Annotated in this window: 64 protein-coding genes and 9 pseudogenes; 31 read left to right on the top strand and 42 right to left on the bottom strand. The window is 68.4% G+C overall.

The annotated features are described in order from the left end of the window. Positions 1-352 (bottom strand): LacI family DNA-binding transcriptional regulator (locus ACFQ7F_RS10415; RefSeq protein ID WP_383268973.1); only part of this gene is annotated, 352 nt, incomplete at its 3' end. Positions 353-568: 216 nt separating this feature from the next. On the opposite strand from ACFQ7F_RS10415, the gene ACFQ7F_RS10410 reads away from it, so the two are divergent. Both ACFQ7F_RS10410 and ACFQ7F_RS10405 read left to right on the top strand, forming a co-directional pair. After that, positions 569-1,933: an NCS2 family permease gene (locus ACFQ7F_RS10410; protein WP_383268971.1), complete on the top strand. Its 1,365-nt coding sequence runs from the start codon at positions 569-571 to the stop codon at positions 1,931-1,933. Positions 1,934-2,031: 98 nt separating this feature from the next. Next, positions 2,032-3,750, top strand: coding sequence for an adenine deaminase C-terminal domain-containing protein (locus ACFQ7F_RS10405; protein WP_383268969.1), 1,719 nt, complete (start codon positions 2,032-2,034; stop codon positions 3,748-3,750). 8 nt (positions 3,751-3,758) lie between these two features. Here ACFQ7F_RS10405 and ACFQ7F_RS10400 read toward each other — a convergent pair whose 3' ends face one another. Beyond that, positions 3,759-5,381 carry a long-chain-fatty-acid--CoA ligase gene (locus tag ACFQ7F_RS10400; RefSeq protein WP_383268967.1) on the bottom strand — a complete coding sequence of 541 codons (1,623 nt, stop codon included), beginning with the start codon at positions 5,379-5,381 and terminating at the stop codon, positions 3,759-3,761. A gap of 214 nt (positions 5,382-5,595) precedes the next feature. Between ACFQ7F_RS10400 and ACFQ7F_RS10395 the strand changes: the two genes are divergently transcribed. Then, a complete protein-coding gene (locus tag ACFQ7F_RS10395; protein WP_383268966.1) occupies positions 5,596-6,762 on the top strand; it encodes a TetR/AcrR family transcriptional regulator in 1,167 nt (388 codons plus the stop codon). A gap of 99 nt (positions 6,763-6,861) precedes the next feature. Here ACFQ7F_RS10395 and ACFQ7F_RS10390 read toward each other — a convergent pair whose 3' ends face one another. Next, complete coding sequence (locus tag ACFQ7F_RS10390) at positions 6,862-8,070, bottom strand: oxygenase MpaB family protein (protein ID WP_383268964.1); 1,209 nt, start codon at positions 8,068-8,070, stop codon at positions 6,862-6,864. A gap of 260 nt (positions 8,071-8,330) precedes the next feature. On the opposite strand from ACFQ7F_RS10390, the gene ACFQ7F_RS10385 reads away from it, so the two are divergent. The 5 genes from ACFQ7F_RS10385 (at position 8,331) to ACFQ7F_RS10365 (ending at position 12,787) form a co-directional block, all read left to right on the top strand. Further along, on the top strand, positions 8,331-9,194 hold the full coding sequence (locus ACFQ7F_RS10385) for an aldehyde dehydrogenase family protein (RefSeq protein ID WP_383268963.1): 864 nt from the start codon (positions 8,331-8,333) through the stop codon (positions 9,192-9,194). Then, positions 9,191-9,415 (top strand): hypothetical protein, encoded by a 225-nt coding sequence (locus ACFQ7F_RS10380; RefSeq protein ID WP_383268961.1) that lies wholly within the window; start codon positions 9,191-9,193, stop codon positions 9,413-9,415. The genes ACFQ7F_RS10385 and ACFQ7F_RS10380 overlap by 4 nt, the downstream gene beginning before the upstream one ends. A 51-nt stretch (positions 9,416-9,466) precedes the next feature. After that, positions 9,467-10,630 (top strand): acyl-CoA dehydrogenase family protein, encoded by a 1,164-nt coding sequence (locus tag ACFQ7F_RS10375; RefSeq protein WP_383268960.1) that lies wholly within the window; start codon positions 9,467-9,469, stop codon positions 10,628-10,630. A 235-nt stretch (positions 10,631-10,865) separates the two neighbouring features. After that, positions 10,866-11,312: a nitroreductase family deazaflavin-dependent oxidoreductase gene (locus ACFQ7F_RS10370; RefSeq protein WP_383268980.1), complete on the top strand. Its 447-nt coding sequence runs from the start codon at positions 10,866-10,868 to the stop codon at positions 11,310-11,312. A 173-nt stretch (positions 11,313-11,485) separates the two neighbouring features. Next, complete coding sequence (locus ACFQ7F_RS10365) at positions 11,486-12,787, top strand: lipase family protein (RefSeq protein WP_383268958.1); 1,302 nt, start codon at positions 11,486-11,488, stop codon at positions 12,785-12,787. Positions 12,788-13,031: 244 nt separating this feature from the next. Here the strand turns inward: ACFQ7F_RS10365 and ACFQ7F_RS10360 are convergent, their stop codons facing one another. Next, positions 13,032-13,772 (bottom strand): SDR family oxidoreductase, encoded by a 741-nt coding sequence (locus ACFQ7F_RS10360; protein ID WP_383268956.1) that lies wholly within the window; start codon positions 13,770-13,772, stop codon positions 13,032-13,034. Positions 13,773-13,937: 165 nt separating this feature from the next. On the opposite strand from ACFQ7F_RS10360, the gene ACFQ7F_RS10355 reads away from it, so the two are divergent. Further along, positions 13,938-14,516, top strand: a complete 579-nt coding sequence (locus tag ACFQ7F_RS10355) for a TetR/AcrR family transcriptional regulator (protein ID WP_383268955.1) — start codon at positions 13,938-13,940, stop codon at positions 14,514-14,516. Between the two features lie 23 nt (positions 14,517-14,539). Here the strand turns inward: ACFQ7F_RS10355 and yicI are convergent, their stop codons facing one another. Next, a complete protein-coding gene (gene yicI, locus ACFQ7F_RS10350) occupies positions 14,540-16,780 on the bottom strand; it encodes an alpha-xylosidase (RefSeq protein WP_383268953.1) in 2,241 nt (746 codons plus the stop codon). A gap of 408 nt (positions 16,781-17,188) precedes the next feature. Between yicI and ACFQ7F_RS10345 the strand changes: the two are divergent. The 6 genes and pseudogenes from ACFQ7F_RS10345 to ACFQ7F_RS10320 form a co-directional block, all read left to right on the top strand. Then, positions 17,189-17,368: pseudogene (locus ACFQ7F_RS10345) on the top strand (xylose isomerase); the annotation flags it as partial. Between the two features lie 20 nt (positions 17,369-17,388). Then, positions 17,389-17,529, top strand: a complete 141-nt coding sequence (locus ACFQ7F_RS10340; RefSeq protein ID WP_383268952.1) for a hypothetical protein — start codon at positions 17,389-17,391, stop codon at positions 17,527-17,529. Positions 17,530-17,593: 64 nt separating this feature from the next. Further along, positions 17,594-18,859: an ABC transporter substrate-binding protein gene (locus ACFQ7F_RS10335; RefSeq protein WP_383268951.1), complete on the top strand. Its 1,266-nt coding sequence runs from the start codon at positions 17,594-17,596 to the stop codon at positions 18,857-18,859. Positions 18,860-18,869: 10 nt separating this feature from the next. Continuing rightward, a complete protein-coding gene (locus tag ACFQ7F_RS10330; RefSeq protein ID WP_383268950.1) occupies positions 18,870-19,829 on the top strand; it encodes a carbohydrate ABC transporter permease in 960 nt (319 codons plus the stop codon). 5 nt (positions 19,830-19,834) lie between these two features. Further along, positions 19,835-20,692 carry a carbohydrate ABC transporter permease gene (locus ACFQ7F_RS10325; RefSeq protein ID WP_383268948.1) on the top strand — a complete coding sequence of 286 codons (858 nt, stop codon included), beginning with the start codon at positions 19,835-19,837 and terminating at the stop codon, positions 20,690-20,692. An 8-nt stretch (positions 20,693-20,700) separates the two neighbouring features. Beyond that, entirely contained in the window at positions 20,701-22,080 is a 1,380-nt protein-coding gene (locus ACFQ7F_RS10320; RefSeq protein WP_383268947.1) for a GH1 family beta-glucosidase, read from the top strand. 58 nt (positions 22,081-22,138) lie between these two features. On the opposite strand, the gene ACFQ7F_RS10315 is transcribed toward ACFQ7F_RS10320, so the two are convergent. The 4 genes and pseudogenes from ACFQ7F_RS10315 to ACFQ7F_RS10300 form a co-directional block, all read right to left on the bottom strand. Then, a complete protein-coding gene (locus ACFQ7F_RS10315; protein ID WP_383268946.1) occupies positions 22,139-23,383 on the bottom strand; it encodes an ROK family protein in 1,245 nt (414 codons plus the stop codon). Positions 23,384-23,426: 43 nt separating this feature from the next. Then, a pseudogene (locus ACFQ7F_RS10310) lies at positions 23,427-24,545 on the bottom strand (polysaccharide lyase family 1 protein); the annotation flags it as partial. A 147-nt stretch (positions 24,546-24,692) separates the two neighbouring features. Further along, a complete protein-coding gene (locus ACFQ7F_RS10305; protein ID WP_383268944.1) occupies positions 24,693-25,097 on the bottom strand; it encodes a hypothetical protein in 405 nt (134 codons plus the stop codon). Positions 25,098-25,283: 186 nt separating this feature from the next. After that, positions 25,284-25,535, bottom strand: a complete 252-nt coding sequence (locus tag ACFQ7F_RS10300) for a hypothetical protein (RefSeq protein WP_383268942.1) — start codon at positions 25,533-25,535, stop codon at positions 25,284-25,286. 936 nt (positions 25,536-26,471) lie between these two features. Here ACFQ7F_RS10300 and ACFQ7F_RS10295 point away from each other — a divergent pair. After that, entirely contained in the window at positions 26,472-26,681 is a 210-nt protein-coding gene (locus ACFQ7F_RS10295; protein WP_383268940.1) for a DUF6243 family protein, read from the top strand. Between the two features lie 165 nt (positions 26,682-26,846). Here ACFQ7F_RS10295 and ACFQ7F_RS10290 read toward each other — a convergent pair whose 3' ends face one another. From ACFQ7F_RS10290 to ACFQ7F_RS10260, 7 genes and pseudogenes are all read right to left on the bottom strand, one after another. Continuing rightward, positions 26,847-28,853 (bottom strand): GxGYxYP domain-containing protein, encoded by a 2,007-nt coding sequence (locus ACFQ7F_RS10290; protein ID WP_383268939.1) that lies wholly within the window; start codon positions 28,851-28,853, stop codon positions 26,847-26,849. A gap of 228 nt (positions 28,854-29,081) precedes the next feature. Beyond that, positions 29,082-29,341 (bottom strand): annotated as a pseudogene (locus ACFQ7F_RS10285) (transposase); the annotation flags it as partial. A 148-nt stretch (positions 29,342-29,489) separates the two neighbouring features. After that, positions 29,490-30,707 carry a GNAT family N-acetyltransferase gene (locus ACFQ7F_RS10280; protein WP_383268938.1) on the bottom strand — a complete coding sequence of 406 codons (1,218 nt, stop codon included), beginning with the start codon at positions 30,705-30,707 and terminating at the stop codon, positions 29,490-29,492. 486 nt (positions 30,708-31,193) lie between these two features. Further along, entirely contained in the window at positions 31,194-31,661 is a 468-nt protein-coding gene (locus ACFQ7F_RS10275; RefSeq protein WP_383268936.1) for a recombinase family protein, read from the bottom strand. Between the two features lie 520 nt (positions 31,662-32,181). Beyond that, positions 32,182-32,814 carry an FMN-dependent NADH-azoreductase gene (locus tag ACFQ7F_RS10270; RefSeq protein WP_383268935.1) on the bottom strand — a complete coding sequence of 211 codons (633 nt, stop codon included), beginning with the start codon at positions 32,812-32,814 and terminating at the stop codon, positions 32,182-32,184. Between the two features lie 166 nt (positions 32,815-32,980). Beyond that, entirely contained in the window at positions 32,981-33,802 is an 822-nt protein-coding gene (locus ACFQ7F_RS10265) for an ABC transporter permease (protein ID WP_383268933.1), read from the bottom strand. Continuing rightward, positions 33,799-34,740 carry an ATP-binding cassette domain-containing protein gene (locus ACFQ7F_RS10260; RefSeq protein ID WP_383268931.1) on the bottom strand — a complete coding sequence of 314 codons (942 nt, stop codon included), beginning with the start codon at positions 34,738-34,740 and terminating at the stop codon, positions 33,799-33,801. Before ACFQ7F_RS10260 ends, ACFQ7F_RS10265 begins: the two co-directional genes overlap by 4 nt. Positions 34,741-34,826: 86 nt before the next feature. On the opposite strand from ACFQ7F_RS10260, the gene ACFQ7F_RS10255 reads away from it, so the two are divergent. Continuing rightward, positions 34,827-35,615 (top strand): TetR/AcrR family transcriptional regulator, encoded by a 789-nt coding sequence (locus ACFQ7F_RS10255; RefSeq protein ID WP_383268929.1) that lies wholly within the window; start codon positions 34,827-34,829, stop codon positions 35,613-35,615. A gap of 98 nt (positions 35,616-35,713) precedes the next feature. Here ACFQ7F_RS10255 and ACFQ7F_RS10250 read toward each other — a convergent pair whose 3' ends face one another. The 5 genes from ACFQ7F_RS10250 to ACFQ7F_RS10230 all read right to left on the bottom strand — a co-directional run bounded on the left by ACFQ7F_RS10250 (position 35,714) and on the right by ACFQ7F_RS10230 (position 41,389). Then, positions 35,714-36,844 carry a hypothetical protein gene (locus ACFQ7F_RS10250; protein WP_383268927.1) on the bottom strand — a complete coding sequence of 377 codons (1,131 nt, stop codon included), beginning with the start codon at positions 36,842-36,844 and terminating at the stop codon, positions 35,714-35,716. Continuing rightward, complete coding sequence (locus ACFQ7F_RS10245; RefSeq protein WP_383268925.1) at positions 36,745-37,179, bottom strand: DUF4158 domain-containing protein; 435 nt, start codon at positions 37,177-37,179, stop codon at positions 36,745-36,747. The genes ACFQ7F_RS10250 and ACFQ7F_RS10245 overlap by 100 nt, the downstream gene beginning before the upstream one ends. A gap of 194 nt (positions 37,180-37,373) precedes the next feature. Next, the gene (locus ACFQ7F_RS10240; protein ID WP_383268923.1) at positions 37,374-38,408 is read right to left on the bottom strand and encodes a sulfotransferase; all 1,035 of its coding nucleotides are present in this window, start codon (positions 38,406-38,408) and stop codon (positions 37,374-37,376) included. Between the two features lie 82 nt (positions 38,409-38,490). Continuing rightward, positions 38,491-39,321 (bottom strand): ammonia-dependent NAD(+) synthetase, encoded by an 831-nt coding sequence (gene nadE / locus ACFQ7F_RS10235; protein WP_383268921.1) that lies wholly within the window; start codon positions 39,319-39,321, stop codon positions 38,491-38,493. A gap of 667 nt (positions 39,322-39,988) precedes the next feature. Continuing rightward, positions 39,989-41,389 (bottom strand): DUF6056 family protein, encoded by a 1,401-nt coding sequence (locus ACFQ7F_RS10230; protein WP_383268920.1) that lies wholly within the window; start codon positions 41,387-41,389, stop codon positions 39,989-39,991. Positions 41,390-41,755: 366 nt separating this feature from the next. Here ACFQ7F_RS10230 and ACFQ7F_RS10225 point away from each other — a divergent pair, with 366 nt between their 5' ends. Then, positions 41,756-43,240, top strand: coding sequence for a glycosyltransferase (locus ACFQ7F_RS10225; protein WP_383268918.1), 1,485 nt, complete (start codon positions 41,756-41,758; stop codon positions 43,238-43,240). Between the two features lie 359 nt (positions 43,241-43,599). On the opposite strand, the gene ACFQ7F_RS10220 is transcribed toward ACFQ7F_RS10225, so the two are convergent. After that, the gene (locus tag ACFQ7F_RS10220) at positions 43,600-44,172 is read right to left on the bottom strand and encodes a TetR/AcrR family transcriptional regulator (RefSeq protein WP_383268917.1); all 573 of its coding nucleotides are present in this window, start codon (positions 44,170-44,172) and stop codon (positions 43,600-43,602) included. Between the two features lie 64 nt (positions 44,173-44,236). Between ACFQ7F_RS10220 and ACFQ7F_RS10215 the strand changes: the two genes are divergently transcribed. Then, positions 44,237-45,208, top strand: a complete 972-nt coding sequence (locus tag ACFQ7F_RS10215) for an SDR family NAD(P)-dependent oxidoreductase (RefSeq protein WP_383268916.1) — start codon at positions 44,237-44,239, stop codon at positions 45,206-45,208. Between the two features lie 590 nt (positions 45,209-45,798). Here ACFQ7F_RS10215 and ACFQ7F_RS10210 read toward each other — a convergent pair. The 3 genes and pseudogenes from ACFQ7F_RS10210 to ACFQ7F_RS10200 all read right to left on the bottom strand — a co-directional run. After that, positions 45,799-47,370, bottom strand: a complete 1,572-nt coding sequence (locus tag ACFQ7F_RS10210) for a PTS ascorbate transporter subunit IIC (RefSeq protein WP_383268914.1) — start codon at positions 47,368-47,370, stop codon at positions 45,799-45,801. A gap of 59 nt (positions 47,371-47,429) precedes the next feature. Beyond that, on the bottom strand, positions 47,430-48,248 hold the full coding sequence (locus ACFQ7F_RS10205; RefSeq protein WP_383268913.1) for a PTS sugar transporter subunit IIA: 819 nt from the start codon (positions 48,246-48,248) through the stop codon (positions 47,430-47,432). 200 nt (positions 48,249-48,448) lie between these two features. Then, positions 48,449-49,336, bottom strand: a pseudogene (locus ACFQ7F_RS10200) (alkaline phosphatase D family protein); the annotation flags it as partial. A 391-nt stretch (positions 49,337-49,727) separates the two neighbouring features. On the opposite strand from ACFQ7F_RS10200, the gene ACFQ7F_RS10195 reads away from it, so the two are divergent. From ACFQ7F_RS10195 to ACFQ7F_RS10175, 5 genes and pseudogenes are all read left to right on the top strand, one after another. Continuing rightward, positions 49,728-51,464 (top strand): chitinase, encoded by a 1,737-nt coding sequence (locus ACFQ7F_RS10195; protein WP_383268911.1) that lies wholly within the window; start codon positions 49,728-49,730, stop codon positions 51,462-51,464. A gap of 377 nt (positions 51,465-51,841) precedes the next feature. Then, positions 51,842-53,401: an alkaline phosphatase family protein gene (locus ACFQ7F_RS10190; RefSeq protein ID WP_383268908.1), complete on the top strand. Its 1,560-nt coding sequence runs from the start codon at positions 51,842-51,844 to the stop codon at positions 53,399-53,401. 48 nt (positions 53,402-53,449) lie between these two features. Further along, positions 53,450-53,539: pseudogene (locus ACFQ7F_RS10185) on the top strand (VOC family protein); the annotation flags it as partial. A 260-nt stretch (positions 53,540-53,799) separates the two neighbouring features. Beyond that, positions 53,800-54,063 (top strand): hypothetical protein, encoded by a 264-nt coding sequence (locus tag ACFQ7F_RS10180; RefSeq protein WP_383268906.1) that lies wholly within the window; start codon positions 53,800-53,802, stop codon positions 54,061-54,063. Positions 54,064-54,296: 233 nt separating this feature from the next. Continuing rightward, a complete protein-coding gene (locus tag ACFQ7F_RS10175; protein ID WP_383268903.1) occupies positions 54,297-55,598 on the top strand; it encodes a lipase in 1,302 nt (433 codons plus the stop codon). Positions 55,599-55,843: 245 nt separating this feature from the next. On the opposite strand, the pseudogene ACFQ7F_RS10170 reads toward ACFQ7F_RS10175, so the two are convergent. Then, positions 55,844-56,461: pseudogene (locus ACFQ7F_RS10170) on the bottom strand (transposase family protein); the annotation flags it as partial. Between the two features lie 42 nt (positions 56,462-56,503). Continuing rightward, positions 56,504-57,430, bottom strand: coding sequence for a pentapeptide repeat-containing protein (locus ACFQ7F_RS10165; protein ID WP_383268900.1), 927 nt, complete (start codon positions 57,428-57,430; stop codon positions 56,504-56,506). 239 nt (positions 57,431-57,669) lie between these two features. Here ACFQ7F_RS10165 and ACFQ7F_RS10160 point away from each other — a divergent pair, with 239 nt between their 5' ends. Together ACFQ7F_RS10160 and ACFQ7F_RS10155 are read left to right on the top strand one after the other, a co-directional pair. Continuing rightward, positions 57,670-57,846 (top strand): DUF6192 family protein, encoded by a 177-nt coding sequence (locus ACFQ7F_RS10160; protein WP_383268979.1) that lies wholly within the window; start codon positions 57,670-57,672, stop codon positions 57,844-57,846. A gap of 93 nt (positions 57,847-57,939) precedes the next feature. Further along, positions 57,940-58,596, top strand: a complete 657-nt coding sequence (locus ACFQ7F_RS10155; RefSeq protein ID WP_383268898.1) for a DUF4232 domain-containing protein — start codon at positions 57,940-57,942, stop codon at positions 58,594-58,596. Between the two features lie 184 nt (positions 58,597-58,780). Here ACFQ7F_RS10155 and ACFQ7F_RS10150 read toward each other — a convergent pair whose 3' ends face one another. The 6 genes from ACFQ7F_RS10150 to ACFQ7F_RS10125 all read right to left on the bottom strand — a co-directional run bounded on the left by ACFQ7F_RS10150 (position 58,781) and on the right by ACFQ7F_RS10125 (position 67,216). Further along, entirely contained in the window at positions 58,781-59,842 is a 1,062-nt protein-coding gene (locus ACFQ7F_RS10150) for a fatty acid desaturase family protein (RefSeq protein WP_383268978.1), read from the bottom strand. Between the two features lie 93 nt (positions 59,843-59,935). After that, positions 59,936-61,024, bottom strand: coding sequence for a ferredoxin reductase (locus ACFQ7F_RS10145; RefSeq protein ID WP_383268895.1), 1,089 nt, complete (start codon positions 61,022-61,024; stop codon positions 59,936-59,938). A gap of 493 nt (positions 61,025-61,517) precedes the next feature. Next, positions 61,518-63,431 carry a ThuA domain-containing protein gene (locus tag ACFQ7F_RS10140; protein WP_383268892.1) on the bottom strand — a complete coding sequence of 638 codons (1,914 nt, stop codon included), beginning with the start codon at positions 63,429-63,431 and terminating at the stop codon, positions 61,518-61,520. Further along, entirely contained in the window at positions 63,428-65,884 is a 2,457-nt protein-coding gene (locus ACFQ7F_RS10135) for a carbohydrate-binding protein (RefSeq protein WP_383268890.1), read from the bottom strand. Before ACFQ7F_RS10135 ends, ACFQ7F_RS10140 begins: the two co-directional genes overlap by 4 nt. 322 nt (positions 65,885-66,206) lie before the next feature. Next, complete coding sequence (locus ACFQ7F_RS10130; protein ID WP_383268887.1) at positions 66,207-66,461, bottom strand: hypothetical protein; 255 nt, start codon at positions 66,459-66,461, stop codon at positions 66,207-66,209. 194 nt (positions 66,462-66,655) lie between these two features. Then, positions 66,656-67,216: a cysteine hydrolase family protein gene (locus ACFQ7F_RS10125; RefSeq protein ID WP_383268884.1), complete on the bottom strand. Its 561-nt coding sequence runs from the start codon at positions 67,214-67,216 to the stop codon at positions 66,656-66,658. A 200-nt stretch (positions 67,217-67,416) separates the two neighbouring features. On the opposite strand from ACFQ7F_RS10125, the gene ACFQ7F_RS10120 reads away from it, so the two are divergent. Further along, the gene (locus tag ACFQ7F_RS10120; RefSeq protein ID WP_383268881.1) at positions 67,417-69,021 is read left to right on the top strand and encodes an MFS transporter; all 1,605 of its coding nucleotides are present in this window, start codon (positions 67,417-67,419) and stop codon (positions 69,019-69,021) included. 120 nt (positions 69,022-69,141) lie between these two features. Here ACFQ7F_RS10120 and ACFQ7F_RS10115 read toward each other — a convergent pair whose 3' ends face one another. Next, a complete protein-coding gene (locus ACFQ7F_RS10115; RefSeq protein WP_383268879.1) occupies positions 69,142-69,930 on the bottom strand; it encodes a DUF4239 domain-containing protein in 789 nt (262 codons plus the stop codon). A 515-nt stretch (positions 69,931-70,445) separates the two neighbouring features. On the opposite strand from ACFQ7F_RS10115, the gene ACFQ7F_RS10110 reads away from it, so the two are divergent. After that, positions 70,446-70,952, top strand: a complete 507-nt coding sequence (locus ACFQ7F_RS10110) for a DinB family protein (protein WP_383268876.1) — start codon at positions 70,446-70,448, stop codon at positions 70,950-70,952. 24 nt (positions 70,953-70,976) lie between these two features. On the opposite strand, the pseudogene ACFQ7F_RS10105 reads toward ACFQ7F_RS10110, so the two are convergent. Next, positions 70,977-71,221 (bottom strand): annotated as a pseudogene (locus ACFQ7F_RS10105) (IS5/IS1182 family transposase); the annotation flags it as partial. Positions 71,222-71,568: 347 nt separating this feature from the next. On the opposite strand from ACFQ7F_RS10105, the gene ACFQ7F_RS10100 reads away from it, so the two are divergent. Beyond that, positions 71,569-72,144, top strand: coding sequence for a hypothetical protein (locus ACFQ7F_RS10100; RefSeq protein WP_383268874.1), 576 nt, complete (start codon positions 71,569-71,571; stop codon positions 72,142-72,144). Positions 72,145-72,167: 23 nt separating this feature from the next. After that, positions 72,168-72,437 (top strand): annotated as a pseudogene (locus tag ACFQ7F_RS10095) (MerR family transcriptional regulator); the annotation flags it as partial. 128 nt (positions 72,438-72,565) lie between these two features. Here the strand turns inward: ACFQ7F_RS10095 and ACFQ7F_RS10090 are convergent. The 7 genes and pseudogenes from ACFQ7F_RS10090 to pcaD all read right to left on the bottom strand — a co-directional run bounded on the left by ACFQ7F_RS10090 (position 72,566) and on the right by pcaD (position 80,899). After that, positions 72,566-73,378, bottom strand: a complete 813-nt coding sequence (locus ACFQ7F_RS10090) for an SAM-dependent methyltransferase (RefSeq protein WP_383268872.1) — start codon at positions 73,376-73,378, stop codon at positions 72,566-72,568. A 241-nt stretch (positions 73,379-73,619) separates the two neighbouring features. Next, a complete protein-coding gene (locus ACFQ7F_RS10085; RefSeq protein ID WP_383268869.1) occupies positions 73,620-74,825 on the bottom strand; it encodes a cytochrome P450 in 1,206 nt (401 codons plus the stop codon). A gap of 460 nt (positions 74,826-75,285) precedes the next feature. Further along, positions 75,286-75,468: pseudogene (locus ACFQ7F_RS10080) on the bottom strand (IS630 family transposase); the annotation flags it as partial. Positions 75,469-75,952: 484 nt separating this feature from the next. Continuing rightward, positions 75,953-77,488 (bottom strand): alpha/beta fold hydrolase, encoded by a 1,536-nt coding sequence (locus ACFQ7F_RS10075; RefSeq protein ID WP_383268866.1) that lies wholly within the window; start codon positions 77,486-77,488, stop codon positions 75,953-75,955. 618 nt (positions 77,489-78,106) lie between these two features. Next, positions 78,107-78,904: an SAM-dependent methyltransferase gene (locus ACFQ7F_RS10070; RefSeq protein WP_383268863.1), complete on the bottom strand. Its 798-nt coding sequence runs from the start codon at positions 78,902-78,904 to the stop codon at positions 78,107-78,109. Positions 78,905-79,251: 347 nt separating this feature from the next. Beyond that, a complete protein-coding gene (locus ACFQ7F_RS10065) occupies positions 79,252-79,896 on the bottom strand; it encodes an alpha/beta fold hydrolase (protein WP_383268976.1) in 645 nt (214 codons plus the stop codon). Positions 79,897-80,092: 196 nt separating this feature from the next. Further along, positions 80,093-80,899 carry a 3-oxoadipate enol-lactonase gene (gene pcaD / locus ACFQ7F_RS10060; protein WP_383268860.1) on the bottom strand — a complete coding sequence of 269 codons (807 nt, stop codon included), beginning with the start codon at positions 80,897-80,899 and terminating at the stop codon, positions 80,093-80,095. A gap of 100 nt (positions 80,900-80,999) precedes the next feature. Here pcaD and ACFQ7F_RS10055 point away from each other — a divergent pair. Beyond that, positions 81,000-81,874: LysR family transcriptional regulator (locus ACFQ7F_RS10055; RefSeq protein ID WP_383268858.1), on the top strand; the 875-nt coding region annotated here is incomplete at its 3' end.

Below are 81,874 nucleotides of genomic sequence, written 5' to 3'. Positions count from 1 at the left end.
GGCCGTCGGCCTGCTCGGAGAGCCGGTCGGCGAGGGCGGCCTCACGCTGCGCGTCATACTCCGAGACCGCGATCAGCAGATGGCTCTCGGTCTCCTCCGCCGCCTGCTGCGCGCCCATCACCAGCGGCGCGAAGAACGGGTTCGAGAGCGTCGGCACGATCAGGCCGATCAGGCCCGTACGGCCCGTGGTCAGCGCTCGGGCGGCGGCGTTGGGATGGAAACCGAGCCGGTCGGCCGCCTCCCGGACGCGAAGCCGCGTGCTCTCGGCGACCAGTTCGGGGCGCTGCAGTGCCCGCGAGGCGGTGGCCTTGGACACCCCCGCCGCACGCGCCACGTCCAAGAGCGTCGCCAATGCCGTCCCCTGCCTCATGTGCCCGGCAAGGATCGAAGATCCGTCCGAGGCCCGTGTTCACTTTCGCCTGATGCCGTGCCATGATACCCGCAACCGGTCTCTGCAACCGGTTTCAGAGACCGGTTGCAGAGAGCGGGCCAAGCCGGGTTCCCCGCGCGCCCGCACTCTGACCGCGCCGACAGCCGCGTGCCCGCCCCTCACCCCGCCGAGGTCCCCATGCCCACCACCGCTCCGCCGTCCGGCGAGCAGACCGACGCCACCACCGCGCCGCCCGCCTCGCTCGTCGAGCGGCACTTCGGCGTCCGCGATCGCGGCAGCAGCCACCGCACGGAACTCGTGGCAGGCGCCTCGATGTTCATGGCCGCCGCCTACGCCGTCGTCGTGGTCCCCGGCCAGCTGGCCTCCGCCGGTGTGCCGCACGGCGCCGCGACGACCGCCGTCATCATCGCCATCGCCCTCGCGACGCTGGCCATGGGGCTGATCGCCAACCTGCCGTTCGTCGTCGCCCCGGGCCTCGGCGGCGTGGCCCTGATCGCGTTCACCATCGTCGGACAGGACCACGTCCCCTGGGACACGGCGCTCGGCATGGTGTTCTGGTCCGGCGTCGCCTTCCTGCTCCTGACCCTCTTCGGCATCCGCGACCTCGTCACGCGGCTCATGCCGATCAACCTCAAGTACGCCATCAGCGGCGGCCTGGGCCTCTACATCGCCCTCATCGGGTTCCGCGACGCCGACCTCGTCATCGGCAACGCCGACAAGGCCGCGCTCGCGGTCGGCGACCTGTCCGAGCCCACCGCGCTGCTCGCCCTGGCCGGCCTGCTGCTGCTCACCGCCCTCGCCGCACGCAAGGTACCGGGCGCCTTCCTCATCACCATCGCAGCCGTCACCCTCGTCGGCGTGCCCCTTGGCGTGACCGATGTCCCCGACAGCCTCTTCGCGGCGCCCGACTCACCCGGCCCCCTCCTCTTCCACATCGACATCCTCGGCGCCCTCAAGCCCGAATACTTCCCCTACATCTTCGCGTTCTTCGTGTCCGAGTTCTTCTCCATGACCGGAACCCTCCTTGCCGTCTCCGGACGCGCCGGCCTCCTGGACAAGGACGGCAACATCCCCGGCTCCCGCCGCCCCTTCCTTGTCGACTCGGTCTCCGTGATGGGCGGTTCGGCCGTGGGCGCGCCTTCGATGACCGCCTACCTGGAGTCGTCGGCCGCCGCCGACGCGGGCGGCAAGACCGGTCTGGCATCGGTATGGGCCGCGTGCGGCTTCGCGTTGCTGCTGCTCGTCACCCCGTTCGCCACCCTGATCCCCTCGGCCGCCACCGCGCCCGTGCTGATGTTCATCGGCCTGAACATGCTCGGCGCGCTCAAGAACGTCGACTTCAAGGACCCCACGAACGCCGTCCCGGCCGCGCTGACCGTCGCGACCACGCTGTTCTTCGGCAACTTCGGCACCGGCATCGCGACCGGCCTCGCGGCCCACGTCCTGGTGAAGACCGTCAGCGGCCGGATCCGCGAGGTGCCCTGGCCGCTGTGGATCGTCGTGATCCCGCTGGGCTACTACTTCTACACACTCGTCCCCTGACGTTTCCTGACAACCCCTTCGGCCCGAGGCGACAACATCTACCGGGGCTGGCCGCTCCCGCCCGTGCGTGACGACACCCTTCCAAGGAGCACGACCACATGAGTGAGCAGCACGACCTCCGGATCAGCGGCGGGCGCGTGATGTCCACCTTCACCGGTGAGGAGTTCGCCGCGGACGTACTGGTACGGGGCGACCGGATCACCGCGGTGCTCCCGCCCGGCACCCCGGCCACGGCCGCAGAGGAGATCGACGCGACCGGCATGCTGATCGTCCCCGGCTTCGTGGACGCCCACATGCACATCGAGAGCGCGTTCCTGACGCCTCAGGAGTTCGCCGCCGTGACGCTGGCCCGCGGTACGACGACGGTCCTCGCCGACCCGCACGAGATCGTCAACGTCGCCGGCCGGGACGCCATGCGCTGGATGATCGACGCGGGCCGCCAGAGTGCCCAGACCCAGCTGTGGGGCGTTCCCTCGTGCGTGCCCGCGCTTGAGGGCCTGGAGCACGCCGGAGCGGCCCTCTCCGCCGACGACATCGCCGAGATGCTGGAGTGGCCGGGCGTCATCGCACTCGGCGAGGTCATGGACTACCGCGCGGTCGTCGCCGGCGACCGCCGCATGCACGAGATCACCGCCGTGGCCCGCGCGCACGACGCGATCCTGGACGGCCACTGCCCGAACCTGACCGGCGCGGAACTGAGCGCGTACCTGGCCACCGGTGTGGACTCCGACCACACCAAGAACCGCACCGAGGTGGTCCTGGAGAAGGCACGCCTGGGCATGACGATGATGCTCCAGGAGAAGTGCCTCACCCCGGAGGTGGCGACAGCCCTGCTGTCCTTGCCCCAACTCCCGCCGCTGTGCCTGGTCACGGACGACCTCGCGGCCGACCACATCGTCGAGCGAGGCCACCTGGACCACATCGCGCGGGTCGCCGTGGCCGCCGGGTTCCCGCCCCACGCCGTCCTCAAGGCCCTGACCTGGACCCCGGCCCAGCGCCTGCGGCTCCACGACCGTGGCGTCGTCTCACCCGGCAAGCGTGCCGACCTGGTCCTGCTGCGGGGCGAACTCGCCTCGTTCGAGCCCGCACTGGTGCTGGCGGGTGGCCACATCGTGGGCCGCGACGGCGCACCCGTACAGGCGACACCCGCTTCGGAGGCCCTCGACGTACCGCCCCTGGACAGCCGCGTGGACGTAGAACCCCAGGACGAGGACGGCTTCCGCTGGCGCGTGGACCTGCCGGACGGCACGCACCGCTTCCGGGCGATGAGCGTCAACGCACGCGACACCTACACCGAAGCAACCGAGGTCGAACTCCTGGTCTCCGGCGGCGAGGTGCACTGGGAGGGACGGACCACACTGGTCCGCGTACGAAACCGCTACGGACGCCCCGGCACGGTCTTCGCCCCGCTGGTGGGCCGGGATCTGAGTGACGGCGCCGTGGCGTCGACGTACGCCCACGACAGCCACAACCTCCTGACGATCGGCACCTCACGTGCGGCGATGGCCGTGGCCGCCGCGACAGTCGTCGCCGACGGGGGAGGGGTGGCCGTAGTCCGGGGCGCCGAGGGCGGAACCGTGGCGGCGCGCATGCCGCTGCCCGTGGGCGGCGTGCTGTCCGCCCGCCCCGCGCACGAGGTCGCCGACCAGGCGGCCGCCGTGCGAACGGCGCTGGAAACCTGGGGCTGGAACCACCTCAACCCCTTCATGAGTGTGTCGACCCTGACCCTCGCCGTGTCACCCGCGCTCAAAATCACCGACTGCTCGCTGGTGGACGTGGCACGCCGCGAACCGGTGACAGCGACGGTTACCGACTGACCAGCGGCTCAGGGGCGTCCTGGTGTGCGCACGTCGTCTTCTCGCAACTTCCCCTTGATGACCTTGCCTCCGGCGTTGCGGGGAAGTTCGGGAACCAGCCTGAGATCCTTGGGCATCTTGAAGGAGGCGAGCTTCCCGCCGAGGAAATCAGTCAGCTGAGGGAGCGACAGCTCGCCCTGGGGTGCCACCGTGACGAAGGCGACCGGTACTTGGCCCCAGCGCTCGTCGGGCCTGCCGATCACCGCGACTTCACGGACCGAGGGGTGTTCGGCGATGACGTTCTCCAGTTCGGCGCAGTAGATGTTCTCGCCGCCGCTGATGATCATGTCTTTCGCGCGATCGACGACCCAGACGAACCCCTCCGGGTCCTGCTTGACCAGATCTCCGGAGTGGAACCACCCGCCGTGGAAGGCAGCCGCGGTCTCATGGGGTTTGTTCCAGTACCCCTGCGTCACGGTCGGGCCGCGATAGACGATCTCGCCGACTTCGCCGACCGGGACGTCGTTCATGGCGGCGTCGACGATGCGGTACTGGAGGGTCGGGATCGGCCTGCCGACCGATCCGAGCTTGCGCAGGGCGTCCGCGCCGCGAAGGACGCAGGTGATCGGTGAGGTCTCGGTCTGGCCGAAGACCGCGACGTTGAGGGCCTTGGGAAAGCTCTCGCCCATGGCGCGAAGGGTCGCGTCGCCGGCGGGCGCGGCTCCCCAGCTGATGACGCGCAGCTTGAGGTCGCGCTTGCGGATGTCGGGCTGGGCGCAGATCAGCTCCCACTGCTGCGGCACGTTGAAGACGATCGTGGCGCCCTCGCGTTCGTAGGCGTCGAGTACGGCCCGGGGATCGAAGGCCCCGAGGGGGTGGATCACCACGGTGCTGCCCACCAGGAAGTTCGCGACGATCGAACCGAGGCCTGCGATGTGAAAGAACGGAGCGGTGAGGAAGCCGACGTCGGAGTCGTCGAAGATGTCCATCGCCCGGATGCAGGTGATCGCCTGTATCTGCATGTTGCGGTGGGAGAGCATCACTCCCTTCGGCCGGCCGGTGGTACCCGAGGTGTACATGATCAGCGCGGTCGACTCCTCGCTGATGTCAGGCAGTTCCATCGGCTCGTGCGCCGACAGGAACTCCTCGTAGGCGGTGCGGGCCTCCGTGGTGCGGGCCTCCGCGGTGCGGGCCTCGGCTCCGGCCGTAGTCGCTGCGACGTCGTCCGGGTCGCCGATCACGATGACGGTGCCGATCGAGGCGGCATTCGGTACGGCTCGCAGCAGCGGCAGGAGCCGTGCGTCGACGACGATCGCCGCGGGAGTGCAGTCGGTGAGGATGTAGTCGAGTTCCAGCGGTGCGAGCCGGAAGCTGAGGGGCACGGCCATGGCCCCCAGACTGTTCGCCGCGAACAGGCTTTCCACGAACCACGGATGGTTCAGCGTGAGCATGGCCACGCGGTCACCCGCGGCTACTCCGCGGTCGGCGAGGGCGGCGGCCAGTTGGAGCGACCGCCGCGACAGCTGTGCCCAGGTCGTGGTCTCCCCGAGATGGCGCAGGGCGGGCTTGTCGGGTCGCATCATCGCGTGGGTGGCCGCATGCGCCATCCAGTGGTGGCGGAAGGACCATGCGGGAGCCGTATCGATGGACATGCCACTCCTCGGGTTCCGGACGGGCGGGGGAAGGGGGCGGCCGCCATTATGCCCGCGATGTGGCCGCTCAAGAAGCTTTTTGTTAATCGGAAATCACATCGTGGTGCCGGGATGTCCGCGGCAGGCGCCGGTGGCGCCGCAGCGGGTTCTGGCGTGGATCGTCTTGTGATTCACTGGCGCGCATGGCCTTGTCTCCCCGCCTTTGTGCCCGCCGGTGAACGCCGATCCGATCGCGGCCGTGCGGCCGCGCAACCGCAGGCAGCTCATCGTCGGGGCAGCCGGCCGGGTGTTCAGCGAGCGTGGCTATCACGCGGCGTCCATGGAGGAGATCGCCGCCGCGGTGAATATCAGTGCGGCGGCCCTGTACCGGCATTTCCCCAACAAGTACGCGCTGTTCGCCGAGTGCGCGAACGTCATGGTCGACCGGCTCGTCGCCGTGCTCGGCGAGGTGGCGCCCGACGCCGGTCCTGCGGAGGTGCTTGGGGCCGTGACCCGGGTCGCGGTGAACCACCGTGCGTCGGGCGGCCTCTACCGATGGGAGGCCCGATACCTCGATCACGAGGATCGCAGGATCCTGCGGGAGAAGTTCGCACGCGTCGTCGGACGGGTCGGCGAGGCCGTGCGGCGCGACCACCCCTCGCCACAGGCGGAGCTGTGTGCCGCGGCGTCCCTCGGCGTGATCGGGTCCATCACGACCCATCACGTCTCCATCGCCCGGCGCCGGGCCGAGGAAGTGCTGTTGGCGTCCGCCCTGCGCGTGGCCGCGACCGATCCGGCGACGGCGGGCGGCCGGGCGCGCTCCGTCGAACTGCCCGCCCAGCCGGTGCCGCGTACCCGGCGTGCGGAGATCCTCGCCGCCGCCGTCCCACTGTTCGCGCGGGACGGGTTCGCCAAGGTGACGAACGGGCGGATCGCGGAGGCGGTCGGCCTGGTCCCGTCCGCGCTCTACCGCCACTACCCCAACAAGGTGGACATCCTGGTGGCGGCGTGCCTGCAGGCGGCCGGTCTGCTGGACCAGGCGGTCGACCGCAACCTCGACGGAGTGAGCGACCCGCACGACGCCGTGGTGGCACTGGCGGCGACGTATGTGGCCTACAGCTTCGAGCACACCGCGCTCACCAGCGTCGCCGAGGCCGAAGTCGTCGGACTGCCGGCCGATCTGCAGCAGCCCCTGATCCGCGCACAGCGCGACCACATCGCCGTATGGGAGCAGCAACTGCGCCTGGCTCGCCCCGAGCTGGACCCGCGGCAGGCGCGCGTTCTGGTGCATACAGGGTTCGGCGTCGTGGTCGAGGCCGGTCGCCGACTGCGCTGGCAGGATACCCCCGAGCACCGGAGCGCCGTCACCGCTCTGGTCGTGGCCGCCCTGGGGCTGGGGTAACCGCGCCCTGCGCCGCATCGGGTGGCGTGGGCCAGGGAGGAAGCGCCCCGCGATCCGCCCCGGGCGGCCGCGGGGCATTGCGTGCAGGGGTCCGTCGGCTCAAGCGCCGGGCCGGTTCGCGGTGGGGAGGGTGATCGGGGTCTGTGTCGGCGAGGTGCCGTTGTTGAGGAACAGCATGGCGATGCCGCGCACGACCTGGTCGAACAGGTAGAGGCCGTCCGGAACGATGGGCGACAGCCCCTCGCGGAACCTGACATATGTCGGCCAGGCGGCCTTGATCAGGGCCCGCGACACCCTGTCGTGGGGCAGGTCGAGCCAGTCGGCGTATGTGTCGCTGATCAGATAGCGGACCATCTCGCTGACGAATCCGGTGGTCAAGCCCAGGGTGGGGTCCTCGACGTACCCAAGCAGCGTCTTGGCCAGGCTGATGCCCTCGGGCGTGGGGGCGACCTTGGGCCACAGCATCTGATTGGCCTGCGCCTGCGCGTCCGCCCAGGTGGCGGGGATGAACTGGCGCTGCACGCCGAGCAGGTGGAGGGCGACCTGCCAGGCGTGCAGGTCGGCTGCCTGCTCCTGGGCGGACAGCTTGATGCCCCACTTCTTCAAGTTGTTCTGCGCGACGGTGGCCACGGAGTGGAAGGTGACCAGGATGTCGCCGTTGCTGATCGGCTTCGGTTGGTCCGCGCTCTCCATGAAGCGCTTCGAGGTCAGCAGCAGGCTGCGGACCGTCGAGTGCACCATGCGCGTCTTGTTGGCCGAGACCAGGAAGTGCCCCGCCGGCTGCCAGGCGGTCGGGCTGTGCAGGTCGTAGCCGAAAGTGAAGGTCTTGGCCGCGCGTTCCTTCATGTCGGCGCCGCCGGCGGACCAGTAGACCGCCCTGGCTTCCCGCGGGATCACGGTGCTCAGAATCCCGCTGCCGAGGCTCTCGGACACGAACAGGTAGCTGTTCAGGCGCTTGTAGAGCTTCTCGGACGCGGCCAGCAGCGCGGGATCGGCCCATGAGGGCAACCGGTTGACCTGCTTCAGGTAGTCGGTCAGGTAGCCCGGCATACCGGACGGCAAGGGGTCGCTGTTGTCGACCCACGCATCCCAGGCCTTGTTGACGCCCGGGATCGAGCCGTCGGCGAGGAGCCGGGCCGCCACGTCGTCCGCGTCCGGGTCCCAGACCGAGAACGGGTCGGTGACCGAGTCGGTCCCCTCGATCGAGCCCTTGGACGACCAGGACCACGCACCGGGCGCGCTCGCCACGCTCGCGAGCCCCAGCACGGCGCCGATCGACAGAGCGCGCCTTCTGGTGAGATTTTCCATTTACTTTCCTACCTTCCGTGCGTGCGCTACGTCGCCTTGAAAATGAGCCTGAGATGCAGGATCTGGCCCGGTCGCGTGGTTGTTCCTGAATGTGATTTCTGATTAACATAACGACGCGTTAGATCAACGGCAAGACCTCTGCACGGTCCAGAAACCGCTGCCGTCGCCCCTGCACCGCGCGGCAACTCTGTGACTGGGCGAAGCGCCGCCACATCCGCCCCGCATCCGACCCGCATCCGTCCGGCACCCCGAGGAGCCCCATGAACACGGAGCAGGACCAGACCGAAGCGCCGCCGCCTCCGTCGTCCTCGGTGGCCGACTCGCGACCCGCCTGGGTGTCCGGCGAACTGCTCGAGCAGTGGTGCGGGTGGGTACACCGTGACCAGAGCCGCCAAGAGGCGGACGCGCTCGGGCCGGTGACGGCGCTCGCGCCGTGGGACCTGACGCCCATCGCGCCCGTTCCCGCCTGCACCCCGAAGGACGTCGAGTCCGCGGCCTCCGCGGCCAGGGCCGCCCAGCGGGACTGGGCACGGACGCCGCTCGCGCGCCGGGCCGGGCTCGTCCTCGCCTTTCACGACCTGCTCCTCCAGCGGCAGGACCAGGTGCTCGACCTGATCCAGTGGGAGACGGGCAAGGCCCGCTATCACGCCTGGCAGGAGGTGGCGCAGGTCGCGGCGATCGCCCGGCACTACGCGCGCCGCAGCGCCCGCTACCTGACCACTCGTCGCGTACGCGGAATGGTCCCCGGCCTGACCAAGGTCGCGGAGCTCAGGGTGCCCAAGGGTGTGGTCGGCATCTCCGCCGGCCACCCCGTCGAGCAGGTGCTGGCCCACAGCCGCTGGCACGGCAAACGGTTCATCGCCCTGGACGACGCCAAACCGCTGATCTGCCTGGCGCAGGACGGCAGCCTCTACTCCGACACCACCGCGGGCCGAGGCGAGGCCAGCCTTTGGAACGTCGAGTTCCGAGGCGAGGTGACCGCCACGATGGTGTACGACGGCATGCCGGTGTTCGACCACTTCAAGCGGGTGGACGACAACACCCTCCTGGGAGTGATGAACGGCAAGGCCAGTGCTGTGTCCGCGAGCGGGCACCTCTTCTACTTCGGCCTGGAGCGCGAGTGAAGATCTCCGCGCCGCTGCTGCGCGGGCCGCAGGTGCGCGGCTGCGTCGAGGGCGATGCCGAACCCTCGGTCCTCACCCCGGAACTGGTCCAGCGCTTCTGCCGCGGTCTCCTGCCCCTCGACCGCCTGGTGACCACCTACGCCCTGGCCGACTTCGACCGGGCGGTGGCCGACCAGCGGGCCGGTCTGACACTGAAGCCGGTCCTCCTGCCGGGGACCTGACCGCACGCACCGTCCTTCCCTATTCGATCATGATCTGGAACAGGAGTCCTGATGGCCGATGTGATCTCCGCCGAGCGGTCGCTGTACGAGGACGAGCACGAGCTCCTGCGGGAGACGGCCCGAGCCTTCGCCGACAAGCACGCCGAGCCGCACGCCGAGCAGTGGCGGGCCGAGGGCAGAGTCGACCGTGAACTCTTCCGTGAAGCCGCCCGAGCGGGAATCCTCGGCTTCAACATCCCCGAGGAGTACGGCGGCGCCGGGGTCAGCGACTACCGCTTCAACGCGGTGATCGGCGAAGAGTTCTCCCGTCACCCCGCCTCGGACGGGCTCGCCTCGCTGACACTGTCCAACGACATCGTCGTTCCCTACTTCACCGACCTGACCGACGACCAGCAGAAGGCCCGCTGGCTGCCGGGTATCGCCGCCGGAGAGCTCGTCGTCGCGGTCGCGATGACGGAACCCGGAACCGGCAGCGACCTGGCCGGCATCGCCACCACCGCCGTCCGCGACGGCGACGACTACGTGGTCAACGGGAGCAAGGTCTTCATCTCCAACGGCCAGAACGCCGACCTGGTCGTCACCGCCGTACGCACCGGACCGGACCGCCACGGCGGGATCAGCCTGCTGGTCGTCGAGGCGGACCGGCCCGGCTTCTCGCGGGGGCGCAACCTGGAGAAGGTCGGCCTGCATGCCCAGGACACCAGCGAGCTGTTCTTCCAGGACGTCCGGGTGCCGACGGCCAATCTGCTCGGCCAGGAGGGCGCGGGCTTCAAGGCCCTGATGCGCAACCTGCCCCAGGAGCGGATCTCGATAGCCGCCAACGCCGTGGCGTCCATCGAGGGCGTGCTGGAACGCACCCTGGAGTACGTCAGGCAACGCAAGGCGTTCGGCCGGCCGATCGGCTCCTTCCAGAACACCCGCTTCGAACTGGCCGACATGGTGACCACCGCCCGGGTGGGGCGCGCCTACCTGGACGATCTGCTCGCCCGGCACTCCCGCGGCAGGCTGAGCGCGGTGGATGCCGCATCGGCGAAGTTCTGGGCCACCGAGCGATACGTCGACATCGTCGGACGCTGCCTCCAACTGCACGGCGCCTACGGCTACATGCTCGAATACCGCATCGCCCACGACTACCTGGACTCGCGCATCACCACCATCTACGGCGGCACCACCGAGATCATGAAGGAGATCGTCGGCCGGGATCTGGGCCTGTAGAGCGAGTTTTTCGAGGGTGGCAGCACCGCCCCGGCCTGGGAGACCACCGAACGGCCGCCGCCTTCGACGCGGACACGCGGGTAGCACCCGATATGCTTCTTCGCCTGGGAAGTGCCTCCGGCCGGAGAGGGAGCAAGGGCTCGACAATCCTCATTCTTGCTGGTCAGGGGCATACTTCGTTTACCTGGCCACCCGCCGGACACTGCACTTCATGACGCGACGATGGGTGAATGCGATGCCTCTTGAGGGCGAGTACGGGCCGAGTCCGGCGCAGTGGGTGCGCGATCAGGTCGAGCTGTACGAGAGTTCGGGAGGCACGCAGGGATTGACGCTCTGGGACACGGGCCTGCCCGTCGTCATTCTCACGACGCGCGGCGCGAAGAGCGGCAAGATCCGCAAGATCCCGTTGATGCGCGTGGAGCACGAGGGGCGGTACGCGGCCGTGGCCTCGAAGGGCGGCTTCCCACGTCACCCGGTCTGGTACTTCAACATCAAGTCCGACCCGCACGTGGAGCTCCAGGACGGCCCCGCACGCCGGGACATGACGGCCCGTGAGATCACCGGGGATGAGAAAGCCGAGTGGTGGGAGCGCGCGGTCGCCGCGTATCCGCCGTACGCCGAGTATCAGGAGAAGACCGACCGTGTGATCCCCGTCTTCGTGCTCGAGCCCGCGCGCGGGTAGGACCCGACGCTTCTTCGTGGGATTGCGCAGCGGGCCGCCGCGGCGGCCGAAGGGGGCGGGCCGCTGCACGCCTATGGCTGTATTACTGACGGGTCAGTACGGTGCTTCCCAACTGCCCTACCCCACAGGAGAGTTGGGAGATCTGCATGACGCCAGCCTCACGCAGAAGATCAATGGCCGCGGGTACCGTGCTCGCGGTGGCGGTGCTCGGGCTCCCCGGGTCCGCCGCGGCGCAGAGCGAGAACGCCCCGGACGCCACCCGCTCGGCCCACTCCGCGGTGCAGGCCGCCGGGAATGCCCCCGCTGCCGCGAAGCACGGCAAGGGCAAGGGCAAGGGCAAGCACCACGGTCAAGCCGCCAAGCACCCAGGCAAGCATCACCGAAAGCACCCAGGAAAGAAGAAGGCCCCCGGCGAGATCCTCGGCTCGAAGCCGTCCTCGTTCCAGTACACGCCGGGCGTTCCGACCCCCACCAAGGCCTGGAAGATCACCTACCGGTCGACCTCCGCAGACGGACGGCCCAACGCGGTCTCCGGCACCGTGATCGTCCCCGACGACGGCAAAGCCACCCCGCGCCCGCTGATCACGTACGCCGTCGGCACGGTCGGTCTCGGCGACAAGTGTGCGCCGTCCGCCGGTTTCCCGGGCGGCACGACGGCTGAGGCCCCGCTCGTCAACGCCGCGCTGGTACGGGGCTACGCCGTCGTCGTCACCGACTACGAGGGCCTCGGCACCCCCGGTGACCACACCTACATGGTCGCCAAGGCGCAGGGCAGTGCCGTGCTCGACGCGGCGCGTGCCGCACAGCGGCACCCCGAGGCGGCGAAGTACGGCGTCGCTGCGGATGCGCCCGTCGGCATCATGGGCTACTCGCAGGGCGGCGGCGCGAGCGCGAAGGCCGCCGAAATGGCGGCGACCTACGCTCCCGAGTTGAAGGTCGCGGGAACGGCGAGCGGCGGCGTTCCCGCCGATCTCACCAAGGTCGCCGACTCGCTGGAGGGCGGGGACAGCGCCGGATACCTGCTGATGTCCGCCGTCGGCCAGAACGCCGCCCACCCGGCCCTGGCCCTCGGCAAGTACCTCAACGCCGAAGGCCGCAAGCTCGCCCAAGTAGTGCGGAGCGAGTGCGTCGGTACGGTCCTGGAGGCCGGGCGCGGCAAGGCGATCGAGGACGTCACGACGTCCAACCCGCTGGAGCGGCCGGACTGGCAGAGGGCCATCGGCAAGCAGTTGATCGGCACCCAGCGCCCGTCGGCGCCCACGTTCGTGTACCACGGGGATGCGGACGAGACGATCCCCTACGCGGTCGGACAGAAGTTGCGGGCCGACTGGTGCGCGAAGGGCAACGCCGTGCAGTGGACGTCCTTCGCCGGGCAATCCCACGTGGGGACGGCCATCCAGGGCAACGGCCCGGCACTTGAGTGGCTCGGCCGGCGCTTCGCCGGCGAACCCGCATCCGGCAACTGCGGCACCTGAGCCGAACGACTCCTGATCGCCTCTCCGCCACCGTCACCGTCCATCGGCGGCGGAGAGGCGCCGATGCGTGGCCCGGGATGGCCGCCGTGGTGGCCGACGGCTGCCACGAACACCAGGTCGCTCAGGAGCTCCGACCAGGTGGCGTGGCGCGGCAACTCGTCTGCACAGAAACGGTGTTGCGTGGCCGTCGCCGTAAGGGGGCGGGATGGTGTCATGGCCGTGAGGGCATCCGGGTGCGTGCCGCTCAGCGGCCTGTCGCCAGGTTCGCCCCGCCGGTGCAGTCCAGCACCACCCCGGTGATGAAGCCGTTCGTGGCAAGGGAGTTGATCGCCTGCGCCACCTCTTCGGGGGTGCCGACGCGGCCCACCGGGGTCGTCGTCGCGAGCCCCGCGAACAGCTCCTCGCGCTGCGCGGCCGGGACCCGGTTCCACCAGGGGGTGTCGATGACACCGGGAGAGACGGCGTTGATCCGGCGCGGGGCCAGTTCGACGGCGAGCGGCGGGATCATCGACTCCAGGGCTCCGTTGATCGCGGCCAGGCCCGAGGTGCCGGGGAAGGCGGCGCGGGCCGAGGCGGCCGTGATGAAGGTGACCGAGGCCTGCTCGGTCAGGTGCCCTAAAGCGGCCTGCAGAATGCGCAGTTGGGGCCAGAACTTGGCATCGAAGCCCTGCGCGAGCTGGGCCAGGTCCAGATCGGCGAACGGGCCGCTGCCCGCCGCGCCGCTGACCGCGATGACCAGATGGTCGATGGGGGCGGTGGCGGCGAAGAAGGCGTCGATGTCTGCCTGGTCGGTGGCGTCCATGCGGTATGTGGAGGTCTTGCCGCCGATCCGGGCGGCAGCCTCGTCGAGCTTCGTCCGGTCACGACCGGTGATCGTGACCTCGGCGCCGCCTTGGGCGAAGAGTGCAGCGGTGGCCTCGCCGATGCCGGAGCTGCCGCCCATGATGACGGCGTGGGCGCTGCTGGAAGGTGTTGCAGAAGCCATGGTGACCTTGTCCTCGTGTTTCCGGAGGGCTTTCTGGCTCTCCATCTTTGTCGAGACCGGCGGTCTCGGTAAGATGAGTGTTGTCGAGACCGGTAGTCTCGTCAAGGGGTTCGGGGGAATCCCCAGGGAACACGTCCTGGAACGCACGGAGAGAAGGTGACGGCGATGAGCGCCGAACGGGCCCACACGGGACGCCGCCGCAACGAGGAAGCGCGCCGGGCCGTCCTCGAGGCGGCGTTGAGGTTGATCGCGGACGCGGATGGCGCACCCGTCGGCGTGGACGCCATCGCGCGGGAGGCAGGGGTCGGCAAACAGACCCTCTACCGGTGGTGGCCTTCGAAGGGCGCGGTGCTGCTGGATGCTCTGACCGACCGCGCGCAGCGAGCCGTACCCGTGCCGGACTCCGGCTCGCTGCGCGAGGACCTACGGGCCGTGGTCACCTCGACGTTCGAGGAGGCGCAGGCGGCACCGGTCGGCCCCGCCCTGCGCACCGTGGCGCAGGAGGCCGCCCGAGACCCCCGTCTCGCCGACCTGATGCGGGAGTTCACGCAGGCCCGCCGGACGGCGCTGCGCGAGGTGCTCACCCGCGGGCAGGAGCGCGGCGAATTGACGGCGGACAGCGACCTCGACCTGATGGTGGATCAGGTGTACGGAGTCTTCTGGTACCGCTTCCTCCTCGGACACGCCCCGCTGGGCGAGCGAGAGGCCATCAGCCTTGCCGACTCCCTTGTACGGCAGGGCTGATGACGAGGGGGATCCCGACTACTTCACAGGTCGGCCGACATCACCGTGCGTGGAGCGCTGCGTCCTTCCGGCGGGGTCACGGTCACCGTCGCGTCGTCCGTAGCCTCGCGCGTCACCTGGTAAACGGCGGCAGGGCGGCCGGAGTGGTCGGGGACCGTGACCGTCACCTGGTGTGCGTCGGGGGTGACGAGCAGGGTGAGGTCGTCGAGCCAGTCCCCGTCGGGTCGTTGTGTGTCGGAGCCGAGTGGGAGGACCGCTCCCGGGCGGACGTACAGGGGCAGGCTGTCGAAGCCGTGCTGTTCGCGGCGCCAGACCGGCCCCTGGACGTGTTCGCCGGTCAGGAGGTGGGTCCAGGTGCCCGGGGGCAGGTAGTACTCGACGTCGCCGTCGGTCGAGAAGACCGGGGCGACGAGCAGGTCGGGGCCGAGCATGTACTGCCGGTCCAGGCCGCGGGCGGTGGGGTCCTCGGGGAACTCGAGGAGCATGGGCCGCATCAGCGGCACGCCGGTGTGGTGGGCTTCGGCCGCGGCGCCGTACAGGTAGGGCATGAGCCGGTGCTTGAGCCGTGTGAACTGCCGTGTCACGTCGACGGCTTCGTCACCGAACTCCCACGGCACCCGGTAGGAGCTGGAGCCGTGCAGGCGGCTGTGCGAGGAGAGCAGGCCGAAGGCGAGCCAGCGCTTGAAGACCGCCGGGTCCGGGGTGCCCTCGAAGCCGCCGATGTCGTGCGACCAGAAGCCGAAGCCCGACAACGACAGTGACAGACCACCGCGCAGCGACTCCGCCATCGCACCGAACGACGAGAAGCAGTCGCCGCCCCAGTGCACCGGATACTGCTGGCCGCCCGCCGTCGCCGAACGCGCGAACAGGACGGCCTCGCCCGTGCCGCGTTCCTTCTCCAGGAGCTCGAAGACGGTGCGGTTGTACAGGTGCGTGTAGTAGTTGTGCATACGCTCCGGGTCGGAGCCGTCGTGCCAGACCACGTCGGTGGGGATGCGCTCGCCGAAGTCGGTCTTGAAGCAGTCGACGCCCTGGTCGAGCAGGACCTTCAGCTTCGCCTGGAACCAGGCGCAGGCCTCGGGGTTCGTGAAGTCGACGAGCGCCATGCCCGCCTGCCACAGGTCCCACTGCCAGATGTCGCCGTTCGTCCGCTTCACCAGATACCCCGCGGCGGCGGCCTCGTCGAACAGGGCGGACTTCTGCGCGATGTACGGGTTGATCCACACGGAGATCTTCAGTCCCCGTCCCTTCAGCCGGGCCAGCATGCCCTCGGGGTCGGGGAAGACATCCGGATCCCACTCGAAGTCCGACCACTGGTACTCACGCATCCAGAAGCAGTCGAAGTGGAAGACGCTCAGCGGGATGTCGCGCTCGGCCATGCCGTCGACGAAGGACGTCACCGTCTCCTCGTCGTACTGCGTCGTGAAAGAGGTGGTGAGCCACAGTCCGAACGACCACGCAGGCGGCAGCGCGGGGCGGCCGGTGAGCGCGGTGTAGCGGCGCAGGACGTCTTTCGGTGTCGGGCCCGCGACGACGAAGTACTCCAGCGTCTGGTCCTGGACGCTGAACTGCATCTGGCCGACCGACTCCGAGCCGATCTCGTAGCTCACCTTGCCGGGGTGGTTGACGAACACGCCGTAAGCGCCGGTGGGGGAGAGGTGCAGGCTGAACGGGACGTTCTTGTAGGCCTGTTCGCTGTTCGTGCCGCCGTCGGCCTGCCACATGTCCACGACCTGGCCGTTCTTGACGAACGGGGTGAAGCGTTCGCCCAGACCGTAGACCTGTTCGCCGACGCCGAGCGCCAGCCGCCCGGCCATGTGATGTGCGCCGTCACCGGTGGTGAAGAAGGCCGTGCCCTTGCGGCCTGCCGATGTGATCTCCCGGCCGTCCGCGTCACGGAACGACAGCGCCCAGGGGGCGGCCTGGTCAAGGCGTGCGGTGAGGGGGCCGCTGGTCAGCTCGATCATGTCGCCGTCGCGGCGCACTTGGCCGACCCCGGTGTCGGCGCCCGGCAGGCCGAAGTCCGGGCCGAGGCGGCGTTTGCCCGCAAGGTGTGTGGTGCGGACGCCGATGACGCCCTCGGCGGGGGAGAAGCAGTCGACGGTCAGCAGGGGGGAGTTGAGGGTGTCGCCGCGGCGCTCGACGCGCTTGATCGCGGCGTGGGCGGTGAAGCGGTCGGCGTCGGCTCGGACACTGCGGACCTCGGTCGCGTACGAGGCCTCGACCCCGTCGCGCATGAGCCAGAAGCCGTCGGTGAACTTCATGATCTTCCTCAGGGTGGTGCGGGGTGGCAGTTCGGGTCGCAGGAGCCGTCGGGGGCAGGGAACGGCCGGTGCCAGGTCCCTGGTCGAGAGGGACGGGGCGGGCTGGATGGTGTCGTGGAGCGGGCCGCGGCCAACTCCCCCTGCCGATGACGATGCTGGTCGGTGGCGTGGGCCCCTCAACGGACTTGGGATCTTGAAGGCGCAGTAGCTACCCGTGCCATTTGATCGCACAGAAAACAAAACGGCAAGGGTCCTTCTTCAGCGTCAACGCGGAAGCGCTTCGATTCTTGATAGCGCCAGGTAGTGACGATTTTGCAGGGCGTGAAGTTGGCTCCTGGGTCTAGCGTCGAAGCGCTTGGTGCCGTATTAGTCATGTCAGAAAACAAACCCGCAGCAAAGGGCCGCACCATGTCCGACCGCTTCACCCGCACTCCCGAAGACACGTTCACGTTCGGTCTGTGGACCGTCGGTTGGCGGGGCAATGACCCCTCCGGCGACGCCACCCGCCCCGCGCCGGTCCCCGTCGACTCCGTACGCCGGCTCGCCGAACTCGGTGCGTACGGCGTGACGTTCCACGACGACGACCTGGCGCGTACGAGGACCACGACGTGAACGCCGCCGTCCAGCGCTCCATGGCTTTCGAGCGCCTCGACCAGCTCGCCATGGAGCACCTGCTCGGCGTGCGCCGAGCCCTGCACCCCCCGATCGAGCCCGTACGGCCGAGGCCGGAGCCGTACCGGGATCTGTGAACACCCCGGCGGGACACGGGCGTCCCGCCGGTCCTGCCACCCCTCCCAGGCAAGGGCAACCACCGTGACAGCAGCACACATACCGCAGCGCGCGCGTGTCAGGCGCCGCCGTGCCGGTCGGCGGGCGACGGTCCCGCTCACCGTTGTCTCCGCGCTCGTGGCCACCGCGGCACTCACCGGATGCGGCCAGCAACGCGACGACGACGTCTACACCGTCCTCAACTCGTCGACCGACGACTCGTATCACGGCTGGGACGCCGCCACCCTGTCCCGCTGCAGCAAGCGGCTCGGCATCACCATCGAGCAGCAGAGCGTGCCGGCCGCACAGGTCATGACGAAGTCACTGCGCATGGCCTCGTCGAAGTCACTGCCGGACGTCATCCAGTTCGACGCCTCCGAAATGCCGACGTTCGCCGAGGCCGGCGGCCTGATCGACCTGCGCACGCTGGGCCTGTCCACCCAGGACATACCGCGGGGCATCGTCGACTTCGGCTCCTACAAGGGCACCTACTACGGGGCCGCGCGCACGGTGAACACCCTCGCCCTGTTCTACAACAAGGACACCTTGAAGAAGGCGGGCCTCGAAGTGCCCACCACCTGGGACGAGATGCGACGATCCGCCAAGAAGCTCACCCAGAGCAGGCAGTACGGCATCGCCCTGAGCGCGGGCGGCGCGGAGGACGGCGTCTTCCAGTTCACGCCGTTCATGTGGTCCAACGGCGGTGACGAGTCGCGCCTCGCGAGCAAGCCGGTCGCCCAGGCGCTCGACTACTGGAAGGGCCTCATCAAGGACGGCTCGCTCTCCAAGTCGACCGTCAACTGGACCCAGGCCGACGTCAACGACCAGTTCATGGCGGGCAACGCCGCAATGATGATCAACGGTCCGTGGCAGGTCGAGACTCTCAACACCAAGAAGAACCTGGACTGGGGCATCGCCCGGATCCCCGTGCCGAAGGCGGGGGAGGACTCCGTCGGCCCGCTCGGCGGCGCCGTCCTCACCGTGCCCAAGACCGGTGACACCGCGCGCGAAAGGACCGCCGCGAAGATCATCGACTGCATGGCGGGCGAGAAGGAACAGATCACCTACGCGCGCAACAGCTGGATGGTCCCGGCCAACGAGAAGGCCGCCGCCGTCTGGCGCAAGGAAGTGCCCGAACTCGACGCCCTCGCCGACCAGGTGGCCACCGCGCGCTCGCGCACGGCCAAGGTCGGCGCGCGCTGGTCGTCCGTGTCGCTCGCCCTGCAGAGCGCCTTCCAGTCCGCCCTCACCGGGCAGTCCAGCGAGGCCGCGCTCCAGCGCGCCCAGCAGCGCGCCACGAGCGGGAAGTGACGTGACGAACATGTCGACCACCACAGCCTCCGCGACCGTGCCCGCCGCCGATGCCCCGACGACCACCGCCAAGAAGCCCGACCCGGCACGCGCGCGGCGCCGCCGCAGGCTCTCCCAGTGGGGCTTCATCGCGCCCGCGGTCATCTTCATGCTGCTCTTCTTCGGCTACCCGCTCGTGCGCAACGTCCTGATGAGCTTCCAGGACTACTCGCCCTCCACCTTCTTCGACGGCAAGGCCCCGTTCAACGGCACCGACAACTGGAGCAAGGTCTTCCAGGACGACCTGTTCGGCAAGGCGCTGTGGCACACCGTCGTCTTCACCGTCGGTTCCCTGATCGGCCAGTTCGGCATCGGCCTCGCGCTCGCCGTCTTCTTCACCAAGAGATTCCCGCTGAACGGCGTGCTGCGCTCCCTGATCCTGCTGCCCTGGCTCGTCCCGATGGTCGTCTCCGGCATCGTGTGGCGCCGCATCCTGGACCAGGACACCGGCGTCCTCAACTCCTTCCTCGACACCTTCGGCCTGGGCGGCGCCACCCCCTGGCTGACCAGCCCCGGCATGGCCCTGTTCTCCGTCATCCTGGTGAACATCTGGATCGGCATCCCCTTCAACCTGGTGATCCTGTATGGAGGCCTTCAGGAGGTGCCCAAGGAGCTGTACGAGGCCGCTTCCCTGGACGGCGCCTCCGCCTGGCGGACGTTCCGCTCGATCACGCTGCCCCTGCTGAAGCCGGTCATCACCGTCGTCCTGGTCCTCGGCTTCATGTCGACGGTCAAGATCCTCGACCTGATCCTCGCCCTGACCGACGGCGGCCCCGCCGACTCCACCCAGACCCTGGGCACCCTTACCTACCAGAACTCCTTCGTGCAGCTGGACTTCGGCGCGGGCGCCGTCGTCGGCAACGTCCTGATCCTGATCTCCGCCGTCTTCGCGGTGTTCTACCTGCGCGCCAACCGCGCCGAGGGGAAGTGACCGGCATGGCGACCACCACCGTCACCGAGACACCCGCCGCCCAGGGACCCGCCACCAGGGCCAAGCGCCGCTGGGGTGCCACAGCCGTCGGCGTACTCATCCTGTGCGTGATGCTCTTCCCGCTCTACTGGATGCTCAACACGGCCCTGCAGCCCACATCCGGCCTCCTGGAGGTCTCGCCCGTCCCGCACGGGGTGGACCTGTCCGGGTTCACCTCCGCCATCCGCGAGCAGGGCGGCCACCTGCTGACCTCGCTCGCCGTAGCCTTCGGCGCCGTCACCATCTGCCTCGCCATCGCCGCCCCTGCCGCCTACGGGCTCGCCCAGTTCCGGCTCCGCGGCACTCGCACCATCGTCTTCGGCACGCTCATCACCCAGATGGTGCCGGGCATCGTCATCGCCAACGCGCTCTACAGCGCGTACGTCGATCTAGGCCTGGTCAACTCCTACTTCGGCCTCATGCTCGCCGACGCCTCGCTCGGCATCCCCTTCGCCATCGTCCTGATGCGCTCCTTCATGGTGGCCATCCCTCAGGAGGTCATCGAGGCCGCCGAGGTCGACGGCGCGGGCAGGCTGCGTACCTTCGTGCAGGTCGTGCTCCCGATGAGCCGCAACTCCCTGATCACCGCGGGCCTGTTCTCCTTCCTGTACGCGTGGAGCGACTTCATGTTCGCGCTCACGCTCAACACCACCGACGACGTCAAGCCGGTCACCCTCGGCATCTACCAGTACATCGGCGCGCACGTCGGCGACTGGGGCTCCGTCATGGCCGCATCCGTCCTGTCCGCGATCCCGGCAGCGGTGCTGCTCGTCCTCGCCCAGAAGTACATCGCCGCCGGTATCACCGGCGGATCCGTCAAGTAAGGCCATTCATGAGCGACTTGCCCCTCTTCCCCTCCGGCTTCGTCTTCGGCGCGGCCACCGCCTCGTACCAGATCGAGGGAGCCGTGCACGAGGACGGCCGCGGCCCCTCCATCTGGGACACCTACTGCCATACCCCGGGCCGCGTCGACGGCGGCGACACCGGCGACGTGGCCTGCGACCACTACCACCGCTACCCCGAAGACGTGGCCCTGCTGCGCGACCTGGGGGTCGACTCGTACCGCTTCTCCATCGCCTGGCCCCGCATCCAGCCCACCGGGTCAGGGCCCGCCAACGCCAAGGGCCTGGACTTCTACTCGCGGCTCGTCGACGAACTCCTCGCAGCGGGCATCGAGCCGGCCGCCACCCTCTACCACTGGGACCTGCCGCAGGCCCTGGAAGACCGAGGCGGCTGGCGCGTGCGCGAGACCGCCGAACGATTCGGCGAGTACACGCAGATCGTCGCCGAGCACCTCGCCGACCGCGTACCCCGCTGGATCACCCTCAACGAGCCATGGTGCAGCGCGTTTCTCGGCTACTCCGTCGGCCGCCATGCCCCCGGCGCCCAGGAGGGCACCGGCGCCCTGGCCGCCGCGCACCACCTGCTCGTCGGCCACGGCCTGGCGATGAAAGCGCTGCGTGCGGCCGGCGTCCGAGAGGCGGGTATCACCCTCAACCTCGACCGCAACGTGCCCGCGAGCGACGCGCCCGCCGACCACGAGGCCGCCCTACGCGCCGATACCCAGCACAACCTGGTGTGGACGGAGCCGATCCTCGCGGGCCGCTATCCGGCGACCGAGCAGGACACCTGGGGCGAGCTGATCACCCGTCAGGACTTCCGCCGTGACGGGGACCTCGATCTGATCGCCCAGCCGCTGGACTTCCTCGGCGTCAACTACTACCGGCCGATCGTGGTCGCCGACGCCCCCTACCGCGAGCCCGACCCCTCCCGTCGAGTCGCCACGGACAACCGCTACCGGGAGATGACCTACCCGGACGTGCGGCGCACGGCCATGAACTGGCCCGTGGTGCCCGAGTCCTTCACGGACTTGCTGACCGCGCTGAAGGACACCTACGGTCAGGCCCTGCCGCCGATCCACATCACCGAGAACGGCTCGGCCGAGCACGATGCGGTGGATCAGGACGGCGGCGTCCACGACCCGGACCGCGTCGCCTATCTGCACAGTCACCTGACAGCTCTGCGCACCGCCATGGACGCGGGCGTCGACGTACGCGGCTACTACGTCTGGTCGCTGCTCGACAACTTCGAGTGGGCCCTTGGCTATGCCAAGCGGTTCGGGATCGTACGCGTCGACTACGACACCCACCAGCGCATCCCGAAGGACAGCTACCACTGGTACCGGCAGCTGATAGCGGCACACCGGGGCTGACACCCTCCCGCAGCGCGCGGCGGACCGACACCGCCGGGCCCCCGCCCGGGCCGAGATGTCAGTCCGCCACGCGCTCCACGTACGCCGCCGGGTCCGCCAGGACCTCGCGCACCACGCGCGCGGCCGCGCCCCGCGCCGCATCACCGGACGAGGACGAGGCCCGCAGCCGCTTGCTGCCCGGCGTCCACAGGCCCGACACCACACGGGCGGTCAGCTCCTCGTCGGCGGCGGGGGCGAGCCACGGCATGAGGTCGCGGAAGACACCGCCCAGAATCACCGCGTCCGGGTCGATCAGATTCACCGCGCCCGACAGAACCCGGCCAAGGCGGCGCCCGGCCTCCTCGATCGCGCACCGGGCCTGCGGCTCACCCTCGCGCGCCCGGCGCTCCAGCTCCGCGAGCCCGGTCAGGCCCGCGCTCTCGTCGAGCCCCGCCGCCCGCAACAGCGCCGCCTGTCCCGCGTACTGCTCCAGACAGCCCCGCGCACCGCAGCGGCACTCGGGGCCGTCCGGCTCCACCACCACATGCCCGATCTCACCGGCGAACCCATGGGCGCCCCGCAAGAGTTGACCGTTGAGGACCAGGGCGCCGCCGATACCGATCTCGCCGGTCAGGTAGATGAAGCTGGTCACGCGGTCGTCGCCGTCGCCGAACCACAGCTCGGCCATGGCCGCCAGGTTCGCCTCGTTGTCGGCGCTGACCGGCAGCGCGCGGTGCGTGGGATGCAGCGCCGTCAACGCCTGCGCGAACAGCCCCTCCACGGCCACCCGGTTCCAGCCCAGGTTCGGCGCCTGCCGCACCGAACCGCCGGAGACCAGGGCGGGCAGGGCCAGTTCGGCACCGACGGGGCGAAGCTTCTGCTGCGCGGCCGACTCGATGGCCCGGGACGCGAGCCGCGCCGCCCGGGCCAGGACCGTGGCGGGCGGGGCGCCCCGGTTGTCGGTGCGCTCCACCAGGCGAACGCGGTCGGTGCCGGTGAGGTCGATGACGCACACCGTCACGTAGTCGATGTTGATCTCGACCCCGAGCCCGGCGGGCCCGGTCCGCGCCACCTGCAGCGCTGTGCCAGGGCGACCCGCCTGTCCGCTGAACGTCTTGCCCCACTCGGTGAGGAACCCCTCGGTGAGGAGCTGGTCCACGAGCGATGACACCGCGGCCCGGGTCAGTCCCACCCGAGCGGCAACGTTGGCGCGGGTCGTCTCACCCGCGTCATGGACCGTGCGCAGCACCAGGCTCAGGTTGTGCCGCCGTACGGTCGCCTTGTCGGCCTTTGACGGCGCGGCGGACGGATCGTTGCTGTTCATCGTAGGTCCGACCCTATGCGAAGGGCCGCGGCTGCTGCGTTTAGCAGGTGCCGTCCGACACCTTGAGGCCTGTGCCGGCTCCCGCCGTTCTGCCCACGATGGCGGGCACGCAGGCGGCGCTGTCGAGGGAGTGGGAGTAGGGGATGCTCACCGTGGTGTTGGACGTGGGGTTGGGGCCTGCCGGGTGGTACTCGTCGTCGGTGGGGGACCAGGTCACCGTGTCGAAGGTGTTGCCGCTGACCTGCCAGTAGCCGGCCGCGTCGGTGTAGAAGGTGCCCAGGACGTCCTTGGAGTTCTTGAAGTAGTTGTTGTCCACCTTGGCCTTGGCTCCGGCGCGGGAGTTGATGCCGGACTCGTTCAGGCCGGTGTAGTAGTTGTTGTAGATGTGGGCCGTGCCGCCGCGGAGCAGGGGCGTGCGGGAGTCGATGTTCTCGTACTTGTTGTGGTCGTAGGTGATGTAGCTGTTGGATACGTCGCTCTCGCTGGACCCGACGAGGCCGCCGCGCCCGGAGTTGCGCAGGATGCTGTACGACAGCGTCACGTACTGCGTGTTGTTCTTCATGTCGAAGAGGCCGTCGTAGCCCTGCGACTCCCCGCCCGACGCCTCGAGCGTCGTGTGGTCGACCCAGACGTTGCGGACGTCGCTCTCCATGCCGATGGCGTCGCCGCCGTTGGAGGTGGGGGAGCCGGACTTCTTGACGTTCTTGACGGTCACGTTCCGGATGATGATGTTGCTGGAATCGCGTATGTGGATGCCCAGTTGGTCGAAGACGGCGCCGCTGCCGACGCCGATGAGCGTGACGTTGCTGATCTGCTTGAGCTCGATCACGCCGGCGGCGGTGTTGCAGCTGTCGCCCGACACCTTCGCGGTGTTGGCGTGGTTGATCGTCCCCTCCACCTCGATGGTGATCGGGGTGTCGTCGGCGGCGCGGTTGCACAGGGCCGTGTGGATCGCGGTGCCCGTCGTGGCCCGCACCGTGTTCCCGCCCGCGCCGCCGGTGGTACCGCCGTTCTGCGTCGCGTAGCCGGTGGCGCTGCCGGCCGCGGCCGGGGCCGTGGGCTGCGCCGACGCCTCCGGCAGCGTCAGCGCCGCACCACTCGCGGCCGTGACGGCCAGGGCGGCCAGCGTGACGTGCAGTCTTCGTGTACGTGCTCGGCTCATGGTCGGCTCCCTGTTCATCGTTGAATGCCGGGTGTCGTTGTCCCGCGTGCCGTAGTCGTCGCGGGGGCTCCGGAGGTTGCCGCCCTGTCGCCGTGGTCTACGACGTTGCGCCGCCGGGCGGCGAGACCCTCAGTACTGCAGTGCGGGTCAGAGTCGGTGGGACTGCGCCCACTGCACGGGGGCCTCGTACACCAGTCGGCATGTCTCGGACGCGATCGATGGCACCGGCTTGCCCGGGGGCAGGGCCGGCGAGAGCGCTTCGAAGACGGCCCGAACTCGGACGTCGGTGTAGGCATGGATGCGGCTTGTCGCCTGGAGCCAGGCACCGCCGCCGGGAAGCGGGGTCACCTCGGCGAAGGCTCCGCCGGCCCGCAGGGCGGGGACGCCGCCCAGGGCCGTGACGACGCCGGGGGAGCAGACGGTCAGCCACCCGTACCCGCGCAGCGTCGTCTCAAGCTCGGGCAGGGTGTCCCCCAGGAGCAGGCCCAGACCGTCTTCGAGGGCGGGGTCCTGGAACTCCTCCGTCGTACGCACGGCGACCAGGGACACCACACCCGGCGCGTCGTCGTCACGGGTGACCGAGACCTCGAGCCAGGGCTCGCCGGGTTGGCCCTCGGCGTCGAGCAGCGCCAGCTGCAGTTGCGCATCGAGGGGCCGGTTGCCGAGCTGTTGGAGGAAGTCCTGCCAGTTGGCGGGGGAGAAGTAGGTCTCGACCAGCCGCTGCCGACCGCGGACGGTCTAGTAGTAGAGGAAGGAGGCCCAGAGCGTTCCGGGTGCCCCGAGGGGGCCGTCGCCCTCGTCAGCCAGGGCCTGCGCGGTGAGGTCCAGACCGTGGTCGAAGCCGTCGCCGAGCGTTCCGGCCAGGGGGCCCACGGCCTCGGTGAACCAGCCGCGTGCCAACTGCCGGAAAGCGTCTCCCTCGGTGGGGCAGGGCAGGTTGATCTCAGCCCGGAGAGTCGAGTTCAACCGGATGGCCTGCTCCGCCGTCATGCCGTGCCCGTCCGATCGGTCCGGGAACCGGGAAGGCGTACTGCCGCCGGATGATCACGCAGGACCGCTGTGAGACGGTCGCGCCGGGGCCGTTCCGAGCGCCCCGAGGCCGCGTCGGTTGGCGTGTTTGCACGCTGATGTTCCAGCGTGTGGCGGGCATCATCGGGATCGGGCTTGAGGAGCTGGGGAGGGAGACAGGATGGCCGTGCGTGCGCGCCTGGCGAGGGTTGCCGGGGTAATGGTCCTGACTGCGGGGACCCTGGCGGGTGCAACATGGCCCGCCGCGGCGGGAGATGCGGGGACCATGGTCTGCGGCCACTGGTGGACCAATAGATCACCCAACACGGCCAGTGTGTCGGTAGACGGGGTGAACGTTCGGTCAGGACCGCACACCGGCTGCAGGTCGCACGGACAGGTTTCGTCCAGCCACAAGATGTACCTGCACTGCTGGACAGAAGGCACCAAAGTCGGCAGCACCGACGTATGGTGGCACGCGCGAAAATCCGGTTCCGACCTCCAGGGATGGATCAGCGGCTACTACCTGTTTGCCCTGCCCGTCAACAGCGCGTACTGCTGAACAGCCGCGCGCACAGACCCGTCGCAAGAGCGAGGGCGCGGCGGCCAAGCACATCGACTCCCTCCTCGCCGAGCTGGACCTGCCCCGGGCGGGCGGCGACCACCGGCGGGTACCGGCGGCGCCGGGGTTCCTGGAAGGAAACGGCTGGCCCCAGGCGCTGTCGAAGGCCTGGCCGGCACCGGGGGGCGAAAACTTGGTGTGCGGGGCCGACGGAACCGGGTAATCTCTTAGTCATGTTCTTCCAGAAGCTGATTTACGAGTGAGCGCGTGACGGGCCCCTGCTGATGTCCTTCGACGTCGCCGCGCCCGTCCCCCACCGATGAATCCGTAGATCACTTCACGTCATTCCGGGAGAACCAGTGAGCAAGAACATCAACAACCCCGTGGGCATGGGCGGCGGCCAGCGCAAGAAGCTGTCCCGCGCCGAGCGGCAGAACAACGGTCCGCACCGCAACCTCGACCGCCAGGGTGCCGCCGACCAGAAGGCGGAGCTGGTGCGCAAGATGCGCGAGAAGACGGGCGCAGTCAAGGACGCCGGGCAGACGGGCGAGGACACCGCACAGAGCTGACGCACCGCCGCCGCGGGGCGGCACCGCACGGCACAGGGCCCGGACCGCGACGCGCGGTCCGGGCCCTGTGCCGTACTCCACAGCCAACACACGACCCGGCCCCGGGCCGCGCCACACAGGAGCACGGAACCATGACCGGCACTCACCGCCGCTGAAGCGGTACGTTCACGCGCTCAGATTCATCAACGCGAAGAACACGTCACCGCGGACCACCTCGAAGGGTGCATCGAGCAGTTCGGCCAGCTCCGCGATGTCGCTCGGCGTCCAGCTCCAGGCGTTGATCGCGGCGGCGATGAACATGGGCTCCGACTCGTCCCTGCCCTCGATGTGACGCAGCAGTCCGTCGCGAAACTCCTTGCCCTTTCCTTGCGGGTAGAAGTTGCCGATCACCGGAAGCCCGGCCGGCCTGATCTGCAGGTCGCCCGTCTCCCAGGACTGGATGATCCCGCGCAGCGGCGTGTTCTTCCGGTACGAGCCCACGACGCGCTCGTCGAAGGGGAGCCAGCCGTCGTTCGCGGCGTTGCGGGGGTTGTAGGCGTAGGCCAGATCCATGCCGGTGCGGCGCAGGAACCGGCCGGAGAGTTCCGTGTACGCGTCCAGGGCCTTCTCGGGCCAGGACCCGGGGTAGGTGTAACCCGCGCCGGAGGGGCCGCAGATGAGTAGATCGTTGTCGGTGGCGGTCTTCTGGTAGTAGGCGAGGAGGGCGGGGCCGATGTCGGCGAGCAACGGGCTGACCGTCCAGTTGACGGGGACGCTGCCGCGCTCGGGGTCGTCCCAGATGTCCCGCATCCGGCGCTGGCAGTACTGCACGTTGTCACCCTCGCCGACGGTGAGAGTGAGGTACACGCGGTTGCGCAGCCCGGCCTTCGGACGGCGTCGGACCTTGCCGGAGACCTTCGCGGGGACGCCCGCGTGGACGGTGCCGTTCATGTAGAAGTCGGCGGGGACGACCTCGATCCCGTGCTGCGATGCGCGGTCCACGCCGCCCCACTCACCTGCGACGTCGTTGGAGAACCAGCCGGTGTACGGGGTGGTGGGCGCAAGCCGGGCGAATGTCTCGTCCAGCAGTTTTCCGGTCTCACCGGACGGCGGCAGCCACAGCACCATGGCTTTGCTCGCCACCACGTAGTCCCGGAAATAGGGGAAGGGCTCGACGCGGGTGGGAGCGGTGCCGGTGGCGGTGACCAGGTACTGGTTCCACAGGTCGACCTCGATCACCAGGTGCTGTGTTCCGGCGGGCGCGGCGAAGCGGTAGACGAAGTAGCCGCCACCGTCGCTGAACCGGTTGGACCGGTCGCCGAGTGAGGAGTTGAGCCCGTCGAAGAGATGAGGCTTCTCGGCGTCCGTGCCGGGAGTGAAGGAGGCGATCTCCTTGCCGTCCGCCTTCACCACGACGGAGGCGACGGACGCGCCCCACCCGTCGTCTGCGAACGAGTCCTGGAAACGTACGTAGACATCGTTGCTGCCGCTCATTTCCGGGCTCAGGTCGAAGGTGCGCACCCGGCGGTTGGACACATCGCGGATCCGCTCGGTCTCGCGCGCCACCTCCCGCCACGTCACGTCGTCGACGGCCACGGTCCGAGTGGGCGGCAGACCGGCGAGCAAGGCGTGGCTGCACTGCGGGAAGAGGTGGTCGAGTTGCCAGCGGTAGGTGGCGATCACATCGTCGGCGTCGAAGCGGCCGCGCAGATCCATGACGGTCTTCAGGCCGTGTGTGTGCGCCTGCTCGGCGGTGGCGGCGACGGCGTTCTTGAGACCGGCGAGTGTGGTGGCGATGTTGACCGAGTCGGGTACGTCCGGGTCGACAAGGATTGCGCCGCGCACCTCCTTGCGGTAGCGGCGGACGAGGTCGAGTGCGTCATCGTGACGGGTGACGGCTGCGCCGGTGGCGGGGAGCCACCGCAGGTCGACCTCGCTCTTGTCGAAGTTGAAGTAGAGGCGTGGCTCACGCCTGTTGACGACGCCCTGGAGAGTCGTCAACAGCAGTTGGTCGTGGCCGTCCAGGGTGCTGACGTCGGCGACATCGAGGCGGACGGGGCGGCCGAAGGACGGCAGGAGACGGGTCGCGGCGCCGGGCTCGACGGCACCGGCCTGCTGCTGCGACGTCAGGCCCAGCCCCCCGCCCGCTAGGGCCGCGCCGCCTGCTTGCAGGAGGATTCTTCGTGACACCATCGACGATCACTGCTCCTCAAAGCCGACCAGAACGTCTGACATCGTTGTCAATCGGTGAAGTTAAGCGGTGTGGTGGGGAGTTGTCCATGGGGCGAACGGACAATTCTGCGTACGAGGGTGCGCCGGCACGCGGGCGGACCGTACGGGGGAGGAGCGCGCACAAGGAGGGGTTGAATACGCCAAGGCGAACGGCCGATCAGGATGTGGTTTTCGCCGGTGAGGCGGCGGGGCCATGAGGTCGATCATCGCGAGGCGGATCATGGCTTCGGAGCGGTGTGGATGCCGTTCGTAGTCGCGGGTGAGTCTGCGGTGGTGCATGAGCCGGCCGATGCTGCGTTCGATGGTCCAGCGGCGCGGAATGATCGTGAACTCGCCGGTGCCCGGCGGGCGTTGAACGGGATGGACGTCGATGCCGGGCGGGCGCCGTGCTCGATGGCGGTGGTGCGGTAGTCGGCGTCCACCCAGGCCTTGGGGATGCGCGCGCCGTCCTCTTGCCGGCAGGCGAAGTAGTGGTGGCTCGTGGGCCAGGGCGGGAATCGTGCGGCAGGTTTCGACGGGAGCAGCCGCGGACCCGCACGAGCGGAGTGTGGCCGACCAGGGGCCAAGTTCCTGCTCGGCCACACTCCGATCGTGCGGTCAGAACCAGTGCAGGCAGTGCGGGGGCTGCTCGGCGCGGAAGAGGGCATCGGCGAGGGCGGCCGCGCGCGGGTGGTGGGCCCGGATGTGTCCGGCACGCATCAGCGTGCTCGGGGCGGTGCCGCCGAGGTAGACCGAGCCCAGGTCTCTGACGTCCAGAGACAGGTCGGGCTCCCGGTCCGTCGGGACGCAGTCGGCCTTGTTGTCCCTGACGGTCAGCAGATAGCGGCCGCGCTCGCCGAGGAACGGGTCCTCGACGTCGAGGACGAGCTCGCCGTCCATGAACCAGCCGCGCGCGGTCAGAGCACCCGGGACATCCAGGATCCGGACCCAGAGCCAGTCGGTGTCGCCGCTCACCTCGCAGGCACGGAAGTCCGCGAACTGCCAGCGCAGCGGGTGCGCGGGCGGGACGTGCTTGAACACGACCTGAGAGACCAGGTCGTGTCCGAGTATGAACTGGGCCAGGGCCGTGAAAACGACGTCATGGGTGGCGATGGTCTCGTCGACCGTCAAGGTGCCGGACTCGATCGAGTAGCTGGCGTATCCGTCAGGGGTGCCGTCGGCGTCCCGGTGAACGGCGACGTAGCGCGGCGCCGGCGAGATCGGGGGTTGTCCCGCACGCAAGGCCCACCAGCGGTGCGGCCGGGACAGCGCGCCGGACTGTGCGCGGCGATACCGGTCGTAAACCTCTTCCAGGATCTCGCCGCACTCGGCACGCCGCAGCATTTCGACCGAGCCGGTCGTCGGGGCGTCGGCCGCATTGCGCGCCCGGGGAACGGCGAGGGCTGCCTGGTGGCGTGGCACCGTCAGCTGCGTCGTGCAGGTCGCAGGTCCGTAGCCGAACCTTCCGTAGATCCGGGCCTCGGAGGCCAGCAATACGGAGAGGAACTCCCCGCGGGTGCGCAACTCGGCGAGCTGATGCCGCATCATCGCGCTGAGCACGCCCTGACGCCGGTGCGTGGGCAGAACGCCGACCGCGGTCACCCCGGAGGCCGGGACGAGGGTCTCACCGGGCAGGGTGAGCTCGAAGGAGTATGCGGCGGCGGTGCCGACGGGGCGTCCGTCCGCCGTCAGGGCGAGCAGGCAGCGGTCCGTTTCGAGCGCCGACCACCAGAGCCCGCCGCCCTCGACCGGGGTTTCCGGGAAGAGCCCGAACGCGGCATGAACTGTGTCGACGAAGACGTCAACGTCCTCGTCGGTCGTAGAACGAATCTCCATTGCCGCCGCTGCCTCCTCGAAATACCGGCACCACACCTCGTGGTGTCCGGACACCATGCACCGCCGCCCCGTGACCAGGCCAAACGCATGACAACCGCTCACGGCGCGGCCCGTCCCAGCTCGGACCGCCGACCACTGAGCCCCGGGGTTACTTCGCACCGCGGATCAGACACAACGCAGAGTCCGGGGCCGACGGCGAAGGTGCGATGCCACGAACGGCGTGGTGCTCCAACTTCAGTGGCCACCGGCCATGGTTCGCTGTCCCAGGCCCCTGTTGCCCGACTCCCGCTCACCACTGGATGGTGGCCTGAAACGATCAAGGCCATGGTATAGGCCGTCGACGGGCGACTACGTCACTCCCTGATGGGATGGCACGACAAGGCCAGTAGACGTAGCGGCGCCCGATTGCGTGCGCGCAGGCGTCGAGGAGCGAGGGCTAGGCCCCGGTGTCCTAGCTCAGACACGAGGCGCAAAGTAGCGGGGTGTTCACGCGCTCGCTGCCGCAGCGGCCTGCTCGTCGTGTTCGCGCAGCATCCGCATGACGGTGGCGGGTGAGGGGTGCTGGCCCTTCTTCGTGCCGGTGGTGATGACGAGCCGTTTGGCGATGTCGCGCAGGCTCATCTCCTGGTCGCGTAGGTGGAGGGCCATGGACAGCATGGAGTCGTCGGTGCCGCCGGCGCCGCCGATGGTCTTGCCGCGCTCGCGGGCGGACTCGTGGCCTTCGAGGGTGCGTTCGCGGATGTACTCGCGTTCCATGCCGGACATGGCGGCCAGTACGGTGAAGACGATGCCGGAGGGGTCGTGCGAGCCCTTTAGCTCCCCGGTGAGGAACTCCAGGCCGACGTCGCTCGCCTTCAGTTCCTCGGCGAGCATGGCGAGTTCGATGCCGCGGCCGAGGCGCTTGTGTTCGTGGACGACGAGGGTCACGGCGACGCCGGAGGAACAGCTGCGCATCCAGGGACTGCCGCGCGGTCGAGGCGCGGGCGTACCCGAGACGGACGTGTCCGACCGGCTCGGCGCCGGTGCTCCCGGGCCGGGGCAGCTCGGTCCACACCGAGCCCGGCTTGCGCACGGCGGGGGTCGGCACGTTGAGCGCCTTGGCGAGTTGGGGCACGAGGCGGAAGCGGGCGGTGTGGTACTGGATCGCCACCCTGCCCTTGCCGGTCCGGCACGGCGAGCCCGCCGGGGCGGCGCAGGTGGACAGTGGGCAGGCGTGCGATTCCACGCGCTTGAAGTCGTCGCTCACGCCCTCGACCGTTTAATGAGGGTGTTTCAGACGTCCAGTCGTTTGCAACAACTCATGAAACGTGGTCGCCACTGGTGGACCGCCGGGCGGCGGGGTGTTTCATGAGTGACCGTCTGTGGAACGCCGTCGGCTCGGGCGGCAAAGCCGCAACCGCGCCCCGGGCTGACCGCACAGCCGATCAACCGTCGTTCCCGGCGGATGCAAAAGAGTGTGCCGAAGCGGGCAGCGTCACTTGGCTGCGGTTTCACGGCCGGCGTCGCGGGCCGCGGCCAGGGCTTTGGTATGCAGGGCGGCGGCGAGCTCCTGGAGGTGTTCCATGCCGGGGGAGGTGGCGGCGAGGGTGAGCTCGCGTTCGATGACGACGAGGTCGGCCTGCCACACGTCGGCGAGGATGCGCTTGAGGTATGGGGTGGAGTGGTCCCAGCCTTCGCGTGGAGTGCCGGGGGCGTAGCCGCCGCCTCGCACGGTAGCCAGGACGGTCGGCTTGTCCTTGAGCACCGGGCTGCCCAGGGGCGCCCCGGCGATGACCAGGTCGACCCAGGTCTTGAAGTGCTGGGAGACACCGAAGTTGTACAGCGGCACGGCGAGCACCACCACCTCGGCGGCCTCGAGTTCCGCGGTGAGCGACCCAGCGAGGGTGAGCGCGTCGCGCTGGGCGGGAGTGCGGTCGGGTTCGGGCGTCAAGTTGCCGGTGTGGGCGTGTGCCCAGGCGTCGGCGGGCAGCGGGTCGGCGCCCAGATGGCGGCGTATCACCGTCGCGTCGCGGTGGACTGCGGTCCACTCCGATTCCACGAGGTCGGCGAGTTCGGCGCTGTCGGATGTGCCGGGAAGGATGCTGGCGTCGAGTCGGAACAGGCTCATGGCGTCTCCATGGTGTTGGTGTTGGTGTCGGTGGCAGCGCGATTCCGGTGGTCCGACGTCTTTCGACGCGGTGTGAGGTGCGCGGTTTCTCAGCGACCGGGGTTGTCGGTGTCGTTGAGCGCCGTTCAGGCGCGGTGAGCGGCGATCGGGCAGATGCCTGGAGTGGTCAGCGTCCTCTGCGCATGTAGGCGCGGAGCGACAGCGGGACGAAGATCACCAGCAGCGCGGCCGACCAGAGCAGGATGGTGGTCACCGGATGCACGAGTGGCCAGGCCACGTTTCCGGACGGGGCGCCCGGGTTGCCGAACAGCTCCCGCGAGGCGGCGGTGAGCGCGCTCACCGGGTTCCAGTCGGACAGGAAGCGCAGCCAGCCCGGCATGCCGTCGGTCGGGACGAACGCGTTCGAAAGCATCGTGAACGGCAGGCCCAGCGGCACCATCGCATCGGCGACCTGCTCGTTCTTCACCGCCAGGCCCACATAGACGCCCACCCAGCTCAGCGCGTACCGCAGCACGATCATCAGCAGGAACGCCTGGACGGTGGGGATCAGGCCGCGGTGCGGCTGCCAGCCCACCAGCAGGCCCGTGCCCACCATCATGGCGAGCATCAGCAGACCGGTCAGCAGGTCGGCGCCGGTCTGCCCGAACGGCACCGCCAGACGTGCCATCGGCATGGAGCGGAACCGGTCCATCACGCCGCGGGAGGCGTCGGCGGCCGTTCGCGTCATGACCCCCAGCCATGCGGAGAAGGTCACCATCGCGAACAGGCCGGGCATGAGGTACTCGCGGTAGTCGCCGCCGTCCGGCACCTGGATCGCGCTGCCGAAGACGTATCCGAACAGCACGACCATGACGGCCGGGAAGATCAGCGCCGCGACGATTTCGCCGGGCGCGTGCCGCAGCCGTCCCAGCTCGCGGCCGACCAGGGTCAGCCCGTCGGTGAACGTCCACCGCAGGCGGTGACCCAACGGCGGGGCGAGGTCGGTCATCGGACCAGTTCCTTCCGATCGGTGAGGCGCAGGAACACCTCGTCGAGGGTGGGGCGGCGCAGCCGCACGTCAGCCGCGGCGACCCCGGCGCGGTCGAGCTCGCGCATGACGTCGAAGAGCCGGAAGCCGCCGCCCGGCAGGGCGACGCTGAGCCGGTCGGCGGTCACCGTGGGATCGGTTCCGGCCAGGGTTTTCAGCACGGTCGCCGCCGTGTCCAGGGCGGCGGAATCTTCGAGTTCGACGTCGAGGCGGTCGCCGATCGTGGCCTTCAGCTCGTCGGGGGTGCCCGTGGCGATCACCTGTCCGTGGTCGACGACGGCGATGTCGTTGGCCAGCTGGTCGGCCTCGTCCAGGTACTGCGTGGTGAGCAGCACCGTGGTGCCGTCCGCCACCAACTCGCGGATGCTGTCCCAGATCTCGCCGCGGCTGCGCGGGTCAAGACCGGTGGTCGGCTCGTCCAGGAAGAGCACCTCGGGGCGCAGGATGAGGCTGGTGATCAGGTCGAGGCGGCGGCGCATACCGCCGGAGTAGCCGGCGACCTGCCGGTCGGCGGCGTCCATCAGATCGAAGCGTTCGAGCAGCTCGTCGGCCCGTCGGCGCGCGTCGCGCCGGGACAGATGGGACAGGCGCGCGAACATGCGCAGGTTGCCGCGGCCGGTGAGCTTCTCGTCCACGGCGGCGTGCTGGCCCGCGAGGCCGATCCTGGCGCGCACCTTGCCGGCCTCGCGGACGACGTCGTGTCCAGCGACGCAGGCGTGCCCGGCATCGGGATCGGACAAGGTCGCCAGGATGCGCACCGCGGTCGTCTTGCCGGCGCCGTTCGGCCCCAGCACGCCGCAGACCGTTCCTCTCGGGACGCTCAGGTCCAGACCCCGCAGGGCCTGGGTATCGCCGAAGGACTTGTGCAGCCCCTCGGCGACCACGATCGGATCAGACATATCCCCTCCACTGGGTACCTTGTACGCGGTCGTGGCGCTCACGCTAGACGACTGGGTACTATGTACGCAACCAAGGAGGTGGAACGGTGACCGAAGCCGAGTACGTGAACATCTGGATGCGGCCCGAGCGCGCCGCCTACGGGCCGACCCCGGCCTACAGTCGCGCGAAGATCACCGAGGCGGCCGTCCGGATCGCCGACGCCGAGGGGCTGGAGGCCGCCACCATGCGGCGGATCGCCGCCGAGATCGGTGCCGGCGTGATGTCCCTCTACCGGTACGTCCCGAACCGCGAGAACCTGGTCGAGCTCATGGCCGACCAGGTGATGGGCGAGATCGACGTCACGGACATGCCCTCGGGCGACTGGCGCGCCGACCTGACCCGCTACGCCGGTGAGCAGCGGACCATGTGGTTGAGGCACCCGTGGATCGCCACCGTGCAGCGGTCGCTCCCCAGCTTCGGCCCCAACCAACTGCTCTTGGTCGAACGGCTGATGGGGGTGCTCGACGCCTTCATCCCCATCGATGAGAATCTCGGCCTCGTGGCCCTGCTGAACGGCCACGTCGAGGGCACCGTCCGCGAGGAGATCAGCACGGCCAGGGAGATCCACCGCAGCGGGCTCAGCGAGTCGGAGTGGATGGCGCGGAGCTACCCGTACATCGACCGGCTGGTGAAGAGCGGGGAGTACCCGATCTTCACCAAGATCGTGATGGAGGCGCGCCAGCCGCACCTGAGCCGCGAAGACCAGTTCCGGCACGGGCTCCAGCGCGTCCTCGACTGCATCGCCGCGGCCCTCCCATCAACGGCGGAGTCCGAACAGGACGGGCCAGGACAGGCTCGTAGTCGACCATCCGAGAGGGCACCAAGAGCGAGATAGACGCACAAGCCGTGCATGAGATGCCACGGCTGTACCGATGTTCATCGCGGCCGCAGTACGCCACCGCGGTTCTGTATCCGACGTCCTCGTCCACGACTTCACGTCGTTTTTTTGTCGGAAGAGCCTGGATACCGACGGAGTCCGCCGCAGCGCGAGGGCCGGGCACGGCGACAGCCGACCCGAGGTCGAGCCGCTTGTCCATATCCAGGCGGAAGGTGCCGTACGGGTTGACGTTGGACCAGAACAGCGCGGTCAGGGTTACGCCAGCGAGCCGCGCCTTCCACGTAGATCTCGCGGCGGTGGACCGCGTCCCGCAGCGCGACCAGCACGCACAGCTCGTACGGGATGCGCTCGGTCTTGCCTTTGTCGTCGACGACCGCCTCGCGCCAGTCCTTGCGCACCACGCCGTCCATCGGCACGACATCCGTGGCGTCGTAGAAGCGGGTCTTGCCGTCGACGCCGGCGTACTTCTTCAGCAGCTTCATCGCGTCCGTCACCGGCCGGCAGGCGGTGTTGTTGCACTTGAAGCCCAGCGTGTTCAGCAGCGGCGGCAGTATCTGCCGGTAGTACGAGCTGTACGACGACCGGAGCGTGGTGCGGACCTTGGCCTTGAAGACCTTCTCGTTCGCCTTCGCCTCGGCCACCAGCTCGCGGAGCGTCTTTTCCCCGACCACCGGGAACTGTGCCCGGCGTACGACCTCGTCGGGCTTGCCGACCGCCGCCGTTGCCAGCTTGAAGAGAATGCTTTCCTTGCCACGGACCTTCTTCAGTTCGGCGGTGAGCTGCTTCTCCACCCGCCGCTCAGCACGAGCGTTGATCTTGTGGACCAGGGCGACCAACAGGTCGACCAGGGCATCAGTGATCTCCGCCTGCCGCGACGAGCACAGCGCCGCCAGCAGCGTGGTCCGTACGTCCTCGCTCGTGTCGCGAAAGCCCGAGGGGTACATCTTGATCGCCCGCCACGCGGCCACCAGCTTCTCGGAGCAATCCGCGAACAGCCCGTCGGGCAGCCCGAGTTTGCGCACATCGTTCAGTTTGGTGATCTCCGTCAGGAGCGAGTCCAGGCCCACCGCCCCCGGGTCACGCTTGAGCGCGGCCAGCAGGGCGGTGCCGTCCTCGTTGTCCTCGGCTACCAGACCGAGGAGCCGAGCCGTGCCCGCTTCGCCCAGGCGGTCGATGGTCCGGCCGCAGAACGACTTCTCCCACCGACCGCGCGCCGCAACGAGCACCTTCTCAATCCGGTGCGGCCCGGTGGCTCGATCTTCCGGCCCCGGCACTCGACCAGCAGAGCCTCGCGCTGCCAGTACTCCGCCAGTTCGACCGGGCAGACCTCCGCGGCCAGCCACTCGGTCAGCGCCTTCTCGTCCGCGACCGTCGACGGGCGGAACCTCAGCGCCTCGCGGATCTGCTTGCGGTGGTACTCGGAAGTCCTGCCGACCAGGGTGTACTTCGCGAAGTCCGTGGACAGGACCTTCACCAGGTCAGCGACGTACTCCACCGCGGCCGGCGGGACCTCTTCCAGCACATGAGGGAAGCGCCCCTCCAGCTCGAAGAACTTCAGCAACAGACCGAAGCCGAGCCGGGTCGCCCCACTCTTGCCGCCCGCCCGCCCCCTTGTTGGCTTCCATCACTCGATCAGACCAACGACGGCGCCCAGGACAGGGAAACGGGGCCCGTCCGGCTACACATGACCTACTTTGCGGCTGGTGTCTGAGCTAGGACTCCGGGGCCTAGTTCGCGCGGAGCATGCCCTGGTCGTCAGCTTGGCCTGTCCTCCAGGGCCCGGGTGCCCGGTGCGCAGCTGTTCCTCAGGTCATCGAGTTCGGCGGGCGCCAGCTGCTTCCTCGCTGAGCCACGGCGGCTGTCGTCGAGCTGGGCGCACGCGCCGTCCAGCCACTGGCGCGAAGGCTCGACCCCGATGAATGCGGCGAGGCGGGCGAGCTCCTCTTGGGGAGCGTCGAGGAGATCCTCGTAGGCAAGTGTCATGCGCTGAGCGGCGGGCAGTTCGTCGAGGAACCATGCGCCTTGGGCGACGAGTTCGGACCACAGGGCACCGAACCGGCGCAGCGGAAAGCCCCGCTCCTGTACGAGGGCGGGGTCGAAGCGCTCGTTGAGCAGGGGCGCCAGATCCGGCGGCAGGGAGCGCACGTCCTCGTCCGTCAGGTCGCCGAAGCTCTCGACGCCCGTCCGCTCCTTGATCTCACGCAGCAAGGTGATCACGCGGTAACCGGGGTGACGGCTCATGGACAGGGCACAATCGGGCCCGTCGCGGAACAGGTGCACGAACTTCGCGTAGGGGAAGGCGGCTCGCAGCCCTGGGGCCCAGTCCGTCGAGTAACCGGAGCGCTCCACGGCGGCGGTGCGCCCCCACCGCGCGCCGAGCCACTCGAAGAGCGCTTCGTGGTGTTCGGCTGCGGTGCGGTCGGGCCAGTCGATGACCGCCGCGCGGATTTCGTCGAGCAGCCCGTCGGGGTGGTCGGTGAGGTGGGGCAACACCATGAGGGAGAGCGCGGGGATGCCGGTGCTCTGCGCCGTGTACTGCCCCGGGCGGCGCGTGTAGAGGAACTCGGGCATCAGGAGCCCGCTGCGGATCATGTTCGCGAAGTACGGGGTGGGCCGGAAAAGGGCTTCCCAGAACTCGCCGCCGGAGACCTGACCTTCCGGGAAGGCCGCGTGCCCTACGGAGGCCATGTATTCGTTGAGGCTGAGGACGTCGGGGTGGGTGTTCAGGATGCGGGACAGCGTGGTGGAGCCGCTGCGGCCCGTGCCGATGACGAAGGTCAGACTGCGCAAAGTCGCTCTCCGAAAGCCAGGGGCGGGGGTTCCAGGGGCTGGGTCCAAGGGTCTCTGCTTCCCCCTAAGGGGCGATGGGGAGCTAAGGGGCGATGGGGAGCTGGCGCTTGTGGCCGGTGAGGCGGTAGCGGTTGGTGATGGTTTCGAAGGCCTGCTCGTCCACCGGCTTGCCCTCCAGGAAGTCGTCGATGTCGTCGTAGGTGACCCCGAGAGCATCCTCGTCGGTCTTGCCCGGGGCGAGGGTCTCCAGGTCGGCGGTGGGGGACTTCCACACCAGCTCGGCGGGCGCGCCCAGCGTGTCCGCTACGGAGCGCACCCGGCGCTTGGTCAGGCCGGTCAGCGGGACCAGGTCGGCGGCGCCGTCGCCGAACTTGGTGAAGAAGCCGGAGACCGCCTCGGCCGCGTGGTCGGTGCCGACGACCAGGCCGCCATGCGCACCGGCCACCGCATACTGGGCGATCATGCGCTGGCGGGCCTTGATGTTGCCGTGTACGAAATCCTGGTGGTGGGCGTCGCGGAAGCTGATTCCGGCGTCCAGCGAGGCCTGGAGCGCGGCGTCGCTCGCGGGCTTGATGTCCACCGTCAGTACGCGGTCGGCCTGGATGAAGGAGAGCGCGAGCTGAGCGTCATGCTCGTCGGCCTGGATTCCGTAGGGCAGACGCATCGCGTAGAACCGTGCCTCGTGCCCGGCGGCCCGGGCCCGCTCGACGGCGAGCTGGCACAGTCGGCCGGCGAGGGTGGAGTCGACACCGCCGCTGATGCCGAGTACGAGGCAGCGCAGACCAGTGGAGGCCAGCCGCTCGGCGAGGAAGGCTACCCGGCGTTCGATCTCCTGCCCGGCCTCGAAGGTCTCGGCGACCTCCAGGTCCCGAGCGATCTCCTGCTGCAGGGCGATGGACGTCGGCTCACTCACGTCTGCTCCTTGTTCCGGTTCACGATGTGCTTTGCGAAACCCTAGCTTCAAGGCGGCCTGGGGTGCGCTCCACCACCTGGAGTGCCTGCCGCTTCCCCCGCATTACCTTCTTCTCATTACCTTCTTCGTAGTCCCGCAACGGGACTACCTGCCGTCGGAGTTGGCACGACTGCCTTCCCTTGTCGAGTGCATGGCCCGGGGAGGCAATGTGGATGTGGCGATCAGTGCGATGCGATGGCTGCGCGCCTGCTTCGAGGAACCGGAAAGGCGCTTGGACGTCGACGGAGCAAAGCCGCGCCCCCAAGCCGGAAGCGAACGCTGCGATGAGGGAGACGCCGAAGACGCGTCAGAAGCTGTTGCTCTATCGCTCCGCGCAGGCGGGGGCGTGCGCCGGCGAGCAAGAGGCGCACGGCTCGCGGCTCCCGCTGCGGCCCGCCGCAACGGTCGGCCGCCCTCCGGAAGGCCCTATTCCCGCACGACTTCCCGCACGACGATTTTGCGTCGCATCGGGGCAGCGCCGGCGCCTGTGGCGAAGAGCTCTCCGGGGATGCCTGCACCGCGGTACACCGGAGGGCGTGAGGCGTACGGAGTTGTCGGGTTTCCGTACCGAATAGACCAATTTGATCCGGCTCGCCGCCGGCTTGCGACTCGGGTCACCCGCAGCCGGTCAGGGCAACTTGTAGGCCTGAGTGATGTGTTGAACCTCGTAGTAGTCGGCGATGCACGAGGCGGGCCACTTCGCGCGCCCGCCGTGGCGGAACGGCTCGGTCATGTGGCTGAGGGGCAGCCGTTTGTACGGCAGGACGTGGACGCCAGTGGCGGCCTGACTGTGCATCCAGCGATTCTGGCGGTCCCAGTCGTGCGCGCGAGTGATCATGTGGGATTCGAGCTCCGCAAGCGACGGCGCGAGTGCGAGGCAGGCCGCGGCGTACGTCGCGGCCCCGACGGTCAGGACCAGACCGGCCTGCCGGACACGGCTTCGTACAGCGCGGCCGGCGAGAGTGCCGAGGTAGACGAGGAGCAGGATGTACAGCAGCAGGTAGTCGTTCCACAGGCGCGTCGAGGACACCACGGCCTCGCCGAAGACGGGGTAGGTGATGACCGTGCACGCGTAGCCGGAGACGAGCAGGGCGCACACGCCCGCCGCGGCCGCAATGGCATCGTTCTTCCCAGGGGCGGTGGGCCGTCCCATGGGGCCGCGGGCCAGCAGGCCAAGGATGACGCCCGTCGCGAGCGCCCCCAGGTACGGCCAGGTCGTGAGCAGCGTGCGGGCGATCTCGCCAAATCCGCGCAAGGACCCAAGGAGCGAGTCGGGATCGAGCATGGTCGAGGAGTCCTTCCGCTCTCGCCGGTTCCGTGAGCCAGGTGATGTGTAGAGGATCAGGGTGCCGATCACGATGCTCACGATTCCGGCGGTGCAGCAGACCCGGAGGAACCTGCGGCGGCTTGCAGGAAAGAGGTGGCCGCTCGTCAGCAGGGCGCACGCGAGGACGGTCGAAGCGACGGCGCTGGTCTCCTCCGAGAGGAGGCCCAGGGACACCCCTGCGACGACGACGGTGAGCAGCGCGAGGACCTTCGTCCGCCGCGATGCCGCCCGCAGTACGGGAATGGCTGCGGCGCAGGCGAACACCGGGGGCAGGGTGTGGGAGACGGAGGCGGCGGGCCAGTAGAACGTCTTGTAGGTGTTGGGTGAGCCGAAGAGGAACAAGGCCACCACCATGGACGCCACCAGGAGCGGGACGCCTCGCGGGACCGTGAGCCGGGCGGCGCGCACGACGGCGGCGGTGAAGGCCCACACAAGGACGAGGACGAGCGCGCCGCTGACCGGGGCGAACCATTGCTGACCCGCTTCACCGAACCGCGCATAGGCCCAGACCAGCACGGCGTTGACGAGGCGCCCGTTGTCGTGGAGGTAGAACTTCTCCACCATCGCGGACAACCCGCCGTCGCGGACCACCGGCAGGAAACACCAGTCGTCGCCACCGGGGCGCACCCAGCGGGCATTCCCCGCCGCAAAGACAAAAACGGCGAGCGGCAGGAGCGAGAGAAGCCCCGCCCCTGTGGACACTCGACGCCCCGTCTTCCGCGCATTCGATTCACTCTCGATGTGCTGGACCTGAACAGCCTTTTTCGGCGTATGCACCACAGGCCGCCCCCCTTCCCCGTCGGAGCCAAGAGACAAGATTCCTCGACGCGAAGATCAAATTTGCAGTTTGCTGGCGATCGGCACCCGCCTCCTCAGGGTGACCTGAAAAGAACGCGACGATGCTCCGCATATCTGGTTCCATCACGTTCCATCACACCGGACCGTTCTTCCAGCGAGGGTACAGAGATCCCGTCCACCCGGGCTGATTTCTTACCGTCGCCTTGAAGAGAAGCGCCATGATGACGGACGCAGCAGAAAAGACCGCACTCACACCGGCTGAGGTGACGAATGGAAGGGTGCCAGCTTTCCGTTGTCGTGCCGTGTTTCAACGAGGAGGAGGTGATCAATACCTTTCACTGCGCGCTGATGTCGGTCCTTGGTGATACGCAACAGACTTTCGAGGTCTGTTACGTCGACGACGGCAGTCGCGACACGACCCGTACCCAATTGCGGGCCTTCGCCGCCGCGGACCCGCGTGTTCGCTATACGTCGTTCAGCCGGAACTTCGGCAAAGAAGCAGCCATGCTCGCGGGGCTGCGCATGTCGCGCGGCGATGCCGTGGCCCTCATGGACGCCGACCTTCAGCACCCGCCGGGTCTCCTGCACCGCATGCTGGAACTGCGGAAACACGGATACGACCAGGTCGTCGCCCGCCGGGACCGCTCCGGCGAGGGGCTGCTGCGAAGGACCCTCAGTGCCGCGTACTACCAGGCCGTGGGCCGATGCATGGACGTCGATGTCGTCGACGGGGAAGGTGACTTCAGGCTGCTGTCGCGCCGAGCCGTCGACGCGATCCTCACGCTGCCGGAAGCCAACCGGTTCTCCAAGGGAATCTTCTCCTGGATAGGTTTCGACACCACCGGCTTCACCTACCACAACGTCACCCGTGTTGCGGGGCGCTCCAAATGGGGCGGCCGGCACCTTGTCAACTACGGCATCGACGGCCTCATCTCCTTCAACAGCCGCCCGCTGCGACTGGTTATCTACGCTGGAATCGCCCTCTCGTGTGCAGCTTTCGCGTACGCCCTGTGGATCGCCGCGAATGTCGTGTTGCACGGGGTGGAAGTGCCCGGATTCGCCACCCTGTTGATCGCCGTTGTGGCCCTGGGAGGAGTACAGCTCGCCACGCTCGGCGTCATCGGCGAATACGTCGGCCGCATCTACGGCGAGACGAAACGCCGCCCGCTCTATGTGGTGTGTGAAACCGATGAGGAACCGCACCAGGTCGGCACCGTCCCCGTGGACATCGGAATCAGCCATCCGCTCCCGGCTCGGGTGAGCGTGCAGCCGGAGGTCTCGACCCCCAATCCCGCCAAACTTCGCACCCTGCGACAGTTCCTGATCTTCGCATCGATCGGGATCGTCAATACCGCCGTATACATGGCCGTGTACGCCTCGCTCAACTGGTGGATCTCGTACCTGGTCGCTCACGTCATAGGCTTCGCGGTCAGTACGGTCGGTTCATTCTTCCTGAACACTTACATCACCTGTCGAACAAAGCCGACCTGGCGGGCCTTCTTCCGCTTCCCGCTCTCGAGCCTCGTCAACATGGTGTTCAGCGGCGCCCTCCTCTTCCTCGGCGTGCGCTCCTTGGGCATGGGGGAGAACGTCACGGCCCTGGGCGCAGGCATCCTTGCCACGCCCCTCTCTTTCCTGGTCGCCCGCTGGGCCATCAACTCCGGCACCGTGCGCACCCGGCAGCAGGACACCGACTGGGTGTCCGTGCCCGACAGCTCCGGTCACCTCCTGGAGCACAACCACCAGAGCTCGTGACAGCGTGACGGCGCGCGGCCCCGAAGGACGCCCGCCGCCGGTCCGGGGGAATGGTTTCCGGTAAAGAGGTAAAGGTAAAGGGGGTCATTCGCTTAGAAAGCAATGAGCATGCCCGACCAGTGCCCGAACGAGAATCAGAGGAATTTTCCGTCGCAGAATTTGCGCATTACGTGTTCTTGTACAGCAGCATCCCTCTGCGATACGGAATCGACCTGCGAGGCCAACGGGCGCCGAGCGACGTCGGGGGAGGGCGAGGGCCGGGGGCATCGTCGGGTGGCGGGGGCTCCGCGCCAGTTCTGGCCGGGCGGGTGGGCCTGGCTGTTCGGCCGGGCTCGCTCATGCGGCTTCGGTAAGCCTCTTCAGCGCACCAGGAGATCGATGGCGATCTCCAGTCGTTCGAGGTAGAAGTCCCGTGATGTGGCCTGGTGTTTGAGGCCGGTCGACGCGCTGATCATCGTCTGGGCGACTGGGCGGGCCGCTGCTTGTGCTGCCTCGACGGCGATCGCGTCTGTGATCAGTTGCTCGAAACGTTGCGGTGTGGTCTCGACGATCTCTCCCAGGAGGCCGGGGTTGTCCTCGATGACCACCGCCACATCGCGTGTCAGCGGGCCGATGTAGCGCCCCGCCCACTGGTCGAACGCATCGAGGAGGCGCTCTGCAAGGGGTCGGCCGGTGTCGGCCAGGACGTGTTCGACCGCTGTGATGTCGCGTTCCAACGCCTGGGTGACGGCGGCGCGGAACAGGCTCTCCTTCGAGGAGAAGAGGAAGTAGAGCCCGGGCCGGGAGATGTCCGCCGCCCGCGCCACCTCCTCCATCGAGGTCTTGCGGTAACCGAATCGCGCGAAAGTGACCATGGCGGAGTCCAGAACCATGGTCCGACGGTCGGTGTCGGCGACTGTCGACTGCGGGTGGCCGGCGGCGGGACTGTCCATGAAACCGAGCATACGAGCGAGAGCCGCACTATACAAATATGGGCTAGTACGTATAGTCACCGCCATGGCTACTCGCGAACCCATCTCCATGCCCTTCACCGCGTCCAGCACCGCGGATGAGGTACTGCGGGGTGTCGACCTCACCGGCGTCCGCGCGATCGTGACGGGAGCTTCCTCCGGAATCGGGATCGAGACGGCTCGCGCGTTGACCGCTGCCGGGGCGGAGGTGACGCTCGCTGTCCGGAGCACGACGGCGGGGGACGCCGTCGCTGAGGCGATCGAGAAGTCGACCGGAGGAATACGGCCCCGAGCCGTCCGGCTCGACCTTGCCGACAGGACCATCGTCACGCGATTCGTTGACGCGTGGGACGGCCCGCTGCACCTGCTGATCAACAATGCGGGCGTGGTCACTGGTGGCCTCGAACGCACACGTGAGGGCTGGGAGCTGCAATTCGCGACGAACCATCTTGGCCACTTCGCCCTCACCGTCGGCCTTCATGACGCCCTGGCCCAGGGAGCGGTCGACCGCGACGGGGCACGGATCGTTTCGGTCAGTTCGACGGCGCACATGCGTGCGGGCATCGACTTCGACGATCTCCACTTCGAGCGTCGCAGCTACGATCCGCAGGTTGCCTACGCCCAGTCGAAGACGGCGAACTCTCTATTCGCCGTCGAGGCAAGTCGCCTCTGGGCGTCCGACGGCATCATCGCCAATGCCGTGAACCCCGGCGGTGTCGCGACGGGACTGCAGCGGAACTTCACAACGCAACAGAAGAAGTCGCTCGATGCGGCCGAAGCCGCCGGAGTCTTCACCTACAAAACGGTCGAGCAGGGGGCTGCCACCAGCATCGTTGCGGCCGTCGCCCCGCAGTTCGCGCATTCCGGAGGCCACTACCTCGACGATTCACAGGAGGCGTACACCGTGACGAATGACGCCGACCTCGCGCAGCACCCGCACGGCGTCAAGGAATGGGCGCTCGATCCCGCCACCGCCGAGCGCCTGTGGACGGTCTCGACCGACCTGCTCCGCGCCTGACCTCTCGACACCACAGCAAGCGGTACCGCCGCCTTCTTGGCCGGCCACCGCATCGGCCCACCGGACCGGTAGCACATGGCCTGCGAAGGCGGCCACGTCCGATGCGCAGAGCCAAAACCGGTCGGTTCCTCTCCGAGAGCCCGGTGCGGGGCCTGCGTTCGGCGCGCCCCCTGATGAACAAGGTTGTCGAAGCCTTTGACCGCCCGCTTCGCTGCAGACCCGACGACGACCTTTCTCCATGAACCCCGAGTGTTGCCAGACGCTGTCCTCGGGCGTGCCGATGGTCACCGTCGTAGTCACGGCGGGGGAGTCCCCGGGCCGTGACCGCGTCCCCCATGAACTCCCGCCGATGGTCCCCGACAAGCGGGCGTACTCCGGCGCCCGGCAGGCCTACTCCGAGATGCTGGGCCTGGACCGCTTTACCCGCTGGGATGGGCCGACCGCCGTAACCGTGGCCGGGTCGGCGGTCGTCCACCCGCCTTCAACAAGGCCCAATACCAACGGCGTAGCGCGGTCGAGCGATGCGTCGGCAAGGGGCAACAGTTCCGGAGCTGGCTCCGCGGCGTCGTCCAAGAGACACCAGAAACTCCCTAGTCCTCAGGCTGGGGTGGCTTCGGTGCGCCCGCCGGTGGGGCGATCTTCGCGTACTGCCGGTTCGTGGTCGGGGCCGAGGTCTCCTGGGCCTCGAGGGTCTCCCGCGCCTCCGGAGGCAGGAATTTGTCGCGCGCGGCTCCCGGGTCCCAGCCGGTGTCGACGGCCTTCTTCTGCCAGGCGATGGCGGCGATGAGGACGGCGACGCCGATCAGCAGCATGAGGACGATGCCGGCCACCGAGCCCGCCTTCGCCGCGTTGCCGATGATCAAGCCGAACCAGCCGAAGTCGGCGTCCCCGAACGTCGTGTTGGCCGAGCCGAACGAGCCGAGCACCCCGAGCAGGAACGCCGGCAGGAGGGTGATCAGGACACCGTTGAGGAACGAGCCGACGGCGGCGCCGCGGCGGCCGCCCGTCGCGTTGCCGAAGACGCCCGCCGCGCCACCGGTGAAGAAGTGCGGGACCAGGCCGGGCAGGACGAGGGCCGTGCCGAACGCGGGGTTGATGACCCCGGCCAGCAGCCCCAGGGTCACCAGACCGCCGGTGAAGGAGCAGATGAAGCCGACGAGGACGGCGTTCTGCGCGTACGGGAAGACGATGGGCGCGTCCAGGGCAGGGATGGCGCCGGGCACGACCTTCTGAGCGATTCCCTGGAAGGCGGGGACGAGTTCACCGAGGATCGTGCGGACGCCGAAGAGGATGACGGCGACGGCGATGCCGAATTGGAGGCCCTGGCCGAGCGACGACATCAGGTAGTTGCCGATGCCGGTCGAGCCGGGGTCTCCCTTCCCCGACGAGTACGCCTGGAATGCCTCCGTCTTGCCGACCTTGGCCAGGAAGACAATGGCCATGATCATGTAGATGAGGACCATGGACAGGGCCGTCGCCACCATCGAGTCGCGCAGGAAGCGCAGGCCCTCGGGGAGGTTCATCTCCTCCGTGGAGCGGCTCTTCTTGCCGATGGCCTGTCCGGTCGCGCCGGAGACGATGTAGCCGGCCGTGCCGAAGTGCCCGACGGCCACGGTGTTGTTGCCGGTGACGCGTTTGGTCCAGGGGTGGGCGAAGGCCGGCATCGCGACCAGCATGATGCCGAGCAGGACGCCACCGACCACCACCACGACCCAGGAGGTGACTCCTGCCGTGGCGAGGACCATCGTCAGCAATGTCGCCATGAACAGCATGTGATGGCCGGTCAGGAACACGTACGAGAGCGGTGTGAAGCGCGCCAGGAGCAGGCTGACGAGGAACCCGAGGATCATCAGCCACGCCACTCGCGAGCCGTACTCGGCCTGGGCGATGCCGACAATGGCCTCGTTGGTGGGGATGACGCCGTGCGAGCCGGTCGCACCGGTGATCATTTTGCCGAGGGGTTCAAGCGAGGCGGTGACCAGGGTGGCACCCGCGCCGATCAGCAGGAAGCCGAGCGTCGCCTTGATGGCGCCGCCGACGACCTGGCCGGTGGACTTCTTCAGGGCGATGAGGCCGATGGCGGTGATGATGCCGATGAGATAGGCGGGGACGGCGAGGATTTCATTGACGATGAATTTCGCGATGTCGACGAGGACGTTCATGGGGTTCCCGGGATTTCCTGGAGGTTCGGCGGGGGCGGGGCGTGGGGGAGGCCGGAGGCTCAGACGTCGTAGAGATCGCGCAGCGCGGCGTCCACTTCCTTGGCATTGGTGAAGTCCTCGATCACCCGCACGGGCACGCCCACGTCGCCCAACGCCCTGGCGATCTCACGGGAGGTCAGGATGGCGACGGCTTCGGAGGCCTTGCCCTTGGCGGAGATGGTGTCGGTCGCCTCGGTGTTGATGTAGCGGGACCACTTCCACCGGTCGAGCACCTTGTCGAGCGTCGACTTGAGGAACAGGCTCGTTCCGACGCCGTTGCCGCAGACGGTGAGGATCGTGTGCGTGCCGCCGGAGCCGCCTGCGGCTTTGGTGGCCGCGGGCTGGGCCAGCTCCGCCGACTCGGCTGAGTCGGCGGAGCCCGCGGGCTCCTCGGCGCCTACGAGGATCTGCCGCACCGACTCGGGGGTCGGCGCCTGGTCGAGGGCATCTACCGTCTCCGGGTCGGCAAGGAGCCGGGCGAGGGCGCCCATCGCCTGAGTGTGCGCGGAGGCGTCCGTCGCGGCCAGGGCGACGACGAGGCGGACCGGGTCATTCGTGTCGTGGCCGAACGGTACGGGTTCGACAAGACGCACCCAGGACATGCCGGTGTGACGCACGGCGGGCGATGGCCGTGCGTGGGCGAAGGCGAAGCCGGGAGCGACGACGATGTACGGCCCGTTCTCCTCCACCGTGCGGAGCATCTCCTGGGTGTAGGTGTCCGTACTTACGCCGTTCGCGACCAGCAGGTCCCCGGCGGCACGGATGGCGCCCTGCCAGTCGGGAGCGGGGGCGTCGAGGCGGATGGCCTCGAGGGGAAGCAGTTCGGTGAGCTGGGGCATGAGGCAGGAATACCTCATCGAAGCGCGAAACTGATGAAGATTCAGTCGGGCTCCTGAGGTGACGTGTCGCGCCTTCGTCACCTTCTCCTCCGTACGCCTCCCGATACCTTGTCCATCGGACATCTCCGACTGGTACTGCACCCTGTCGCAGGGCTGGGCCGTGCCCCGGCCTCCGGGCCGGGGCACGCTGAAACCCGGTGTCAGTCCCTGCGGTACTGGGCGGGCGAACCCTTGGTGTCCTCGTCCTCGTAGGACCCGGCCGTGCCCCGGTCCACATGGAACGTCGTCAGCGTACTGATGGGCGAGCGCGGGTCCCGCCGGTCACCGATGACCCGCATGTGCGCGCTGAACCGGTCCGGCGTCACCTCGTACACGTCGTAGCCGTACCGGTTGCCCTCGAAGTACTTCAGGTGCGGATTGGCCTTGCCCATCAGGGGGCCGTTGGCCGCGTTCCAGTCCGCGGAGTACGCGCCGGAGGTCACCGAGTGCGCGGTGAACTCCGTGCCCAGCAAGGGGGATTCCGGCTCGTCGAAGTCGGTGCGGATGTCGTCGACGAACGCCGAGTGCCAGTCACCGGTGATCACGACCAGGTCCTCCAGACCGCTGTCGTGCACGTGCCCGAGTACCTCCTTGCGCTCGGCGAGGAAGCCGTCCCACTGGTCGGTGAACATGTACGAGCCGCCGGGACGGCCCCTCAGCTGGCTCAGCATGATCGAGTTGGCCCATACGTGCCAGGCGTCCGGGGCGCGGTCGACGGTCTTCTTCAGCCACGCCTTCTGCTCGGTGCCCAGGATCGTGCCGTCGGGCAGGTTCTGCGCCGAGCGGTACGAGCGCAGGTCGAGGACGGCGAGCTCCAGCAGGTCGCCCCAGCGCCGCACCCTGTGGATCTCCGGGTCGGGCAGTGCGGAGCCGCCGAACGAGTCGCGGTGCGGCATGTGCTCGAACCATGCCTGGTACGCGGCCGCGCGGCGCCGCATGAACGGGGCGCCGCCGCCGGTGCCGCTGTAGTCGTTGACGACCTCGTGATCGTCCCAGGTCAGGAACCACGGGTGGGCGGCGTGTGCCTCGCGCAGCGACTTGTCACCCTTACCGCCGCACATCGCTGCACATGGCCGTACGCCGCCGGATTGCCGGATGCGAAGGCTCCGAGGGTGATAGGGGGCCTCCTTGACCGTCCTGCCGCCGCAAGTTGCTGATTTCGGCGAAGTGCTGCCCCCGCTATCGCCATCGCCTCTCCTGAGACGACTTCGTGCCTGCGCCGGAGCGGTTCCTCGGCTCTACGGCCGGCGTGGCCGCGGCCACGCCGACAGGCACGGGGGTGGCCCCCAGCGGCGCAGGGCGTGCGGTCCTCGAGTGCTCCGCGGTGGGGTCGTTTCGACAGAGGTCTTGACAACTTGATTGGTCTGGACCAGCTTTGCGCACAGTAGCGGTGGCCACCGGCTCTCACCTTCGTCCTTCACCTCTCCCTGGAGGCATTCCGTGGACCGTGTACGTAAGGGCAGACCCGGCGTTCGCCGGAGAATCGGCGCGGCGATCGCCGTCGGTGCGGCAGCCGCGCTCGCCGTCACCGGGCTCGCCGCGCCTGCGCAGTCGGCGGACGCCAAGGCGGCGGACGCCAAGGCCGCGGACGTCAACGTCGCCAAGAACGCCGGGTTCGAGTCGGACCTGAGCAACTGGACCTGCGTCGCCAGCAGCGGTGCCGCCGTGACTTCCCCCGTGCACGGCGGCACGAAAGCGCTCAAGGCCACCCCCTCGGGCCAGAACAACGCCGAGTGTTCCCAGATCGTCAAGGTGAAGCCCAACTCGACGTACAAGCTCAGCAGCTGGGTGCAGGGCAGCTATGTCTACCTCGGCGCCCGCGGCACCGGCACTACGGACGTGTCGACCTGGACGCCGGGCAACTCGTCCTGGCAGCAGCTCTCCACCAACTTCACCACCGGCGCGAACACCACGTCGGTCACCGTGTACACCCACGGCTGGTACGGACAGAGCGCGTACTACGCCGACGATGTGAGCGTTCTCGGGCCCGACGGGGGCGGCGGCACCGACCCGGTGGAGATACCGGCCGTGCCGGCCGGCCTCGCGGCGGGCACGACGACGTCCACGTCGGTCGACCTGTCCTGGACCCCGGTGTCCACGGCCACCGGATACACCGTCTACCGCGACGGCGCCAAGGTCGCCTCGACCAGCGGCGCCTCCACCACCGTCACTGGTCTGACGCCGGAGACCACCTACAGCTTCCAGGTGAGCGCCTCGAACGCGGCGGGTGAGTCCGCCAAGTCGACGGCGGTGTCCGCACGGACCGCCAAGGGCGGCGGCGGAGACGGCGGCACCGTGCCCAAGCACGCGCTGACCGGCTACTGGCAGAACTTCAACAACGGCGCGACCGTGCAGAAGCTGCGGGATGTGTCCTCGCAGTACGACATCATCGCCGTCTCCTTCGCCGACGCCACCACCACGCCGGGCCAGATCACCTTCAACCTCGACCCGGCCGTCGGTTACTCCTCCACCGCCGACTTCAAGGCGGACATCGCCGCGAAGAAGGCCGCGGGCAAGTCCGTGATCCTCTCGGTCGGCGGAGAGAAGGGCACCATCTCGGTCAACAGCGACGCCTCCGCGGCGGCCTTCGCGAACAGCGCCTACGCGCTGATGCAGGAGTACGGGTTCGGCGGCGTCGACATCGACCTGGAGAACGGCCTCAACCCCACCTACATGACCAAGGCACTGCGTCAGCTCGCCGCGAAGGCGGGCCCGAACATGGTGCTCACGATGGCGCCGCAGACCATCGACATGCAGTCCACCTCGGGCGGGTACTTCCAGACGGCGCTGAACGTGAAGGACATCCTCACGGTCGTCAACATGCAGTACTACAACAGCGGTTCCATGCTGGGCTGCGACGGCAAGGTCTACAGCCAGGGCAGCGTGGACTTCCTGACCGCACTCGCCTGCATCCAGCTGGAGGGCGGCCTCGACCCGTCGCAGGTCGGCATCGGCGTCCCCGCGTCGACGCGCGGCGCGGGCAGCGGTTACGTGGCCCCGTCGGTCGTGAACAACGCCCTCGACTGCCTGACCCGCGGCACCGGCTGCGGCTCCTTCAAGCCGTCGAAGACATACCCGGCACTGCGGGGCGCCATGACGTGGTCCACCAACTGGGACGCGACGGCGGGCAACACGTGGTCGAACTCCGTCGGCCCCAAGGTGCACAGCCTTCCGTAGCGAATGAACGACCTGGCGGGGCGGGCAGACCAACCACGGTCCGTCCCGTCCCGCCCAGGATCTTGACGAGGTGCGGGCGCGTGGCCGAGACCTTCTGCCGGCCGCTCAGCACCGGTCGCGCATGAACGCCACTCGGTGATCGTCACCAGCAGACCGGATCGAGGACTTCGAGCCGGACGGAAAAGAGATCGCTGACACCTCCGGACGGACGTCGGGAGCTGCAAGCCGACCACGGGAACTGCCCGTTCACGGTTCGGTTCACTACTTGATCCAAGTGTTCACCCTGAGAGTCCTGGTGCCTGCCCTGCCCCATGCATCAAGATAGCGAAACGGTAACAGGTCTAGCCCCAATGCCTCTGGACGCACGAGGTGTTGGGATGCGCACCCGCCCCCGCTCTCCCCGCAAGGAGGATCACGTGTCGTCGCACGGCATATCCCGTCAGGGCGTATCCCGCCGCTCGCTCCTCGTATCGGCCGCGGCCCTCGCCGCCGCCGGCTCGCTCGCCGGTGCCGCGTCGGCCTCCGCCAAGGGCCGGGCCAAGACGCCCAAGGTCCTGGTGATCGGCCTGGACGGTGCCCTGCTCAGCAGAATCAAGGACGCCGACGCGCCCGCGCTCAAGGGTCTGATGGGCGCGGGCCTGACCGCGCCGAGCAGCATCTACGCCCAGCCGCTCGCGCCGACCTCGTCGGGCCCCGGCTGGTCGACGCTCATCACGGGTGTGTGGCCTGACAAGCACAGGGTCGTGAACAACGAGTTCACCGGGCACAACCTCGCCGCCTACCCGGACTTCCTGACCCGGATCGAGGCCGCGAAGCCGTCCTTGCGGACGTATGCCGTCGCGTCCTGGAACCCGATCACCGACATCATCTTCTCCGCGAAGGTGGATGCGCGGGTGTCCACCCCCTCGGCCGAGTACGACGCCGGAACCACCAGCCGCGCCGTCGCCGAGATCAAGGGCGGCCACCCCGACGCCCTCTTCGTCCAGCTGGACAACATCGACCACGCGGGCCACGACAGCGGAGCCGCGAGCCAGGCCTACCTCGACGCGATCCGTGGCGCCGACGCCCAGGTCGGCCAGATTGTCGCCGCGGTCAAGTCTCGTGCCACGTACGGGGCAGAGGACTGGCTCATCATGATCACCGCAGACCACGGGCACACCGACCCCGGCGGCCACGGCGGCTCCAGCTGGCCCGAGCGCCAGACCTTCATGATCGCCACAGGCGGCACGGTCACGCCGGGTTCGGTCCGCCACGACGTCCGCATGCCCGACATCGCCGCGAGCGCGCTCGCCCACCTGGGGATCGCGATCGACCCGGCCTGGGGCCTGGACGGCCGTCCCGTGCAGCAGCCTGCGCCGGACGCGTTCGACGCCCTGCGGGCCGAGCTGACGGGGCCCATCGACGAGATCGGCATCGGCGCCACAGTCATCGGCTTCACGCACACACCGCCGGGTGGATGGAGCGTGGACAACTCCCGGATGGGCACGGGCGGCATCACCGAGTGGCGCGGCTGGTCCTTCACCACGGACGAGTTCTGGACGAAGGCCGAGCGCGACCAGCGCCGCGAACTCAACATCCGCGCACGCAACGTCTTCGCGGTCGCGGACGGCGACGAGTGGGCCGACAAGAGCTTCTCGGGCACCTTCGACTCGACGCTGGTCAGCCCCTCCTACGATGTACCGGGCGGCGCTCGGGCCACCCTCACCTACACGACGTACTACCGCCAGGAGGCCCCGCAGAGGGGCGAGGTCCTTGTCTCTTACGACGGAGGGGCCCCGGTCACGGTGAGGACGTACACCGCGGACACCCCCTCCGTGGTCGAGAACATCACCCTCCAGGTGCCGGCAGGCGCCCGGAAGGCCCAGGCCCGATTCCGCTACAGCGGCGGCAACAACTGGTACTGGGTGATCGACGGGGTCAAGATCACCGCTTCCTGATCAGGGCGAAGGGCGCCGGGACACCCTCGTCCCGGCGCCCGCCCAACGGCAGGCAAGCCGGATCACCAGCCTCATGACAAGGCGCGGGTTCTGACCGATCCGGCAGGCCATCCCTTCTGCGTGGTCCGAGGCGGATAGTTTTCGACGAGCCCGCCTCAAGGCTGTTTCCGTAACAGAGCCGTTGGTCCGGTGCCGGATCAGCCGGTCATGGCGAGGCTGTGGATATGACGTGTGAGGCAAGAGGCCCGGCGCCGACCGTCCCGGCCCAGGTCCGCCGCTTGGGGGTGGACATGCCGACGCGGTTCGACCCCAACACACATCTTCTGGTCCGTATGCCGTGGCGACTCACCCTGCAAGATGACTGCGTGAGTAACACTTGGGTTCGTGCCGTAGTCGGAATGCTTCTTGCGCTCGTCTGTCTGCCGCTGTTCCTGGTGCTCCCTGAGGTCGGCGTTCCGCTGATGCTTGTGGCGCTGCGTCTGATGGCCTCCCGTTTCCGGTGGGCCGCTCGCGCCAGCGACGGGCTCGAACGCAAGCGGAATGAGCTGCACAAGTGGTTTGCTCACAAGCCCCGCCCGATCCGCTGGCTACTCCTTGGCGCGTTGGCCATGGTCGTCATCTTGCTCGTGGTCTTGGCCGGCTACGAGCTTCTCGCCAGCTAGTGCCGCATCAACCGACGTTCGCCCTGTAGTGCCGCGCTACCTCCGCGATCTGGCTCTTCCGGGAAAGCTGAGTCCCCACCGCAATGTCCAGCTGTACGGGGCGGGTGAAGCTCGCGGCGGCGGGATCAGCCGCATCTCTCTCGGGGGCAGGCACCAGGAGGATTCGGGGGCCTAGCACCCCTGTGTCGAAGTTCGTAACGCGTGAGGCTGAAGGGGCAGTCATCGAGCCACACTTGGGGGAACTCGTGGTCATCTCCACCTCGACATCGTCGCGCAGCGAAACCCGGTACCGCGGTGGTCGCCGGGTGCAGGTGGCAGCCGTCTGCTGCGGCCTGCTGCTGAGCGCACCGGCCGTCGCCACCGCCGCCACTCCGCCCGCCGCCCATGCCCAGGGGCAGTACGAGGAGCGTGGCCGAGGCACGCTGATCTCCTCCGAAAAGCTGTACACGCTCGCGACCCCGAAGGCCGTGGCCAGGGAACTGGACGCGGCCGGGTTCGAAGACGACACCGTCCGGCACGGCGTGGTCGCCTACCGGCTGGTCTACCGGACCGTTGATCCGCACGGACGGCCCACCACGGCGAGCGGGCTGTTCGTGCTGCCGCTCAACAGCGAGGGACGGTTGCGGGCGGTCTCCTTCGCGCACGGCACCGGCAGTCACAAGGACGACTCCCCGTCCATGCAGCGTGCCAAGTTCCTGTCCGCGCCGGTGATCGCACATGCGGCGGCCGGTGCCGCAGGGGTCGCGCCCGACTATCTGGGGCTGGGCAAGGGGCCCGGTCTGCACCCCTGGATGGACATCGGATCCGAGACGACGGCGTCCCTGGACATGCTGAGGGCGGCCCGCGCCTTCGCGCCCCGCACCGGACATGTGCTGGAGCGCGAGGTCATGGTCACCGGCTTCTCGCAGGGGGCCTCCGCGGCGCTGGGGCTCGGCCGGGCTCTGGAGGCGGGTGCGGACCGCTGGTTCAGGTTGGGCGCGCTGGCACCGGTCAGCGGCGTGTACGACTTCGGCGGCACGGAATTGCCCGCGCTGCTCGAAGGAAGGCTGGAAGCCAAGTCCAGTGTGCTGTACGCGGCGTACACCCTGGTCGCGTTCAACCGGCTCCACCACATCTACGACAGTCCTGACGAGGTCTTCCAGACCGGCGGCGTCGAGGCGCTCTTCGACGGCGCCCACACGGGGAAGGAGATAATGGATGGCATCCCGGGGGCTGTGGGCGAGTTGCTGACCGGGCACGGCCGCGAGTTGCTCGCGCATCCGACGGGACCGCTGGCGGAGGCGCTGCGCACAACCGACGCCGTATGCACCGACTGGGCACCCCGTGCCCCGGTGCGGCTCTACATGGCGACCGGGGACGAACAGGCCGCCACCGACAACACCGAGCACTGCCGGGCGGCTCTGCACAGGAACGGCGTGGACGCCCCGGTCGTCGATCTGGGCGATGCCGACTACCGGACATCCCGTCACCTGGGGTCCAACGTGGCAGCCACATCGTCGATCGTGCGCTGGTTCGGTGAGCTGCGCCAGCAGTGACTGGAATGTCCCGGCTCCGCGGCCTCTGCTTCTTCGGCCAAGGGCCGGGGTGCCCGAGTGCTTGGAGGTCGCCGGCCGATGGAAACGGGCTACGGATTCCCTACACCTCGTCCGATCGGGAGGGAGCCGCAGCCGGTGACAACTGCCGTGCTGTTCGAGCCGATGGCGACAAGCAGCATGCTTCGGCACAGCCGTCTTCCTCGCGACTCTCTTGCAGGCGGTGTCATACGGGGTGGGAGTTATCCGACATGCTCCACTCGTGCACGGACCTGCTTGTGTGAGCGGTTGTGCTCACGTTCCCAGCCGGGTAATTCCTCCCCACGGGGGAGGCGGTGCAGCATGATCAACCCAATCCCTGGGTCGCCGTCAGCTATTACGGTCGTCCGGCCGACCGCAGCCTTGGCTCCCGATTCCTCCCACGCCTTGCAGTCGTTCCGATTACCCGCAGCGGCAGCGGCAGCCCGACCGCAACGACCAAGCGGGTGTCGGCGTCGATGACGACCTGGTGGTTGGTGGAGTACCGATAATTCTTCGACTGCTCGGCCACCGCGTGATCGCGGGTGGGCACCAACGTCCCGGCGACGATCAGCACTGTGCCCCTCGCGAACCGACGTCGAGACGGCAATGACAGCAGCGGGCCGATTGGCCAATGATCCGGTCGGCCGCCGGCTCCGGAATCCCGAACAGCAGGGCCAGCTGGCGCATCGTCAAGTTCGTGTGCCAGTAAGCCGCGACCAGGAGAATGCGATCCTCAAGCGGCAGACCCCACGGACGCCCCAGTCGTGGTCCGGCTACGCTCTGACCTGCACCGTCATCACCAACTTGCCTAAGCTGCGCGCTCTCAGCCCGGTGAACGGACCTATCCAAGACGGCCCCGAGTAGGGCCTTCCGCGGCGGGAGGTCGGTCAGGGGGGAGGGTTCTTGGTGAACCGGGTGATGAACGCGGCGGCCTCAGCCTCGCTGATCTCGACATGGTCGGTGTCGTTGTGCCCCAGCTCGTACAGACGCAGGTACTCGGTGGGCTCCCAGCGCAGGTTCCGGGTGAACGCGTGATCCGAGGTGAGGCCATCAGCCGTGCTGCGGCGCACGATGCCTTGCGGGTGGCTGCGCGGGTATCCCTCGCTGATCTTCGCGTAGTACGTGGTCGTGTTCGGCGCAGGGTTGAGAACCTGCACCGTGGCGCCGCGCTGCTGCAGCCACCGTTCCAGCTCACGGCCCGCCAGCTCTCTGCGCGCACCGTTGTCCATGACGTACGCGGGCCCGTACACGCTGCCGGTGAGGCCGGCCACCAGAGTGCGCTCGTCCAGACGCACCTTGAAGGACGTTCCCTGTACTGACGCACCGGTCAGGTCCGCTCCTTCGAGACGTGTGTCCAGGAGCAAAGCGCCGTGGAGGCATGCTCCTCGGAGACAAGCCCCACGGGCATCGGTCTTATATAGTTCAGCGCTGCCGAGATTCGTGTCGGCCAGCACGGCGGCCTGCAGGCTCGCGTAGTCCAGTACTGCTTTGACCAGGCAGGACCGGCTGAGGTCAGCGCGGTCCAGGACGGCGTATCCCAAATCAGCGCGGTACAGGTCGGTGTCGGCCAGGACCGCGTCCTCGAGGCGGCTTTCGATGAACAGGCCCATAGCCACGTCGACGCCGGTGAGGTCGACACCGGACGCGTCGAGACCGCACAGATCGAGAGTGGTGTCCTCTTGCCCGCTCCATATCCGGAGTGCGTCAGCAGCCTCGTCGGCCGGGGGCAGCACGCGCACGGCCCGACGTGCGTCCCACGTTCCAGGCAACTCGATCACTCCCTTGTTGTTTCCCGACGTCTCGCGGCGCTCCATCAGCCGATGGCACGTCATCAGGGGCAGATGCGACTTGCAGAGCATGGCAGGCAAGGCCGTCGCGGCGGGACCGCAGGGGGGTCGGCGGCTGGGATGCGTCGCGGGCGGCCGAGGGCTTCTGCAAAGGCCTGTAAACGCCAAGGTCGGAGTCGCCATGGTTGGTGGATGATGCCAACCGGAGGGTCGGCCGCGTGGTGGGCACCCCTGGCTCGCCGCAGGAGGAGACCTAGACCTCGGCGATCCACGCACTCGCGCAGGACGACGAGGTCGCGGCCGAGGTGTCCGGTGACCTGCTGCGGCGACCGGCGGTGGAGAGCAGGTTCACCTCGCAGGACAAGGTCCGGGTGGTCGAGGTCGGCCAGGCTGGTGTCCGTTCGGTGGCACCTTGGCGGACCGTGGGGTCGATACGCCTGTGACAGAACGAAGACCTCGCGGTGGACCGCCCGTAACTCGGTGTGAGATACAAATACTGCAGACCACACGCACCGCGCTCTTTGCAAGGGAACACCGTGAAGTACACCCGCGTCACCGCTCTCGCCGCCATCGGCGTCGCCGCCACCCTCTCGCTCACCGCCTGTGGCGGCGATGACTCCGGGAAGGACTCGTCCTCCAAGGGCTCCTCGTCCTCGTCTTCGTCGTCCTCGGACGGTGGCTCGAAGTCGCAGCACGGCTCGGAGGCAAGCAACGCGAAGTCGGGCTCCGGTGAGGACACGAAGACCAACGCCGGCGCCGCGAACAGCACGGCGAAGACTGGTGGCAAGGTCACGTTCTGCAAGACGGAGGACCTGGCCATCGACGCCACGGACGCCGCGCCCGACGAGGCCTCCGGCCGGATCGACATCAGCATGGTCAACCGGGGTTCGACCACCTGCTCGGCGACCGGCTTCGCGGGTGTCGACATCAAGGACGTCGACACCACCTCGAACCCCATCGGGCGCGGCCAGGCCCAGCCGCGTATCACCACCCTGAAGCCCGGCGACGCCGCCGTCTTCAACCTCGCCTACGACATCGACAACACCGGCGACAGCCTCGCGCACCCGACCAACATCCAGGTGACGCCCCCGAACGAGACCCACTCCGTGACCCTTGAGTGGCCCGCGGGTGCGGGAGACATCAAGGGCGCCTACACCGACGTCGAGGTCTACCCCACACACACGACTAAGTAGGGGTTGCGATCAGCCCTCGGGGCTGACCGCCCCATCCGGCCAGGACCCTGGCCATCCAACACGGAACGGGAACCCTCACGGAGCGACGGCGCACCCCGCGCGCGAGCTGGCAGGATCAGAACTCCGAGGAGCTGCGGCTGGCGCTGCGGGAGTACCGGGAGTTCAAGGAAGGACTGCTGCGCATCTAGTCAGGCCGACGCGGCGCGGGCATGGCGAAGCGCAGGATGCGCCTCCACGCTGAGCCGTACTGGCGCCACAACGGCCCGGTGACGTACGGGATGTCGTGCTTCTCGCACAGTTCACGCACCCGAGGGGCGATCTCGGCATAGCGGTTGCTCGGCAGATCGGGAAAGGCGTGGTGCTCGATCTGGTGGCCGAGGTTTCCGCTGAGGATGTGGAAGAGCCGTCCGCCGTCGATGTTGGCGGAGCCCTGGATCTGCCGCAGATACCACTGGCCGCGCGTCTCGCCCTCGATGTGTTCCTCGGTGAACGTCTGGACGTCCCCGGGAAAGTGGCCGCAGAAGATGATGGTGTGCGACCACAGATTGCGCACGGTGTTGGCCGTGAGGTTGCCCGTCAGGCACGGCAGCGCCGAGGGACCCGCGAGCAACGGGAAGAGCACGTAGTCCTTGGCGAGCTGGCGGGTGGCCTTGGCGGCGAACCCGGTCAGGCCGGCCACGAACGAACGCCATGACTTGGAGCCCGATGCGACCGCGTCGGGCTCCAAGTCGTACAGCGCGATACCCCACTCGAAGAGGGGCGCGAGTACGAAGTTGTAGAGCGGCTGGGCGAGATGGCGCGGCTGCCAGGGCTGGTCGGCACTCATCCGGAAGATGACGTACCCGAGGTCCCGGTCGCGATCGACGACGTTGGTCCAGGTGTGGTGCAGATGGTTGTGGGTGTGCTTCCAGGCCTCGGCGGGCGTCAGGAAGTCCCACTCCCAGGTGGACGAGTGGATCGCCTGGTCACCCATCCAGTCCCACTGGCCGTGCAGGATGTTGTGGCCCAGCTCCATGTTCTCCAGGATCTTGGCGACGGAGAGCATGGCGGTGCCCGCCGCCCAGGCGGGTGGGAAGAGGGAGACGGCGAGCGCGGCCCGGCCGCCTGCTTCCAGGCCCCGCTGGGTAGCGATCACGGTGCGGATGTAACGGGCGTCGTCGGCGCCGCGCGTGGCGATGATCTCGGACCGGATCCGGTCGAGTTCCTCCCCCAATCCCTCCACCCATTCCTTCACCGGCTCCTTCACCTGTTCCTTGCCGGGTTCCGCGTCGAGTTCCTTGCCGGGCTCTGCCTCGGTGGCGGCGAGAGGGGTCGCAGTCACAGGAGACTCCTTGTGTGGCTAGACGTCGAGGGACACTGGTCCGGCCGCGGCCGAGACACAGGTCTGGATCAACAGGCCGTTCCGGTCGCTGATGTCGCCGGTACGGAGATCGCGCACGCGCCCGTACGTCAGGGGAACGAGGCAGCCGAAACAGATGCCTCGTCGGCATCCGTAGGGCATCGGCACCCCCGCGAGTTCGCCGGCGGCGAGGAGCGGGGTCGACGCGTCCGCGGCGATCTCGGCTCCGGAGCGGGTGAACAGCACCCGGCCGCCGGGGGCGGCGTCGGGGTCCGGCGGAAGGACCGGAGCAAGCTGGAAGCGCTCCACATGGAGCCGTTCACGCAGGCCTGCACTCTCCCAGTGGTCCTCCAATGAGTCGAGCAGGGCAGCTGGACCACACGCCCAGCTCTCGCGCTCGCGCCAGTCGGGACAGAGCCGCCCCAGGGCGCCCGGGGTGAGCCTGCGGTGTGACCGGGTGTGATGTTCGTCGTAGGACAGCCAGCTCAACTGCCTTTGGGCCGAGCGCAGTTCACCGCTGAAGATGCTGTCCTGGGCGCGGGGCGCACTGTGCAGCACGACGACATCGGGGTGAGGGTGCCGACGGCGCATGAGGGCGCGGAGCATGCCCATCACCGGGGTGATGCCGCTGCCCGCGGTAACGAACAGGATGCGGGACGGAAGACGGTCCGGAAGGACGAACTCTCCTTGTGCCGGGCCGAGCCGGAGCACCGCACCCGGTGGTGTCCGGTGGGCCAGGTGCGGGGACACCCTGCCACCGTGCGCGGCTTTGACGGTGATCGTCAGCAGGCCGTCCGTGCGGTCCGGCGCGGAGGTGAGGGAGTAGGTGCGCCAATGCCGCACGCCGTCCATCTCGACGCCGATCGGCAGATACTGCCCGGCGCGGTGGCCGGACCATCCTCGGCCCGGCCTGAGGGTGAGTGTGGTGGCGCCCCGGGTCTCCGGGCACACCGCTGTCACCCGGCCCGCGGGAAAGCGCGCGTCGAGCAGGGGATCGATCAGCCCGAGGTAGTCGTCAGGGACGAGCGGGCTGGTCAGCCAGGAGGTGGCAGTCAACAGGCTGCCCATGAGGGCCGGTAACGCAGGCATGGCACGGGTTCCTCTCGTCACACGGCACGAGGGGTGTCGCGTACGTCGAGTCGTCCCGGGCCCGGCTGAGACCACGAAACCACGCCCATGCGAACGGGCGCACGACCAGGAGGCCGTATCCCGCCAAGCGCGATCTGCGGTGCGTCGTGGGCGGCTTCCCCCACGGCGCGGTGGTCTGCGGGGACAAGACCCGCCGAACCGGAAGGGAATGGCCAAATGGTGCTACCCATGTGCGACGTCGTCGCGCGGGGGACCGGAGATCAGCCGTTGGGGAGGATGACGGCCCGACCGCGGATCCGGCCTTCATGCAGGCGCTCCCGGACTGCGGGCGCCGGTGCGCGCAGCGTGCGGATGCGGGGGAGGGGGCGCTGTTGTGGAGCCGCACAATGTCGTGCAGCCCCCTGGTGGTCCCCCGCATCTTTCCAGCACAAGCCCCCGCAGCCTTTCGGGAGGTACGGGGGCTTGTGGCGTACGGTTCCCGCTTCGGCGTTCGCTACCCGTGAGCAGCGCGGTGCGGGCCGGTGTCCGTGACTGCCTGGTCTTGGCCTCTCCTGCCCTCGTAGCGCTCCACCCAGTACGCCGTCCGGTCCAGGTAGGCGCTCTCCGCCGCCTCACCCGTCTTTCCGTACGCGCCTTCGAAGCTCAGATAGCCGTGGCCGGCCGGTGGTGAACTGTCGGCGGGCTCGATGGAACTCCCCTCGTGCCACTCGTTGAAGGACGTCACCGACACCCAGGCGGGTGAGCCGCCGATGGCCGGGTCCAGGGCGTTGTTCCACTGCTTGTCGTATGCCGCTCCGTCCGCGCGGTCGAGGGTGGGAGTCGTGTTGCCCGGGACCGCCCGGTCGTCGATGTAGCCGGGGGCGACCGACGGGGCCCAGATCAAGTCGTGGGCACGGGCGTAGTCGCCGGCCTGCTTCCAGCCGGGGGCGGTGGCGCCCGCGATCCCGTCGTACGTGTACATCCCGGAGAAGTGGGCGATCTTCGTGGTGTCGGTCGTCTGGGCGAGCACGATGCTGCGGTCCGTCACCTCGTCGAGCGCGCTCCAGTCGGTGATGCGCAGGCTTTCGAAGACATAGAACGCGGGTTTGTCGCCGTGCTCGGCGGAACGGTAGAAGGCGGGGTGGCTGCCGTAGGTGTCGTTGATGTACTGGATGTCGGCCACCGTGGAGGCCGCGCTACGTCCCGAGTACGGCTCCAAGTGCCAGGCCACCTTGATGCCTTCCTCGGCCGCCGCGTCCAGAACGCCCTTGGCGAGCCGGTCCTCGTATCCGCCACGGCCCCACCAGCTGTAGACGATGACTCCGGCGCCGGATTTCTTCACCTCCTTCATGTGCTGGGCGACGGCGCCTTTCATGTCCCCGGAGTCATACGGGCCGAGCGCCGGGTAGTAGTCGGCGCCGATGTCGTCGGGCGGGGTGTGGCCGCCCTGGGGCCAGTGGCGCCAACTGCCGTTCACGGCAGGGTTTCCGTACCACGGGTAGTAGAAGAGGTGGACGTTCTGCGACCCCTCCCCGACGGCTCTCGTCTCGGTTGCCCGGGGGGTGCGGCCCACGCTCGCCACCGTGCTGCCTTCCGTATCAGGCGCGCAGTCGCCGGGCGCCTGCCCCGCGGCGTAACGGACCGCGCCGAGCAGCAGGGTGCGGAAGTCGGGGTCGGCGTACGACTCGGCCGTATGACCGAGGCCGGTGTAGAAGGACCGGCCCTGGCCCTGCGCGTGGCACCAGGTGATGGGGTGGTCGCCCGCCATCTCTCCGCCGCTGTAGGTCGATTCGTCCAGGCTCTGCAGGACGTGGACGCCGGAGCGGGGGTTGGCGCGGTAGTTGTACCACTCGTCGGTACGGGCCCAGGTGGCGCCGAGGTGAGAGGTCGCCGGGTGGGCGCGGTCCTCGTTGACCACGGTGGCCTGCTGAATGGCGGGGTGGCTCTTGAACCAGGCCCCGACGAGCTGCCCGTAGTACGGCCAGTCGTACTCGGTGTCGGCCGCCGCGTGCACCCCGACATAGCCGCCGCCGGAGTCGACGTACGACTGCAGGGCGCCCTGCTGTGCGCTGTTGAGGACATCGCCCGTGGTGCTGAGGAAGACCACGGCCTCGTATCTGGAGAGGTTGTCCGGACTGAAGGCCTTGGCGTCCTCGGTGGCCGTGACGGTGAAGCCCTGCTCCTGGCCCAGGCGGCGCAGGGTGTCGGTGCCGGCCGGGATCGAGTCGTGGCGGAAGCCCGCCGTCTTGGAGAAGACGAGGACGTCATAGGACGCGGCGTCCGCTCGGCCGCCGATGTCCTGCGCCGATGCGGCCCGCGCGGACCCGGTCGACGCGCTGATCGGCACGGCGAGAGCGGCGGTCAGTGCGAGGGCGAGAACGGCGGGTGCGCGGCGCAGCCGTCTCGACGCTCTGCTCACGTTGCTCATGGTTGACGCCCCTTCTGCGAGGTGGTGGCGAGGGTGAACGCGTCGACGTCGAAGAGGTTCCCCTGGCCGCTCGGTCCCTTGAAGACCAGCACGAGATCCGTGGTCCCCGACGGCGCCGCGGACAGGTTCGCCGTGACGTCCTGGTAGTTCTCCCAGCCGCCCGTCACGGGCACGGCCACCGAGCCGAGTTGGGTGCCGGTCGGTGAACCGGCGCGGATCTCGATCGTGCCCCCGGCGCCGCCTGAGGCGATGCGGGCGGTGAACGACTTTGCGTCGGCCAGTGTGTAGGGCTTGAAGGAGATCCAGTCGCCGTTGTCGGTGAAGCCGACCGTGTTGGCGCCTTCCGCGGGGACGTGCCCGGCGATCTGGATGCCCGACTGGGCGGTGAAGTGCTCGGCCTGCCGGTGGCGCGGCTGCAAGTTCCGCAAGCTGTGCGTGGTCAGGCCGGCCTTGTCGGTGTACTCGGCGTCGAAGACCCCGTACAGATTGGCCGCGCTGTCGTGCTCGCCGTCGGCGGGCACCGTGATGTTGCCGCTGCAGCCGTTCTTGGACGTGATGGCGTGCGAGTGGCTGTCGTGCCCCAGGAGATAGGTGACCTTGACCTTCGCGCAGTCGATCGCGCCGTCCTCCGGGTCGCTCACCGAGACCTCGAAGGGCACGGTGTCGCCGAAGGAGAACAGCTTTCCGTCGGCGGGCTGTCGCAGGGAGACCGTGGGCGCGGTGTTGCCCGCGGTCACCACGAGGCTGGCGCTGCCGGTCAGGCCCTGGGGATCCTTGACGGTGAGCGTCGGCCGGTAGGTCCCCTTCGTGGTGTACGTGTGTGAGGGGTTGGCCTGGGTCGAGGCGGATCCGTCGCCGAAGTCCCAGGAATAGCTGAGGGACTGTCCCTCGGGATCGGAGCTGCCCGCGGAGGAGAACTGCACGGTCAGCGGCACGGCGCCGGAGGTCTTGTCCGCGGTGGCCTTGGCGATCGGACTGCGGTTGCTGCCGCCGAGGTACTCGATGCGGTACAGGGCCTGGTTGTTGCTTCCGGTGCCGTAGTCGAGGACATACAGGGCGCCGTCCGGGCCGAAGTCGCTGTCCATGATCTGGGTGCCGGTCCAGGGGAAGTCCTCGATGGCGCCCCGGGATCCGTCGGACTTCACCTCGATCGACTTGATCCATTTGCGGCCGTACTCGGTGGCGAGGAAGCGGCCGTCGAGGGACTGCGGGAACTTCACCGACGATTGCAGATCAGGGTCGTAGCGGTAGACCTCGCCGCCCATGGGGGACTCGGAGCCACTGCCCAGCTCGGGCGGCGACCCGTCCCATCCATACTTGATCCAACTGGCGCGTGTGGGAGGCAACTTGGCCTGTCCGGTGTTGCGGAACGAATCGTTGGTCGGGCCGCCCGCGCAGTCGTACTTGGCGCCGGATGGACCGCTGGGGAAGGTGTACGCGTTGTACGTCTCGGCGCTGGTGTTCGTGCCGGTGCAGTACGGCCAGCCGAAGTTGCCCGGGGCAGTGATGCGGTCGAACTCCACCTGGCCGCCGGGGCCTCGGTTCGCGTCGCCGCCACCGGCGTCGGGCCCGTAGTCGCCGAGGTAGACGACGCCGGTCTTCTTGTCGACGCTCATGCGGAACGGGTTGCGGAAGCCCATCGCGTAGATCTCGGGCCGGGTTTTCGCGGTGCCGGGTGCGAAGAGATTACCGGCGGGGACGGTGTAGCCGCCGGCCGCCGTCGGTTTGATGCGCAGCACCTTGCCGCGCAGGTCGTTGGTATTGCCGGAGGAGCGCTGGGCGTCGAACTGCGGGTTGCGGTCGGTCCGTTCGTCGATGGGCGCGTAGCCGGAGGAGTCGAACGGGTTGGTGTCGTCGCCCGTGCTGAGATACAGGTTCCCGGCGGCGTCGAAGTCGATGTCGCCGCCCACGTGGCAGCACTGGCCGCGGTCGTTGGCCACTTGGAGCACGACCTTCTCGCTGGCCATGTCGAGGGTTTTGTCGGCCTTGAGCGTGAACCGGGAGAGGTTCAGATGCCCCTTCCACCGCTCGAAGTCGGCGGCGGTTCCGGTGGCCGGCGCGTCACCGGACGGGGTGTCGAGCTTGGGCGAGTAGTAGACGTACACCTGGCGGCTGGAGGCGAAGTCCGGGGCGGCGGATATGCCTTGCAGCCCCTCCTCGTCGTGGGTGTAGACGTCCAGTTTTCCGGCCTGGGTGGTGTTCCCGGCGGCGTCGGTGTATCTGACTGTGCCGTCACGGGCGGTGTGCAGCACCGAACGGTCGGGCAGCACGGTGAGGGACATGGCCTCACCCAACTCGGCGCTGCCTGCGGCCAGTTGCACCTGTTGGTAGTCCGCGGCCGGGATGTCCCGGGCGTCCGCGCCCGCAGAGACGGCAGCGGAGAGGGCGAGACCGGACAGCGTGAGTGCGAGTGCGGTGAGCAGTGTGAGCCCTGTGCGAGGGCGTGGGGACATGGGGCATCCTCCTGACGCTTGGGGGTGTGTCAGGCAGGGCGCGCGCCGGCCGCGCTTGCTGCGGTGCTGGAAAGCTGGTGAGCGCGTACTGAAGTACGGACTGACGTGCCGATGCGTGCGTGATTTGCGCATCTGGCACAGGAAATTGCGCAGAAGTGCGAGCGCTTTGCATCCTGGCGACGCCTCACCAATTTGTCAAGGCCGTGTCAAAAGGTGCGTTGGGCTCCCCTTGGGCCCCGGCCTCGTCTGCACCATGGGGCGACCGGCTAAGCAGCGAGCGGGACGAGACCTCCACCGCGCCAACCTCATGCGCCACGGACCCCTACGCGGTCGGACACAAGCTGCAGGCTGACTGGTGCGGGAAGGGGAGCGCCGTGCGGTGGACGTCCTTCGCCGGGCAATCCGACAGTCCACGCCGTCCGTCGGCCGGATACCAGTCGGCGAAGTCAGCAGCGGCGAACAGGCCGTCCAGCCGATCACGCACCCACATCGCGGCCGTTCCCCGTGGGTTGTTCGCCCGTGCCATCCGCACCGTCAACGGCGGAATCACCCGCCCAAAAACCGAACCCATTGCCATTGCGGTCACTCCTCCGACCGCCGAAACCGCCCCGCTCCCACCAGCGCAGCACCGCAAGGGCATGAACACAGCCGCAGTCAGCAGGCTTCACTCCACCGAGTGAAGATCACCAACGGCATCCGGAAGAACGGTCAGAACTCTTGAGTTGGCCCGGATGAGCGTCGTGGTTGGCTCGCAGGGCGCAACTCAAGTCGTCAGGATGCGCCGCCGAAGACGACGTTCTTGGTTTCGTCCGCCCCAGCCGTCCGCCCCGGCGCCCTCTGGTAGGTCCAGTACCGGTTCGTGTGGGCGATGACCTGGTCCGGCGGCGGCGCACCCCATGCTGTCTTGTCGCCCGTCGTGTGGGCGTCGCTGACCAGAGTCGCGTCGTACCCCCTGACGAACGCGCCGTGGAGCGTCGAGCGGATGCATGCGTCGGTCTCCGCGCCGGCGATGACGAGCCGCCCAACACCGATTCCCGACAGTACGGTCTCCAGAGTGGTGTCCTCGAAGGAGTCGCCGTAGCTCTTCTCGACGAGCGGCTCGGTGTCCTCTGGAGTGAGCTCGGGGACGATCCGCCAGTCGTCGCTCCCTCTCGTGAGCTCCTCGTCGAAGTGCTGGACCCAGACGACCGGGACCCCTTCCTGCCGCGCCCGCTCGACGAGACCGGCGATGTTCGCGACGACCACGTCGCGCTGGTGGGCCCCTTCGACGACGCCCTTCTGCACGTCGATGACTAGGAGCGCGGTGTTCGGCCGGTTCTCCAATATGGTCATGATCTTCCTTTACTCACGCTGGGCTCGTGTCTACGCACGTTAGCCCCACCCACCGACAACGGGACGGCCGTCGATCAGCACCGCCACCCAGGCAGTGGCGGAGGAAAAGGGAACCTGCTCGGGCAGTAACGCCAGGTGGTCGACCGTGTGCTGATCGTGATGGCATCCATGATGCAGACGACGGTGACCATTATGCGGACATGCGTACGGGCGATTTCCGGCCGGTGCGACGATTCGCCGGTACGTCCGCACCACCCCGGAAGGCGCTCGTGAGCTCCACCTCCACCTCCCCCTTGCCCGGCAGCACGACCCCGGCGACAACGCCGGGCACGGTACTGATCCGCTCCGCGGCGGACGTCTCCGATCTGGTCAACTCGGGCACGGCCCGCGGCCGTCATGCCAAAATGATCGTGGTCATCGCGCTCGGCGGCATCTTCCTCGACGCCTACGACCTCAGTTCCCTCGCCTACGGGCTTCCCGACATCACAGAACAGTTCGGCCTCAGCTCCGCCATGGCCGGCACGGTCACCGCCTCGATCAGCGTGGGATCACTCGTCGGCGCTCTCGTCGGCGGCTGGCTGGTGGACAGGATCGGCCGCTACCGGGTCTTCATGGCGAACATGCTCTTCTTCGTCGTGACCGCGCTGGTGTGCGCGCTGGCGCAGGACGTGTGGACGCTGATTGCGGCGCGTTTCGTGATGGGCATCGGCGTCGGCATGGACATCCCCGTCGCGATCGCGTTCCTCGCCGAATTCTCCCGGCTGCGCGGCAAGGGCAGCAAGGGCTCACGCACGGCTGCTTGGTCGCCCGCCTGGTACAGCGCCACCAGCGGCTGCTACCTGGTGATCATGCTGCTGTACTTCCTGCTGCCCGACGCCCAGCTGGGCTGGCTGTGGCGCTTCACCGTCGGCTTCGGCGCGGTCCCCGCGCTGCTGGTGCTGCTGCTGCGCCGCCGCTACATGAACGAGTCCCCGACCTGGGCCGCCGAACAGGGCGACCTGGAAGGCGCGGCGAAGATCCTTCGCCAGGCGTACGACGTGGACGCGCGCGTCGCCGACGATGCACCCGCGCAAGCGCCCGCCCCAGCCCGGCCGGGCCTCGCCGCCTATGCACGGCTCTTCGCCCCTCCGTACCGCACGCGCACGATTCAGTCGGTGTCGGTCGGCCTGGCGGAGACCTTCGGGTACAACGCGGTCGCGTTCGGGCTGCCGATCATCATCGCCACACTGATGACCCAGGGCCCGCTGACCACGATCGCCTCCTCCTTCGCCCTGAACCTCCTCTTCGCCCTGACCGGTGGACTGCTCGGCATCCGCTGGGCATCGACCCGTGGCGCCTGGCCGATGATGACGCTGGGCTTCGCCATCCAGTTCGTCGCCATCACCGTGCTCGGGCTTATCGGGGAGCCGAGCGGGACGGCCGTGGTGACGGCAGGGATCCTGATGCTCGGCGCGTTCATGTTCGCCCAGGGTTTCGGCCCCGGCGCGCACATCATGAGCTACGCCTCGCTGGGCTTCCCCACCTCGATGCGCGGCGTCAGCATCGGCTTCAACCAGGCGGTGCTGCGCCTCGGTTCGACGCTGACCCTGTTCTTCTTCCCCATCCTCAGCAGCGGCCTGGGCACCCACGTCTACTGGGTCATCCTCGCGGCCCCGGTACTGGGTCTGATCGCACTCCTGGTGAAGCGCTGGGAACCGGTCGGCTTCGACGCGGACGCAGAGGAACGGAACCGGCTGCAGGCCGCGGCGTCCGACGGACTGGTGTCCGCCGCACATGGCCCGGGCCGCCAAGTTGACCGGAACTGACAGTCCTGTCCTGGGCTGTAGAAGTGATGCGCCCCTTCCTCAAGGCCCGGTGTCAGGCGCGGAGGTCTGGGGAGGTGCCAGCGGCGTACGGCGTCGTAGAGCCGTCTCCGCGAGGGGAGGTCATGGCCAGAACTGGGCGAGTACGCCCTCTTTGAAGGGGGCGGGGGAAACGGCGAGGTCGCCCGCGAACGGATGGTCCAATGTCAGGCACAGCAGCAGACTCACGCCGATGAGTGCGGCGACCGACATGACGAACATGAGGTTGGCGCGCAGGCTGTTGATGCCGTAGAGCAGGGTCAGGGGGAGCATGATGAGTGCGCCGCCGTAGACGAGGATGTTGAGGAGTGAGGGCAGGGACTGTTGGGCGTCGGAGAGCCGGGTTCGGCGTGCGCCGGCGATCTCGCCCAGTGTGGAGACGGACTGGGCGTAGTAGGTTTTCTCGGCCTCGGTCTGTGGCTCGTATTCCTGGAACACCTGGTACAGGGCGACGACTTCGCGGTTGGTGACGTTGGGGTCGGGCTGTCCGTTGCTCATGAGTGGCCATTGCTCGTTGACGACGACGCGGACGTACGCTCCGACGGCGTTTGTCACCCGGCGTTCCTGGCCGGTGGGGAACGCGGGGGCATCGCGCAGCACCTCGGCGGTCTGGCTGGCTTCGAGTGCGACGTTGGTTTCCGCCTCGTTGAGGCCTTCCCATTCGGCGACGACGACGAAGGCCAGGATGATGCCGTAGATCGCGGCGTACATGCCGAGGACGACGCCGATCATCTCGTTGTGTGTGCCGTTCGTGTGGTGAGGAAACCTGCGTCGCAGTATGAGCAGGCCGGCGACGGCGGCCAGGACGGCGCCGCCACCGAGCAGCCCGGCTAGCGCGAGAGTGCTGAAATGGTTGAGCAGCCAGATACCCACGGCCTCATAACGTCGCGCCCTGGTCCGGGTTACTCCCTGGCTGTGATGAGGCAGCCCCGCGACCGTCGACGCGAGTGCGAGTGCGAGTGCGAGTGCGAATGTCGGTATGCGGCCTGGGCCGTTGAACGCCGTGATGCGGGCCGGCGAGCACGTCAGCGAACCCGCTGCGAGCCCCTGCCGGGCGCGCGGGCCAGCGGAGAGGCGCGGGAGGCTACTCAAAGCAATCAACCCCGACTACATCTAGCTGCCGCTCCGCCCGGACAACACCGCCGACTGCACTCTCCACGAACGCCTCGGCTAGACGTACGAGGCCCCTGCCGCAACGAGCCCGGCGGCCCGGTCTACGACCTGCTGCTCCTCCGGATCGACACGGAGGCCGCCGCGCGGTGACCACACGCCCCCTCCTCACGCCGTCCGTGTACTGGTGGGCTGCCGACAAGGAGTTGGGCGAAGCAGGTTGGGTCCATCGGTAAATAGCTCGACATGGGCCGCGATGATCGGAGACGCTTCGCGCGATGACCAGAATCGATGACACACCGTCTGCGTGGGACGAGCGCACCCAGCTCACCACGTTTCTCGACTACGCACGTGACACCGCCCGCGCCAAATGTGATGGCGTCTCCGCGGAGAACGCACGCAAGGCGCTTCTGCCCGGCTCACCGCTGATGACCATGAGCGGAGTGGTCAACCACCTTCGCTGGGTCGAGTACTACTGGTTCCAGGTGGTCTTCCTCGGAGAGGAGGACCGGGGCCCCTGGACCGATGAGGACCCCGACCGCGAGATGCGTATCGCCGTCGACTTCCCGCTCACGCAGTTGCTCGACGAATACGCCGAACAGAGCGCCCGCTACCGCGAACTGGTCGCCCGGAACAGCCTGGACAAGCAGGCCCAGCGAGCCATCCGAAACGGCCTCCACGTCGACTTGCGCTGGATCCTGCACCACCTCACCGAGGAGACGGCCCGCCACAACGGCCACCTGGACATCGTGCGCGAGATGCTCGACGGCACAACCGGTCACTAGATCCGGCGGAGATCACGGGCGGAGCCGGCCAACACCGAGGCGTTCCATGGCCGGGCTGAGTCGCGGAGTGTCGCCCCACTGGCCCGGAGTGTTCAGCAGGGCCAGGGGGCGGGCGTTCACCCTCTCCATCGAGACGGATCTTGCAGTTCAGGCCGTCCCGGGTGCGTCCGAGTCCCTCGTCGGGCGATGCTGCCGGGGCGTGCGTCTTTTCCCGGTACTCGTAGCGGATTCCTACGAGCCCCGGCGGCGTGCGGATGGGCCCGGCAGGATTCTTCCCTCCGCGTCCCACCAACCGCGTTCCGTCACCCTTGTGCCATGCCACGGCGCCGCTGACACAAGTACAGGCTCCATCACAGGCAGCATCGTTGACTACGTCGCGCCGACTGGCCGTGGGGGAGGTGCAGGTGCACGGACCGCACGCGTGGTGACGCTGGAGGGGCTTCCCGCCGGTGTTGCGATCACCACGCGGACGATGGAGTCCCCGCGACGACCGGGATCTGTTCTGGGCCCGCAGCTTCGTCTTCGAGCTGGGCGGGTGGCAAGGCCACGTGCTGGTGGTGGGAGAGCGGATGCCCACGCCGCGATCCTGCCGCCACCCTGCCCTACGGTAGCCCGCATGACGTCATCGCCCTCCATGCTCGGCTTGCTCCGCAGCGACCCGAAAGCGGCGGAACTCGCCGAGTGGCCCTTCGACTTCGACACGCACGTGGTACGACATGGGCCGATCACCCACGTGGAGCCGGTGCACCTCGCCTCGGGCGAGCCGCTGGAGGCGATCGCCAAGGACGGCGGAGGCGGCACGTACTTCCTGTGCGGGGCCGGTGACGGCGAGGACCGGCCTGTGCTGTTCGCCGACTCCGAGGGCTCGGCCGGGATCGTCGGTGCCAACCTCCGTGACGCCCTGCTGCTGATGGCCGTGCTGCCCTGCGCGGATCGGGCACTGAACCTCGAGAGCCAGGGGCGGGCCATGGACGAGGCGACGCTGCTGGCGTTGCGGGAGGAGGAAGACGAGGAGCTCAGTGAGGCAGCTGACATGGACGACCTGCCCGGGCGCCGGGCCGAGTTCCTCGACCGTCTCGGGCTGACCCCGCCGCCGCTTACCGAGCTGCTGGACCGAGCTCGCGAGGCCACCGCCCTGGAGCCCTCATACATCCTCCTCAACGAGCACGGATACGCGTACCAACAGGACTGACCTGCGCATGACTCCGACCGTGGGTGCAGCGACTCATGGTTGTCCGACGCAGGAAGCCGCTCGGCTTCACTCTCGACCAGACGTGCGACCTGCTGGAGGCGACCGACCGCCTCGATGCGGACGGCGACCTCGACACCGACGAGCGCGAGACACTGCTGGCCCGGCTGCGCGAGTACGAGCAGCCCGCTGCCGAGCAGGTCGATAGGCTCCGGATGCAGCTGCCGCGTGCCGAGGATTTCACCGCCACCGTGGGCGCCAGTCTGGAGCAGAACGTCTCCGTGGCCCGCCCCTGAACCCGTGGCATCACAGCTGAGACCGCGTGTCCATCGGTGCTCCGGCGGCTTCGGCTGAACGCGGGGAGGCACCAGAAGTTGAAGACCTGTGCGCGCGGATGTTCCACGACGGCAGGTTCCCGTATCCGTCAGGGTTTCAACGCCACCGCACCGAACTGCGGAAGTTCAAAAGGGGAGTTGGACTCAACGCGCCATTGCGCGCACGAAACGAGGCCGGGTGCGACAAGGTCCAGGCCGTCGAAGAAGGAGCTGATCTCTGCGCGACTGCGGGCAGTGATCGGCGGGGTGGCGTTTTCGTTCCAGAACTTCATGGCCTCGATATTGCCCTCGCCACCGAGATCGGTATCGGTAGTGGGGTGTGTCAGCGCGAGATAGCTGCCGGAGGGGACCGCGGCCATGATCCGGCGCACGATGTCCTGTGCTTCGCCCGTGTCGAGAACGAAGTTGAGGATGCCCAGCATCATGACCGCGACGGGCTGGTCGAGGTCGAGGGTTGCCGATGCGCCCTCCATGACGCCAACCGGGTGGTGAATGTCGGCGTCGATGTAGTCGGTGGCTCCCTGGTGCGTACCGGTCAGCAGGCTGCGGGCGTGGACAAGCACGATGGGGTCGTTGTCGACGTAGACGATCCGGGACTCGGGTGCGATCCGCTGGGCGATCTCGTGGGTGTTGTCCACGGTCGGCAGTCCGGTGCCGATGTCCAGGAACTGTCGCACTCCGCAGTCGGCGGTCAGGAACCGGACCGTGCGGCCGAGGAACTGGCGGTCGGCGCGGGCCACGTCTCGGATCACCGGGAACATCGTGACGACCTGGTCACCGACTTGCTTGTCGATCTCGTAGTTGTCTTTCCCGCCGATCCAGTAATTCCACACTCGAGCGTTGTGCGCGACTCCGGTGTTCAGCCTGCCCGACACGTCCGACGGGCGCTGGCTCTCACTCACGTCTTCCCCTTTTCTCGCTCACCGCGCTCACCCACGAGGTGTCTGGGTGGGCAGCCGCCGTGGCGTCAACGGATCGTGGTGCCAGTGTGATGCACGTGGGTCATGGCGTCCGTGGATTCGGAGTTCCCGAGCCCGAGCCGCAGTCACCGGATCAAGTCGCCGGGTTGCGGCGGCGGTTGATGGTCCGGGATCGGGTGAGATCGCATTGGTCCATGAGGAGCATGTTGTTACGGTGCGCAAGTCACCAGCGCACCGGCAGCTCTCGCAGACTCCGCATGAGACTGGTGCGCCACTGTGGTGTGCCGTCGCCGTCGAAGGCCAGGCGGGGGAAGCGGTCCAGCAGGATGCGCAGGGCCAAGGTTGCCTCCAGGCGGGCCAGCGGGGCGCCCAGGCAGTGGTGCAGGCCGTGCCCGAAGGCGAGGTGGGCGCGGGTCGCGGCCGGATCGCGGTGGATGTCGAACTGTTCGGGGGAGGGGAAGCGCGCGGGGTCACGGTTCGCGGCGGCGATGGAGAGAACGACACGGGCGCCCGCTGGTATCCGGGTGCCGCCGAGGTCGATCGGTTCGGCGGCGTAGCGGTAAGTACCCGCAGGCGCGGGCGACTCGAGGCGGAGCGCCTCCTCCACAGCGCCCTGCAGCAGCTCGGGGTCGGCACGGAGGGCGGCGAGCTGCTCGGGATGGCTGAGCAGCAGGTGGACGGCGCTGGCGATGAGGTTGACGGTGGTCTCGTGCCCTGCGACGAGCAACAGGAAGGCCATGCCGAGCAGTTCTTCCGGCGCGAGCCGGTCGCCGCTGTCCCCGTCGTGGGTGCGGACCAGGGCGTGCAGCAAGTCGCTCTCCGCCGCGTCCGGCAGCCGCCGCTTCTCCTCTGCGAGCCCCGCGAGGTAGGCGGCCATTTCTTGCGAGGCTCGGGCGGACTGCTCCGCATCGTCGAGGGAGACGACCTTCGTGGACCACTCCCGGAAGGCGGCCCGGTCTGCTTCTGGCACGCCGAGCAGCTCGCAGATGATGGTGAGTGGCAGGGGGTAGGCGTATGCGGTCACAAGGTCGGCACGGCCGTCGGCGGCTACTGCGTCCAGGAGGGCGTCGGCCGCCTCCTGGACGCGTGGCCGCAGCGCCTGGACGCGACGGGCGGTGAACTCGCGGGCCACCAGTGTCCGCAGGCGGGTGTGATCGGGCGGGTCGACCTGGAGCATGTTGCTGCCCACGGAGTACAGCCCGTCGTCCTTGAAGTCGGCGGAGTGCCGCACGTCATTGCGCAGCCTGGGGTCGACGAACGCCGTGCGCACTTCCTCGTGCCCGATCACCAGCCACGACTCGTCCCCGGTGGGGAAGCGCACGTGGTGGACCGGCCCGTGCGAGCGCAGTGCGGTGAAGGCGGAGTAGGGGTCGGCTGTGAAGTCGTCGGTGAGGTCGGCGAGTTGAACGGTGGGGCGCTGTGTGCGCATGGACGGCTCCCGGACAGAAGTGGGGATAACTCCCCGTTTACACGTCGGGATGACCGTAACACGAAGCGGGGAGTGCTCCCCACTTGTATCGGCGAAGGCAATACCCAAAACAGCTGGAGCGGGAGTTGGCTCGGAGTCCGGCCGTGTATGGCCGGGGGGACCAGCGCTGGACGCTGGCGGGATCCGGGTGCTGATCTGGCGGGATTTCGAACTGCAGTGTTCGTCGGCGGCGGTGTGGCGGCTCTCTGGCCACCGAGGACCTGTTCGCCCGCTACCGGCACTCCCGGTTCCTCTACCCGGCCAAACAGGGATGGCTGGCCCCCTACTGGCCGGCGATCCTGGACACGTGGGACAGAACACGGCAGGCGGGGAACTTCCTGCACCGCGTGGTGACCTACGAGGCGCCTGACGGTGGCTGGTCCTCGATGAGATATGGCGCAGTACCTCGCGCGGCCGGCACGCGCAGGTAGCGGCAGAACTCCGGGAACTGCGTGCGCCGCTTGAGGGGCTTGATGTGGCCGTAGAGCTTGTCTTTGGCCAGGACGGGTGCGGCAAACAGGTGCCGTACTCCGCCGTAGCGGTCGCAGGTCGCCCGCCGACGTCGGTGCGGTTCGCGGTCGGGGTCCTTGTGCCTGCCGCCGCGTGGTCTTGACGGCGCCAGCTGCGTCGAGCGCGCACCCGCGCCGATCAGCCCGTCGAGTACTGCACTGCCCACGCCTCCTCTGCTGACCGGAGGTTACTGCGTGTGGAGCGGCGGCGGCTGGTCCGCATCCTGCCGCCCCACCGCGCGCCCCAGATCCTGAACGCAGGGCCCGTGCAGGAGCGATGCGGGAGAGGGCAGGGGGATGGGCATGCCGAGGCGCAGGCGGCCACGGCCTCAAGATCGCCGAGTCCGGTTCGTGTCGGTCCGGTGGCCGACGCGGCTGACGGTCCTGATCGTGGTCCTTCGCTTGCCGACCTTGACACGGGTGGACAAGCGCGACGGAGCTCCTGGTCGAACGAGTGATCTTGCAGCCGGAGCTGTACGTCGGCGATCTGCGGACGTCGTGGGTTATCTCGTAGCGGAGCAGTGCCGGGCCGTGTTCGAACGAGGTGACCTTGGAGAGCCACCGGCCTGTGCGCTAGGACTAGGACCGGCAGGACACGTCACGTCCGGGCAGTCTGCCGTCGGTCAGATAGGCGTTGACCTGCGCGTCTGCGCACGCGTTGCCGTACTCGCCGAAGATCCCATGCTGCCTGGCGCCGGGCAGGGTCACCAGGCGGGAACGGGACCACCGTTCACGCACCTGCTGGGCGCCGGAGTAGGTGGTACGGGTGTCGCCCGTGGCGTTGACCAACAGGGCCGGAACGTCGTTGTCGACCACGGTCGGCGCCTCCGCCGGATCGTCCCAGAACTCGCACGCCGTGATGTTGTACGACAGCGGGGCGGCGAAGGGGTATTTCTTGCGGCCGGCCTGTATGTCGCGCCAGTAGCTCTCGGTCCCGCGCTCCGTCGCGACATCTCCGCACAGGATGGCGGCCTGCACGCTGCCCTGCTGCGAACCGGCCTTGGTGGTCATGGCTGCCAGCAGCTCGGACAACCCCGCTCCCGGCTCGACGTGGTGTCCGTCGGCGGCGCGCGCGAGCGTCCGGGTCGCGGTGGCAAGCTCGGCCCGAGGCTTGTCCAAGTCGCTGCCCAGGCCGCCGAAGTAGACGAGGGGCACGAAGTGTTCGTCGACCCGGAAGTCGCCGACCCGTAGGGGCTTTTCGGCCGCGGCCTGCTGGATGCCGCGCACGGTGGCCAGCACAGTGTCGGCGGTGCGGCCGAGGGCGTAGGTGTCGTGCCGGGCGGCGGTCCAGGCCGCCCAGGCGTGCAGTGCCCGCTCGTTGGCTCGCGTGGAGTCGGCGAGCAGCGTCTGGGAGTACCGGGCGGGATCGATGACACCGTCGAGCACCATGCGGTCGGTGCGGCCGGGGAACAGCTCGGTGTAGACCTGACCGAGGTAAGTGCCGTACGAGTAGCCGAGGTAGGAGATCCGCTGCGCGCCCAGCGCGGCCCGGACGACGTCCATGTCCCGGGCGGTATTGCGGGTGCTGACGTAGGGCAGCACATCTCTGTTCGTCTCCCGGCACCGCTCGGCCAGGCCGCGTTGACGGGCGACCGACTCCTTGAACCCGGCCCGGCCTTTGCCGGCCGAGAAGACCGTGGAACCGATGTCCCAGCCGCAGTCCAGCGGTGTGGAGCGGCTGACAAAGCGCGGGTCCAGGCCGATGAGGTCGTACGTCTTCGCCACCTTTCCCAGGGCCGCGCCGACCGTGAGCGGCATGTCGAGACTCGGCCCGCCGGGGCCGCCGTTGTTGAGCAGCAGCGGGCCGACGCGGTGTGCGGGATCGGCGGCGCGGAGCCGGGAGACGGCGACGGTGAGGGTCCGGCCGCCGGGATCGGTGTAGTCGAGCGGCACGGTGAGGTCGGCACATTGGGCGCCCGCGGCGTCGAGCTCTTGTCCGGTGGCGTCGTCGGGGCCCAACGCGCAGTCGTGCCAGTCGACGTCCTGGGCGTGGTACCGCCCGAGCCCCGAAGGCTCACCGGCCGCATCCGAGGCCGCGACGGGTGACGTTCCCGCCGCCACGGCCAGTATCGCGACACCGGCAACGGCCGCTCGCCCACCTCTGGTCATCTGCATGCACCGCACGCTAGGCGCGCCATCGCCCGGTATCGCTGCGGCCACCCCCCGAGTCTTGCCTAGGGGTAGCCCTACCGAAAGGGCAGTTCAGCCTGTCCGGCGGCGGGACCCGGCTCAAGGAGCCGCACGTCACGACCGCGCGCTGCTGGTCGCGCACAGCTGCAACGTCGGCTGTACTCCGGTTCATCGGCTCCGCCACGCGACGAAGAGGAGCGGATCCGTGCCGGCCGCCACGGTCGGTGATGACGGACCCGGCACTGGGCGACTGTTCCGGTGCCGCGGACGGCGACGGCGAGTCCGACCAGGTTGAGGAGACCAGGGCCGTGGGCCTGACGTACCGGGCGGAGACATAACCCTTGGACGTCTTGACCTGGTACCAGGTGCGGTTACCGCCGACCGGCTGGCCGGGCTTCTTACAGAGCAGGTCGACGCTCTGCTTGTTGTGGTAGGTCCCGGCGACCGCCGAATTGTTGTACTGGCTGCGCAGGCCGGGCGGCCTTCGTGGGCCGGTACCCGTTGAGCGAGGCGATGGTCCGACCGCTCAGCTCTCGAAGCAGAAATGCGATCCGTCTGGAATCCACCGGGGCTTGCTGGACCGTGAGTTGGCGGCTAGGGGTGTTATGGCACTCGTGCCACGCCGACCCATCCGGCCCTAATGGTCAACGCGCCGGGCATGGCCGCGTCCGGCTTCCACGCCGGCCAGGGAACGAAGCCGGGGTCGACCAGTTCAAGACCGTCAAAGAGCGAGATGGTCTGCTCCGGGCTGCGCAGAATGTAGGGGATTGCGCCGGAGTTGTTGTACTCCTCCTGCACGTTGCGGTGCAGGTCATCGTCGGCATCGGAATGACTCAGCGAGGCATAGCTACCGGAAGGAAGGCCCGCCACCAGATTGCGCACCAAAGCCAGTACGTCTTCCCAGGGGTCTATGTGACCCAGCACATCATTGATCACGAGACCGATGGGCTGAGACATGTCGAGCGTCTTCGCCGCGTCGTGAAGAATCTTGTCGGTGTCGCGCATGTCCGCCAGCACGTAATCGGTGGCGCCTTCGGGCGTGCCTCGTAAAAGCGTGTCGACGTGCATCAGGACGATCGGATCGTGGTCTACGTAGACCACCCGACTGTCCCGCGCTATGCGCTGGGCGATCTCGTGGGTGTTGTTGGCCGTGGGCAGCCCGGCACCCACGTCGAGGAACTGTCTGATACCTTCCCGCGCCATCCAGCTCACCGAGCGACGCAGTACATCGCGTGACTCCTGGGCCATCGGGACGATCAGGGGGAACTTCTCTTTGTAGGCGTCACCGGCCCGTTGGTCGGATTCGTAATGATCCTTGCCGCCCAACCAGTAATTCCATACGCGCGCGCTGTGCGGAAGGGAGGTGTCTATCTTGTGCAAGTCTGCCGGCTCACTGCTCATTACAGTGCCTCTCTCAATTCGTCAGGGCGGAGGGCAAGGACAGCGGAACGGTCCAGTCTCCTCGAGGCAGGCTGTCACCGCGTGTGCCTGGGCGCAACGCTGGCGGGGCTTGAGTACTCGACCCGGCTGAGCGGCCCGGCAGGACTCGTGATGATGAGCCTGATTGCCTCAGCGCGACTGTTCGTGAGCGTCGCAGCAGCTCTGTATCCAGGACGCCACTTTGGTCCGCCACGTACACAGGCCTGTGCCGAACAGGCCTGTGTACGTGGGAGCGGAGGCACCGGGGCCGGTCGCTCCTCATCTGCTGCGGGGCGGGAGTCCTGCTGGCCGCGGCGGTCGTGGCGTCTCTACCTGCTCGGCCGTGCGCCGGGCGAGGATCCAGGCGCGGAACCCGCGCCCGGCGACGGCGTGTTCGCGTAGCGGCTGACGAACTCGTGGATCTCCTGGGCGACGAGCTCGGGAGACTCGTAAGGGGCGAGATGTCCCGCGTCCGACAGGAAGACCAGCCGGCCTCCGGGCATCGCACGCACGTCGGCGATCAACTTGTCCTGCGGAGCGATGGTGTCTCTGCCGCCGATGACGTAGCACGCCGGCACGGTGATCCCGGACAGCTCCTCGAACATGCTCGTGTAAGCACCGCCACCGGTTCCGGGCCAGCTGTCCCAGAACTGCTCTGTGACAGCACTCGTCATCGTGCGCACGACATCGGTCGTCTTGCTCGGCTTCAGCGACATGGCCTCAATGGCCTGCGTGATGGTTTCGACGTCACGGAAGGACTTGTGGAACCCTTCGATGACTGGATCGCCCGCCTCGGTACCGCCCGCGTTCCACGGCATGAGCGCCATGACCGTGAACACCTGGCCAGGCCGGTCGAGGGCGATCCGCACGCTGGGCGCGCCACCGAAGGAGAGACCGACGAGGGCGAAGCGTTCGAGGCCGAACTGATCACAAGCGTCGATCACCGTTTCGGCGATCCGGGCGAGGCTCGAGATGGCACCTGCTGCGAAAACCGCGCTGCTGCACGACCCACATCACCGCGGTCGTACTCTACGACCACCAGCAGCAACGCCCCCTGTACCTGCCTGCCAAGGACGTGACCGTGACGACGTACAACTGCGAGACATGACGAGGTGACGAGGCATCACGCCGTGACCGTCACAACCGTTGCATAGGCTGAGAAACTGCCTTTCATGACTGTTCGGTGAGGAAGGCCACCACGGCGTTCAGGAACTGCGCCTGTCCTTCGACATTCGCCATGTGCACCGTGGGCAGGACGGTGAACCGTGCGCCGGGGATGGTCGCGGCGAGCTCCTTGCCGTGGTCGGCGGATGTGACGGTGTCGTGCTCGCCCGCGATGACCAGTGTCGGGTTGGGTATGAGCGCGGCTGTGCGGCGCAGGTCGTAGTCGCGCACCGCAGCCCAGCTCCCGGCCACGCCCTGGCGCTGGGTGGCGAGCAGGGTGCGGCGGAAGCCCTCGACAACCTCGTTGTCGCCTCGCAGCATGTGGGCCGGGAACCAGTTGTGCAGGAACCTTTCCGCGGTGACCTGCATGTCGGGGGCTTCCAGCAGTTCGGCGATCGGTTGATCCCACTGACGGGCCGGGCCCAGGTAGGCGGCGGTGTTGGAGAGGACCAGGTGGTCGACGCGCTCCGGAACGTGGATTCCCAGCCACTGCGCGACGATTCCGCCCAGGGACAGGCCCAGCACGTGCACCCGCTGCAGGCCCAGGGCATCCAGCAGCTCCACCACGTCGTGCCCCAGCCGGTCCAGGGAATACGGGCCGTCCGGGACATCGGAGGCGCCGTGGCCGCGCGCGTCGTAGCGCAGCAGCCGGAAGCGCTCGGTCAGAGCCGGCACCTGGCCATCCCACATGTGGAGGTCGGTGCCGATGGAATTCGAGAGCAGCAGCACAGGCTTGTTCTCGTCACCGTCGAAGCGGTAGGCGATGCGGACGCCATCGCCGGTGGTGATGGCAGTAGGGGTCTGAGAAGTCATGTCAGCTCCAGTGATCCAGCGGCTATGTGCTCAGCCTATGAACACCACCCGGCAGAGTGCTATTACAAAGATCGAACGAGCCCTGTAGGTTATCTGGACAATGTCGAACTTCACGCTCCACGAGTTGCAGTGCTTCAACGCCGTGGTTCTCGACGGCGGCTTCCAGGCCGCCGCCGAGCGGTTGCACCGCTCACACCCTTCCGTGTTCGCAGCAGTCGCCAAGCTGGAGCGCCAGCTGGGCCTTGACCTGCTGGACCGCTCGGGCTATCGGGTCCAGCTCACCGAGGCGGGTCACGCCTTCCACCGCAAGGTGCGCTTCCTGCTGCACGAGGCCGAGGAGCTGCAGACCTACGCCGAGCAGTTGGCGATGGGCGAAGAGGCCGAACTGCGCGTGGTGCTCGGGGACCTGTGCCCGCTTCCGCCGGTGCTGCAGATGCTCAGCGGCTTCTTCGCGCAGTGCCCGCAGACACGGCTGCACCTGCAGTTCGAGACGGTCACCGGCCCCTGGGAGCGACTGCTGGAGGACGAAGCCGACCTCATGGTGCACCGCGTCCCCAAGAGTGACGTGCGGATGGAGTGGATCGATCTCGGCCGCGTCGCGCTGGTGCCCGTCGTGGCGCCCGGTTTCCTGCCTTTCCCTCCGGACGCCGACATCACACCGCAGCGGATGCAGGCCTTCACCCAGTGCGTGGTCCGGGATTCGGCGCAACATCCCTCCGAGCAGGGCCACTTCCTGGTCGAAGGCGCGCCCCGGTGCTCCGTTCCGGACCACCTCATGAAGAAGGAGCTGATCTTGCACGGCATGGCGTGGGGACACGTACCGCGGTTCATGATCGAGACCGAGTTGCGTGACGGAAGGCTGCTTTCCATCGCCGGACGGCACTTTCCCGGTGTGGTCGAGGAACTCTCGGCAGCTCGCCGGCGCGGGCCGCCCCCCCGCCCCCGGGCCCGCCCACACGGGGGGGTTAATTATAC

This window comes from Streptomyces sp. NPDC056486 (genome assembly GCF_042795295.1).
In the GTDB taxonomy this organism is placed as follows: domain Bacteria; phylum Actinomycetota; class Actinomycetes; order Streptomycetales; family Streptomycetaceae; genus Streptomyces.
This window is presented reverse-complemented; position numbering and strand designations above follow the sequence as displayed.

Bases quoted from the DNA above. Each gene is read 5' to 3' on its own strand.
- ACFQ7F_RS10410 (WP_383268971.1), top strand. From the start codon at position 569: ATGCCCACCACCGCTCCGCCGTCCGGCGAGCAGACCGACGCCACCACC.
- ACFQ7F_RS10405 (WP_383268969.1), top strand. From the start codon at position 2,032: ATGAGTGAGCAGCACGACCTCCGGATCAGCGGCGGGCGCGTGATGTCC.
- ACFQ7F_RS10400 (WP_383268967.1), bottom strand. From the start codon at position 5,381: ATGTCCATCGATACGGCTCCCGCATGGTCCTTCCGCCACCACTGGATG.
- ACFQ7F_RS10390 (WP_383268964.1), bottom strand. From the start codon at position 8,070: ATGGAAAATCTCACCAGAAGGCGCGCTCTGTCGATCGGCGCCGTGCTG.
- ACFQ7F_RS10385 (WP_383268963.1), top strand. From the start codon at position 8,331: ATGAACACGGAGCAGGACCAGACCGAAGCGCCGCCGCCTCCGTCGTCC.
- ACFQ7F_RS10375 (WP_383268960.1), top strand. From the start codon at position 9,467: ATGGCCGATGTGATCTCCGCCGAGCGGTCGCTGTACGAGGACGAGCAC.
- ACFQ7F_RS10370 (WP_383268980.1), top strand. From the start codon at position 10,866: ATGCCTCTTGAGGGCGAGTACGGGCCGAGTCCGGCGCAGTGGGTGCGC.
- ACFQ7F_RS10365 (WP_383268958.1), top strand. From the start codon at position 11,486: ATGGCCGCGGGTACCGTGCTCGCGGTGGCGGTGCTCGGGCTCCCCGGG.
- ACFQ7F_RS10360 (WP_383268956.1), bottom strand. From the start codon at position 13,772: ATGGCTTCTGCAACACCTTCCAGCAGCGCCCACGCCGTCATCATGGGC.
- ACFQ7F_RS10355 (WP_383268955.1), top strand. From the start codon at position 13,938: ATGAGCGCCGAACGGGCCCACACGGGACGCCGCCGCAACGAGGAAGCG.
- yicI (WP_383268953.1), bottom strand. From the start codon at position 16,780: ATGAAGTTCACCGACGGCTTCTGGCTCATGCGCGACGGGGTCGAGGCC.
- ACFQ7F_RS10330 (WP_383268950.1), top strand. From the start codon at position 18,870: ATGTCGACCACCACAGCCTCCGCGACCGTGCCCGCCGCCGATGCCCCG.
- ACFQ7F_RS10325 (WP_383268948.1), top strand. From the start codon at position 19,835: ATGGCGACCACCACCGTCACCGAGACACCCGCCGCCCAGGGACCCGCC.
- ACFQ7F_RS10320 (WP_383268947.1), top strand. From the start codon at position 20,701: ATGAGCGACTTGCCCCTCTTCCCCTCCGGCTTCGTCTTCGGCGCGGCC.
- ACFQ7F_RS10315 (WP_383268946.1), bottom strand. From the start codon at position 23,383: ATGAACAGCAACGATCCGTCCGCCGCGCCGTCAAAGGCCGACAAGGCG.
- ACFQ7F_RS10300 (WP_383268942.1), bottom strand. From the start codon at position 25,535: ATGACGGCGGAGCAGGCCATCCGGTTGAACTCGACTCTCCGGGCTGAG.
- ACFQ7F_RS10290 (WP_383268939.1), bottom strand. From the start codon at position 28,853: ATGGTGTCACGAAGAATCCTCCTGCAAGCAGGCGGCGCGGCCCTAGCG.
- ACFQ7F_RS10280 (WP_383268938.1), bottom strand. From the start codon at position 30,707: ATGGAGATTCGTTCTACGACCGACGAGGACGTTGACGTCTTCGTCGAC.
- ACFQ7F_RS10275 (WP_383268936.1), bottom strand. From the start codon at position 31,661: ATGCGCAGCTGTTCCTCCGGCGTCGCCGTGACCCTCGTCGTCCACGAA.
- ACFQ7F_RS10270 (WP_383268935.1), bottom strand. From the start codon at position 32,814: ATGAGCCTGTTCCGACTCGACGCCAGCATCCTTCCCGGCACATCCGAC.
- ACFQ7F_RS10265 (WP_383268933.1), bottom strand. From the start codon at position 33,802: ATGACCGACCTCGCCCCGCCGTTGGGTCACCGCCTGCGGTGGACGTTC.
- ACFQ7F_RS10260 (WP_383268931.1), bottom strand. From the start codon at position 34,740: ATGTCTGATCCGATCGTGGTCGCCGAGGGGCTGCACAAGTCCTTCGGC.
- ACFQ7F_RS10225 (WP_383268918.1), top strand. From the start codon at position 41,756: ATGGAAGGGTGCCAGCTTTCCGTTGTCGTGCCGTGTTTCAACGAGGAG.
- ACFQ7F_RS10220 (WP_383268917.1), bottom strand. From the start codon at position 44,172: ATGGACAGTCCCGCCGCCGGCCACCCGCAGTCGACAGTCGCCGACACC.
- ACFQ7F_RS10215 (WP_383268916.1), top strand. From the start codon at position 44,237: ATGGCTACTCGCGAACCCATCTCCATGCCCTTCACCGCGTCCAGCACC.
- ACFQ7F_RS10210 (WP_383268914.1), bottom strand. From the start codon at position 47,370: ATGAACGTCCTCGTCGACATCGCGAAATTCATCGTCAATGAAATCCTC.
- ACFQ7F_RS10205 (WP_383268913.1), bottom strand. From the start codon at position 48,248: ATGCCCCAGCTCACCGAACTGCTTCCCCTCGAGGCCATCCGCCTCGAC.
- ACFQ7F_RS10190 (WP_383268908.1), top strand. From the start codon at position 51,842: ATGCGCACCCGCCCCCGCTCTCCCCGCAAGGAGGATCACGTGTCGTCG.
- ACFQ7F_RS10180 (WP_383268906.1), top strand. From the start codon at position 53,800: ATGCTTCTTGCGCTCGTCTGTCTGCCGCTGTTCCTGGTGCTCCCTGAG.
- ACFQ7F_RS10165 (WP_383268900.1), bottom strand. From the start codon at position 57,430: ATGGAGCGCCGCGAGACGTCGGGAAACAACAAGGGAGTGATCGAGTTG.
- ACFQ7F_RS10145 (WP_383268895.1), bottom strand. From the start codon at position 61,024: ATGCCTGCGTTACCGGCCCTCATGGGCAGCCTGTTGACTGCCACCTCC.
- ACFQ7F_RS10140 (WP_383268892.1), bottom strand. From the start codon at position 63,431: ATGAGCAACGTGAGCAGAGCGTCGAGACGGCTGCGCCGCGCACCCGCC.
- ACFQ7F_RS10135 (WP_383268890.1), bottom strand. From the start codon at position 65,884: ATGTCCCCACGCCCTCGCACAGGGCTCACACTGCTCACCGCACTCGCA.
- ACFQ7F_RS10130 (WP_383268887.1), bottom strand. From the start codon at position 66,461: ATGGCAATGGGTTCGGTTTTTGGGCGGGTGATTCCGCCGTTGACGGTG.
- ACFQ7F_RS10125 (WP_383268884.1), bottom strand. From the start codon at position 67,216: ATGACCATATTGGAGAACCGGCCGAACACCGCGCTCCTAGTCATCGAC.
- ACFQ7F_RS10120 (WP_383268881.1), top strand. From the start codon at position 67,417: ATGCGTACGGGCGATTTCCGGCCGGTGCGACGATTCGCCGGTACGTCC.
- ACFQ7F_RS10110 (WP_383268876.1), top strand. From the start codon at position 70,446: ATGACCAGAATCGATGACACACCGTCTGCGTGGGACGAGCGCACCCAG.
- ACFQ7F_RS10100 (WP_383268874.1), top strand. From the start codon at position 71,569: ATGACGTCATCGCCCTCCATGCTCGGCTTGCTCCGCAGCGACCCGAAA.
- ACFQ7F_RS10085 (WP_383268869.1), bottom strand. From the start codon at position 74,825: ATGCGCACACAGCGCCCCACCGTTCAACTCGCCGACCTCACCGACGAC.
- ACFQ7F_RS10075 (WP_383268866.1), bottom strand. From the start codon at position 77,488: ATGCAGATGACCAGAGGTGGGCGAGCGGCCGTTGCCGGTGTCGCGATA.
- ACFQ7F_RS10070 (WP_383268863.1), bottom strand. From the start codon at position 78,904: ATGAGCAGTGAGCCGGCAGACTTGCACAAGATAGACACCTCCCTTCCG.
- pcaD (WP_383268860.1), bottom strand. From the start codon at position 80,899: ATGACTTCTCAGACCCCTACTGCCATCACCACCGGCGATGGCGTCCGC.